94 protein-coding genes, 1 tRNA gene and 9 pseudogenes (1 of these 104 running past the window's edge) are annotated in these 114,961 nt (G+C 60.0%); 61 read left to right on the top strand and 43 right to left on the bottom strand.

Annotation, left to right across the window (positions count from 1 at the left end; all coding sequences use genetic code 11):
- The 12 genes and pseudogenes from flbT to folD all read left to right on the top strand — a co-directional run.
- Positions 1 to 169: the 3' end of a flagellar biosynthesis repressor FlbT gene (gene flbT / locus G3A56_RS08195; protein WP_003493899.1), read on the top strand. It extends 281 nt beyond the left edge of the window; the window shows 169 of its 450 coding nt (coding positions 282–450); its start codon lies beyond the left edge, outside the window; its stop codon occupies positions 167 to 169.
- On the top strand, positions 160 to 630 hold the full coding sequence (gene flgD / locus G3A56_RS08190; protein WP_003493901.1) for a flagellar hook assembly protein FlgD: 471 nt from the start codon (positions 160 to 162) through the stop codon (positions 628 to 630). The genes flbT and flgD overlap by 10 nt, the downstream gene beginning before the upstream one ends.
- 47 nt (positions 631 to 677) lie before the next feature.
- Positions 678 to 944, top strand: a complete 267-nt coding sequence (gene fliQ, locus G3A56_RS08185; RefSeq protein ID WP_003493903.1) for a flagellar biosynthesis protein FliQ — start codon at positions 678 to 680, stop codon at positions 942 to 944.
- 158 nt (positions 945 to 1,102) lie between these two features.
- Positions 1,103 to 3,190 (top strand): flagellar biosynthesis protein FlhA, encoded by a 2,088-nt coding sequence (gene flhA / locus G3A56_RS08180; RefSeq protein WP_035241615.1) that lies wholly within the window; start codon positions 1,103 to 1,105, stop codon positions 3,188 to 3,190.
- Positions 3,187 to 3,942: a flagellar biosynthetic protein FliR gene (gene fliR, locus G3A56_RS08175; protein WP_003493910.1), complete on the top strand. Its 756-nt coding sequence runs from the start codon at positions 3,187 to 3,189 to the stop codon at positions 3,940 to 3,942. Before flhA ends, fliR begins: the two co-directional genes overlap by 4 nt.
- Positions 3,943 to 3,957: 15 nt before the next feature.
- Positions 3,958 to 4,377, top strand: a complete 420-nt coding sequence (locus G3A56_RS08170) for a hypothetical protein (protein ID WP_082183729.1) — start codon at positions 3,958 to 3,960, stop codon at positions 4,375 to 4,377.
- 113 nt (positions 4,378 to 4,490) lie between these two features.
- Positions 4,491 to 5,047: pseudogene (locus tag G3A56_RS08165) on the top strand (rod-binding protein).
- A 29-nt stretch (positions 5,048 to 5,076) separates the two neighbouring features.
- Complete coding sequence (locus tag G3A56_RS08160) at positions 5,077 to 5,445, top strand: hypothetical protein (protein WP_003493916.1); 369 nt, start codon at positions 5,077 to 5,079, stop codon at positions 5,443 to 5,445.
- Positions 5,445 to 5,987 (top strand): flagellar basal body-associated FliL family protein, encoded by a 543-nt coding sequence (locus G3A56_RS08155; RefSeq protein ID WP_003493918.1) that lies wholly within the window; start codon positions 5,445 to 5,447, stop codon positions 5,985 to 5,987. Before G3A56_RS08160 ends, G3A56_RS08155 begins: the two co-directional genes overlap by 1 nt.
- A 203-nt stretch (positions 5,988 to 6,190) precedes the next feature.
- The gene (locus G3A56_RS08150; RefSeq protein ID WP_082183731.1) at positions 6,191 to 6,865 is read left to right on the top strand and encodes a WecB/TagA/CpsF family glycosyltransferase; all 675 of its coding nucleotides are present in this window, start codon (positions 6,191 to 6,193) and stop codon (positions 6,863 to 6,865) included.
- Between the two features lie 114 nt (positions 6,866 to 6,979).
- Positions 6,980 to 8,767, top strand: a complete 1,788-nt coding sequence (locus G3A56_RS08145) for a GumC domain-containing protein (protein ID WP_082183732.1) — start codon at positions 6,980 to 6,982, stop codon at positions 8,765 to 8,767.
- A gap of 77 nt (positions 8,768 to 8,844) precedes the next feature.
- Positions 8,845 to 9,744 (top strand): bifunctional methylenetetrahydrofolate dehydrogenase/methenyltetrahydrofolate cyclohydrolase FolD, encoded by a 900-nt coding sequence (folD, locus tag G3A56_RS08140; protein ID WP_082183734.1) that lies wholly within the window; start codon positions 8,845 to 8,847, stop codon positions 9,742 to 9,744.
- 208 nt (positions 9,745 to 9,952) lie between these two features.
- Here the strand turns inward: folD and G3A56_RS08135 are convergent, their stop codons facing one another.
- Entirely contained in the window at positions 9,953 to 10,978 is a 1,026-nt protein-coding gene (locus G3A56_RS08135; protein ID WP_082184588.1) for a LacI family DNA-binding transcriptional regulator, read from the bottom strand.
- 274 nt (positions 10,979 to 11,252) lie between these two features.
- On the opposite strand from G3A56_RS08135, the gene G3A56_RS08130 reads away from it, so the two are divergent.
- From G3A56_RS08130 to G3A56_RS08105, 6 genes are all read left to right on the top strand, one after another.
- Positions 11,253 to 12,614, top strand: coding sequence for an ABC transporter substrate-binding protein (locus G3A56_RS08130; RefSeq protein ID WP_082183735.1), 1,362 nt, complete (start codon positions 11,253 to 11,255; stop codon positions 12,612 to 12,614).
- 105 nt (positions 12,615 to 12,719) lie between these two features.
- Positions 12,720 to 13,733, top strand: a complete 1,014-nt coding sequence (locus G3A56_RS08125; protein ID WP_003493934.1) for a carbohydrate ABC transporter permease — start codon at positions 12,720 to 12,722, stop codon at positions 13,731 to 13,733.
- A gap of 1 nt (position 13,734) precedes the next feature.
- On the top strand, positions 13,735 to 14,895 hold the full coding sequence (locus G3A56_RS08120; RefSeq protein WP_082183737.1) for a carbohydrate ABC transporter permease: 1,161 nt from the start codon (positions 13,735 to 13,737) through the stop codon (positions 14,893 to 14,895).
- Positions 14,896 to 14,932: 37 nt separating this feature from the next.
- Entirely contained in the window at positions 14,933 to 16,588 is a 1,656-nt protein-coding gene (gene bglA / locus G3A56_RS08115) for a beta-galactosidase BglA (protein WP_164056243.1), read from the top strand.
- A gap of 20 nt (positions 16,589 to 16,608) precedes the next feature.
- Complete coding sequence (locus tag G3A56_RS08110) at positions 16,609 to 17,697, top strand: ABC transporter ATP-binding protein (protein WP_082183738.1); 1,089 nt, start codon at positions 16,609 to 16,611, stop codon at positions 17,695 to 17,697.
- Between the two features lie 241 nt (positions 17,698 to 17,938).
- Positions 17,939 to 18,295, top strand: coding sequence for a hypothetical protein (locus G3A56_RS08105; RefSeq protein ID WP_167373910.1), 357 nt, complete (start codon positions 17,939 to 17,941; stop codon positions 18,293 to 18,295).
- Positions 18,296 to 18,516: 221 nt separating this feature from the next.
- Here the strand turns inward: G3A56_RS08105 and G3A56_RS08100 are convergent, their stop codons facing one another.
- The 6 genes from G3A56_RS08100 to G3A56_RS08075 form a co-directional block, all read right to left on the bottom strand.
- On the bottom strand, positions 18,517 to 19,881 hold the full coding sequence (locus G3A56_RS08100) for a metallophosphoesterase (protein WP_082183741.1): 1,365 nt from the start codon (positions 19,879 to 19,881) through the stop codon (positions 18,517 to 18,519).
- Between the two features lie 217 nt (positions 19,882 to 20,098).
- The gene (gene edd / locus G3A56_RS08095; protein ID WP_003493942.1) at positions 20,099 to 21,919 is read right to left on the bottom strand and encodes a phosphogluconate dehydratase; all 1,821 of its coding nucleotides are present in this window, start codon (positions 21,917 to 21,919) and stop codon (positions 20,099 to 20,101) included.
- A 110-nt stretch (positions 21,920 to 22,029) separates the two neighbouring features.
- Complete coding sequence (pgl, locus tag G3A56_RS08090) at positions 22,030 to 22,728, bottom strand: 6-phosphogluconolactonase (RefSeq protein ID WP_035241998.1); 699 nt, start codon at positions 22,726 to 22,728, stop codon at positions 22,030 to 22,032.
- Between the two features lie 11 nt (positions 22,729 to 22,739).
- Complete coding sequence (gene zwf / locus G3A56_RS08085) at positions 22,740 to 24,215, bottom strand: glucose-6-phosphate dehydrogenase (protein ID WP_035241630.1); 1,476 nt, start codon at positions 24,213 to 24,215, stop codon at positions 22,740 to 22,742.
- Positions 24,216 to 24,351: 136 nt separating this feature from the next.
- Positions 24,352 to 25,638 carry an NAD(P)/FAD-dependent oxidoreductase gene (locus tag G3A56_RS08080; protein ID WP_082183743.1) on the bottom strand — a complete coding sequence of 429 codons (1,287 nt, stop codon included), beginning with the start codon at positions 25,636 to 25,638 and terminating at the stop codon, positions 24,352 to 24,354.
- A gap of 12 nt (positions 25,639 to 25,650) precedes the next feature.
- The gene (locus G3A56_RS08075) at positions 25,651 to 27,069 is read right to left on the bottom strand and encodes a glutamine synthetase family protein (RefSeq protein WP_164056242.1); all 1,419 of its coding nucleotides are present in this window, start codon (positions 27,067 to 27,069) and stop codon (positions 25,651 to 25,653) included.
- A gap of 140 nt (positions 27,070 to 27,209) precedes the next feature.
- On the opposite strand from G3A56_RS08075, the gene G3A56_RS08070 reads away from it, so the two are divergent.
- Positions 27,210 to 28,394: a BaiN/RdsA family NAD(P)/FAD-dependent oxidoreductase gene (locus G3A56_RS08070; protein WP_082183744.1), complete on the top strand. Its 1,185-nt coding sequence runs from the start codon at positions 27,210 to 27,212 to the stop codon at positions 28,392 to 28,394.
- Between the two features lie 309 nt (positions 28,395 to 28,703).
- On the opposite strand, the gene G3A56_RS08065 is transcribed toward G3A56_RS08070, so the two are convergent.
- A complete protein-coding gene (locus G3A56_RS08065) occupies positions 28,704 to 29,051 on the bottom strand; it encodes a hypothetical protein (protein WP_167373891.1) in 348 nt (115 codons plus the stop codon).
- Between the two features lie 83 nt (positions 29,052 to 29,134).
- Between G3A56_RS08065 and G3A56_RS08060 the strand changes: the two genes are divergently transcribed.
- Positions 29,135 to 30,007: a LysR family transcriptional regulator gene (locus tag G3A56_RS08060; RefSeq protein ID WP_003493949.1), complete on the top strand. Its 873-nt coding sequence runs from the start codon at positions 29,135 to 29,137 to the stop codon at positions 30,005 to 30,007.
- Between the two features lie 8 nt (positions 30,008 to 30,015).
- Here G3A56_RS08060 and G3A56_RS08055 read toward each other — a convergent pair whose 3' ends face one another.
- Positions 30,016 to 30,273: an SMc00767 family acetate metabolism repressor gene (locus G3A56_RS08055; protein WP_003493954.1), complete on the bottom strand. Its 258-nt coding sequence runs from the start codon at positions 30,271 to 30,273 to the stop codon at positions 30,016 to 30,018.
- A gap of 84 nt (positions 30,274 to 30,357) precedes the next feature.
- On the bottom strand, positions 30,358 to 31,647 hold the full coding sequence (gene aceA, locus G3A56_RS08050) for an isocitrate lyase (RefSeq protein WP_003493955.1): 1,290 nt from the start codon (positions 31,645 to 31,647) through the stop codon (positions 30,358 to 30,360).
- A gap of 255 nt (positions 31,648 to 31,902) precedes the next feature.
- Between aceA and G3A56_RS08045 the strand changes: the two genes are divergently transcribed.
- From G3A56_RS08045 to G3A56_RS08025, 5 genes are all read left to right on the top strand, one after another.
- Positions 31,903 to 33,318: a helix-turn-helix domain-containing protein gene (locus G3A56_RS08045; RefSeq protein WP_082183746.1), complete on the top strand. Its 1,416-nt coding sequence runs from the start codon at positions 31,903 to 31,905 to the stop codon at positions 33,316 to 33,318.
- Positions 33,319 to 33,470: 152 nt separating this feature from the next.
- Positions 33,471 to 34,568, top strand: a complete 1,098-nt coding sequence (locus G3A56_RS08040) for a polyamine ABC transporter substrate-binding protein (protein ID WP_003493957.1) — start codon at positions 33,471 to 33,473, stop codon at positions 34,566 to 34,568.
- A 135-nt stretch (positions 34,569 to 34,703) separates the two neighbouring features.
- Positions 34,704 to 35,861, top strand: coding sequence for an ABC transporter ATP-binding protein (locus G3A56_RS08035; protein ID WP_082183748.1), 1,158 nt, complete (start codon positions 34,704 to 34,706; stop codon positions 35,859 to 35,861).
- Between the two features lie 11 nt (positions 35,862 to 35,872).
- The gene (locus G3A56_RS08030) at positions 35,873 to 36,781 is read left to right on the top strand and encodes an ABC transporter permease subunit (protein WP_003493959.1); all 909 of its coding nucleotides are present in this window, start codon (positions 35,873 to 35,875) and stop codon (positions 36,779 to 36,781) included.
- Positions 36,782 to 36,785: 4 nt separating this feature from the next.
- Complete coding sequence (locus G3A56_RS08025; protein WP_003493960.1) at positions 36,786 to 37,598, top strand: ABC transporter permease; 813 nt, start codon at positions 36,786 to 36,788, stop codon at positions 37,596 to 37,598.
- 311 nt (positions 37,599 to 37,909) lie between these two features.
- On the opposite strand, the gene G3A56_RS08020 is transcribed toward G3A56_RS08025, so the two are convergent.
- From G3A56_RS08020 to G3A56_RS29590, 3 genes and pseudogenes are all read right to left on the bottom strand, one after another.
- On the bottom strand, positions 37,910 to 39,574 hold the full coding sequence (locus G3A56_RS08020) for an ABC transporter permease (protein ID WP_164056241.1): 1,665 nt from the start codon (positions 39,572 to 39,574) through the stop codon (positions 37,910 to 37,912).
- A 77-nt stretch (positions 39,575 to 39,651) separates the two neighbouring features.
- Positions 39,652 to 41,379, bottom strand: coding sequence for a PAS domain-containing sensor histidine kinase (locus G3A56_RS28800; protein ID WP_246231237.1), 1,728 nt, complete (start codon positions 41,377 to 41,379; stop codon positions 39,652 to 39,654).
- A gap of 515 nt (positions 41,380 to 41,894) precedes the next feature.
- Positions 41,895 to 43,471: pseudogene (locus tag G3A56_RS29590) on the bottom strand (PAS domain-containing sensor histidine kinase); the annotation flags it as partial.
- 351 nt (positions 43,472 to 43,822) lie between these two features.
- Between G3A56_RS29590 and G3A56_RS08010 the strand changes: the two are divergent.
- The 3 genes and pseudogenes from G3A56_RS08010 to G3A56_RS08000 all read left to right on the top strand — a co-directional run bounded on the left by G3A56_RS08010 (position 43,823) and on the right by G3A56_RS08000 (position 46,486).
- Positions 43,823 to 43,899 (top strand) — tRNA-His (locus G3A56_RS08010).
- Positions 43,900 to 44,118: 219 nt separating this feature from the next.
- Positions 44,119 to 45,749 (top strand): annotated as a pseudogene (locus G3A56_RS08005) (Ppx/GppA phosphatase family protein).
- Positions 45,746 to 46,486, top strand: a complete 741-nt coding sequence (locus tag G3A56_RS08000; protein ID WP_082183750.1) for an RlmE family RNA methyltransferase — start codon at positions 45,746 to 45,748, stop codon at positions 46,484 to 46,486. The pseudogene G3A56_RS08005 and the gene G3A56_RS08000 overlap by 4 nt, the downstream one beginning before the upstream one ends.
- A gap of 3 nt (positions 46,487 to 46,489) precedes the next feature.
- Here the strand turns inward: G3A56_RS08000 and G3A56_RS07995 are convergent, their stop codons facing one another.
- Positions 46,490 to 47,887 (bottom strand): MDR family MFS transporter, encoded by a 1,398-nt coding sequence (locus G3A56_RS07995; RefSeq protein ID WP_082183751.1) that lies wholly within the window; start codon positions 47,885 to 47,887, stop codon positions 46,490 to 46,492.
- Between the two features lie 210 nt (positions 47,888 to 48,097).
- Between G3A56_RS07995 and G3A56_RS07990 the strand changes: the two genes are divergently transcribed.
- The 5 genes and pseudogenes from G3A56_RS07990 (at position 48,098) to G3A56_RS07970 (ending at position 53,466) form a co-directional block, all read left to right on the top strand.
- Entirely contained in the window at positions 48,098 to 49,099 is a 1,002-nt protein-coding gene (locus G3A56_RS07990) for an MBL fold metallo-hydrolase (protein ID WP_164056632.1), read from the top strand.
- Between the two features lie 179 nt (positions 49,100 to 49,278).
- Positions 49,279 to 50,784, top strand: coding sequence for an IMP dehydrogenase (gene guaB, locus G3A56_RS07985; protein WP_035241640.1), 1,506 nt, complete (start codon positions 49,279 to 49,281; stop codon positions 50,782 to 50,784).
- 112 nt (positions 50,785 to 50,896) lie between these two features.
- Positions 50,897 to 51,297 (top strand): annotated as a pseudogene (locus G3A56_RS07980) (MAPEG family protein).
- Between the two features lie 149 nt (positions 51,298 to 51,446).
- Positions 51,447 to 52,475, top strand: a complete 1,029-nt coding sequence (adhP, locus tag G3A56_RS07975; RefSeq protein ID WP_003493972.1) for an alcohol dehydrogenase AdhP — start codon at positions 51,447 to 51,449, stop codon at positions 52,473 to 52,475.
- Positions 52,476 to 52,591: 116 nt separating this feature from the next.
- Positions 52,592 to 53,466: pseudogene (locus tag G3A56_RS07970) on the top strand (dienelactone hydrolase family protein).
- 230 nt (positions 53,467 to 53,696) lie between these two features.
- On the opposite strand, the gene moaB reads toward G3A56_RS07970, so the two are convergent.
- From moaB to G3A56_RS07950, 4 genes are all read right to left on the bottom strand, one after another.
- Positions 53,697 to 54,242 (bottom strand): molybdenum cofactor biosynthesis protein B, encoded by a 546-nt coding sequence (moaB, locus tag G3A56_RS07965; RefSeq protein ID WP_035242005.1) that lies wholly within the window; start codon positions 54,240 to 54,242, stop codon positions 53,697 to 53,699.
- Between the two features lie 26 nt (positions 54,243 to 54,268).
- Positions 54,269 to 55,153 carry a 4-(cytidine 5'-diphospho)-2-C-methyl-D-erythritol kinase gene (locus G3A56_RS07960; RefSeq protein WP_082183754.1) on the bottom strand — a complete coding sequence of 295 codons (885 nt, stop codon included), beginning with the start codon at positions 55,151 to 55,153 and terminating at the stop codon, positions 54,269 to 54,271.
- A 6-nt stretch (positions 55,154 to 55,159) separates the two neighbouring features.
- A complete protein-coding gene (locus tag G3A56_RS07955) occupies positions 55,160 to 57,007 on the bottom strand; it encodes a tetratricopeptide repeat protein (protein ID WP_082184594.1) in 1,848 nt (615 codons plus the stop codon).
- A 189-nt stretch (positions 57,008 to 57,196) separates the two neighbouring features.
- Positions 57,197 to 58,213, bottom strand: a complete 1,017-nt coding sequence (locus G3A56_RS07950) for a polyprenyl synthetase family protein (RefSeq protein WP_003493979.1) — start codon at positions 58,211 to 58,213, stop codon at positions 57,197 to 57,199.
- Between the two features lie 111 nt (positions 58,214 to 58,324).
- On the opposite strand from G3A56_RS07950, the gene G3A56_RS07945 reads away from it, so the two are divergent.
- The 11 genes and pseudogenes from G3A56_RS07945 to G3A56_RS07895 all read left to right on the top strand — a co-directional run bounded on the left by G3A56_RS07945 (position 58,325) and on the right by G3A56_RS07895 (position 69,253).
- Positions 58,325 to 58,555: a putative signal transducing protein gene (locus G3A56_RS07945; protein WP_003493981.1), complete on the top strand. Its 231-nt coding sequence runs from the start codon at positions 58,325 to 58,327 to the stop codon at positions 58,553 to 58,555.
- A gap of 7 nt (positions 58,556 to 58,562) precedes the next feature.
- Positions 58,563 to 59,360, top strand: a pseudogene (locus tag G3A56_RS07940) (tRNA1(Val) (adenine(37)-N6)-methyltransferase).
- A gap of 90 nt (positions 59,361 to 59,450) precedes the next feature.
- Positions 59,451 to 60,317 carry a S49 family peptidase gene (locus tag G3A56_RS07935; protein WP_164056239.1) on the top strand — a complete coding sequence of 289 codons (867 nt, stop codon included), beginning with the start codon at positions 59,451 to 59,453 and terminating at the stop codon, positions 60,315 to 60,317.
- 20 nt (positions 60,318 to 60,337) lie between these two features.
- Positions 60,338 to 60,532, top strand: a complete 195-nt coding sequence (locus G3A56_RS07930; RefSeq protein WP_003493987.1) for an NfeD family protein — start codon at positions 60,338 to 60,340, stop codon at positions 60,530 to 60,532.
- Positions 60,533 to 60,632: 100 nt separating this feature from the next.
- On the top strand, positions 60,633 to 61,595 hold the full coding sequence (locus G3A56_RS07925; RefSeq protein WP_035241643.1) for a glycine--tRNA ligase subunit alpha: 963 nt from the start codon (positions 60,633 to 60,635) through the stop codon (positions 61,593 to 61,595).
- 110 nt (positions 61,596 to 61,705) lie between these two features.
- On the top strand, positions 61,706 to 62,086 hold the full coding sequence (locus G3A56_RS07920; protein WP_051795932.1) for a hypothetical protein: 381 nt from the start codon (positions 61,706 to 61,708) through the stop codon (positions 62,084 to 62,086).
- Positions 62,087 to 62,207: 121 nt separating this feature from the next.
- A complete protein-coding gene (locus G3A56_RS07915; protein ID WP_082183756.1) occupies positions 62,208 to 62,759 on the top strand; it encodes a LemA family protein in 552 nt (183 codons plus the stop codon).
- Positions 62,760 to 62,846: 87 nt separating this feature from the next.
- Positions 62,847 to 64,124 (top strand): 3-phosphoshikimate 1-carboxyvinyltransferase, encoded by a 1,278-nt coding sequence (locus tag G3A56_RS07910; RefSeq protein ID WP_082183757.1) that lies wholly within the window; start codon positions 62,847 to 62,849, stop codon positions 64,122 to 64,124.
- Between the two features lie 216 nt (positions 64,125 to 64,340).
- Positions 64,341 to 66,277: pseudogene (locus G3A56_RS29455) on the top strand (DUF2207 domain-containing protein).
- Positions 66,278 to 66,375: 98 nt separating this feature from the next.
- The gene (gene glyS / locus G3A56_RS07900; RefSeq protein WP_082183760.1) at positions 66,376 to 68,529 is read left to right on the top strand and encodes a glycine--tRNA ligase subunit beta; all 2,154 of its coding nucleotides are present in this window, start codon (positions 66,376 to 66,378) and stop codon (positions 68,527 to 68,529) included.
- Positions 68,530 to 68,758: 229 nt separating this feature from the next.
- Positions 68,759 to 69,253 carry a 2-thiouracil desulfurase family protein gene (locus tag G3A56_RS07895; protein ID WP_082183763.1) on the top strand — a complete coding sequence of 165 codons (495 nt, stop codon included), beginning with the start codon at positions 68,759 to 68,761 and terminating at the stop codon, positions 69,251 to 69,253.
- Between the two features lie 204 nt (positions 69,254 to 69,457).
- Here the strand turns inward: G3A56_RS07895 and G3A56_RS07890 are convergent, their stop codons facing one another.
- From G3A56_RS07890 to purD, 3 genes are all read right to left on the bottom strand, one after another.
- Complete coding sequence (locus G3A56_RS07890) at positions 69,458 to 71,281, bottom strand: methyl-accepting chemotaxis protein (protein WP_082183765.1); 1,824 nt, start codon at positions 71,279 to 71,281, stop codon at positions 69,458 to 69,460.
- 332 nt (positions 71,282 to 71,613) lie between these two features.
- The gene (locus G3A56_RS07885) at positions 71,614 to 72,126 is read right to left on the bottom strand and encodes a plant virulence effector HPE1-like domain-containing protein (protein WP_082183766.1); all 513 of its coding nucleotides are present in this window, start codon (positions 72,124 to 72,126) and stop codon (positions 71,614 to 71,616) included.
- Between the two features lie 159 nt (positions 72,127 to 72,285).
- Positions 72,286 to 73,557: a phosphoribosylamine--glycine ligase gene (purD, locus tag G3A56_RS07880; protein ID WP_082183768.1), complete on the bottom strand. Its 1,272-nt coding sequence runs from the start codon at positions 73,555 to 73,557 to the stop codon at positions 72,286 to 72,288.
- A gap of 201 nt (positions 73,558 to 73,758) precedes the next feature.
- Between purD and G3A56_RS07875 the strand changes: the two genes are divergently transcribed.
- The 4 genes and pseudogenes from G3A56_RS07875 (at position 73,759) to ubiA (ending at position 79,833) form a co-directional block, all read left to right on the top strand.
- A complete protein-coding gene (locus tag G3A56_RS07875) occupies positions 73,759 to 76,083 on the top strand; it encodes a Tex family protein (RefSeq protein ID WP_082183769.1) in 2,325 nt (774 codons plus the stop codon).
- Positions 76,084 to 76,251: 168 nt separating this feature from the next.
- On the top strand, positions 76,252 to 77,508 hold the full coding sequence (locus G3A56_RS07870) for a cyclopropane fatty acid synthase (protein ID WP_003494005.1): 1,257 nt from the start codon (positions 76,252 to 76,254) through the stop codon (positions 77,506 to 77,508).
- A gap of 303 nt (positions 77,509 to 77,811) precedes the next feature.
- Positions 77,812 to 78,612, top strand: a complete 801-nt coding sequence (locus G3A56_RS07865) for a MipA/OmpV family protein (protein ID WP_082184596.1) — start codon at positions 77,812 to 77,814, stop codon at positions 78,610 to 78,612.
- A 268-nt stretch (positions 78,613 to 78,880) separates the two neighbouring features.
- Positions 78,881 to 79,833 (top strand): annotated as a pseudogene (ubiA, locus tag G3A56_RS07860) (4-hydroxybenzoate octaprenyltransferase).
- Positions 79,834 to 79,911: 78 nt separating this feature from the next.
- Here ubiA and G3A56_RS07855 read toward each other — a convergent pair.
- Positions 79,912 to 80,478 carry a DUF6101 family protein gene (locus G3A56_RS07855; protein ID WP_003494008.1) on the bottom strand — a complete coding sequence of 189 codons (567 nt, stop codon included), beginning with the start codon at positions 80,476 to 80,478 and terminating at the stop codon, positions 79,912 to 79,914.
- Positions 80,479 to 80,845: 367 nt separating this feature from the next.
- Here G3A56_RS07855 and G3A56_RS07850 point away from each other — a divergent pair, with 367 nt between their 5' ends.
- Positions 80,846 to 83,284: a DUF1217 domain-containing protein gene (locus G3A56_RS07850; protein ID WP_082183772.1), complete on the top strand. Its 2,439-nt coding sequence runs from the start codon at positions 80,846 to 80,848 to the stop codon at positions 83,282 to 83,284.
- 183 nt (positions 83,285 to 83,467) lie between these two features.
- On the opposite strand, the gene G3A56_RS07845 is transcribed toward G3A56_RS07850, so the two are convergent.
- Positions 83,468 to 84,418: a LysR substrate-binding domain-containing protein gene (locus G3A56_RS07845; RefSeq protein ID WP_003494010.1), complete on the bottom strand. Its 951-nt coding sequence runs from the start codon at positions 84,416 to 84,418 to the stop codon at positions 83,468 to 83,470.
- Positions 84,419 to 84,621: 203 nt separating this feature from the next.
- Here G3A56_RS07845 and G3A56_RS07840 point away from each other — a divergent pair, with 203 nt between their 5' ends.
- Positions 84,622 to 84,915, top strand: coding sequence for a YjiS-like domain-containing protein (locus G3A56_RS07840; protein WP_035241650.1), 294 nt, complete (start codon positions 84,622 to 84,624; stop codon positions 84,913 to 84,915).
- 165 nt (positions 84,916 to 85,080) lie between these two features.
- Here the strand turns inward: G3A56_RS07840 and G3A56_RS28780 are convergent, their stop codons facing one another.
- From G3A56_RS28780 to G3A56_RS07795, 9 genes are all read right to left on the bottom strand, one after another.
- Entirely contained in the window at positions 85,081 to 85,497 is a 417-nt protein-coding gene (locus G3A56_RS28780) for a transglutaminase-like cysteine peptidase (protein ID WP_246231227.1), read from the bottom strand.
- A gap of 597 nt (positions 85,498 to 86,094) precedes the next feature.
- On the bottom strand, positions 86,095 to 86,916 hold the full coding sequence (locus G3A56_RS07830) for a hypothetical protein (protein ID WP_164056238.1): 822 nt from the start codon (positions 86,914 to 86,916) through the stop codon (positions 86,095 to 86,097).
- Between the two features lie 494 nt (positions 86,917 to 87,410).
- Complete coding sequence (locus G3A56_RS07825; protein ID WP_003494015.1) at positions 87,411 to 88,784, bottom strand: glutamate--cysteine ligase; 1,374 nt, start codon at positions 88,782 to 88,784, stop codon at positions 87,411 to 87,413.
- 173 nt (positions 88,785 to 88,957) lie between these two features.
- Positions 88,958 to 89,695 carry a 16S rRNA (uracil(1498)-N(3))-methyltransferase gene (locus G3A56_RS07820; RefSeq protein WP_164056237.1) on the bottom strand — a complete coding sequence of 246 codons (738 nt, stop codon included), beginning with the start codon at positions 89,693 to 89,695 and terminating at the stop codon, positions 88,958 to 88,960.
- A gap of 20 nt (positions 89,696 to 89,715) precedes the next feature.
- Positions 89,716 to 91,221 (bottom strand): inorganic phosphate transporter, encoded by a 1,506-nt coding sequence (locus G3A56_RS07815; protein ID WP_082183775.1) that lies wholly within the window; start codon positions 91,219 to 91,221, stop codon positions 89,716 to 89,718.
- Positions 91,222 to 91,382: 161 nt separating this feature from the next.
- Positions 91,383 to 91,823, bottom strand: coding sequence for an NUDIX hydrolase (locus G3A56_RS07810; RefSeq protein WP_035241653.1), 441 nt, complete (start codon positions 91,821 to 91,823; stop codon positions 91,383 to 91,385).
- 268 nt (positions 91,824 to 92,091) lie between these two features.
- Entirely contained in the window at positions 92,092 to 92,862 is a 771-nt protein-coding gene (locus tag G3A56_RS07805; RefSeq protein ID WP_082183776.1) for an HAD family hydrolase, read from the bottom strand.
- Entirely contained in the window at positions 92,859 to 94,205 is a 1,347-nt protein-coding gene (locus G3A56_RS07800) for a glycosyltransferase family 4 protein (RefSeq protein WP_164056236.1), read from the bottom strand. The genes G3A56_RS07805 and G3A56_RS07800 overlap by 4 nt, the downstream gene beginning before the upstream one ends.
- Positions 94,206 to 94,308: 103 nt before the next feature.
- Positions 94,309 to 95,082, bottom strand: coding sequence for a FadR/GntR family transcriptional regulator (locus G3A56_RS07795; protein WP_082183777.1), 774 nt, complete (start codon positions 95,080 to 95,082; stop codon positions 94,309 to 94,311).
- A gap of 312 nt (positions 95,083 to 95,394) precedes the next feature.
- Here G3A56_RS07795 and G3A56_RS07790 point away from each other — a divergent pair, with 312 nt between their 5' ends.
- Positions 95,395 to 96,669, top strand: a complete 1,275-nt coding sequence (locus tag G3A56_RS07790; RefSeq protein WP_003494027.1) for a DUF3422 family protein — start codon at positions 95,395 to 95,397, stop codon at positions 96,667 to 96,669.
- A gap of 83 nt (positions 96,670 to 96,752) precedes the next feature.
- Here G3A56_RS07790 and G3A56_RS07785 read toward each other — a convergent pair whose 3' ends face one another.
- Positions 96,753 to 97,652, bottom strand: a complete 900-nt coding sequence (locus G3A56_RS07785) for a LysR family transcriptional regulator (protein WP_082184598.1) — start codon at positions 97,650 to 97,652, stop codon at positions 96,753 to 96,755.
- A gap of 112 nt (positions 97,653 to 97,764) precedes the next feature.
- On the opposite strand from G3A56_RS07785, the gene G3A56_RS07780 reads away from it, so the two are divergent.
- The 3 genes from G3A56_RS07780 (at position 97,765) to glcF (ending at position 101,955) form a co-directional block, all read left to right on the top strand.
- On the top strand, positions 97,765 to 99,198 hold the full coding sequence (locus tag G3A56_RS07780; RefSeq protein WP_082183779.1) for an FAD-binding oxidoreductase: 1,434 nt from the start codon (positions 97,765 to 97,767) through the stop codon (positions 99,196 to 99,198).
- 237 nt (positions 99,199 to 99,435) lie between these two features.
- Positions 99,436 to 100,650, top strand: coding sequence for a glycolate oxidase subunit GlcE (gene glcE / locus G3A56_RS07775; protein WP_082183780.1), 1,215 nt, complete (start codon positions 99,436 to 99,438; stop codon positions 100,648 to 100,650).
- A gap of 3 nt (positions 100,651 to 100,653) precedes the next feature.
- On the top strand, positions 100,654 to 101,955 hold the full coding sequence (gene glcF, locus G3A56_RS07770) for a glycolate oxidase subunit GlcF (protein WP_082183781.1): 1,302 nt from the start codon (positions 100,654 to 100,656) through the stop codon (positions 101,953 to 101,955).
- Between the two features lie 184 nt (positions 101,956 to 102,139).
- On the opposite strand, the gene G3A56_RS07765 is transcribed toward glcF, so the two are convergent.
- Together G3A56_RS07765 and G3A56_RS07760 are read right to left on the bottom strand one after the other, a co-directional pair.
- Positions 102,140 to 102,799 carry an outer membrane beta-barrel protein gene (locus G3A56_RS07765; protein ID WP_003494037.1) on the bottom strand — a complete coding sequence of 220 codons (660 nt, stop codon included), beginning with the start codon at positions 102,797 to 102,799 and terminating at the stop codon, positions 102,140 to 102,142.
- A 263-nt stretch (positions 102,800 to 103,062) separates the two neighbouring features.
- Positions 103,063 to 103,839, bottom strand: coding sequence for a L,D-transpeptidase (locus G3A56_RS07760; RefSeq protein WP_003494039.1), 777 nt, complete (start codon positions 103,837 to 103,839; stop codon positions 103,063 to 103,065).
- Between the two features lie 237 nt (positions 103,840 to 104,076).
- On the opposite strand from G3A56_RS07760, the gene G3A56_RS07755 reads away from it, so the two are divergent.
- Positions 104,077 to 104,706, top strand: a complete 630-nt coding sequence (locus G3A56_RS07755; protein WP_003494042.1) for a DNA-3-methyladenine glycosylase I — start codon at positions 104,077 to 104,079, stop codon at positions 104,704 to 104,706.
- Positions 104,703 to 105,146, top strand: coding sequence for a hypothetical protein (locus tag G3A56_RS07750; RefSeq protein ID WP_003494044.1), 444 nt, complete (start codon positions 104,703 to 104,705; stop codon positions 105,144 to 105,146). Before G3A56_RS07755 ends, G3A56_RS07750 begins: the two co-directional genes overlap by 4 nt.
- A 12-nt stretch (positions 105,147 to 105,158) precedes the next feature.
- Here G3A56_RS07750 and G3A56_RS07745 read toward each other — a convergent pair whose 3' ends face one another.
- Entirely contained in the window at positions 105,159 to 106,202 is a 1,044-nt protein-coding gene (locus tag G3A56_RS07745; RefSeq protein WP_137067522.1) for a YeiH family protein, read from the bottom strand.
- 81 nt (positions 106,203 to 106,283) lie between these two features.
- On the opposite strand from G3A56_RS07745, the gene G3A56_RS07740 reads away from it, so the two are divergent.
- On the top strand, positions 106,284 to 107,201 hold the full coding sequence (locus G3A56_RS07740) for a LysR substrate-binding domain-containing protein (RefSeq protein ID WP_082183782.1): 918 nt from the start codon (positions 106,284 to 106,286) through the stop codon (positions 107,199 to 107,201).
- 217 nt (positions 107,202 to 107,418) lie between these two features.
- Here the strand turns inward: G3A56_RS07740 and copM are convergent, their stop codons facing one another.
- From copM to relB, 5 genes and pseudogenes are all read right to left on the bottom strand, one after another.
- A complete protein-coding gene (gene copM / locus G3A56_RS07735) occupies positions 107,419 to 107,793 on the bottom strand; it encodes a CopM family metallochaperone (protein ID WP_082183783.1) in 375 nt (124 codons plus the stop codon).
- Between the two features lie 58 nt (positions 107,794 to 107,851).
- Complete coding sequence (locus tag G3A56_RS07730) at positions 107,852 to 108,244, bottom strand: hypothetical protein (RefSeq protein WP_246231225.1); 393 nt, start codon at positions 108,242 to 108,244, stop codon at positions 107,852 to 107,854.
- 41 nt (positions 108,245 to 108,285) lie between these two features.
- A complete protein-coding gene (locus tag G3A56_RS07725) occupies positions 108,286 to 109,050 on the bottom strand; it encodes a hypothetical protein (protein ID WP_082183785.1) in 765 nt (254 codons plus the stop codon).
- A 6-nt stretch (positions 109,051 to 109,056) separates the two neighbouring features.
- Positions 109,057 to 109,316, bottom strand: a pseudogene (locus G3A56_RS07720) (type II toxin-antitoxin system RelE family toxin).
- The gene (gene relB / locus G3A56_RS07715; RefSeq protein WP_003494062.1) at positions 109,300 to 109,527 is read right to left on the bottom strand and encodes a type II toxin-antitoxin system RelB family antitoxin; all 228 of its coding nucleotides are present in this window, start codon (positions 109,525 to 109,527) and stop codon (positions 109,300 to 109,302) included. Before relB ends, G3A56_RS07720 begins: the two are co-directional and overlap by 17 nt.
- Positions 109,528 to 109,683: 156 nt before the next feature.
- Here relB and hisS point away from each other — a divergent pair, with 156 nt between their 5' ends.
- Genes hisS through hisG form a run of 4 tightly spaced genes read left to right on the top strand, consistent with a single transcriptional unit; the run spans position 109,684 to position 113,473 of the window.
- Complete coding sequence (gene hisS / locus G3A56_RS07710; RefSeq protein WP_082183786.1) at positions 109,684 to 111,270, top strand: histidine--tRNA ligase; 1,587 nt, start codon at positions 109,684 to 109,686, stop codon at positions 111,268 to 111,270.
- A 4-nt stretch (positions 111,271 to 111,274) separates the two neighbouring features.
- Positions 111,275 to 111,643 carry a VOC family protein gene (locus G3A56_RS07705; protein WP_003494067.1) on the top strand — a complete coding sequence of 123 codons (369 nt, stop codon included), beginning with the start codon at positions 111,275 to 111,277 and terminating at the stop codon, positions 111,641 to 111,643.
- Between the two features lie 16 nt (positions 111,644 to 111,659).
- On the top strand, positions 111,660 to 112,784 hold the full coding sequence (locus G3A56_RS07700) for an ATP phosphoribosyltransferase regulatory subunit (protein ID WP_082183787.1): 1,125 nt from the start codon (positions 111,660 to 111,662) through the stop codon (positions 112,782 to 112,784).
- The gene (gene hisG / locus G3A56_RS07695; RefSeq protein ID WP_003494071.1) at positions 112,781 to 113,473 is read left to right on the top strand and encodes an ATP phosphoribosyltransferase; all 693 of its coding nucleotides are present in this window, start codon (positions 112,781 to 112,783) and stop codon (positions 113,471 to 113,473) included. The genes G3A56_RS07700 and hisG overlap by 4 nt, the downstream gene beginning before the upstream one ends.
- 64 nt (positions 113,474 to 113,537) lie before the next feature.
- On the opposite strand, the gene G3A56_RS07690 is transcribed toward hisG, so the two are convergent.
- Together G3A56_RS07690 and G3A56_RS07685 are read right to left on the bottom strand one after the other, a co-directional pair.
- On the bottom strand, positions 113,538 to 113,984 hold the full coding sequence (locus tag G3A56_RS07690) for a DoxX family protein (RefSeq protein WP_082183788.1): 447 nt from the start codon (positions 113,982 to 113,984) through the stop codon (positions 113,538 to 113,540).
- A gap of 154 nt (positions 113,985 to 114,138) precedes the next feature.
- Positions 114,139 to 114,573 carry a hypothetical protein gene (locus G3A56_RS07685; protein WP_035242017.1) on the bottom strand — a complete coding sequence of 145 codons (435 nt, stop codon included), beginning with the start codon at positions 114,571 to 114,573 and terminating at the stop codon, positions 114,139 to 114,141.
- Between the last annotated feature and the right edge of the window lie 388 nt (positions 114,574 to 114,961).

Genomic DNA, 114,961 nt, shown 5'->3' with positions numbered 1-114,961 from the left:
CCTGGCCGAACTCAAGCGGATCGACGGGTTGGTTGCCTCTGGCAAGGCTTTCGAGGCGCTGAAGGCCATTCGCGGGCTCTATCCGCTCGAGGAGAAGATCCTCAATAATCAGGAAATGACCCCTGCAACCATCGAACACATTCGCAAGGAGATAGCACCATGGCGGTAGATGCAGTCAGTTCGGCAGCGTCAAATCCCTGGGCCAATGCAGGGGCGAGCAGCACCGACGGAAACGCGGCATCGCTCAACTACGACAGCTTCCTGAAGCTCCTTATCGCCCAGATGAAGAACCAGGATCCGACCAGCCCGATGGATGCCGGCCAGCAGATGTCGCAGCTGGCAAGCTTCTCGCAGGTCGAGCAGACGATCAAGACCAACAGCCATTTGAAGAGCATGCTGCAGGCCGAAGCGCTGACGCGCGCTTCCGATCTGGTCGGCAAGACGGTCAAGAGCGCCGACGACAAGGTCACCGGTGTGGTGAAGGAAGTCGAAGTCTATTCGGATGGCATTGTCGCCATCACCGAAGCTGGTGACAAAGTGCTGCTGCAGGCTGGTGTGACCTTCTCGAACGGCCCGATCGCGACTACACCTGATAGCGATGGCGATTCGGATAAGTCAGCCGGTTCGTGATATAAAAGGGCGGTATGATGCCGCCCTTCTGAATAAAGGATGCGACGATGAACGAGGCCGATGCGCTTGATATCATGCAGGCTGCAGTCTGGACGGTTCTCGTCGCGGCCGGTCCGGCCGTTCTGGCCGCCATGATCGTCGGCGTCGTCATCGCCTTCATCCAGGCCCTGACCCAGGTTCAGGAAATGACGCTGACCTTCGTCCCCAAGATCGTCACGATCATGCTCGTTCTCGGCGTCGCCGCCCCTTTCGTGGGCGCGCAGATCGCCCTTTTTTCCAATCTCGTCTTCTCGCGTATCCAGTCCGGTTTCTGACCGCTACCCGCGTCACATGCCATCCTCGCGCAAGCTTCGGTAGCTAGTGATAGGCTGAAGCATCGGACCGAAATGCGTGGAAATCCTCGGAGCCCGGTGCCGCGAACCGTGCGGCGGCTTTTCCGTCGCCCTTCTCATGAAGAGACAGGACGATTTTTATGGCGCAACCACCAGTCATCTCCTTGCCCAAAGTAACGCCGAGCATGCGCGATGTCGGTTTCGCATTGGGTATCGTGGCGATCCTTTGCGTTCTGTTCCTGCCCATTCCGGTCATTCTGGTGGATATCGGGCTTGCGTTTTCGATCGCGCTCTCGGTCCTCATCCTCATGGTGGCGCTCTGGATCCAGCGTCCACTGGATTTCTCGTCTTTCCCGACCGTGCTGCTGATCGCAACCATGATCCGTCTGTCGCTGAACATCGCGACGACGCGCGTCATCCTATCGCATGGCAACGAGGGCCCGACGGCTGCGGGCGGCGTGATCGCCGGTTTCTCCAGCCTCGTCATGTCCGGCGACTTCGTGATCGGTCTGATCGTCTTCATGATCCTGATCACCGTCAACTTCATCGTCATCACCAAGGGTGCGACGCGTATCGCTGAAGTTGGCGCGCGTTTCACACTGGACGCCATCCCCGGCAAGCAGATGTCGATCGATGCGGATCTGTCCGCCGGCATCATCGATGAAAAGGAAGCCCAGCGCCGCCGCCGCGAACTGGAAGAAGAAAGCTCCTTCTTCGGTTCGATGGACGGTGCCTCCAAATTCGTGCGTGGCGATGCGATCGCCGGTCTGATCATCACCGCGATCAATGTTTTCGGCGGCATCATCATTGGTTATTTCCGCCACGGCATGCCGATCGGCGAGGCTGCCGATGTTTTCGTCAAGCTTTCGGTCGGCGACGGTATCGTCTCGCAGATCCCGGCCCTTATCGTGTCTCTGGCGGCAGGCCTTCTGGTGTCGCGCGGCGGCACCGCCGGCTCAACCGATCAGGCGGTCGTGAACCAGCTGAGCGGATACCCGCGAGCGCTGATGGTTTCGGCCATGCTGATGGGCCTGCTGGCAATTATCCCGGGTCTGCCCTTCCTGCCATTCATCATGCTGGGCGGCATCATGGCCTTCGGCAGCTGGTATATTCCGCGCCAGGCGGAGGCAGAGAGCGCGCTCCTCCGTCAGGAAGAGGCGGATAAGGTTCTCCAGACCACCGAAGCGGAAAAGGATTCGGTCAAGCAGGTCCTCAAGACATCCGAAATCGAACTGGCCCTCGGCAAGCAGGTTTCGACCCGCCTTCTCGGCGCGCATCAGGAGCTGGCTTTCCGTGTCGGCAAGATGCGCAAGAAATTCGCAAGCCAATACGGCTTCGTCGTGCCGGAAATCAAAGTCTCCGACGACATCATGATACCGGAGAAAGCCTACCAGATCCGCGTGCATGGCACGACCATCGCTTCGAGCAATCTGCGTGTCGGCGATGTTCTGGTGGTCACCGGGGCAGGGCGCAAGCCGAGCATTCCGGGCGATGAAATCCGCGAGCCCGCCTTCGGCATGCCGGCCGTCTCCATTCTCGAGACCTTCACCGAGGATTTGAAGCGGGAAGGCTTCCACCCGATCGACAATGTTTCGGTGGTGCTGACGCATCTGAGCGAGGTCATCCGCAACAATCTTCCGCAATTGCTGTCCTACAAGGACGTCAAGATCCTCATCGACAGGCTGGATCCGGAATATAAGAAGCTGGCCGATGAAATCTGCTCGTCGCATATGTCCTATTCCGGCCTGCAGGCGGTTCTGAAACTGCTGCTCGCCGAGCGCGTGTCGATCCGCAACCTGCATCTCATTCTGGAAGCGGTTGCCGAGCTTGCCCCGCATGTGCGCAAGACCGAGCAGATCGTCGAGCATGTGCGCGTGCGCATGTCGCAGCAGCTCTGCGGCGATCTTGCCGACAACGGCGTGCTGCGCGTTCTTCGCCTCGGCAACAAATGGGACATGGTCTTCCATCAGGCGCTCAAGCGCGACCAGAAGGGCGAAATCGTCGAATTCGACATCGATCCCCGCCATCTCGAGGAGTTCTCCGAGGAGGCGTCGAAAGTTATCCGTGAATTCATGGACCGCGGACTGCCCTTTGTTCTTGTAACCTCGCCGGAAACACGGTCCTATGTGCGCATGATTATCGAGCGACTCTTTGCGACCCTGCCGGTTCTTTCGCATGTGGAACTTGCCAAGGGGCTGGAGATCAAGATTCTGGGCGCCATTTCATGATAACCGACCCGCAAGGGACAATTATCGCATTGTTCCTTGCCATCTGCCGCATCGGCGCCTGTTTCATGACGATGCCGGGCTTTTCCAGTTCGCGCATTTCGCCGCAGATACGCATGTTGCTGTGTGTCGCGGTGTCCATGGCGCTTCTGCCGGTGCTTTGGGACACGATCTATCCGAAAGTTTCCGGCTCAAGCCAGGGCACCGTCGTCGGTCTTATCTTCACGGAAATCCTCATCGGCGCCATGTATGGCCTGATCGCGCGGTTTTACACGCTCGGCTTCCAGTTCACAGGCGCGCTCATCGGCGCGTCCATCGGACTTAGTGCCCCGGGCGGCGCGGATGTCATCGAAGACGTACAGGAAAACCAGATATCGAACTTCATCACCTTCGGCGGTCTTCTGGTGTTGTTCATGCTGGATTTCCATCACATCGTCCTGAAGGCTCTGGTCGATTCCTACACTGCAACGCCGGTGGGTGCGCTCATCAGCGGCCAGAAGATGCTGATTACGCTCACCGATACGCTGCGGGCGACCTTCTCGATCATGCTGCGGCTTGCCAGCCCCTTTGTGATCTACGGCCTGATGTTCAACGTGGCGGTTGGTCTCATCAACAAGCTGGCGCCGCAGATACCGGTCTTTTTCATCTCGACGCCCTTCGTTCTGGCGGGCGGTCTTTTCATGCTCTATTTGTCGATTGCGGCCCTCATCCGTCAGTTCGTGGATGGTTTCGGCCCGGTCTTCATCGGCTTCTGATCTGGAGATCACTTCATGGCCTCGGACAAGCGCTCGGCAAAACTCAAGCGTCTGGTAACGGTCCAGCGGCACATGGAAAAAATGGCCGAGGTGGAACTGGCAGACACCACCCGCGTGCGCACCGAGGTCAGCCAGTCCATGGACAATGTGCTGGAAGCGATGAGTTCCATGGAACCGCTGCATCAGATGTTTTCCAAGCATTATTCGGATCGTTACGGCCGCCTCGTCGTCAAGGATCGCCAGCTCGCCGGCGTGCAGCAATTGCAGGAAAACAAGGTCCTCAAGGAAAAGACCAAGGCCGACCGGCTTGAGGACAGAATGCATCTTGCCCGCGATCTGGAAGATCGCGAGGCGGACGACAATGCAATCTATGATCTACTTGAAATGACGAACGCATCCCGGACACCAGCCTCCAGCAAGGTTGGCGATTCATAATCTGTCCCATTGTTGCATCGCAGGCGTTTCGAAAGAGGTCTCCGGCGATGTTTCTTGATTGAGTAAACGTGCAGGCTGCTCGCCGCGCGTTTATCAGCTCGGGAGATCGGGACGTGGCGATATCGATTATAAGCGATCTGGTGATGGATGTTGTTCGCGCTGCGGACCCCAGGAAGTGCAGGTCGCCCAGGAAAAACTGAAGGCGAACAAGGCGGCTTTCGCGGCAACGAGCCTTGCCGATGCGGGCAAGGGCTTTGGCGCCGCCGTCGATATGCTGGATGGCGCCTCCTCGAAGGCGGGCCTTGGTGACACCAACATCCGCTCGGCTCGCACGGAAATTCCGGAAACATACCGCAAATACGAGGCTTCCGTCCTCCAGACCTTTGTTGCCAACATGCTGCCGAAAGACAGCGAAGAGGTTTATGGCAAAGGCAATGCCGGTGAGATCTGGAAAAGCATGATGGCGGAACAGTTCGCCGACACGATTTCCAGAAATGGCGGCGTCGGTATTGCTGAACAGGCTTACAAGGATGCGTTGCGGAAAGCCGAAAGCAAGGGGATTACCGACGTATCCATGAATGAAAAAGACCATAATGCTGCAATTCGGATGGTGGCGGAGTTCGAGCGGCAGGTCCTCGGCGTTTCCAATGAGAAAACGGACGAGGCTTGAAAATGAAAAATCGTAACGAGGAGACAAGCATGGACCTTATGTCGAACGACCACCGCATCAAATCCGTTCTCGGCCGTCTTGAAATGATCATCGACAACGAGAACGATAATATCGGTAAGGACCCCCAGTTCGATTTCAAGGTCTCCAATGCCCACAAGAGCCGCTGCCTCTATGAGTTGACCATGCTCTTCCGCGATACGCCCCATGAGGAAATCGCCGCCGGACACCTCGATCAGGTGCAGGGCATCAAGTCCAAGCTCGCAACCAATGCCAGCCGCGTCGAGGCGCATCTGAATGCGGTTCGTGCTGTTGCGGACCTGCTCAAGAACGCGATCCAGGAAGCCGATACGGACGGCACCTATTCGCAGGAACAGTTCATGTATGGTGCCGCCTCCTGATGTTGAAGCTTCTTCTCACCGGCGTCTGGGTTTGCGCCGTCACGCTCGGCGCGGTGTATTTCTCCGTCCAGATGGCGACAGCACCCGCGCCGGGGGATGAGGCGGGGGCCAAGAAGGCCAACCTGCAACTGGTCAAGGGTGAAAGCATCACCATTCCCGTCATCAACGATGGTGGCGTGAACGGTTATTTCCTCAGCCGCATTTCCCTGCGTGTCGACAAGGAAAAGATGGCGAAGATCGAACTGCCGGCCACGCAATTGATGACCGATGAGTTGTTCACGCTTCTGGCGGGTTCCTCCATGGTCAACATCGCCAATATTTCCACCTTCGATCCCGAGGCCTTCAAGCAGCGCATTCGTGAAGGGCTGAACAAGAAGCTCAACGACGAGGTGGTCGAAGATGTGTTGATCGAACAGCTCGATTACCTGTCGAAGGCCGACATTCGCGAGCAGAACGGCAATGGCACGCCGCGTTCGGTCAAGCTCGTTGAAGGCGAGAAGTCCGAGGCGGGAAAAGAAGCCGCCGCCGCGCCGAGCCATTGATGCTGCGGGCACGTATCCCGTGCCCTCAATCATGATAGCGGGCCCCGGGTCTGGTTAATCGTCCCTTACCATTTCGCGTGACATTCGAGAGGTTGCTTTCAAGGTAACTTCAACCTGCACCTGTATAAACAGGTCGATAAGCCGCGATCCCGCAAACCTTGCGAAGGATCGGAGGCAATGGGTTTGGCAATCGGGGGTTGGCAATGAATTTCGCGGCAGGTTTTGCGCAGCCGGGATCGCAACGGAATATCCACGGACTGCGTGTTTGTGATCTCGACTGGAATGGGGCGCTGGAACTGGTCAGCGGCAGGGCTTCGGCCTGCGACGGGCACACGATGCTCTCCTTTCTCACCATCGAGAAGGCGAAGCTTTCTTCCAGAGACATTGCTTACCGGCAGATCCTGGAAAGCTGCCTGCTTCTGCCGCAGGGCAAGGCGATGCATAACGCCGCTCGCGCGGAAGACGGCAAGCCTCTGCCCGTCGTCATCGATGGCGTGGCGTTCACCATGGCGCTTCTGACCTATATGGCGGTGCCGAAACGGATCGGCATTGCGGGTGACGATGCGGCACAGGTCGGAGAGGTTCTGGCCAAGCTGCGCGCGCACGCGCCATGGCATGATTTCGTGATGCTGAACCGGGATATGTCAGGCGTAAAGGTGGATGTCCTGCTGGCCGGCATGCTTAGGGAAGATCAGGAAAGGTGGCTGCACCACACTGTCAGCCGTGACGATGCGCGCGTCGCCATTGCGGTTGGCCCCTTATTCAAGGTTCTGTCATCCGAAGTGGCCGGCATGCCGGAAATCTTCCGCAAGCTGCATATGAGCTGGCTCTACAGCCTTTGCGCCGAGCCCTGGCACATCGCGCTCGGCAAGGGCTGAGAAAAGGCCGCCAAGATTGGCGTTAACCATTTGTTTGCCACGATCCTTTAACCTCTCGTAAGGTTTTGACAGTCGCCCGTTGCGGGCGGCGCCGAGCGTGGCAGACGGCTTCAGATGGTTGATCATAATCCGGATATGATGGCGACACGCCCTTACGAGGATGATGTCGCCGTGCCCGCGTCGCAATGGCGCAAACATTGTCTGCGGCTTCTGACCGCCGGTTGCGTGGCCGCCGCCACCGTGGCGGGTGCAACGCTTCCGCTCATGCTCATTGATTCCGGCTTTCGCGGTTATGTTTCGCAAGCGCATGTCGAGGTGACCCAGAGCAGCTATGACGCGCCGGATTCGGCCCGCTTCCTTGCCATGGCCCGCCGCACTCTGCTCTCACCCTCCGGACTGGACCGGGTCACCGCCGACCTCAAGCTCAAGCCTGCCGATATGGTTGGCGTTCGCAATCAGGGCGAGCTTGGCCTGCTTCTCGACCTTCTGACGGGGGCGGACGCACGGCTGCTTTCGCCGCGTGAAGCGCTCAATGGCGCGGTCGGCGAGGCGATCCGGCTGGAACTGACACCGGATGAAAATACGCTGATCGTGACCGCCAAGGCCGCAACGCCGGAAGCCGCGATGCGGCTGACCGACTATCTCTCGATGCGGATCATGGCGGATGGCAAGGCAGGCACCATGACGCCCGCCATGCGTGAGACGGAGAGGGCGCGGACCCGACTGGACGAGGCGGAAGCGGCGGTGAACGGCTTCCAGATGCGCCACGGCGACGCCGTCCTGTCGGAAGTGCAGCAGCTTGAGCAGCAATTGCGCGACGTCAATAATAGTCTTGCGGCGGCGACGCAGCAGCAACAGTCGCTCCAAGTGGATCTGGCGGCAGCTTCCACCCTAAAGCCGAATGACCTGTGGTCGAAGCCGTTGCCAACAGGGATAGCTTTTTCCGCGCTTGAAGATATCAGGCAAAGACATGCCAGTGCCAGCATGGCGCTTGCCGGCATCTCGGTCGATTACGGGCCGAAGCATCCGCGTCGCATTGCCGCCCAGAATGGGGTGGATGCCGTTGAGGCGCTGGCCGCCCCGGCGCTCCGCCAGCTGGTCGACGGTTTGCGGACAGATGAAAAACGCGTCGCCCAGGAAATCGCAACAGCGACTGGCGAACGCACCAGATATCTCGACCGCCTGAACGGCCTCGGCATCGCTCCCGGCGAACTGTCCAGATTGCAGGGTGAGCTGGAAACGGCGAGGAATGCCTATCTGGAGGCAAGCGAGCGCCGCGATCTCGCATCATCAACCACACCCGCCATTGAAACCCGTCTTGCGAAGAAGGCCGGACCGGGCGAGTTGTCGCGCGATCTGACGCAAGCTGCGATGATGGCGGGCGGCGGCGCCTTGATCGGCCTGCTGGGCAGCCTTTATCTCCTGAGCTACCGCCGCCACGATGAGGAAGAGGCGGCCGCGCCGATCCTCGAAAACGACGAACAACTCCCGCTCGCCATGGAAGCGGACGAGGAATTCCGACAGGAGCAATCCCCGCAATTTGCCGAACTCGAGCCGATCGAGCCAGATGTGTTCCACGACCTCGAAGAGCTCGCCGCAGATGGCGATTTCGAGCCGGAGGACGCCTTTGCCACTTATTACACCGACGCGGCGAATGACACCGATGATATCCCGCTCGATGAGCGCGTACGACAGGTGCTGATGGGCAACCGCACCTTCAGAACCGCCGACCAGGCGCCGCCTGAGCTTCCGTCCCTGTTGAACGAAGCCCTTGCCGGACACTTCGATCACGAGCAGGCCGAAGCCGAGGAATTGGCGGAATTGAGACGCGAGTTGGCGCTATTGAGGGAGCGTCTCGCCGATTACGCCGACCATGGCGATGACTACCGCAAAACTGCCTGACGACGCTGCATTTTTGCTTGCATTCCTGCAAAGTCGGCACCATACGGGGCCAACGTAATCCAGCAGGAGCAGAACGCATGGCAGTTGTGATTGACGGGAAGGCGAAGGCGGCTTCGGTCGTCGAGGAAGTCCGCAAATCGGCAGAAGCGCTTGAGGCGGAAAAGGGCGTGAAGCCCGGTCTCGCGGTTGTCATCGTCGGCAATGATCCGGCCAGCCACGCCTACGTGAACTCCAAAAGCAAGATGGCCAAGCAATGCGGTTTCAACTCCGTTCAACACACGTTGCCGGAAGAAACGACGCAGGACGCGCTCCTCAAGCTGGTCGGCGAATTGAACGCCGATGCCTCCATCCACGGCATTCTGGTACAGCTTCCTTTGCCGAAACACTTCGATTCCGATGAGATCATCCAGTCGATCCTGCCTGAGAAGGATGTGGATGGCCTCAGTGTTCTGAACGCGGGCAAGCTGGCGACCGGCGACCTCGCAACCGGCCTCATCTCCTGCACGCCGGCTGGCGCAATGCTCCTGGTGCGCGGCATTCATGGCGACGATCTTTCCGGCCTCAATGCCGTGGTCATCGGCCGCTCCAACCTGTTCGGCAAGCCGATGGGCCAACTTCTCCTCAATGCCAATGCCACGGTGACGATGGCGCATTCGCGCACGAAGGATCTCGCCACCGTCTGCAAGACCGCCGACATTCTCGTGGCCGCGGTCGGTCGCGCGGCGATGGTGAAGGGGGATTGGGTGAAATCCGGCGCGACTGTCATCGATGTCGGCATCAACCGCATTCCCGCTCCGGAAAAGGGTGAAGGCAAGTCGAAGCTGGTCGGCGATGTCGCCTTCGAAGAGGCAAGTGCCGTGGCCGCCGCCATCACACCCGTGCCGGGCGGTGTCGGCCCGATGACGATCGCCATGCTGATGGCCAACACCGTCATCGCCGCCCATCGCGCGCTGGGTCTGACCGCGCCGAAGTTCTAGTGCGAGCCGAGTGTGATCGGGTTCTTTGTGTACGGTATCGAATTTTGTGGCGTACACAATTTGCTGCCGTCATACCGGCCTTGAGCCGGTATCCAGCCAGCCCAAGTCCTTGGGCTGGAAAGAGTCTTCTCGCCGCGCCGACGCGCGTCTTCTGGATTCCGGCTCAAGGCCGGAATGACGGGAAGAAGAGGGGACCAAAAACAACTGGCTACGCTTTCGGAGCCGGCCCCGTCGAAGCACGCACCACAAGTTCCGCCTTCCAGAGCTCCTGATGGGGTTCCGTCTGGTTGAACTTGATCCGGTTGATCAGGCGCTGGCCCACGCGCACGCCCGCCGCCCTGAGTGACGAGCGGGTGGTGGTCAGCGGCACGGAAAAATTGTCCGGCTTCAGCAGGGGCAACACATCGTCATGGGCGATCAGCGAAATATCCTTGCCCGGTTTCAGGCCGCGCTGGTTGAGCGAGCGGATTGCGCCAAGCGCAAGCGCGGTACTGGCGCAGAGAATGGCGGTCGGCTTTTCCGGCCGGGACAGCAGCGCCTCCATGCCGAGATAGCCTTCCTCATCGGTCATGCTGCTGTGTCTCTTGTTGTTCGCATGCAATGTCAGGCCATTTGCCGAAAGCGCCTTTTCCACCCCGAGACAGCGTCGATAGGTGAAATCATAACCCTCCGGGCCATTCAGCAGCCCGATCCGCGTATGGCCAAGCTGGAGGAGAAGCTGGGTCGCATCACGGAACGCGCCTTCATTGTCCACGTCGAGATAGGGATAATCCTCCTCCACGCCGATGGAGCGGCCATGGACGAGGAAGGGCAGGGAGAGAGATTGCAGCATGGCGATGCGGGGATCGTTCTTCTTCATATAGGCGAGATAGATGCCATCGACGCTGCCGCTTGCGGCGAGCCCCCGCAGCGCTTCCCGTTCCTTCTCCGGCTCTGTCGGCATGATGACCAGATGAAAGCCGCTGCGTGATGCTTCCTCACCGAGACCGCTCAGGAATTCGCCGAAATGCACATCGGAACGGTGGTGTTCGCCAATAGGCATGACAAGCCCGATGGAGCCGACCTTGCCCGTCGCCAGCCGTTGCGCCGCGGCATTCGGGCGATAGCCCGTCTTTTCGGCAGCCTCCATGACGCGGCGGCGCGTTTCGGCGCTGACCTCGGGATAGCCGTTGAGCGCCCTGCTGATGGTCGTCTGCGAAATGCCCAGCAGTTGCGACAACTGTTTCAGGTTCATGTCTCTCATTTCCTCCATGCGTGCGCTCTGGAAACGGTAAAACCTCTCCCAGGCTTCCAAAGCGCTTTAGATTTTTACCAGCCTCTGCCGCTTTTCTCAATCGAAAACGATAGCCGCCTTTCTAAATAAATATGATTATTCACGAGGCGCTGCAACGTTTCCGCAGAAAGAGCCTCTTGACTCCTTCTTGATGACAATGAGATGAATAGGCAGCCAAAGCGCTTTGATTGAGCGAGGACGCTTTGAGCCTTTTATGTGATGGGAGGTAAATCACATGCAGAAGACTCTTTTGGCGACGGCTGCTGCAATAGCGCTGCTGTCCGGTGCGGCCTCTGCCGCTGACCTGAAATTCGCGCCCGGCGGTGACGCCAAGTTCAACTGGAAAAGCTACGAGGACTTCAAGGCGGCCCATGCCGACCTGAAAGGCCAGACGCTGACGATTTTCGGACCCTGGCGCGGTGAGGACGAGGCCCTGTTCCAGACGGTGCTTGCCTATTTCGCTGACGCGACCGGCGTGAATGTCCGTTATTCCTCGTCGGAAAATTACGAGCAGCAGATCGTCATCGATACGCAGGCGGGCTCGCCGCCCAACATCGCCATCCTGCCGCAGCCCGGCCTTCTGGCCGATCTCGCGGCAAAGGGTTTTCTGGTTCCGCTCGGCGATGACACGGCCAAATGGGTCGAGGAAAATTACGGCGCGGGCAAATCCTGGGTCGATCTCGGCAGCTACAAGGGCAAGGATGGCAACAAGGCCTATTTCGCGTTTCCCTTCAAGGCTGACGTGAAGTCACTCGTCTGGTACGTGCCCGAGAACTTCGAGGAAGCGGGCTACAAGGTACCCGAGACCATGGAAGACCTGTTCAAGCTAACGGACCAGATCGTCGCCGATGGCGGCACCCCCTGGTGCATCGGTCTCGGCTCCGGCGGTGCGACCGGCTGGCCGGCGACCGACTGGGTGGAAGACCTGATGCTGCGCACGCAGCCGCTCGACGTCTACCAGAAATGGACGACCAACGAGGTCAAATTCACTGATCCGGCTGTGGTCGAGGCGATCAACGAATTCGGCAAATTCGCCAAGAACGAAAAATATGTCAGCGGCGGCGTCGCGGCCGTGGCCTCCACCGACTTCCGCGACAGCCCCAAGGGCCTCTTCGACATTCCGCCGAAGTGCTACCTGCACCATCAGGCGTCGTTCATTCCGTCCTTCTTCCCGGAAGGCACCAAAGTGGGCACGGATGCGGATTTCTTCTACATGCCGACTTACGCGTCCAAGCCTGACCTCGGCAAGCCTGTTCTCGGCGCTGGCACGCTCGTCACCATCACCAAGGAAGCGCCTGCCGCCAAGGCATTCGTCGAATTCCTGCAGACCCCGATCGCCCATGAGGTCTGGATGGCGCAGTCCAGCTTCCTCACGCCCTATAAGGGTGTGAATGTCGATGCCTATGCCAATGAGCAGATGAAGCGGCAGGGTGAAATCCTGACGACCGCGACAAGCTTCGGCTTCGATGGTTCCGACCTCATGCCCGGCAAGATCGGTGCCGGCGCATTCTGGACCGGCATGATCGATTTCGTCGGCGGCAAGTCTGCCGATCAGGTCGCGAGCGATATCCAGAAGGCCTGGGACGGCCTGAAGTAAAGATATCGGATCAGGCCCGGCGGTTTGCTGCCGGGCCCTTACCAACGGCGCTGCCCCGACGACCGCATAAATCAGCGCGGCGCGGAGAGGATCAAGGGAGGGAACATGGCTCAACAACTCGTTTCGGCCATCGGCGTGATGGTGGCGGGGGTCTTTGCCTGCGCTGCCTATTACTGGCTATCCGACAAGGTGCTTCAGGCGATCTTTCCGGTCCGCTCGGGAGACGTGCTTCAGGCATCCCGCAACCTCAATCGCCGCGCGGCGGTCCGGCCCTGGCTGTTCATCGGCCCGGCTTTGATTCTCCTGCTGGTCTATCTGGTCTACCCCGTCATCGCCACGCTGATCCTGTCTTTCTATGACCGGACCGGCAGCGAATTCGTCGGTCTCGCCAATTATCGCTGGGCGTTTTTCGATGCCGGTTTCCGCCAGTCGATCTTCAACAATATTCTTTGGCTCGCCGTCGTGCCGGCCGCCTGCACCTTCTTCGGCCTCGTCATCGCCGTCATGACCGACCGTATCTGGTGGGGCAACATCGCCAAATCCATCGTCTTCATGCCCATGGCGATCTCCTTTGTCGGCGCCTCCGTCATCTGGAAGTTCATCTATGAATATCGCGCCGAGGGGCAGGTGCAGATCGGCCTCTTGAACGCCATCGTAGAGTTTTTCGGCGGCAATCCGCAGGTGTGGATTTCCATGCCCTTCTGGAACAACTTTTTCCTGATGGTTATCCTCATCTGGATCCAGACCGGTTTCGCCATGGTCATCCTGTCGGCGGCGCTGCGGGGCATTCCCGAGGAGACCATCGAGGCGGCGGTCATCGATGGCGCCAATGGCTGGCAGATCTTCTGGAAGATTATGGTTCCGCAGATCTGGGGCACCATCGCCGTCGTCTGGACGACGATCACCATTCTCGTGCTCAAGGTTTTCGACATCGTGCTGACCATGACCAACGGGCAGTGGAACACCATGGTGCTCGCCAATCTCATGTTCGACTGGATGTTCCGCGGCGGCGGCGACAGTGGCCGAAGTGCGGTCATCGCACTCATCATCATGGCTGCCGTCACGCCGATCATGGTCTGGAACATCCGCCAGGCCAATCGTGAGATGGAGGGCCGCTGAGATGGATATCGTCAAACGTCTGCGCCGCGTCGGTATGCCGCGCCTCATCGTCCATGCGAGCGTGCTGGTCGTCGTGCTGCTCTGGCTCCTGCCCACGCTCGGCATTCTCGTCAGCTCGCTGCGCGACAAGGACCAGATCACTGTGTCGGGCTGGTGGACGGCCTTTTCCAGCTCGGAACAGACGGCGGCGGTTCGCCTCGCCGATGCTGCCGCGCAGAAGCAGGACGGAAACCGCTACGTCATATCAGGCAATGTTTTCGAAAGCGGACAGGGCGGCAAGGTTGCAGCCTTCGGCGTTCGCGTACAGGAGCCCACGGCGTTCAAAGCCGGCGAGGCGGCCGATATCGGTGACGGCGAAACATTGCTCGTTAATACGGACGGCACCTACGAATATAGCAAGGCCGCGAGCTTTGAAGGCTCTCGCGGCAAGCGCGTCTATATCTCCGTCGCGACGCCGCCCGTCTTCACGCTCGATAATTATCGCACGGTTCTGACCTCGGAAGGCATCGGCCAGTCCTTCGTCAATTCGCTGACCGTCGCCGTGCCGGCAACCGTCATCCCCATCCTCATTGCCGCCTTCGCCGCCTATGCGCTGTCATGGATGAGCTTCTCCGGCCGCAATCTGCTGATTGCCATGGTGGTGGGCCTGATCGTCGTGCCGCTGCAGATGTCGCTGATCCCGCTTCTCAGGCTCTATAATGAAATCGGCACCATCTTCGGCGTGCCGTCCAAGACCTATGCCGGCATCTGGCTGGCGCACACCGCCTTCGGTCTGCCGCTCGCCATCTACCTGCTGCGCAACTATATTTCCGGCCTGCCGAAGGAGATCATCGAAAGTGCGCGTGTCGATGGCGCGAGCGACTTCGAAATCTTCGTCAAGATCATCCTGCCGCTGTCATTCCCGGCGCTCGCCTCCTTCGCCATCTTCCAGTTCCTGTGGACCTGGAACGACCTGCTCGTCGCCATGGTGTTCCTCGGCACGCAGAAGGACGAGCTGGTGCTGACCGGCGCGCTCAATGCGCTGCTCGGTTCGCGCGGCGGCAACTGGGAAATCCTCACCGCCTCCGCCTTCGTCACCATCATCGTGCCGCTTGGCGTCTTTTTCGCCCTTCAACGTTATCTCGTGCGTGGCCTGCTGGCAGGCTCCGTCAAGGGAGGCTGATAATTCCATGAACGCCCATACCAGACAGGACACTTCCATGACCGCTTCGGTGACTTCCGCTTTGACGCCCAACAAGGACTGGTGGCGCGGCGCTGTTATCTATCAGATCTACCCGCGCTCCTATCAGGACTCCAATGGCGACGGCATCGGCGACCTGAAGGGCATCACAGACCGTCTGGCGCATATTGCCGGTCTCGGTGCCGACGCCATCTGGATTTCGCCCTTCTTCACCTCGCCGATGAAGGATTTCGGTTACGACGTCTCGAACTATGTCGATGTCGATCCGATGTTCGGTACGTTAGCCGATTTCGACGGGCTGATTGCAGAGGCTCACCGCCTCGGTGTTCGCGTCATGATCGACCTCGTCATGTCGCATACGTCAGACCAGCATCCGTGGTTCGTGGAAAGTCGCGCCCGCCGCAGCAATCCGAAATCGAACTGGTATGTCTGGTCGGACAGCAAGCCGGACGGCACGCCGCCCAATAACTGGCTGTCGATCTTTGGCGGTTCCGCCTGGCAGTGGGATCCGACCCGCATGCAATATTACATGCACAACTTCCTGACCTCGCAGCCGGACCTCAACCTGCATAATCCGGAAGTTCAGGAAGAGCTGCTGAACATCACCCGCTTCTGGCTGAAGCGCGGCGTCGATGGTTTCCGCCTCGACACCATCAACTTCTATTTCCATGACCTCGAGCTGCGCGACAACCCGGCGCTGGCGCCGGAGCGCCGCAATGCCTCCACCGCGCCTGCGGTCAATCCCTATAACTTCCAGGAACATCTCTACGACAAGAACCGCCCGGAAAACATCGCCTTCCTGAAGCGCTTCCGCGCCGTGTTGGACGAATTCCCTGACATCGCCGCTGTCGGCGAAGTGGGTGACAGTCAGCGCGGTCTCGAAATCGTCGGCGAATATACCTCCGGCGATGACAAGATGCAGATGTGCTACGCCTTCGAATTCCTGGCGCCTGACGCGCTCACCCCGCAGCGTGTCGCCGATGTGCAGGCGGATTTTGCCAAGGCCGCACCGGAAGGCTGGGCCTGCTGGGCCTTCTCCAACCACGATGTCGTGCGCCATGTCAGCCGCTGGGGCGAGCATGTCGAAGATAAGGACGCCTTCGCCAAGGTACTTTCGGCGCTGCTGATGACGCAGCGCGGTTCCGTCTGCATCTATGAGGGTGAAGAACTCGGCCTCACCGAAGCGGATATTGCTTTCGAGGACTTGCAGGACCCCTACGGCATCCAGTTCTGGCCGGAATTCAAGGGCCGCGACGGTTGCCGCACGCCGATGGTGTGGGATGCCGGTCATGCACAGGCGGGCTTCTCGACGTCGGACAAGACATGGCTGCCCATTCCGGCCGAGCACAAGCAGCGCGCCGTCAGCGCCCAGCAGGGCAACGAGGCATCCGTGCTGGAGCATTACCGCCGGTTCCTGTCCTTCCGCAGAAAGCATCCCGCTTTTGCCAAGGGCGACATCGAGTTCCAGCCGGTGGAGGGGGATGTGCTGAGCTACACCCGCACGCTCGGCAACGAAACCGTGCTTTGCCTCTTCAATCTGTCCGCAACGCCGGCAAAGGCCAGGTTGCCGGAAGGGAACTGGGAGGTTCTCGAAGGCCACGGCTTTGCAGGCGGTCTTGAAGGCAGAAGCGTAGAACTTCCGGCATGGGGCGCATTCTTCGCCCGTTACGCCTGACAGATGAGGGAGGAACACCCATGACAAGTCTCGTTCTCAAGGATATCCGCAAATCATACGGGCAGGTGAAGGTCCTGCACGGCATCGATCTGCAGATCGAACAGGGCGAATTCATCGTTTTCGTCGGCCCCTCGGGCTGCGGAAAATCGACGCTGCTGCGCATGATCGCTGGTCTGGAGGAAATCACCGGCGGCGAGATGTTTATCGATGGCCAGCTGGTCAATGAAATCCCGCCTTCGCGGCGGGGCATTGCCATGGTGTTCCAGTCCTATGCGCTTTATCCGCATATGACAGTTTACGACAACATGGCCTTCGGCATGAAGATCGCCAGGGAAAACAAACAGGAGATCGACCGCCGCGTGCGCGCCGCCGCCGAAATCCTGCAGCTGACGCAATATCTGGAGCGTCTGCCCAAGGCCCTGTCCGGCGGCCAGCGTCAGCGCGTCGCCATCGGCCGCGCCATCTGCCGCAATCCCAAGGTCTTCCTGTTCGATGAGCCCCTGTCGAACCTCGATGCCGCGTTGCGTGTCGCAACCCGCATCGAGATCGCCAAGCTCAACGAGCAGATGGCCGATACGACAATGATCTACGTCACCCACGATCAGGTGGAAGCGATGACGCTGGCCGATCGTATCGTCGTTCTGAATGCGGGACGGGTGGAGCAGGTCGGCGCACCGCTCGAACTTTACGAGAAACCGGCCAACCTCTTCGTGGCGCGCTTCATCGGCTCGCCCGCCATGAACATCATCGCAGCGAAGATTGCGGGAACCGGGGAACGGACCTCCATCGAACTTACCGGCGGCAAGGCGCTTGCCGTCAATGTTCCCACACCTGCATCCGAGCAGGGAAAGGCTGCAAGTTTCGGGGTCAGGCCTGAAGATTTGAGCATCGTCACCGGTGATGACTATCTGTTCGAAGGCAAGGTTTCGATTGTCGAGGCTCTGGGCGAAGTGACCCTGCTTTATCTCGAAGCACCCAAGGGGCAGGAGCCGATCATCGTCAAGGTGCCCGGCATTGCTTCCGTCGGCAAGGGCCAGACCCTGCGTTTTGCAGCGCCGCAGGAGAAGCTCCATCTCTTCGACGCCGACGGTAAAACCTACCGCAGATAATCGCCCGCCAGGTCAGGAAAAAGCCCCGGACATTCGCTGTTCCGGGGCTTTTTAACGACCTTTTGTCACTGTGGAAAAACGCCGGAAATGTCCCGCTTCCGGTCTGTTTAAGACCGCGTTGTTAGGAATTGTTAAAGACTATGTCCTAATCTCGAAGGTGTTGATAGAGCATGGGAGTCCGGGCGTGCAGAGCAGTGCGGGTGTCATCAGGAACAATTACCTGAGCAAGGAAGAATCCTTCATGTACGACCGCGAAGGCCGGTTTCGCATGGAAGATACCATGAATGCGGCGCGCATCGAATATACCGAAAAGGCCGTCATGCACATGGCCGCTCGCCGCTGCGACGTCATCCGTATCTCCCAGACCGAGGCCGTGCTGGCGCTGCTGACGAAATACAATATGCCCAACCAGTTCTATCTGGATATTCCGGATGCCCGCATCAGCAAGATCGGCTGCGTGCTGTTGCGTGTCAACGCCAACAACACCATCCATGTCCGCTTCCTGCGCATGTTGACGCAGAAGGAACTGGACCGCATTTTCGTGTTCAGCACGCATCCGGCGCATAAGGACCGGAAGCTCGACATCCGGTCGTTCTGAAGGCCGCTTTTGCGGCGCCATTTCCTTCCCTGTGCTTGTCACAGGGATCCAGCCAGCCCAAGTCCTTGGGCTGAAAGGAGTCCTTCCCGCCGCGCGGACGCGCGTCGGCTGGATTCCTGTGACAAGCACAGGAATGAGGAGCGTAGGGATGTGCCGCCGCACGAAATCTTAGTGTTGTGTACGGTGCCCGGGCCTGTGTCTCACTGGCGAGAATGCAGGTTTTAAGAAAGCCCGCCCAGAACCGTCTGCTTCAGCTTCACTTCAGGCACTTCCGCAAAAACAAGATCGCTGCGGCCGAAATAGGATTTCTGGTTGGTGGCCGACCAGTCGTTGCAGACCAGCCTGTAGCGCTCTTTCGTTTCCGGTTTCTCCGGCATGGCGTAAAGATAATCGCCGGTCCGGTCGGCAAGTGCAATGTCGCCATCCTGGTTGCATCGCTTGAGGATGTGCTGAAGTGCCGCGCCATCCACTTCCGTCACCATCAGCTTGCCGTCGAAACGCAAAGAGGCGTTGAAATCGTAGCGGCGAATATCGCCTTCGGGCAGGCCCGCGCCGAAGGAGGTGTGGCCGATGAAGCCGACATCCGCACCGGTTTTTGCGGCGATGAGCTGCGCCACATGGCGGCCGGCCTCATCGACGGTCATCGCTTTTGCGGATTTGCCGACGACTGCCCGCTCTTCCGCCGTGAGGTGCTTTTCGAGTGTCTGCTCGATCAGGCTCTTGAGGGCGGGGGAGGCGGGAGCGCCACGATCGATTGCAACGGTCTCGATGGCCGCAGCCTTGCCAGGAGCCGTGATCGTCGCGACCGTCATGGAAGTGCACCAGGAGCCGGTGTGGACATAACGCGTGGCGCCCTGTTCATGCACGAAATTCAGGTGGTCGTGGCCGCCGATGATCAGCGTGCCATCAGGCAGCAAAGGCAGGATATCACGGTCGGCGACGACGCCGGCATGGCTCAGAACAATGTTGATCGCGCCCTGCTTGACGATCCTCGGCAGATTGGCCTTCGCCCATTCCACCGGCTGCGGAATGTCCAGCATCTCGCGCGTGGCCTTCGGATAGGTATTGATCGCATTGGTGGCGAGGCCCGCGACGACGATCTGTTGGCCGGCGACGCTCATCTCGGCGCTGGCAGGTGCATAGGCGGTGCCGCTGCGCTTGTCGATGATGTTGGAGAGAACGGTGATGCCGAGTGCCTTGGCGCGGTTGACGAAATTGGCGAGATCATTGTCGATATCGGGTTCGTGGTTGCCGATATTGATGACGGTGGGGGCAAGCTTGGCGAGCGCCGCCAGGAACGTCCACTCGATTTCGCCGGCGGAACGCGCGGCCACCGCATTGCCGATCTCGAACAGGTCGCCATTCAGAAGAATGATATGAGGCGTCTTGTCGGCAGTAATGTGCGTTTCGATGGCCGCGAGAAGCTGGCCGATGCGCTCATAGGCGGAATGCAGATCGGAGATGACGATTGCACGCAGCGCCACGTCCTGTGCCATCGCTGGCCTTGCCGCCACCATCAGCGGCAGCAGGGCGGTGCCTGCCATAAGCTTCAGCACATCGCGGCGTTTGCTCGAGAAAATCGTCATGTCAGGCCCCATCATCCGAAACTGCACCGCCGTCCCGCGGCCGGCTGAGAAGGCCCTAAAGGGCGATCATCACAGCCGCATGACAAGTCTGACGTTTAAGACATGGGAAATAAAGCGGTTTCTGCGCCAGCTCTCGGGCGATGAGAGGTGCATTCAAGCGATGCCGCAAAGTGGGGTTGAAAGGCGAAAGCCGCACCCGGCCTTCGCCCATCAAAAATCAATGGAACAGAACGCTGGCGCCCTGGTCGGCAGGTCCGGCATTGCGGCGGAAGGGGGCGAAAAGTTCGCGGCCCATGCCCCATTCATTGCCCGAGAGATCAGCGCGTGCCGGTTCGCGTTTTGCCAGTTCGGCGGCAGGCACGAGCACTTCCAGCGTTCCGGAAATGGCGTCGAGGCGGATGATATCGCCGTCCCGGATGAGCGAGATCGGGCCGCAATCGGAAGCTTCCGGCGTGACGTGGATGGCGGCAGGCACCTTGCCGGAAGCACCGGACATGCGCCCATCCGTCACCAGCGCCACCTTGAAGCCGCGATCCTGCAGCACGCCGAGCGGCGGCGTCAGGCGGTGCAGTTCCGGCATGCCGTTGGCCTTTGGTCCCTGGAAGCGGACGACGGCGATGAAGTCGCGGTTGAGCTTGCCGTCCTTGAAGGCGTCCTGAAGTTCCTGCTGGTCGTTGAAAACGATTGCGGGCGCTTCGATGATGTGGCGTTCGGCCTTCACGGCGGAGATCTTGATGACCGATTTGCCGAGATTGCCGGTCAGCATCTTCAACCCGCCGGTCGGCTGGAACGGCGTCTCAATGCTGGCGAGGACCTTAGGGTCGTGGCTCTGCTCGGGGGATGGCTCGCGCATCACCGCGCCGTTTTCATCAAGCTTGGCGTCCACGGTGTAGGCTTCGAGACCCTGTCCGAAAACGGTGCGCACATCGTCATGCACGAAGCCCTGTTTCAAAAGCTGCTTGATGAGGAAGCCCATGCCGCCGGCGGCGTGGAAATGGTTCACATCCGCAAGACCGTTGGGATAGACGCGGGCGAGCAGCGGCACGGTATCCGAAAGGTCGGAAATATCCTGCCAGGTGAGGATGATGCCGGCCGCGCGCGCCATGGCGATCAGATGCATCGTGTGGTTGGTCGAACCACCCGTAGCATGCAGGCCGACGACGCCGTTGACGACAGACCGCTCATCGATCATCTCGCCCGCCGGCGTAAATTCGTTGCCTTGCGCGGTGATGGCAAGCGCCCGCTTGGTGGCCTCGCGCGTCAGAGCATCGCGCAGCGGCGTGCCGGGATTGACGAAGGACGAGCCGGGCATATGGAAACCCATGATCTCCATCAGCATCTGGTTCGAATTGGCCGTGCCGTAGAAGGTGCAGGTGCCGGGACCGTGATAGGATTTGGATTCCGCCTCCAGAAGTTCGGCGCGGCCGACCTTTCCTTCGGCATAAAGCTGGCGGATGCGCGATTTCTCGTCATTCGGCAGGCCGGATGTCATGGGGCCTGCCGGAACGAAAACGGCGGGCAGATGGCCGAAGGCGAGCGCCGCGATGACGAGGCCGGGCACGATCTTGTCGCAGACGCCAAGATAAACGGCGGCGTCGAACATGTTGTGCGACAGGCCGATGCCGGCCGCCATGGCAATGGCGTCGCGGGAAAACAGCGAAAGCTCCATGCCCGGCTGGCCCTGGGTCACGCCGTCGCACATGGCCGGAACAGCGCCCGCCACCTGCGCGATGCCGCCCGCCTGCTTTGCAGCGTCACGAATGATCGCCGGAAAGGTCTCGTAGGGCTGATGCGCCGACAGCATGTCGTTATAGGCGGTGATGATGCCGAGATTGGGAACCCGGTCGCCGGCAAGGATATCCTTGTCGGCGGGGGAACAGACCGCAAACCCATGCGCCAGGTTGCCGCAGGAAAGCACGGAACGGTGAACGCCCTTCGAAACCTGCAGCCGCAGCCGTTCGAGATAGGTCTCGCGGTAGGGCTTGGAGCGTTCGACGATGCGGGCGGTAATGGCCTGAATGCGGGAATCGGCGGACATGAGCGTTCATCCTGTTCGTTGGTCGGCAACCGGCGATCCGGGAGGTGAGCGGCCGGTTGTCGAGTTTCAGTCTTGTATGTTGGGCGCTTTCGCGCGGCAGCTGCGTTGGCTTATGGCGCCCAGTATATATCCACGGGCGTTTCGGCCCGGTTCAGCACGGCGCGGATCGGCATTTCATCCTCATCCTCGCCCGACTGTGCTTTCTCGAGCGTCGCTTTCTTGGCGGCGCCTTCGATATGCAACACCAGAAAACCGGCATCATGCAAGCTGGAGAAATTGAACGTCAGCCGTTCTTCTCCCGCGGTTTCCGCCGCCATTGTCAAAACGCCGCGCGGCTCGTCGAGGTCGAGCGCCTCGTAGAGATTGTCGCCGCCGGGAAAGAACGACGCCGTGTGGCCATCCGTTCCCATGCCGAGCACCACAACGTCAAACGGGTCGCAGATCGCTTCGGTCTTGACCGTCGCAAGCGTGGCCGCATCTTCCGGCGAGGCCGCCGGCTGGTAGAGCGGCACGAAATAGGCCGCCTTCGCCTTGTCCTGCAACAGGTTCTCGGCAACCAGTCGATGGTTCGAGCGGTCGCTTTCCGGGGGCACGAAGCGCTCGTCCACCAGCGTCACGCTGATGTTGCTCCAGTCCAGATCATGCCGGGAAAGCGCCTGAAAGAACAGCTTGGGTGTGGAGCCTCCGGAAACGGCGATGCTTGCCGTGCCGCGCTCCTGCGTTGCTGCCGAAAGATGGGCGGCAACCTCCGTCGCGAGCGCTGAAGCGAGATCGGCGGCGCTGTCGAAGACGTGTAATGTCTCACTCATCTCCGTCATCCTCAATCTCCGTCGTGCCAGGTGCGGCCATCGCGCTCGATCAGCGCGATGGAGCCGCTCGGACCCCAGGTTCCGGCGGTGTAACCCTGCACGCCCTGCGCCAGATCTTCCCAACTCTTGAGAATGGGGTCGACCCATTCCCATGCCGCTTCCACTTCGTCGCGGCGCATGAACAGCGTCTGGTTGGAACGGATGGTATCCATCAGCAGGCGTTCATAAGCGTCCGGGCTGCGCACGTTGAAGGCTTCGGCAAAGCTCATGTCCAGCGACACCTGGCGCAGGCGCATGCCGCCCGGGCCGGGGTCCTTGATCAGCAGCGATTGCTTGACGCCTTCGTCCGGCTGCAGTCGGATGACCAGCTTGTTCGCCTCGATCTTGCCGGCCGCATCGTCGAAGATCGAGTGCGGGATCTGTTTGAAGGTGACGACGATTTCCGAAACGCGGGTCGCAAGGCGTTTTCCGGTGCGGATGTAGAAGGGAACGCCAGCCCAGCGCCAGTTGGCGATTTCGGCCTTGATGGCAACGAAGGTTTCCGTGTTGGAAACGCCGCCTTCCAGCTCTTCCAGATAGCCCTTTACGGGACCACCGGCGGAAGCACCGGCGCGGTACTGGCCGCGAACCGTCTGTTTTTCGACATTGCTGGTGTTGATCGGCTTGAGAGACCGCAGAACCTTGAGCTTTTCGTCACGCACGGCTTCCGCATTCATGGACGCGGGCGGTTCCATGGCCACGAGGCAAAGCAATTGCAGAATGTGGTTCTGCACCATGTCGCGCAGGGCGCCGGCCTTGTCGTAATAACCGGCGCGGCCTTCGAGACCGACCGCTTCGGCGACCGTGATCTGCACGTGGTCGATATGGGCGGAATTCCACAGCGGCTCGTAAAGCGCATTGGCGAAACGCAGCGCCATCAGGTTCTGCACCGTCTCCTTGCCGAGATAGTGGTCGATGCGGAAAATCTGCTCTTCCTTGAAGACGTGACCGATCGTGTCGTTCAGCTCCTGCGCGGAAGCAAGGTCGCGGCCGATCGGCTTTTCAACGACGATGCGGGTCGAGCGCGTGATCAGCTTGTGTTCGCGGATCTTGTCGGCGATATCGCCGAAAATGCCCGGCGCGACGGCCAGATAAAAGGCGCGAACGCGCTCCTTGCCCTCGTCCAGAAGCTTCTTCAGCACGTCCCAGCCATTGCTGCCCTTGGCGTCGACGGGAACATAAAAAAGCCTGTTCAGGAACACGGAAACCTGGGCGTCGTCGTATTCGCCGGTCTTCAGGTGCTCCTTCAGCGCGTCCTGCGCGAATTTGCGATATTCCTCATGCGTCATGACCGAACGCGACGCGCCGATGATGCGTGTCGGCTCCGTGAACTGGCCTTCGACCTGACGGTGATAAAGGGCCGGCAGAAGCTTGCGCTCCGCCAGATCGCCTGTGCCGCCGAAAACGACACAATCAAAAGCTTCAACAGGAATGATCTGACTGCTCATATCGATACTCTCGATCTTCAAGGGTTGGGGCATCAATAATCTAATCGATTTAAAAATGCCATACTCAGTTATGTGAAATTATGATTTTTGCTTCCGTTCGCCTGTGTGGCACCGGCAACAGTTTGTAAACATTGTACTAAAACCTGTCTCGCAACGCGTACCATGAGAGTGCCAGAAAAAGCAGCGGCGCCCGCAGCGATGCCCCACCCGGGAAGGACGGGACCTTCAGTCTCGCAAATGGCGCCAGCATGTCCTGCCTGCCGAGAACGAGATCGGCATAGAGCTTGCCGCAATAGTTGGACAGCATCACCCCATGACCGGAATAGCCGCCGATGGAGGTGACGCCTAGCATCACTTCGCGCACGAATACCTGTCGTGGCAGGGTGATGCCAACGGAGCCGCCCCAGGAATGGGTGACATCGACGTTTCCGAGCTCAGGATAGATCTCGGCGATCTGTCTGCGGATATGGCTGGAAATGTCGCGCGGCGTATCAGCGGTGTAGGCCTCGCGCCCGCCAAACAGCAGGCGGTTATCGGCGGTCTTGCGGAAATAACGCACCACGAAACGGGAATCGGCAACGGCTTCCTTGCCGGGAATGATGTCGGGATAAGCGTCCAGCGGCGCGGTCGCGCCGATGAAGGAGCGGATGGGCATGATATGGGCTGCCGTCACCGGCTCCAGATTGCCGATATAGGCATTGGTCGCGATCAGAACCCGCGTCGCGGTAAGCGTGCCGGAGGGCGTTTCGATGATGGTCTTGCCGCCGGACTGGCGGATTGATCTGGCGGGCGTCATTTCATGGATGCCGGCGCCTGCGGCTTTTGCGGCTTTGGCAAGACCGACCAGCAGCTTCAGCGGGTGGATATGGCCGGTGCCGGTATCACGCGTGCCGCCGAAATAATGGGTGGAGCCTACACGTTTGCGCGCCTCTCCGCGTTCCATGTAGGAGATATGCGGATAGCCGTAGCGGCCGTTCATCGCATCGACGCTTTTGCGGTAGTCATCCTCATAGGCGGCCTTGTGCGCCACATAGAGCTGTCCTGGCAGATACTCCATGTCGATGCCGTGATCCCGGGCGAAATCGAGCACGTAGTGCTTGGCGCTTTCGGCAATGTCGAACAGCACCTTGGACTGCTCGAAGCCGATCTGCTCCTCCATCTCGTCGGGAAATGAACGCTGGCCGGTGCCGAACTGTCCGCCATTGCGGCCGGATGCGCCGTCACCGAAACGATGCGCTTCGATAAGGGCGACGGAGACGCCGTTCACGGCAAGATTAAAGGCGGCCTGAAGCCCGGTATAGCCGCCGCCGATGATCGCGACGTCGACGTCTTTCGAGCCGTCGAGCGCCGGGTATTCCGGCCGCTCGCCGACGGTCGCCTGATACCAGGAAATTCCCGGCGCAATCGGGCTTTGCCAAGTCATGCTGCGAACCCCTTACACGTTGAGAAGCAGGAATTCCCGCTCCCACGGGCTGATGACCTGCATGAAGGTCTCGAATTCCCCGCGTTTCAGGCCCGCATAAAGACCGACGAATTCATGGCCGAACACCCGCTCGAACTGTTCCTCGCCCTCCAGCAGGGCCACGGCTTCCAGAAGGCCGCGCGGCAGATCGATGGAGCCTTCATTGGCCGTATCGGCGGTCGGCTCGGTCGGTTCGATATTGTTGACGATGCCGAGCCAGCCGCAGGCGAGCGACGCCGCAAGCGCGAGATAGGGATTGGCATCCGAACTCGGCAGGCGGTTTTCGACGCGCCGCGCCTGCGGGCCGGAAATCGGCACCCGGAAGGCCGTCGTGCGATTGTCGTAACCCCAGGCATTGTTGACCGGGCAGGCCATATCCGGCGTCAGGCGGCGATAGGAATTCACATAGGGTGCGAGCATCACCAGCGCGTTCGGGACATAACGCTGCATGCCGCCGACGAAGGCAAAGAATTCCTTCGAAGGGCTGCCATCCGCATTGGAAAAGATGTTGCGGCCGCTGCCGATTTCCACCACCGACTGGTGAATATGCATGGCCGAACCCGGCTGACCCTGCATGGGCTTGGCCATGAAGGTGGCATAGATGCCGTGCTTCAGCGCGGCTTCGCGAATGGTGCGCTTGAACAGGAACACCTGGTCGGCAAGTTCGATGGGGTCACCATGGCGCAGGTTGATCTCAAGCTGGGCCGGGCCTTCCTCGTGGATCAGTGTATCGATCTCGAGGCCCTGTTTTTCGGAGAAGTGATAGATATCGTCTATCAGCTCGTCGAATTCGTTGATGCCGGCAATGGAATAGCTCTGTCCACCCACGATCGACCGTCCGGACCGGCCCTTCGGCGGATGTAGCGGATAATCCGGGTCGTCGTTCATGGCGACGAGGTAGAATTCGATTTCGGGCGCCACGACCGGCTTCCAGCCCTTTTCCGTGTAGAGCGAAAGCACGTTTTTCAGCACGTTGCGCGGCGTATAGGGAACGAAATTGCCCTCGGCATCCACAACGTCGCAGATCACCTGCGCAGTCGGGTCGCTCTCCCACGGCACGACCGAGAGTGTGGAAAGATCAGGCACCAGCTTCAGGTCGCTGTCGCGCGGCTCGTAACGGAAATTCGCGGTCTCATCAGGATATTCGCCGGAGATCGTGTGGCGATAGAGCGCGGAGGGCAGGGCAAGCGAGGTGTCGCCCGTGAACTTCGCCGTCGGCATCATCTTGCCGCGCGCAACGCCGGCAAGATCGGGGGTGATGCATTCTATGTCCTCGATGCCGCGCGCCCTCAGCCATTGCGCGGCTTCGCGCCAGGTTGAAACGCCACGGGTGGAGGAGAGGTCGAGGGGAGGTGTCTTTGCCATGGTTGCCTGTTTTTTCGGGCGGAGCATGGTTTTCTTCGGGGCATGTATCACCGGGTCTGTGTTTCGACTGGCGCCATCATAACCGGAGTTTGGCAATTGGCGAGGGGGAAAGCGCCATTGACAACGGGCGGCACTTCGAAAAGAGGAAAGGAAACGGATCGGATGGAATGATGACAGAGAAATGTGACGTGCTGATTTTGGGGGCGGGCGCCGCCGGCATGATGTGCGCCATCCGTGCGGGCCAGCGCGGTCGCTCCGTCATCATTCTCGACCATGCCAGGGCGCCGGGCGAGAAGATCCGCATCTCCGGCGGCGGCCGCTGCAATTTCACCAACATTCATGCCGGGCCGAAGAATTATCTTTCCGCCAACCCGCATTTCGCCAAATCCGCGCTTGCCCGCTATACGCCGCGCGATTTCATTGCGCTGGTCGAAAAACACCGTATCGCCTGGCACGAAAAGACGCTCGGTCAATTGTTCTGCGATGACAGCGCCAAGGACATCATTCGTATGCTGCTTGCCGAAATGCAGGCTGCGCACGTGAAACTTAGGCTTGAAACCAGCGTCTCGACCGTCTCCCATGATGGCGGGCGTTTTCGCGTGGCGACGTCCGGTGGCGTCATCGAGGCGGAAAGCCTTGTTGTGGCGACGGGGGCTAAGTCGATCCCGAAAATGGGGGCGACCGGGTTTGCCTACCAGATCGCCGAACAATTCGGATTGCCCCTCATCGAGACGCGTCCGGGCCTTGTGCCGCTGACGCTCGATCCTGCCGCACTGGAAAGGCTGAGCCCGCTTGCCGGTGTCGCCGTCCCGGCTGAAGTTTCGCACGGCAAGACCGCGTTCAACGAAGCGCTGCTGTTCACACATCGGGGCTTGAGCGGTCCCTCCATCCTGCAAGTCTCCTCCTATTGGAGGGAGGGCGATACGATCCGCCTCAAGCTGGAGCCAGCAAGCGATATCGTTGCGTTGCTAAGGCAAGCGAAACAGAAGAATGGCCGCCAGTCGGCCCAGACCGCTCTTGCGGAAATCCTGCCGAAAAGGCTCGCCCAGCACGTGGTCGAGAAATCTGGTCTCACCGGCAATCTTGCCGATATGTCCGACAAGGCTCTGACGACCTTGGCGAATGAGGTGCAGGACTGGCAGATCAAGCCCGCCGGCTCTGAAGGCTATCGCACGGCGGAAGTCACGCTTGGCGGTGTCGATACGACCTGCCTCGATTCCCGCAGCATGGCGGCGAAATCGGTGCCCGGCCTCTATTTCATCGGCGAATGCGTTGATGTGACCGGTTGGCTCGGCGGCTATAATTTCCAATGGGCCTGGGCCTCCGGGCAGGCGGCAGGCGAATTCGCGTGATTGTTGAAACATTCGTAGTTCTCTCCTCCGTCATGCCGGCCTTGAGCCGGTATCCAGCCATGGCGCGTCTGCGCCGTGAAAAGAGTCTCTTGCGATCAAAGACTTGATCGCGCTGGACCCCGGATCAAGTCCGGGGTGACGAAGTGCGGAAGTAACCCGTTCACCAAACTCATTTTAGTTGGCGGACTTTGTCGTCGGTCCGCGCCCATTTTAATATTCTGTTAACGGGCACGGAGTCATCCTGACCGAATGCCAGCAAAGCCGGATCACATTATGGTCCCGCTGCACATGATGTCATGCTGGAGGCTCTTAACAGGGCATGGGTCGGTTGAGTTTTTCGTCAGGAGCCCGCGCATGAACAGATCCGCACATCGTCGCCCTCACGCCATTGCCATCGCCCGCGCCGAGAACGAGAGCCGGCAGGTGGCCCTTCGCCTGACCATAATCGCAGCCGGTGCTGTGGCTGCCTTGATCGCGCTTTTTTACTAGGGTCAGGCTCTTCGCTTTTGCCCTTGCGACAATCGCGGTAAAAAGCCGCCAAGGCCACGATGCCTCGGCCATATCGGCATAGAATTTCTCTTCCTGCCGGATGGCGTCCCGCCGCGTGCGCGGTGTCTGGTTTTCGATGATGGCCAATGCTGAATAAAACTCGTGCATGTCACTCTCCATGTTGCGGAGGGCCATGATGCACGCCGTTTTTTGTTTTATCTGCGCAAGAAAATGCGCTACGTTTTTCACCAATGAAAAACGTCACCTGGGATTCCTATCAGCTTTTCCTTGATGTGTCACGCAGCGGCGGCTTGACCGGTGCCGCTGCGCTGACCGGTTTGAGCCCGGCGACAATCGGGCGGCGCATGGTCGAACTGGAAGAGCGCGTCGGCAAGGCGTTGTTTCACCGCAGCCAGACGGGATATGCGCTGACGGCGGATGGCCGCGTGCTGTTTGACCGCCTTCAGGCGATGGAGCAGGCGGCAAAGGATATCGAGGGATGGCAGAAGGCGTCGTCAGCCTCTTCCGTTGTGCGCATAGCCGTTGGCACCTGGAATGCCTGGCTGCTGGCGGTGAATTTCTCTGCCATCTGCACGGATCGCGATGATTTCCGCATCGATCTTTTCATAGCCGAACAGCGGGCCTCTCTGGCGCATCGCGAAAACGATATCGGCATTCGCGCCTTTGAGCCGCAGGAGCGTAACCTTGCCGCCATCAAGACGGGGGAGGTGGCCTATGCGCCCTACAGGCTGCGCAACGCTGCCGCTTCTGTTGCCGACCGTTGGCTGGCGGTGGCGGAGGAAAACGCCATTTCTGCCTATCTGCGCTGGCCGCATGAAAACCGGCGGGACAATACCGTGGTGACGGTAAACAGGCCGACCGCGCTGCTCGATCTTACGCTGGCCGGGGCAGGGGTTGCCGTGCTCCCCTGTTTCGTAGGTGATGCCGATGCGCGGCTTATGCGCGAGGGCGGCGAGATCGAGCCGCTTCGCCACAATCAATGGATCGTCATGAACAATGACGATCGCCACCGCCGCGATATACGGACGGTGGCGGACCGGATGACCCGTCTGATCAAGGGGCATTCCGATTTATATGCCGGGCGCAAGAGCCGCCCGGCGTGAGAGCCGTTTCAGGCAGCCGCACTTCCCTGTGCGACGATGACCGGGATCAGAAGATCGCCCCAGTTGCCGCCGCCGCCATGGTGGCGGGCCGAGCGGACGAGCTCGACGGAAACACCGGCCTCGACGGCTTTCATGACGGCCTGGTTGAGGCGGTGCAGATCATTGGCCAGCATGCGGATGGCGGCCTGCTGATCCTGCGTCATGGCGGAGGACTGCTCCTCGGCGCGTTCCTTGACGTGGGTTTTGATGGGGTTATGGGCATTCATGGCATTTCTCCTCTCATTATTGTCAGGGGTTTTTGATCCGGTTTGCAAGCCCTTCCCGTTCACGGGAAGGGCGTTTCTGAAGCTTTATTCAGCCGCCGGGCGGAACTGGTCGTGCTCGGTGGATTCCTTCATGGCTGTGGTCGAAGACGTGCCGCCGGAAATGGCGAGCGACACGGCGTCGAAATAGCCGGTGCCAACCTCGCGCTGATGCTTGGTGGCGGTGTAACCGTTAACCTCGGCCGCGAATTCCGCTTCCTGAAGCTCGGAATAGGCCGCCATCTGCCGGTCCTTGTAACCGCGCGCCAGTTCGAACATGCCGAAATTCAGCTGGTGGAAACCGGCGAGCGTGATGAACTGGAACTTGTAGCCCATCGCGCCCAGCTCGCGCTGGAACTTGGCAATCGTTGCGTCGTCGAGGTTCTTTTTCCAGTTGAACGACGGCGAGCAATTGTAAGCGAGCTTTTTGCCGGGATGCACCTTGTGCACGCCTTCCGCAAACCTGCGTGCCTGCTCGAGATCCGGCTTGGATGTCTCGCACCAGATCAGGTCGCAATAGGGCGCATAGGCAACGGCGCGGGCGATGCAGGGCTCAAGACCGTTCTTGACCTGATAGAAACCCTCGACGGTGCGGCCGGCATCGTAATCCACGAAGGGCTGGTCGCGCTCATCGATGTCGGAGGTCAGGAGCTTCGCGGCCTCCGCATCCGTGCGGGCGATGACCAGCGTCGGCACGCCCATGACATCAGCCGCAAGACGCGCTGCCGTCAGGTTGCGAATATGCGCCGCCGTCGGGATCAGAACCTTGCCGCCGAGATGGCCGCACTTCTTTTCCGATGCCAGCTGATCCTCATAATGGACCCCCGCCGCGCCCGCCTCGATAAAGGCCTTCATGATTTCGAAGGCATTGAGCGGCCCGCCGAAGCCGGCCTCGGCATCGGCGACGATCGGCGCGAACCAGGTGTCGACCGAAAGGCCCTTGCCCTCCGCCGTCTCGATCTGGTCGGCGCGCTGCAAGGTGCGGTTGATGCGCTTGGCAAGCTCCGGCGCGGCATTGGCAGGATAAAGCGACTGGTCCGGATACATGGCCGATGCCGTATTGGCATCCGCCGCAACCTGCCAGCCCGAGAGATAGATCGCCTTCAGCCCGGCACGAACCATCTGCATGGCCTGGTTGCCGGAAAGCGCGCCGAGCGCATTGACGAAATTCTCTTCGCTGATCAGCTTCCACAGCCGGTTCGCGCCCATTTCGGCCAGCGAATGGCGGATTTCAACGGAGCCGCGCAGCCGCTCCACGTCGGCGGCGGTGTAGGTGCGCTCGATGCCGTCGAAACGTCCCTGCGGCGCGCCCGGAACAAGTTTGTAAAAATCCGTCATACTTCTCTCTCCCATGACAAATGCAGTTTCTGAAACGCGCTTCCCTCAGCTATGTGAAGCGCCATTCGATGTGACTACATTTACATTTTTGGAGATTTGAGCGCTAGAATAAACATAAAAACAGTGACTTGAAAGAGGTTATCCTGTAGGATGCATGACAGGGTGGAGCTGTAAAATTGTAAATTTTGTAAAATCGTTCAGCCCCACGAGTTTGTAACAGACTTGTATGAGTCGCGGGGATGGAGAGGCCAGGCTGTGTCGGAAAACAAGATTTTTGCTGGCCCGCGCGTGCGCCGCATTCGCAATGGTCTGGGGCTGACGCAGACGGCGATGGCCGAAGCGCTGGCGATCTCCCCGTCCTATCTCAACCTCATCGAGCGCAACCAGCGGCCCCTGACCGTGCAATTGCTGCTGAAGCTTGCCTCGGTCTACAAGGTCGATCTGGATGACTTGCAGGGTGAAAGCGCCGGTTCGGCCGGGCAGCTGCGCGAGGTCTTCGCCGATCCTCTGCTGGTCGGCGAAGTGCCGTCGCCGCAGGAGCTGATCGAGGTTGCCGATGCCGCGCCCAACGCGGCAAGCGGTGTCCTGAAGCTATACCGGGCCTATAGGGAACAGGCGCAGCGCCTGTCCGACCTGTCGGATCTTCTGGCGCGGGAGGGGCATGAGACGGCGCTTTCCTCCACCCGCCTGCCGATCGATGAGGTGCGGCATGTCTTTGAAAACCGGCCGGCCTATTTCCACGCCATCGACGCGGCGGCGGAAGAACTCCACAAACAGTTGGCGGCGGGCGAAGATCTCGCCGTCGGCCTTAGAGCATGGCTCCAGAAAAACCACGGCATCGTGGTCAGAACCCTGCCGGTTCATGCCATGCCGAACCTCAGGCGGCGTTACGACCGGCATTCCATGCGGCTGTTTTTATCCGAGCGCCTGTCGCAGCCGGACCAGCTGCGGGAAATGGCGATGGAGACCTGTCTTCTGGCGCTTCGCGAGGAAATAGGCGCGGAGCTTGAGGCGCTCGGCCTGAAAGGGGAGGAGGCAAGGCGCATCGCCCGCTTCGAACTGGCGCGTTACGCCGCCCATGCGCTGATGATGCCCTATGGTGCATTCCTTGCCGCCACCCAACGCGCAAAATATGACCTCGAGGTTTTGCGGTCGCGCTTCAACGTTTCTTTCGAGCAGGCCACCAATCGGCTCGTCAGCCTGCAACGACCAACGGCTGCGGCAATCCCGTTTTTCCTGATGGAGATTGACAATGCCGGCAACCGGTTCCGCCTCGCAGGGGCTGGCGGTTTTCCACGGGCGCGTTTCGGCGGTCTCTGTCCACGGCTCAATATCCATGCCGCTTTCGCCCAGCCGGGGCAGGCGCTGGTGGAGGCGGTGGAAATGCCTGACGGTGATGCTTTCCTCACGGTTTCGCGCACGCTGGAAGGTCCGCAAGCGGGCTTCGGCGAAAGGGTGAGGCGCACGGCGGTGCTTCTCGGCTGCGATCTCGCACAGGCGGGAGAGACGGTCTATGGCCCAGCCGCCTCGGGTGCGTCGCCCGTTGCCGTCGGCCCCTCGTGCCGGCTGTGCGAAAGGCAGGGCTGTCTGTCCCGCGCCGAAGCGCCGCTGACACGGCCTCTGGGGCTCGATGAAATGGTGACCGGTCTCAGTGTTTTCGACTTCCAGTAGGTGTTTCCATTCGCTTTTTTGTGACCGGAAAACATTCGGTTGAAAATGCTGTGCTGCACATTTCCCGCTTGCTCCCTTTTGTTTTCCTTTCTAGTCTCTCCAAAAAAAGGGGATCACGCTTCCACCGTGAGGATGCGTTAACAGGAGACATCATGAAAAACCGTTCTCTCCGTCTGACCTTGGCTCTCACCACCGCGCTCGTTGCAGCAGGCTCGGCAATGGCCCAGGAGAAGGTCGTCCACGTCTATAACTGGTCGGATTATATCGACGAATCGATCCTTGCCGATTTCACCAAGGAAACCGGCATCAAGGTCGTCTACGACGTATTCGACAGCAACGAACTGGTGGAAACCAAGCTTCTGGCCGGCAGCTCCGGCTATGATGTCGTGGTGCCCACCGGCCCCTTCCTCGCCCGCCAGATCAATGCCGGCGTGTTCCAGAAGCTCGACAAGTCCAAGTTGCCGAATCTGAAGAATATGTGGCCTGAGGTCTCCGAGCGTCTGGCCAAATACGACCCCGGCAACGAATATGCCGTGAACTACATGTGGGGCACCACCGGCATCGGCTATAACGTCGCCAAGGTAAAGGCCGCTCTCGGCGATGTTCCGGTCGATAGCTGGGATATTCTCTTCAAGCCGGAAAATGCCGAAAAGCTGAAATCCTGCGGCATCAATATTCTCGATGCGTCGGACGAAACCTTCGCCATCGCCATGAACTATCTCGGCAAGAATCCAGACAGCAAGGAAACCGCGGATCTGGAAGCGGGCGGCGAGGTCTATTCGAAGATTCGTCCTTTCGTGAAGACCTTCAATTCCTCCGCCTATATTGACGAACTCGCGAATGGCGACAGCTGCATCACCATCGGCTGGTCGGGCGACATCCTCCAGGCGAAGAGCCGTGCCGAGGAAGCCAAGAACGGCGTCGAGGTGAACTACGTCATTCCGAAGGAAGGCACCTATATGTGGTTCGACAACCTTGCCATCCCCGCGGATGCCAAGAATGTCGAGGAAGCACACACCTTCATCAACTATCTGATGCGGCCGGAAGTCATCGCCAAGGCGTCCAACTACGTTCAGTACGCCAATGGCAACCTCGCTTCGCAGGCATTGATGGATGAGTCCGTCGCCAAGAACCCGGCGGTCTACCCCGATCAGGAGACGATGAAGAAGCTCTTCACCATCTCTCCCTACGGACCGAAGGAACAGCGTGTGCTGAACCGCGTCTGGACGCAGATTAAGACCGGCAGCTAAGACCTCCGCTCGCTGGTTGAGGAACGGCCGGCGGGCCTGTTTCTCAAATCCTTTGCCGGCAGGTCCCGCGACCTGCCGGTGTCGCCCGCCCCGATGCATCGTTCGAAAGACCAACGGGATTTGAGGGTAGGGTGAATGGCGAAAACTCTGGGGCCGGTCAAACGCAAATTTAGCCCTTGGGACAATCCCGATGCGGTGCCCTTCATCCGCTTTGAAAACGTCACCAAACGGTTCGGCGATTTTGTCGCCGTCAATAATCTGACGCTCGATATTTACGAGCGAGAGTTCTTCTCGCTGCTTGGTCCCTCGGGCTGTGGCAAGACCACGCTGATGCGCATGCTGGCCGGCTTCGAGGAGCCGACGGATGGACGCATCCTGCTGCAGGGCAAGGATATTTCCGGCGTGCCGCCCTATAAGCGTCCGACCAATATGATGTTCCAGTCCTATGCGCTTTTCCCTCATATGTCGGTCGAAAAGAACATCGCCTTCGGTCTGGAGCAGGATGGCCTGCCGAAGGCGGAAATTGCCGCCCGCGTCGAGGAAATGCTGCGGCTCGTCAAGCTCGGCGAATTTGCCAAGCGCAAGCCGAGCCAGCTTTCGGGCGGCCAGCGCCAGCGCGTGGCGCTTGCCCGTTCGCTTGCCAAGCGGCCGAAGGTGCTTCTTCTCGATGAACCGCTAGGCGCGCTCGACAAGAAGCTGCGCGAAGAAACGCAGTTTGAGCTGATGGACATCCAGACCAATCTCGGTCTCACCTTCCTCATCGTCACCCATGACCAGGAAGAGGCGATGACGGTGTCGGATCGCATCGCGGTCATGGACAAAGGCAATGTCGTGCAGGTGGCGACGCCCGCCGAGATTTACGAAGCGCCGAACACGCGTTACGTGGCGGATTTTATCGGTGACATCAATATTTTCGACGCCAAGGTCGTCGCCAACGCCTCTGAGATTGGCAGGCCCGGACTGGTGACGCTGGATTGCGACGGGCTGGCGGTATCTGTGGAGCAGGAATGTGCCGCGGCGCCCGCCAGTCAGGTGGCTTTCGCCATCCGCCCGGAAAAGGTCCGCATCTCGCTCGATCAGCCCGCCGACAGCAGCATCAATTCCGCCTATGGCGAGGTCTGGGATATCGGTTATCTCGGCGACTTCTCGGTCTTCATCGTCAAGCTTGCCGATGGTCGGGTCATCCGCGCCGCGCAGGCGAACGTCTCCCGTCTCGTTGATCGTCCGATCACCTTCGGCGATATGGTGTGGCTGAACTGGAAACCGGATTCAGGTCTTGTCCTGACACGCTGAGGGAGGCTTCCATGGCGATCACCACTCCCGAAAACCGGCAAAGCCCCTGGCGCTGGCTGGTCGTCGCGGTTCCCTATTTCTGGCTGCTGCTGTTTTTCGCTGCGCCCTTTTTCATCATTCTCAAGATATCGCTGTCAGATACGGCGATCTCCATGCCGCCCTATACGCCGGTCTTCGAAGGGTTTTCGAAGCTCGGCGAATTCTTTTCGCAGCTGGATTTCGAGAATTACCTCTTCCTGACGGAAGACCCGCTTTACATCGACGCCTATCTGTCGTCGCTGCGCATCGCCTTCATCTCCACCTGTCTGCTTTTGCTGATCGGTTATCCCATGGCGCTCGCCATGGCGCGCGCGCCGTCATCGGTCCGCCCGACGCTGGTGATGCTGGTGATCCTGCCGTTCTGGACCTCGTTCCTGATCCGCGTTTACGCCTGGATAGGCATTCTGAAGCCGGAGGGCCTGTTGACGGTGCTGTTCCAATGGCTCGGTTTTCTGGGGCCGGACCAGCAGGTCAACATCTTCCGCACGGAAACAGCGATCTTCATCGGCATTGTTTATTCCTACCTGCCCTTCATGGTGCTGCCGCTCTATTCGGCGCTGGAAAAACTCGACAATACGCTTCTGGAAGCGGCGGCTGATCTCGGTTGCCCACCCTGGAAAGCCTTCTGGAAGATCACCTTTCCTCTGTCGCTGCCGGGCGTGGTCGCCGGTTCGATGATCTGCTTCATCCCGATAACGGGTGAATTCGTCATCCCTGACCTCTTGGGTGGCGCGCAGACCCTGATGATCGGCAAGACGCTCTGGACGGAATTCTTCGGCAATCGCGACTGGCCCTTAGCGTCTGCCGTTGCCGTGCTGCTGCTGCTGTTGCTGGTGGTGCCCATCGCCATCTTCCAGAACCAGCAGAAGAAGGTGGGGTGAGACCATGAAGCGCGGAAAATTCGACATCACCGTCCTCACCCTCGGTTTTGCCTTTCTTTATATCCCGATCATCATCCTGATCGTTTATTCCTTCAATGCCTCGAAGCTCGTCACCGTCTGGGGTGGCTTTTCGCTGCAATGGTACAGATCCATGTGGTCGAACCAGGGGTTGATGGATGCCGCCTGGGTGACGCTACGTGTCGGTATCCTCAGCGCCACGATCGGCACCATCCTCGGAACGCTGGCGGCGTTGTCGCTCACCCGCTTCGCCCGTTTTCCGGGGCGCGTGCTGTTTTCCGGCATGATCTATGCGCCGCTCGTCATGCCGGAGGTCATCACCGGCCTGTCGCTACTGCTTTTGTTCGTTGCCGTCGGGGTGGATCGCGGTTTCTGGACGGTTGTCATCGCCCATACCACTTTCACCATGTGTTATGTGGCGATCGTCGTGCAGTCCCGGCTCCTCACCTTTGATCGCAGTCTGGAGGAGGCGGCGCTTGATCTCGGCTGCCCGCCGGTCAAGACTTTCTTCAAAATTACGCTGCCGCTGATCTTCCCGGCCGTCATCGCCGGCTGGATGCTGGCTTTCACGCTGTCGCTTGACGATCTGGTGATCGCCAGCTTCGCCACCGGTCCCGGCGCAACCACGCTGCCGATCAAAATCTACTCGCAGGTGCGCCTCGGCGTGACGCCGGAAATCAACGCGATCTGTACGATCCTCATCGGCCTCGTCACCATCGGCGTGATTGCCACTTCCATTGTCTCCAAACGCACCGAATTGCAGCGGATGAGAGACGAGCACGCGGCCGCGCGAAACTGATCGAATGATCCGTTTCGATTTTTACGCGTTACTGTTGTAATCGCGATAAAATTAGAAACTCATAATTTAGTTTTGGCCCTCTACGGTCTAAAAATAGGAATTATCGTCGGTAATTGATCGATTTTGGTTTTAACCGCTTGTTAATAGGAGTTGGCGGAAAGTAAACCCAACGCAGGGCTGTCAAATTTCTGATAGCCGGGATTGATAATTTCCATATGGCGAGGTTGTCCCCCTTTTTCTCGTTAAAAAAAGCACAACTAATACAGGCGGTCGCAAGGCCGCCTTTCTTTTTGCCATCATGCCGGTTGCCCTCAGTGGTTTTCCGGATGATCCATCGATTTTGAGACAAGAAGCACGGGTATAAGGCCGGCGAGAATGATGATGATGGCCGGCACGGCGGCATCCTGCACCCGCGAGCGGGAGGCATCCTCATAGACCAGCGTGGCCAAGGTGTTGAAGCCGAAGGGACGCAGCAGGATCGTCGCCGGCAACTCCTTCATGGACTCGATCAGCACCAGAAGAAAGGCGGTCAGCGCCGCAGGCCGCATGTTCGGCAACAGCACCTTGAATAGCGTCTGCAGACGGTTGCGCCCGAGCGTTCGCGAGGCCATGTCGATATGTGGCGAAAGCTTCTGGAACCCGGCATCAAGCGTGCCTTCCGCCATGGTCATGAAGCGCACGGCATGGGCATAAATGATGGCGAAGGCGGTGCCGGACAGCAGCAGGCCGCTTGAAAATCCGAAATGCGATCGGAGAAGCCCATCGACGCGATTGTCGAGACCGGCCAGCGGAATGAGCACGCCGATGGCAAGCACCGTTCCCGGCACGCCATAGCCCATGGAGCCGAGGCGCGCGGCCACCTTTGAAGTGCGGGAGCGCTCGGTGCGGATGGCGTATGAAAAGACGAAAGCCGCAATCAGCGTCACGAAGGCGGCGGAAAGCGAGACCTCAAGACTATGCCCGAGCGCTTTCAGAAGCTTGGGTGCAAACAGCGCATCCAGCCTTTTCACGGCGTAACCGCAAAGAACGATCACGGGAATAAGGAAACCGCTCACCACGGGAATGAGGCAGAACAGGCTCGCGGACCAGCGCCGCCAGCTGCCAAGGTCTTTCAGCCGGTGGCGCTGCGCCATGCTGGTCGCTTTCGGCGCGGCAAAGCGCTGCCTTTCGCGGGCGTTGCGTTCGATCACGATCAGCGCGCCGACGATGAGCAGGATAACGGCGGCGATCTGTGTCGCATTGGCGAGGTTGCCGCGATTGAGCCAGGTTTCGTAGATGGTGAAGGTCAGTGTCTGGACACCAAGATATTCGACGGCGCCGATATCGTTCAGCGTCTCCATCAGGACCAGCGAAAGCCCGATGGCAATTGCCGGTCGTGCCATGGGCAATTGCACGGAAAAGAACACGCTCAATGGTTTTGCGCCGAGCGTGCGGGCTGCCTCGGCCGCAAACCGCCCCTGCATGGAAAAGGCGGCGCGGGCCGAAAGATAGACATAGGGGTAAAGCACCGAGCTCAGAACCACCACGGCGCCGCCAAGCGACCGTATGTCTGGGAACCAGTAGTCGCGGATGCTGTGGTAGCCAAAGGCGGCGCGGATGGCGCTCTGCACCGGGCCGGTGAAATCGAGAAACTCGCCGAATGCATAGGCCGCCAGATAGGACGGGATGGCGAGCGGCAGGACAAGCGCTGCGGACAACACCCGCCGCAGCGGAAATTCGAATGTGGTGACGAGCCAGGCGCAGACGATGCCGAAGAATGCCGTCGTCGCTGCTGTCATTCCCAGCAACAGGAAGGTGCGAAACCCGGCGCGTGGCAGCACATTGGCAAGAAGATGCTGCCATCCCTCGGTGCTGCCGGTCAGCGCCAGCCAGAAGATCGCCAGAATGGGCATGGCGGCGATGGCTGCGACGATGACCGCCGCTATGGGCAACAATGAAAAGCGTCTCGTTGCCGGAAGGGAAACCGTCATGAACATGCCAGTCTACTGTCGTGCAAAGGCCTCAACCGGCACCATTGCACCGGCGGCTTTCGCATTGCTACGCCCGCACGACCTCAGTTGGCAAGAACCCGCTGTGACGGAAAGGTGATTTCCACCAGCGTTCCTTCATTCGGCGTCGAGGTGATGGAGAAGTTGGCGCGGTTGGCGTCCACCATGGCCTTGGTCAGCGGAAGGCCGAGCCCGGTGCCGTCGCCGCGCACGCGCTTGCCTGATGATGCCACCTGCCGGAAGGGTTTCATCGCCTGCTCCAGTTCCGCCCGCGTCATGCCGATGCCGGTGTCGCGAATGCGCAGCGACACGCTGCCATTGGCCTCATAGGCGGTGGAAACGACGATCTGGCCGCCCGATGGCGTAAAGCGGATGGCGTTCGACAGGATGTTGAGCACAATCTGCTTGATCGAGCGCAGATCGGCAACGATCTGCGGCACGGATTGCGAAAGTGCCGTACGGATGATGACACGCTGGTTGTTGGCCTGCGGCTGCACCAGCGAGACCGCTTCGGCCACCGTCTCGTTCAGCGGTACGGCGATGAAATCCACATCCATCTGGCCTGCTTCGATCTTGGAGATGTCCAGAAGATCGTTGACGATGTCGAGCACATGCCGGCCCGAACGGCCGATATCGTTGGAATATTCCACATAGCGCGAATGGCCGATTGGCCCGAAGCGTTCAGTCGCCATCATGTCCGCAAAGCCGATAATGGCGTTGAGCGGCGTGCGGATTTCATGGCTGACGCGGGCCAGGAAATCGGTCTTGTGCGCATTGGCGGTTTCTGCCGCGCGTTTGGCGTTGCGCAGCTCTTCTTCCGTGCGTTTCCACTGGGTGATGTCGCGGATGACGGCGCAATAGCCGTGTGAGGATTTGAGCCGCCCGATGGTCATGAACAGCGGCAGGAAGCCGCCTGATGCCTCGCGGCCGATCACTTCACGGCCATCATTCAGCACACTGGCCACGCCATTATTGGCAAGGCCGGACAGATAGTCCAAAACGGCGCGCTGGCTCTCATGGGCAAACAGCGTGACGAAGGGTTTTCCGGCAATCTCGCCATTGTCGTAGTTGAACAGCGCGCTAGCGGAGCGGTTGAGCGAACGGATCTCGCCGTCGTCTCCCAAAAGCACCACACCATCGGTCGCCGTTTCCAGAATGGAGTGCAGTTCCTCGACTTCGCCCTGCAGCAGGGAAAGGCTGCCGGCCTCCGCATTCGCCGTTTCGGCGGCTGCCGTATTTTCATTCGCCGCTGCAACCGGCGTCTGCTTTTCTTCCAGCGGAACAAGCGACAGCATCAGCGCCTTGGTTTCTTCCCAGCGAATGGATTGCAGCCGCGCCTTGACCGGAATGATGTCGTTTTCGGCACTGACGACGACCATGCCGCCTTCGTTGTCAGGCATATTCTCCAGCTCCTGCCGTTGCAGCAGTGCTTCCAGTCCGCCGACCTCCTGCAATTCATCGAGAGAACCGTAACCCGTCAGTCGCAGGAAATCCGGATTGGCGTGGATCAGCCGGTCGCCGGCATGCACGAGCAGCGCCACGGGCATCTGGTCCAGCGTTTCGGCGCTCAGCGCATCGGCGGGGCGCAGCGGCGGGCTGACCATCGCGGCGGCAATATCGGCCACCGGCTGTACATCCGTGGCGACTTCTTCCTTCTCGTCGGTATCGATTGTATTCGTGGGCGCGTGAATGGCTGCCGGTCCTTCGCCGCGAACGTAGTCCGCGAAGAGATCGTCTTCCTCGGCCGCTTCCGTCGTTCTGACGTCTTCTTCCATGGCGGGCGGCGTATCCACCTGCACTCCGTCGTCGATATCGTCGGGGCATCCTGCACGACCGGATCGGCAGATACGGGCGGCTCCGCGAAAAGAGCTTCTTTCTCCGACGTCGGATTTTCGTCCGAAACAGCATCCGTGGGCGCCAGCGTCCGGCCGATTTCCCGGAAAGCGGCCTGTTCGCCTGCGGTCAGGCCCTCGCGGGAGCGCGAGCGGCGCTCTTCAAGATGCACGATCTTGTCGGAATAAGCGGGTTCCGGTTCTGGCTCCGGGGCTGGCGCTGTTGCCAACACCGGCACTTCAAATTCCGGCGGGCTGTTATCGTGGTGCTCTTCCTCTGCCGAAATTTCGGGCAGCGTCCTGTCAGATATATCGGCTGCCGTTGCCGGGGCATCATCGCCTTCCGCCATGTCGGCATCTGCCCGCGCTGTGTCCAGCTCATCGCCGTCGTCAAGAAATGCCAGCAATTCGTGGCTTTCATCCTCGATGGCCGGTTGCGGCAAAACCTCGGTCGGAGCAGCCTCCACCTCTTCCAGGAAGGTCAGGCCGATGGCATGGGGATCTTCGGTGGCATCGGCGAGCCGCACGATGCCGAAACCGCGGAAACCGTCGAATTCACGCGAGCGTGTATAGGTGGGCAGGGCGGCGAGATCGATCGGCACCATCAGGGATGTGCCCTCCACCGGCCAATAGATCGTCTTGCCCGACCATGTGTCGCGACGGCCGAGCAGCTCGCGGATCTTGCCGTCCGGATCGAGATTGAAAAGCGTTGCCACATCGGCAAAGCCCATGCCTTCGACAGCCGCTGCCTTTTCGCCGACAGCCTCTGCGAATTCATGTGAGATGGAGCTGAAGCGTCCTTCCGCATCGATCTTCCAGACGAAGCGGGATGCGCGTGCGCCGGCGTTGAAGATAAAGGGCTGAGCTTCCTCCGCTTTTTCTGTTTCCGCCGAGACATCGTCTTCAGACGGTGCAGCAATATCCGTCGTCACCGCTTCCGCGATCTCAACAGCAGCCGGTTCGCTCCCGGCGTCTTCAGGCGTCGCTGCAGCATGGTTCTCGCCCGCCGCAGGGTCACTCGCCGGAACCTCCACGTCATCCGCATCGAGCTCGAAGAGATCGGCAATATCGTCGGTCATCGCCTCGTTCGCAGCGGCCTCGGCGTCCTCCACGGAGATATCCAGCGGGGCCTCCGCCTGTTCCTCTGCGGCAACCGGCAGGATGGTGGCATCTTCCTGATCCGCCGCCATTTCGTCGTCGGCGTCCGTAGACAGTTCCTGCAGGTCCTCGACATCCTCGATCCCGGCGACGGCGTCGAGCACGGAATCGAAGGACGCGGCCGCTGCGGCAACGGGTGCGGCCTCCGCAACCGGCAAAGCGGGCTGGGGGCAGGCGGGGTTTCCTGCGGTTTGTCCTCGGCAAAACCGTTGACGGGATCAAGCGTCCCGAGTGCGGTCTCGACCACGAACAGCAGGTTGAGTTCGGGCGATGTGGTGATCTGGCCGGTGGCTGCGGGCAGATAACCCTTTCCAGTCGGCACGGGCCGTTTGACCAGATGGCCAGACTGGCCAGCGGCCATTCTCACCAGCGTCCTTGCCGTGTGTGGTGTGATGCCGAGCGATGCAAACTTGGCCGAGGCGGCAACGATTTCGTTTTCGCCATTGATAACCGCGATATGGATGTCGGGATCGTCAAAGCCTTCGATCATGCGCCGCGCGCATTCCGCTGTGTCGGGCGCGCTCTGGTCTGTGAGGGCGGAAAACAGAATGACGGGCTGGCCCGGCTCGGCCTCGATGATTTCCGCTTTGGCGGTGACGGCAACGCTGCGGAAACCGGCATTGATGCGAATGGTAAACGGCAGGCTGTCGCCCGCCTTGGACAGCCGTGCCGCCGTCGCTGCCAGCTGCCGGAAGGTCACGTCCTGCCGCTTCGGGCCCTGTTCCAGAAAATCATAGACCATCGGTGTGCCGAACAGCGCAGCGCCCCGCCCGTTTGCCCAAAGGGCGCTTTGAAGGTCGAGAGAAAACAAAGCCATCGCCTCGCCGCGCCCGAAACCTTCACGCACCCGTTCATGCACTGCTATATCGATAAAGGGATATTGGACGGCGGGCATGTCGAAACCTATTCTGGCACTACCGGACCTTGCGAGGCTTTGTCAGCTTCCTCATGAAGCTGAAACGTAAACCCGCGCAGGCACCACGTTAACAGAATTTTAAATAACTTCACAGGCCAGCCGGGTCCACCATCCGCTGGATGAATCGCCAAATAGAGTTAACATGAACAGGCCTGCGGCGAGGCCGTTGCCGAGTGCGGGCGAGACCGCCGGCTGACACTCGCCGTTCGCCCCACGGCAGGAAAAGCGCTTGCCTTTCGATGCCTTTTTTCGCAAAATTCAATGAGGCACTTGCAAATGGGGGAAACTCCTTTTATGTCACCCCCGTGACGCCGCTTCGGCGTTTCATGTGCGGTTGTAGCTCAGTTGGTTAGAGCGCAGGTTTGTGGCACCTGAGGTCGGTGGTTCGACCCCACTCAACCGTACCATTCCCTTCTCCCGATAAGTTCAAATGCTACAAGGACTTACCGGGAGATGGGAGTATTTTCTCCGTTTCACGGTTTCCGAAAATCCTCAGAAATCATTGCCGCTGTTTTGCCAGCCCGCGCACAGCCTTTGCTTGCGTGTGAGCGCGTTGCCGTTTTCATACCCCAAAAACCATTTGGCTAAAATCTCTTGCGCTGGTATTGTCGGCCCAACGAAACCTTATGAAAGCCAGCAGCATAGCGTCTACGCTTGTGCGCGGCGAAATGGACAAGACAGTGATCGACCCCGGAAACGGCCCAAAGCCGTCGGACCAAGGGGCGTCGGTGGCAAACAAAGGGAAAGCGAAGCGATCCCGTCGTGGCAAGAAACACAAGCGTGACGGTAAACCCCGTGACGCTGCTGTGCTGTCGCATGATGTTGCCGCGGATGTTCCGGCCGGTTCCCCGCATATATCGGCTCTCGAGCCGGATTCCGAGCCGCGCAAGAGAAAGCGCCGCCGGCGTTCTCGCGGCAAAGGCGCTTCTCAGCAGACGACGTCTGCGCCCGGCGAGCAGGTGCAGGCCTCGACCGCACCCGATGTCAGCAACCCATCATCGGTGCCCCAGGCGGCGGCCGCAAGTCGCGCAACCGCAAGCGGGCTCATCGCGATCCACGCGGTCGCGATCCGCAGGGCCGCCCGCTGGTCCCTTCCCATGCGCCGAGACATGTCGGCAAGCAGAATGGCCGCGCCAATGGGGCGGCTCAGGAAACGCACCGGCAGCAATCTGAAATTTCCGCCCGTCACGCCGGCCGCCATCACGATCATGGCGCGGAACAGGCGACGGATATGTATGCGGCGCTCGATCTTGGCACCAATAATTGCCGTCTCTTGATCGCGCAGCCGACACGGCCCGGCCAGTTCCGGGTTGTCGACGCCTTTTCGCGTATCGTCCGGCTGGGCGAGGGCCTGGTGTCGAGCGGCCGGCTTTCCGACGATGCGATGGACCGCGCGGTCGAGGCTCTCAAGGTTTGCTCTTCGAAACTCGCCGGCCGCCCGATCAGGCGCATGCGGCTGATCGCCACCGAAGCCTGCCGGGCCGCGTCCAATGGCGAGGAGTTTCTGGAGCGGGTCACCCGCGAAACGGGGCTCAAGCTTGAAATCATCAGCCGCGAGACGGAAGCCCGCCTTGCGGTATCGGGCTGCGCCTCGCTTGTCGGGCGCGAGGCGCGTTCGGTGGTGCTGTTCGATATCGGCGGCGGATCGTCGGAAATCGCGGTCATCAAGGTCGGTGAGAACCGTTCCAACCGGCTTGCCAACCACATTACCCACTGGACATCGCTTCCGGTCGGCGTCGTCACGCTCTCGGAACGCCATGGCGGCCGCGATGTGACGCCTGATGTCTTCGCGGCCATGGTGCGGGAAGTCGAGGGGCTGCTCGATGCGTTCCATTGCCCGCCTCTGGCGCCGCAATTGCATCATGAGGATTTTCATCTCATCGGGACCTCGGGTACGGTAACGACGCTTGCCGGTGTTCATCTCGATCTGCCGCGCTATGATCGCCGCAAGGTGGATGGCCTCTGGCTTTCCGACGCCGAGGTGACGGCCATGCAGGACAAGCTTCTGGCGTGGGATTTCGCTGGCCGCGCCGCCAATGCCTGCATCGGTCCTGATCGGGCCGATCTGGTTCTGGCCGGCTGCGCCATTCTCGAGGCCATTCGCCGCCGCTGGCCGGCGCGGCGCATGCGCGTGGCCGATCGCGGTCTGCGCGAAGGGCTCCTGACGGATATGATGGCGGATGACGGCGCCTGGCGGCGCAACCGCATAAGGCGCATGCAGATGACACGGCAGGACAGGACGGAAGGTTTGACATGAGCAAGGCGCCCACAAGCACCAATCGCACCGGCCGAAAGATCGGCCAGAAGGTCAAGAAGACCAAACTCAAGGCTTCATCGCGCCGTTGGCTTGAACGTCATATCAATGACCCCTACGTCCAGCGCGCCAAGCTTGAGGGCTATCGCGCCCGCGCCGCCTTCAAGCTTCTGGAAATCAACGACAAGCACCAGATATTGAAGGGTGCCACCCGCATCATCGACCTTGGTGCGGCACCCGGAAGCTGGTCGCAGATCGCCTCGAAGGTGACGGATTCCACCGAGGACGATATTCGCGTCGCCGCCATCGATTTCCTCGAGATCGATCCCATTCCCGGCGTGAAGATCCTGCAGCTCGACTTCCTCGATCCGACCGCACCGGACCAGTTGATGGAAGCCGTGGGCGGCACGCCGGATCTGGTACTGTCCGACATGGCGGCACCCACCACCGGCCACCAGAAGACCGACCACATCCGCACCATGCATCTGTGCGAAGTCGCAGCCGATTTCGCGGTTCAGGTGTTGGCGGAAGGCGGCCATTTCCTTGCCAAGACCTTCCAGGGCGGCACGGAAAAGGCATTGCTGGATATGCTGAAGCAGAACTTCAAGCAGGTGCTGCACATCAAGCCGGCGTCGTCACGCTCGGAATCGGTCGAGATGTTCCTGCTTGCCAAGCACTTCAAGGGCCGCAGAAGCGCGCCCGCAATCGATGCGGACACCACCGAGGCGGCCGAAGACTGATCATTACTCCGCCGGTTGCGAGACCTTGCCGCGGTGGCCGGAGACGGCCGCCCCTGCCTGTGCATCCATGCGGATGATCGGCACGATGGCGAAGAGCGAGACGAGCGCGACGATGGTGAAGGCGATGTGGAAATCGGCAAGCTGCAGATGCGTACCGGACATCATGCTGCTGACCTCCAGAATGGAAGCGGCGAAAGCCACGCCAAGCGCCAGGCTGATCTGCTGCATCACCGAGGCCATCGAGGTCGCCTGACTGGCCTGGCTGTCCTCGATATCGGAATAGCTGAGCGCGTTCGACCCGGTGAAGAAGAACGACCGGGCAAATCCCGCCGTGACCAGAAAGATCATGATCAGCGAATAGGGGGTATCAGGCGTGAAGAAGCTGTTGGCAAGCGTCGTGCAGGCACCGACGATGCCAGCCCCGATCAACGTCGATTTGAACCCCGTTGCCGCAAAGACCCGCTTGGCCATGAATTTCGTGGTGATCGCGCCAATCGCACCCGCAAAGGTGATCATGCCGGACTGAAACGGATTGAGCCCGAAACCGATCTGCAGCATCAGCGGCATCAGGAACGGGATGGCACCCGTCGAAATGCGGAAAATGGTGCCGCCAACAGAGGCCGCCCGGAAGGTCGCATTCTGGAAGATGCGGAAGTCCAGAATGGGAGCGGGGTGACGGGCGGCGTGGCGCAGGTAAAGAAAACCGCAGATGAAACCGATGACCGTCGAGGCAATGCCGATGGCGGGCGGCAATGCCGGTAGGCTGACCACCGAAACGCCGAAGACAACGCCCGAGGCGGCAATGCCGGATAACACGAAACCCTTGCCGTCCATCGGCGGCGGATTGGTGGTTTCTATTTCCGGCAGGAAGATCGTCGACAGCCAGATGCCGATGACGCCGATGGGAACGTTGATCAGGAAAATCCAGTGCCATGAAAAATAGGTGGTGATGAAACCGCCGATCGGCGGGCCGGTGAGCGGCCCCACAAGCGCCGGTATCGTCAACAGCGCCATGGCGGAGACGAGTTCGGTCCGTTTCGTCGTTCGAAGCAGAACGAGACGGCCAACGGGTGTCATCATCGCGCCGCCCATGCCTTGCAGGAAACGCGAGAGCACGAATTCGAACACCGACGACGAGACCGCGCAGCAGATCGACCCGACAACGAAGACGCCGATGGCGAGACGGAAGATTTTCTTCGCGCCGTATTTGTCGGCCATCCAGCCGCTGATGGGAATGAAGATCGCCAGCGACACCATATAGGCCGTCAGCGCGAGTTTGAGCGTGATCGGACCGACATTGAGGTCTGCTGCAATCGCCGGAAGCGAAGTTGCAATGACGGTGGAGTCCATCTGCTCCATGAAGAGAGCGACTGCCAGGATCAGGGGAATGATGCGGTTCATGAGGCTGCCTGCGGCTTTCCGCTGCGACAAAGGATATCGCCGTTCCTCCTACGCCTGATAAGCGGGCTTGCCAACACGTTAATTATCAATTTCTCAAGTTCCGATCAAACCTGCGTGAGGCCGGTTTCCTTGCAACTTTCTCGCTCTATTGTCCGTTGGGCACAGTTCAGTTGGCGATCATGGCCAGTTGGCGCTATCGGAGACAAGATGATGACCCAATCCTTGAGCATGAGCAGACGCGGCCTCATTGGCGCAGCCGGCGCAAGCGTCCTCGGCGCACCGCTATTGATGACACGCACTGCCACGGCCCAGACGAGCCAGCCGCAAACCTCCATGGAGATCAAATACGCCATGCCGCCTGAAACCAATCGCTTCAAGCTCGGCAATTTCGAAGTGCTGGTGGTGAAGGACGGCGCGCGCGCGGCGCCCAATCCGGGCGAGACCTTCGGCACGGATCAGTCGGCGGAAACCGTCGGCAAGCTGCTGGAAGACAATTTTCTGCCGAAGGACCAGTTCGTCAATTCCTTCTCGCCTGTCCTCGTCAATACCGGCACGGACCTCGTGCTGTTCGACACCGGTTTCGGTGAAGCGGGCCGTGGCGCCGGCAATGGCCGTCTGCTTGAAGGCATGGCGGCTGCCGGTTACTCGCCTGAGGATGTGACCGTGGTGGTTCTGACCCACATGCACGGCGACCACATAGGCGGGCTGATGGAAAAGGGTGCGCCGGCTTTCGAAAAGGCGCGCTACGTCTTCGGTCAGGCGGAATATGATTTCTGGACGGACGGGAAGCGGGTCGGCACACCGGCCGAAGGCGGCCAGAAGGGCGTCATCGCCAACGTCAAGCCGCTGGCGGAAAAGGCGACCTTCATCGGGGATGGCGCCGATGTGGTTTCCGGCATCACCGGCATTGCGGCTTTCGGCCATTCGCCGGGACACATGATCTTCCGGGTCGAATCGGAAGGTAAGCAGCTGATCCTGACGGCGGATACGGCCAACCATTTCGTCCTGTCGCTGCAAAGGCCGGACTGGGAGGTCAAGTTCGACATGGACAAGGCGGCGGCGGCAGCAACCCGCAAGAAGGTTTACGACATGATCGCCACCGACCGGCTGCCTTTCCTCGGTTATCACATGCCTTTCCCTTCTGTCGGTTATGCGGAAAAGCTGGATGCGGGTTATCGTTTCGTGCCGAAATCCTACCAGTTCGACATCTGATCTCTGCTGCAATGCAGCAACAGAAGAAGCCCGGAAGGCAATTCCGGGTTTTTTCTATTCCCTTCCTGTCATGAACGTGTTACCAGCCCTCGCCAACTTCCAAGCAATCCTTGCAGGGCGCCGGGGTGAACTTTTCGTTCCGGAACGGCCACGCATTTTCATTATGAAGGAATTTGGTCATGGCACGCATCATTCAAACACCCACTGGTTTGGACGCTCTCACATTTGACGATGTGTTGCTGCAACCCGGACATTCCGAGGTTATGCCGGGACAGACGAATATCGCAACCCGCATTGCCCGCGATATCGATCTCAACCTTCCGATCCTCTCTTCCGCCATGGACACGGTCACGGAAGGTCGCCTTGCCATCGCCATGGCCCAGGCCGGCGGCATCGGCGTCATCCACCGTAACCTGACCCCCATCGAGCAGGCCGAAGAAGTCCGTCAGGTGAAGAAGTTCGAAAGCGGCATGGTCGTCAACCCGGTTACTATCGGCCCGGATGCGACGCTCGCTGAAGCACAGGCGCTGATGAAGGCGCACGGCATTTCCGGTATTCCTGTGGTTGAAAACGGCGGTTCCGGCGGCCACAAGAACGGCCGCCTCGTCGGCATTCTCACCAATCGCGACGTGCGCTTCGCCTCCGATCCGCAGCAGAAGATCTACGAACTGATGACCCGCGAAAACCTGGTCACGGTCAAGGAAAGCAGCGTCGATCAGCAGGAAGCGCGCCGCCTGCTGCACAAGCACCGCATCGAAAAGCTGCTGGTGGTGGATGGAAAGGGCAATTGCGTCGGCCTCATCACCGTCAAGGACATCGAGAAGTCGCAGCTGAACCCCAACGCCACCAAGGATGCGCAGGGCCGCCTTCGCGCCGCCGCCGCCATCAGCGTCGGGGCCGATGCCATTGAGCGCGCCGAGCGCCTCATCGATGCCGGCGTCGACCTTCTGGTCGTCGATACCGCGCACGGCCATTCGCAGCGCGTGCTCGATGCCGTTTCGGTGGTCAAGAAGATGTCGAACTCGGTTCGCATCATTGCCGGCAATGTCGCCACCGCCGACGGCACCAAGGCGCTGATCGATGCCGGCGCCGATGGCGTCAAGGTTGGTATCGGCCCCGGCTCCATCTGCACCACCCGCATCGTCGCCGGCGTCGGCGTTCCGCAGCTTGCCGCGATCATGGCCTCGGTCGAAGTCGCCAATGCGGCAGACATTCCCGTTATCGCCGATGGCGGCATCAAATTCTCGGGCGATCTGGCCAAGGCCATTGCCGCCGGTGCCTCCGCCGTCATGATCGGCTCGCTTTTGGCCGGCACGGACGAAAGCCCGGGTGAGGTGTTCCTCTATCAGGGCCGTTCTTTCAAGGCCTATCGCGGCATGGGTTCCGTTGGCGCCATGGCGCGCGGTTCCGCAGACCGTTATTTCCAGGCGGAAGTGCGCGACACGCTGAAGCTCGTTCCGGAAGGCATCGAAGGTCAGGTTCCCTACAAGGGACCGGTCTCCGGCGTTCTGCACCAGCTGGCCGGCGGCTTGAAGGCAGCCATGGGTTATGTCGGCGGCGGCACCATCAAGGAATTCCAGGAACGCGCCACCTTCGTGCGCATCTCCAGCGCCGGCCTGCGTGAAAGCCACGCCCATGACGTGACGATCACCCGCGAAAGCCCGAACTACCCCGGCGCAGTTTGATCTTTCGAGACGAATCCTTAAAAGGATAGTGAGTATTTGGCGCTTCCCGATTCACGCCGGATCGGGGAGCGTTTTCATGATTGGAGGAGAAAGCATGTCACCGACGACCGCAATGTTCTGGCCGATGATCGCCCATGTCTTTCTCGTTTTCTGGCTCTACGGGCTGCTGCTCTACCGTCGCAAGAAATACACCTTCACGGATCGTGAATCGGCCATCCGGCTTCGCGACAAGAGCGAGGAAGCGCGGGAAAGCTATCTGGTGAACCGCAACATCGCCAACCAGTTCGAACTTCCCGTCCTGTTTCACATCGCCTGCCTGCTGCTTTATATCACCGATGCGGACAATATCGTCACCATCGTGCTGGCCTGGCTGTTCGTGCTCTCGCGCTACGCCCACTCCTATGTCCATGTCACCAGCAACCGCCTGCGTCATCGCGGCGCTTTGTTCGGCATCGGCTTTGTGCTTCTGCTCTGCCTCTGGGCTGGCTCGCCATCTGGTTGGCTCTGGAATAAAACAGCACCGTCAGGTTGCCTCATAAGTGAGACAATCGCGCCCTTAAAATAACCCGATTTGCGATAGGTCAATTCCATGAGACCTCATCCCCGTTAATCTCTGCCTTGCCGTCGAGGATTTCAGGCGAGCAGAGATTGAGGAGTATGTCATGGCGAAAACAATGAAGGCAGCCGTCGTCCGCGCGTTTGGGAAACCGCTGACCATCGAGGAAGTGGCGATACCGGATCCAGGCCCCGGTGAAATTCTCATCAACTACAAGGCGACGGGCATTTGCCACACCGACCTGCACGCCGCAACGGGCGACTGGCCGGTGAAACCCAACCCGCCCTTTATCCCCGGCCATGAAGGCGTCGGTTATGTCGCGAAGATCGGCGCTGGCGTCACCGGGATCAAGGAGGGCGACCGCGCCGGCACGCCGTGGCTTTATACCGCCTGCGGATGCTGCATTCCCTGCCGCACCGGTTGGGAAACCCTATGCCCGAGCCAGAAGAATTCGGGTTATTCCGTCAATGGCAGCTTTGCCGAATATGGCCTTGCCGATCCGAAATTCGTCGGTCGCCTGCCGGATAATCTGGAATTCGGCCCCGCCGCACCCGTGCTTTGCGCCGGTGTCACCGTTTACAAGGGTCTCAAGGAAACCGAAGTGAGACCCGGTGAATGGGTGGTCATTTCAGGCATTGGCGGGCTTGGCCACATGGCCGTGCAATATGCCAAGGCCATGGGCATGCATGTCGTCGCCGCCGATATTTTCGACGACAAGCTGGAGCTTGCGAAGAAACTCGGTGCCGATGTCACCGTCAACGGCCGCGCGCCGGATGCGGTGGAGCAGGTGCAGAAGGCGACCGGCGGCGTCCATGGCGCGCTGGTGACGGCGGTGTCGCCCAAGGCCATGGAGCAGGCTTACGGTTTCCTGCGCTCCAAGGGCACCATGGCGCTTGTCGGCCTGCCGCCGGGCTTCATCTCCATTCCGGTGTTCGACACGGTGCTGAAGCGCATCACGGTGCGCGGCTCCATCGTCGGCACAAGGCAGGATCTGGAGGAAGCGCTGACCTTCGCCGGTGAAGGCAAGGTGGCCGCCCATTTCTCCTGGGACAAGCTCGAAAACATCAACGATATCTTCCACCGCATGGAAGAGGGTAAGATCGACGGCCGTATCGTCGTGGACCTCGCCGCCTGATGTGAAAACCTGGCCGCGGCGCTCACGCAAATGTGTGGCGCCGCTTGCCCCGCCTCGTTCCCCCGAGACGATCTGCGTTATCCTTCCGCATCCGCGCGTTCAAGGAGGATAGAGCGATGGACAAGCCCAAGATCACGCAGGCCATGATCGACGCTTATGATGAATATACCCATCTCAGCCTCGACCGCCGCAAATTCATGGAAAAGCTCACGGTACTTGCCGGGTCCGGCGCAGCTGCGGCGGCCATCGCGCCGCTCCTTTCGGCCAACAGCGCCCGTGCGGCAATCGTCGCGCCTGACGATGCGGGTATCGTTGCGGAAGAGGTGACATATCCCGCCCCGGTGGTGAGATGAAGGGTTATCTCGTTACGCCGAAATCCGTTTCCGGCCCCATCGGCTCGGTCATCGTCATCCATGAGAACCGGGGCCTCAACGATCATATCCGCGATGTGGCAAGGCGTGTGGCGCTCGCCGGTTTCAGGGCGCTTGCGGTCGATTTCCTCTCTCCGCAGGGCGGCACGCCTGCGGATGAGGATAAGGCGCGGGAAATGTTCAGCGGCCTCGACATGGAGGCAACGGTCGCCAATGCCGAAGCGGGCCGGGTGTGGCTCGCCGCAAGACAGGGTGCGAATGGCAAGGTCGGTGCGGTTGGCTTCTGCTGGGGCGGCGGGCTGGTTAACCGTTTCGCCACCAAATCGGCAGGCCTGAATGCCGGCGTCGCCTATTACGGCCAGCAGGCCCCGGCGGCCGATGTGCCTGCCATCAAGGCGCCGCTGCTCTTGCACTATGCGGGTCTCGATGAGCGCATCAATGCCGGCATCGATGCCTATAAGAAGGCGCTGGAGGAAAACGGCAAGACCTTCGAAATCTTCGTCTATGACGGCGTCAACCACGCCTTCAACAACGATACGTCCTCGGCGCGATACGACAAGGCAGCTGCCGATCTCGCCTGGGGCCGGACGACGGAGTTCTTCAAGAAATATCTGGCGTGATGGGGTTTTTGAGGTGTGCATTGTCTGCGAGCCGGAGGCGGGTGGGGCTTTACCCCCTCTGCCCTGCCGGGCATCTCCCCTCGAGGGGGGAGATCGGCAGGAGGCGCTACCGCCACTTCATTCACAAATGTTGAGATGGGCGAGACCCAACCACGAGTCGATCTCCCCCTTGAGGGGAGATGCCCGGCAGGGCAGAGGGGGTAAGCTCCACGCGCCCTCGATCCGCTGATCTAAACGCCACCAGCCCCGCGCTTCAAATGCTCATCGAGCCTTGGCATGATCTCCACAAAATTGCAGGGCAAGTGGCGATAATCGAGCTGAGCCTTGAGAATCCCATCCCACGCATCCTTGCATGCACCCGGCGAGCCCGGCAAAACGAAGATGAAGGTCGCATTCGCCACGCCGCCGGTCGCCCGTGACTGGATGGTGGCGGTGCCGATCTTTTCATAGGAAATGCGATGGAAGATGGCAGAAAACCCGTCCATGCGCTTTTCGAACAGTGGTTCCAGCGCCTCGGGTGTCACGTCGCGGCCGGTAAAACCGGTGCCGCCGGTGGTGATGACCACATCCACACCCTCGGTGAGGGTCCAGTCACGCACGGTATTGAAAATGGCTTGCCTGTCGTCCGGAGCGATGGCGCGGGCGGCAAGACGATGTCCCGCCTCTTCAAGGCGGGCGACGAGCGTATCGCCGGATTTGTCATTCTCCAGCGTGCGGCTGTCCGAAACGGTCAAGACCGCAATGCCGAGAGGAATGAAGGGTCTTTCGCCTGCCATGGTCTAATCCTCGATCTGCTCGCTTATCAAATTGTCCGCGTCGCCTGAAAATACCAGCCGGGCCGGCTCTCTCGAAGCGACATTTCGGCTTTGTGAGCCGCCTCGACGGATTGAAAAATCCCGAAACAGGTCGCACCCGAACCGGACATGCGCACAGGGGTGGCGCCTTCCTGCGACAGCAGCTCGACGATCTCGCCTATTTCCGGCAGCAGAACCTGTGCGGGTGGCTGCAGATCGTTTCGGCTTTGGCCGAGAAAATCCATCCAGCTGCCTGATGTCCGCTCCGGTAGCGGTGGATTGTTCTTGGTCTGCAATCGCCGGAAAATCTCCGGCGTCGAAACGGCCTTCAGCGGGTTGGCAAGCACCAGAAAGAGTTCCGGCAGGTCGGTGACTGCCTCGATATCCTCGCCGATACCCCGCGCGACAAGGGAGCGGCTTTCAAGGCACATCGGCACATCCGCACCAAGTCTAAGCGCGAGAGAGGCAAGCTTTTGCGGATCGATCCCGGCATCCCAGTGCCGCAACAGCGCCCGCAGGGTCGCCGCCGCATCCGCTGAGCCGCCGCCGATGCCGGAAGCGACCGGCAGGTTCTTTTCGAGATGAATGGCGACCGGGCGGGCCGGTTGACCGGTTGAGACAAGAGCGTCGCGCAGCAAGTCCCTGGCGCGGGTGACGAGGTTATCACCGCCGTCGCCAGCGCGCAGAAGATCACCAAAGGGACCGGAGATGGAGAAACTGTCGGCATCGGCGTCGCGAATGCGGATCACGTCGCCGGCTTCCGTAAATGCCACCAGCGTTTCGAGCAGATGATAACCATCCGCCCGTTGGCCGGTCACATGCAGCGCCAGATTGATCTTGGCCGGGGCCGCCTCGATTGTCTCGGTGGCCCCGGAAATGTCATGCACGCGCATGCGGCGTCAGGATTTCTTGTCCGGAGTGGCGGCCGGTGCCGGAGCCGGAGGAGCAGGCGGCTGCGGCGCAACCTCCTTCTTGGCGGTGTTTTCGGCATCCTTTTCCAGGGGCGGCAGGCCGTTGGCGATCTTTTCGTTCACCTTGGCCTTGTCCACATCGTCGCTGTCGCCGATCAGGGCGCGGTTCCACTGATAGACTGCCTCGATCTTGCGGCCGACGCGCCAGTAGGCATCACCCAGATGGTCGTTGATCGTCGGATCACCGGCCTTGAGTTCGATGGCCCGCTCCAGCTCGGTCACGGCTTCGTCGAAAGCGCCGAGGCGATAATGCGCCCAGCCAAGCGAGTCGACGATGTAACCGTCATTCGGGCGAAGCTCGACGGCGCGGCTGATCATCTTCATGCCGTCATCGAGGTTGATGCCTTTGTCCACCCAAGAATAACCGAGATAGTTCAGCACCTGCGGCTGCTCGGGGTTCAATTCCAATGCCCGCTTGAAATTCGGCTCGGCCTTGTCCCATTCCTTCAGCCGCTCATAGGCGATGCCGCGCTGGAAGAACACGGACCAGTCGGATTTCTGCGGCACGGCACCGATCACCTCGATGGCCTTGTCGTAGTTTTCGGCCATGGCGCGGTAGTCCTTGGCGTCCGACAGCACGCTGCCATAGGCGAGATAGGAACGGACGTCCTTCGGATCGGATTCGAGCAGGGATTTGAGATGCGTGCGCGCCTCGTCCACCTTGCCGGTCTGCGCAAGCGTCAACCCGAGCTGCAGCTCGGAGATGCGGTACATCGGCGAATCCTTCGGCACATCGCGGTAGAACGCGATGGCGCGCTCCGGCTGCTTCATGGCTTCAGCAAGCCCGCCGAGAAGAATGAGCGTGTCCGGGCTCTTCTGATCGAGCGCGCGCGATGTCTGCAAATAAAGCGTGACGATTTCTTCCGCACCTTCGCGGTTCAAAGCACCAGCGATGGAGAACATGACGCTGGCGGCACCCTCCACGGCATTGGTGATCTGCTGCTCGGGCTTGTCACCACTTTCGATAGACTGACGAAGCGCTTTCAGCGGTGCGTAATTCGGTGCGAAAGTATCGCCGACCGCGATCGCATCAAGCGCCTTCTGCTTGTTGCCGGCGGAAGCTTCGAGCCGGGCAAGCGCCATCACCGCGCGCATATAGGTATCGGAAGCGGTTGCCCCGCCTTCGCGATCCGTCACCGCCTCGTTGAGGCTCTTGCGCGCGGCTTCGGTATTGCCGGCGACAAGGGCGATCGCTGCCGCATTGTATTTCTGGAAAATTGAGATCCAGCCGGGGCCCTTCATGTTGTTGACGAGGGCCAGCGCTTCCTTCGGCTTGCCGGAACCGGCGCGTGCCCAGGCGGTCAAAAGCGTGTTGACCATGCGGTCGAGATCGTTCGGGCCGGTATATTTCAGGATCTTCTCGGCCTTGGCGAAGTCTTTGTCCTTGATGGCGTCGAGACCGCGCACGATGGTCGTCACGCGTTCGACGGAGGTGTCATCCTTCATCGAATCGGCGATCTTGGCGCCGGCCTCGAAATTGCCGCTCAGAAGTTCGGCAATCATCAGGCGCTGGCGGATCTCCGTATTGGCCGGATCGAATTCCAGCGCCTTCTTGTAGAGCGAAATCGCGGTGGGATAATCCTGGTCGACGTCGGCATTGCGTCCGGCGAGGAAGGCGCCGGAGAAGGTGTTCACCTTGCCGGGATCGAACGTGACGGCCTTGTCTTCCGGTTTCGCCTTCGTTTCCGCAAAGCCGGGGCTGGCACCCGCGCCGATTGCGAGAGCGGCGGCAAGAGCCGCGCTGCAGAGAAGACGGAGTGCTGGTTTACGCCGCATGAGGGAACCTTTGCCTTTGTGCAGAAGCACGGAAAAATCAGTTTCCATTGTTTGGTCACGATAGAATGGCTTTTTTGAAGCAGCCCCGCAAGAAATTATGGCCCGGCCACAATCACGCCTTGCGGAGAAGCTGGCCCGAAACATCGCGCGGATGGCCTGTCCATCCGCCGTTTGTTTGGGGCCTGGGCGTCAGTTGAGACGCTCGATGCAGAAGTCGATCACTTCCAGAAGCGCATTTTTCCACGGGCTCTCAGGCAGCGGTGCGAGCGCATCGCGGGCAATGGTGCCGTAATGCGTGGCACGGCCGATCGTATCGCCAAGACCATTGTACTTGGTGATCAGGCCCAGCGCCTTTTCGAGGTTCTCATCGCTGCTTTCGCCCTTTTCGATGGCGTTGCGCCAGAAGGCGCGCTCATCCTGCGTGCCGCGACGATAGGACAGGATGACCGGCAGCGTGATCTTGCCCTCGCGGAAATCGTCACCGGTATTCTTGCCGAGATCGGCGGACTTGCCGCCGTAGTCCAGCACGTCGTCGACGAGCTGGAAGGCGAGGCCGAGATTCATGCCGTAGGATTTGAGCGCGCTGCGGGTCGCCTTGTCGGTCTTGGCAACGATGGGCCCCACTTCCGCCGCCGCTGCAAACAGGGCGGCGGTCTTGGCGCGAATCACCTGAAGATAGTCGTCCTCGGTCGTTTCCATGTTCTTGGCGACCGAAAGCTGCAGCACCTCACCCTCGGCGATGACCGAGGCAGCCGTGGACAGCACGTCGAGCGCATCGAGCGAGCCGACATCCACCATCATGCGGAAGGCCTGGCCGAGCAGGAAGTCGCCGACGAGAACGCTTGCCTGGTTGCCCCAGATGGTGCGGGCTGTGGATTTGCCACGGCGCAGGTCGCTCTCATCCACCACGTCGTCATGCAAAAGCGTCGCCGTGTGCATGAATTCCACGCTGGTGGCGAGCTTGATGTGGTGGTCGCCCTCGTAGCCGAACATCGAGGCCGAGGCGAGCGTCAGCATCGGCCGCAGGCGCTTGCCGCCCGACGAGATCAGATGGTTGGCCACCTCAGGTATCATCTGGACATCGGAACCGGCCTTGGAAAGGATAAGCTGGTTCACCCGTTCCATGTCGGGGCGGGTCAGGTCGACAAGCGGCTTGACGGATGCGAGTTTGTTTTTGCTTTCTTCAAGCGGTATGACGACGCCCAAGGGACAGGACTCCTGTTCGAATTTGAATTCGACAATAAAAACTGGCGCCTGTCGCGGCAAGGGGCGAATTGCCGCTAGCCATTCAAAAAGATGGGAATTTAGGGCTTATCCATGCGTGAACTGATCCGTACCAACGATGCCGTGCTTCTGTCCTTCGCCGAAAGCCTGATGAAGGACGCCGGGATCCACTGCCTCGTCGCCGATCAGGCGATGAGCATTCTGGAGGGGTCGCTCGGTCTTCTGCCCCGCCGGTTTCTGGTCGAAGAGGATCGTGCCGATCAGGCCCGCCGCATTCTCATGGATGCCGGGCTGGGTGACGAGTTGCGCAACGAAGAGGCTTGACGAGACGGTGGGCGGCGATATTTCCGAAACCATTGATGCATTTCACCGGGGCCGGTTCCACATTCTCCAGCCGAAGGGCAGGGGCATCGGGCTGGCATGGACGCCATGCTTCTGGCCTCGCTGGTGGCTGATGATCGCGCCTGCCGGATCGCCGATCTCGGCGCCGGCGCGGGTGCGGCGGGCTTTGCGGTCGCAGCCCGGCTCGAAAAGGCGCAAGTGACGCTTTACGAGCGCTCGCCGGAAATGGCGGAATTTGCCCGCCGCAGTCTCGCATTGGCGGAAAACGCTGCCTTTTCCGGCCGTATCGACGTGCGCGAGGCCGATGTGACCCTGCGTGCCAAGGCGCGCATCGAAGCTGGTCTGCCGGACGGGTATTTCCACCACGTCATCATGAACCCGCCCTATAACGATGCGGGCGACCGACGCACGCCCGATGCCCTGAAGGCCGAGGCCCACGCCATGACGGAGGGCCTGTTCGAGGACTGGATCAGGACCGCGGGTGCAATCATGGTTCCGGGTGGGCAGCTTTCCCTGATTTCACGGCCGCAATCGGTGGCGGAAATCATCGCTGCCTGCGGCAGCCGCTTCGGCGGCATGGAGATAACCCTCATCCATCCGCGCCCGGGGAAGATGCGGTGCGCATGCTCGTCACGGCCATCAAGGGTCGCGCGCGAAGCTATCGTTCCGGGCACCGCTCGTCATGCATGAGGCCGACAGCCACGCCTTCACGCCCCTCGTGGATGACCTGAACAATGGCCGCACCGCCTATCGCCGTAATGTAAAGGCAATCAGGCCGGGCCTATAAAATCGCGGTTCCGACGGGCCTAAACCATTGCGTTTTCCCGGGCGATACATACATGCCTGACCAACAGGCAATTGCTGCGAGGATTGAGTTGTGGGTTTTCTGAAGTATCTGGTACCGAAACGCTTTCGCAAAAAAGAACTCGTCATCCCGGTCGTGCGCATGCATGGCGCCATCATGGCGGGCGGCAACCAGTTTCGCCCCGCTCTCAATCTCGCCTCCTACGCGCCTCTGCTTGAAAAAGCCTTTGCCATCAAGGACGCGCCGGCCGTTGCCATTTCGCTCAACTCTCCCGGCGGCTCGCCGGTGCAGGCGCGGATGATCTATAATCGCATCCGTCAGCTTGCCGAGGAAAAGGAAAAGAAGGTCCTGATCTTCGTGGAAGACGTGGCGGCCTCCGGTGGCTACATGATCGCGCTTGCCGGCGACGAGATCATCGCCGACCCTACCTCCATTGTCGGTTCGATTGGTGTCGTCTCGGGCGGTTTCGGTTTTCCGGAAATGCTGCGGAAGATCGGCGTTGAGCGCCGCGTCTATACAGCCGGCGAGAACAAGGCGATCCTCGATCCCTTCCAGCCGGAAAAGGAAGGCGATATCGAATATCTGAAGTCGCTCCAGGTCGAAATCCACAATGTTTTCATCGATATGGTCAAGATGCGTCGCGGCTCGAAACTGAAGGACGATGAGACGCTCTTCTCCGGCCTGTTCTGGACCGGCATGCGTGGTCTCGACCTCGGCCTGATCGACGGGCTGGGCGACATGAGGGACATTCTGCGCCGCCGCTTCGGCGAAAAGGTCAAGCTGCAGCTCGTTACCGGCGGGCGCTCGCTGTTCGGTAAAAAGGTGCCGGGCGTCAATGCGGCGCTGGACGTCAATGCCGAAAGGCTGGCCGCAGGGGCCGTCTCGGGACTTGCGGAGGTCGCCGAAGAAAAGGCATTGTGGTCGCGTTTCGGTCTATGATGTCGCAGGAATAGGGCCTTATGGCGCAGCTGATTACAATTCTTCTACTGGTGGTGGGATCGGTCATCCTCTACCGCCGCTTCGTTCGCGATGCCGAAAAGCTTTCGGCGAAATCGAAACAGCGCGAGAAAGAACGCGAGACCGGCGCCATTGGCACCCTGATCAAGGACCCGGAAACCGGCGAATATCGCGTGAAGCGCGAGGATGAGGCGTAAGGCGGCGCCTCCACGCATAAAACCTTGACCCTCAGGCGATGCCGTGGCACCAGTCCGCATCCGAAGTAAGTAAGTACTTACTTGTCCTCCTAACGCCGCGATGACTGCAATGACCGATATTCCAGACCATATGAACCCGAAGCGTTCCTTTCAGGCGCTCATCCTGACGCTGCACAATTACTGGGCCGATAAGGGCTGCGCGGTGCTGCAGCCCTACGATATGGAAGTGGGCGCGGGTACGTTTCATCCGGCAACGACGCTGCGTGCACTCGGGCCGAAGCCGTGGAAGGCCGCCTATGTGCAGCCGTCGCGCCGCCCGTCCGACGGTCGTTACGGGGAAAACCCCAACCGTCTGCAGCATTATTACCAATATCAGGTCATTCTGAAGCCCAACCCTTCCAACCTGCAGGAACTCTATCTCGGTTCGCTGAAGGCGATCGGCCTCGATCCGCTGCTGCACGATGTGCGCTTCGTTGAAGACGACTGGGAAAGCCCGACGCTCGGCGCCTGGGGTCTCGGCTGGGAATGCTGGTGCGACGGCATGGAAGTCTCGCAATTCACTTATTTTCAGCAGGTCTGCGGCATCGAGTGCTCGCCGGTTGCGGGCGAGCTGACCTACGGTCTGGAGCGGCTGGCCATGTATGTTCAGGGCGTTGATAATGTTTATGACCTGAACTTCAACGGCCGCGAAGGCGAAGAGAAGATTTCTTATGGCGACGTCTTCCTGCAGGCCGAGCAGGAATATTCCCGTCATAACTTCGAATTTGCCGATACAGCCATGCTGCATCGCCATTTCATCGACGCCGAAAAGGAATGCCAGGCGCTTCTCGCTGCCGGTGCGCCCGGTGATGATGATAATCAGCGCCTGCACAAATGCGTGTTCCCGGCCTATGACCAGTGCATCAAGGCCAGCCACGTTTTCAACCTTCTGGATGCGCGCGGTGTGATATCGGTGACGGAACGCCAGAGCTACATCCTGCGCGTGCGCACGCTGGCGAAAGCCTGCGGCGAGGCCTTCCTGCTGACGGACGCGGGCGGGCTGAACTGGAACAGGGCCGCCTGATTTTTGGAGGAAGGTTCGCACCGAAGATTTTATTGAATTTGAAAGGCCGTTCTTGACGGCCTTTTATTTTGTGTTGATTGTTCCGGTGAAAAATCACCTTGGATTTGATTATGAATATTAGAAGCTTACGTTTTTTGCTTGTATTGACGCTTGGATGTCTTCTCGGCAATGCGGCCGTTGCCGAAACGACTGAATGGATGAGTGGCAAGGATGCGTTTCCCCGCGCCAACAAGCTGCATTCGCTCGGAATGATCGTCACTCGCATGGATTGCAAGGATAGTGGCCAGCGAACCCTCGATGTGGGAAGTGCCCTTGTCCGAATGCATTATACACGCAATACGAACGACCTCAGCTGGAGAATAGATGGCTGGAACCATCTAGAGGAAAACAAGGCATATTGGGCCGAACGCGGCTTCAGGCTCGCCTCCTATACTCTTTTTGTGCGCAAGGTATCCGGGCTGAGGTTGTATTGTACCGTTTTTCACAAATGACGGATGTTTACTTCCCTGAGCTTGTACCCTCCCGGCAAAAACGGACAGAATGAGCGAAGCCCCATGACTTTGCGGTAATGAGCGGCTATCGTGCGCGCAACGAAGCTGGGAATCGCAATTCATGTTCATCACGCTGGCAATCATCGCGGCAATCGCGCTTTATGTCGTCTTCATCTATAACGGCCTCGTCAAGGCGCGGCAGATGAAGGAAGAGGCGTGGTCGGGCATCGACGTGCAGCTGAAGCGCCGCGCCGATCTCATTCCCAACCTCATCGAGACCGTGAAGGGTTACGCGGCGCATGAAAAGAGCACCTTCGAGGAGGTGATCGCCATGCGCAACCGGGCACAGGCCGTGCCGGCGGGCGATGTCGAAGGTCGCGCCCAGGCGGAAGGGCTGCTATCGCAGGCGCTCGGCAAGCTCTTCGCGCTTGCCGAAGCCTATCCCGATCTCAAGGCCAATACGAACTTTCTGGAATTGCAGCGTTCGCTGGAAACCATCGAAGGCGAAATCCAGATGTCGCGCCGTTATTACAATGGCGCCGCCCGCGATCTCAACGTCAAGGTGGAAAGCTTCCCCTCCAATCTGGTCGCAGGCCAGTTCGGTTTTGCCAAGGCGCCGTATTTCGAGATCGAGAACCCGGCCGACCGCGCCGTGCCGACAGTGAAATTCTAAGCGCACTGTTCCCGCGGCGGCTTAAGACCTTCCGTTCAAATTCCGATAATCCGGCCCCGCGCCGCATTCTTTGACAAGACGACAATCATGATCGAACTGACCATCACCCCGCCCGACCACCCGCTTTCCGGCAAGGTCGAGCCGCCCGGCTCCAAATCCATCACCAACCGTGCGCTTCTCCTGGCTGGTCTTGCCAGGGGCAAAAGCCGGTTGACCGGCGCACTGAAAAGCGACGACACGCTTTATATGGCCGAAGCCCTGCGCGAGATGGGCGTCAAGGTAACCGAGCCTGATGCCACCACCTTCGTGGTGGAAGGCACGGGTGTACTTCAGCAGCCGGAAAAGCCGCTTTTCCTCGGCAATGCCGGCACCGCCACGCGCTTCCTCACCGCTGCTGCCGCACTTGTGGATGGCGCCGTCATCATTGATGGCGACGAGCACATGCGCAAACGCCCGATCATGCCGCTGGTGGAGGCCCTGCGCTCCCTCGGCGTCGAGGCGGAAGCGCCAACCGGTTGCCCGCCCGTCACCGTCTGCGGCAAGGGCACAGGGTTCCCGGAGGGCAGCGTCACCATCGATGCCAACCTCTCCAGCCAATATGTGTCGGCACTTCTGATGGCGGCCGCCTGCGGCGACAAGCCTGTCGATATCATCCTCAAGGGCGAGGAAATCGGCGCCAAGGGCTATATCGATCTCACCACCTCGGCCATGGAAGCTTTTGGCGCGAAGGTGGAGCGGGTCAGCAACGCCATCTGGCGCGTGCATCCGACGGGTTACACGGCGACCGATTTCCACATCGAGCCGGATGCCTCCGCCGCCACCTATCTCTGGGGCGCGGAACTGCTGACTGGCGGCGCGATCGATATCGGCACGCCGGCCGATAAGTTCACCCAGCCGGATGCCAAGGCCTACGAGGTCATGGCGAAGTTTCCGCATTTGCCCGCCGAAATCGACGGTTCGCAGATGCAGGACGCCATTCCGACCATCGCGGTTCTCGCCGCCTTCAACGAAACGCCGGTGCGCTTCGTCGGCATCGCCAATCTGCGCGTCAAGGAATGCGACCGTATCCGCGCCGTCTCGCTGGGCCTCAACGAAATCCGTAACGGTCTGGCACATGAGGAAGGCGACGACCTGATCGTGCATTCTGATCCGGCTCTTGCGGGCCAGACGGTCAAGGCCTCCATCGACACTTTTGCCGACCACCGCATCGCCATGAGCTTTGCGCTGGCGGCGCTGAAGATCGGTGGAATCGCTATCCAGAACCCTGCCTGCGTAGGCAAGACCTACCCGGCTTACTGGAAAGAGCTCGCCTCGCTCGGCGTCGAGTACACGGAAAAGGAAAGCGCTGCCGAGCCGCAGCATTAGAAGAACGGTATTGGTTTTCCGTCATTCCGGCCTTGAGCCGGAATCCAGCGCGGTCAAGTCCTTGATCGCGAAAGACTCTTCAAGCCGCGCAGACGCGCAGCTGCTGGATACCGGGTCATCCTCGGACTTGATCCGGGGACCGGTATGACGGAATGACCGTGCTGCGCATCATCACTTGAAACCGGAAACGCTCCATTCCCTTAAGGAGAACCGCCCGTGAAGACCATCGCCGCAAGACTTCTCGCGCTGTTCGTCTTCCTGGGCGCGACCTTCCCGGCCTTCGCGGAGGAATTCATCCGCTCCTACCATTCCGTCATCGAGGTGGCGGCGGATGGAAAGCTGACGGTGACGGAAACCATCACCGCCCGTGCCGAAGGCCAGAACATCAAACGCGGCATATTTCGCGATTTCCCGCTTTATGCGCTGGATGCCAATAATCGCCGCACCAAGGTGGATTTCAACGTCGTTTCAGTAGAGCGCGATGGCGCGCCGGAAAACTGGCGCACCGAGAATATCGATGGCGGCATCCGCATCTATACCGGCAGCGCCGAGCGTTTTCTGCCGACCGGCGAGCATATCTTCCAGATAACCTACACCACTGCCCGGCAGATCCGTTATTTCAGCGATTATGACGAGCTGACCTGGAACGTCACCGGCAATGGCTGGCAATTCCCCATGGGCGAGATTTCCGCCACCATCACGCTGCCGCAGGGCATCAGGGCGACAGATACGGCCGTCTTCACCGGTCCTCTGGGTGCGAAGGGCAAGGATGCGCGCATTCTGAACGAAGGTAACGAGGTATTCTTCGCCTCCACCCGCCCCTTCACAGTGGGCGAGGGCATGACGGTCGCCGTCAAGCTCCCCAAGGGCGCCATTGCAGCACCCGACACCTCACAGGCGGCGGGCTGGTGGCTGCGGGATAATCTCGCCATCCTCCTTTCGGGCGGCGGGCTTTTCGTCGTGCTGCTTTATTACCTGCGCGCCTGGTTCGCCGTCGGCCGCGATCCGGCGAAGGGCGTGGTCGTGCCGCGCTGGGATGCGCCGGAGGGCTTTCGCCGGCTCTGGTCAACTATGTCGATAACAGGGGTTTTTCGGGTGCCGGCTGGACGGCGCTCTCTGCCTCGGCGCTTGATCTGGCGGTGAAGGGTTATGTCGTTCTGGAGGACTTGAAGAACGCCATCGTCATTCGCCGCACGGAAAAGGCGACCGCTGCCGATCTGCCGACCGGCCAGAAAACGCTGCTGTCCTCCATCGGCGGCCCTGGCAAGACGCTGACCATCGACAAGGCCCATGGTGCGGAGGTCGAAAAGGTCGGAACACAGTTTCGCGCAGCGATAGAGAAAGAACATCGCGGCAAATATTACCGCAGCAATGCCGGTTACATCGTTTTCGGCATCTTCCTCAGCATCGCCCTCATCGTCGCGACGCTGGTGTTTGGCGATCTGGATGAAAGCGCCATTGCCGCCGTGCTGGTCTTCGGCTTTTTCGCCTTCTTCTTCAGCATCCTGTCGATCGGTATCGGTCGCCAGTTTTCGCGCGGCGCACCGCTGCGCAAGCGGATCGGCGGCATCGTCATGCTGGCCTTTGCCGGTTTCGTGGCCTTTTCCGCCATTGGCGGCATCGCCACGCAAATCCTGCTGGATGTGACGCATGATACCAAGTCGCTGGCGCTGGCCGCCATCGGCGGCATCGTGCTGACCAACGCGCTGTTCCTGTTCCTGATGGGCGCGCCGACGCCGCTCGGCCGCAAGCTGATGGACGGCATCGAAGGCCTCCGAACCTATCTGACGCTGGCGGAAAAAGACCGGATGAACATGGCTGGTGCGCCCGCCATGTCGCCGCAGCATTTCGAGACATTGCTGCCCTATGCCGTGGCGCTCGGCGTCGAAAAACCGTGGAGCCGCACTTTCGAGGCCTGGCTTGCCACGGCTGCCGCCGGTGCCGCTGCTGCAAGTTATGCGCCCGGCTGGTATGCGGGCAGCAATTACGGCAGCTTTGGCGACAGGATCGGCGGCTTTTCCACCTCCATGGCGAACACCATCGCCTCCACCATTCCCCAGCCCGTCAGTTCTTCCGGCTCCAGCTTTTCGGGCGGTGGCGGCGGCGGTTTTTCCGGCTCCGGCGGTGGCGGCGGCGGCGGCGGCGGCTGGTAACGCCCGCCGGCTGTTATTTAACCGATAGCTGGTGACTTTTGCCGCTGGTCTTGCTAAGTCCGCGACACTCTTTTGCAACAGATTAAAGTCCTTATCCCATGCCCGATCTTCTGCTTGAACTTCGCTCCGAAGAAATCCCCGCCCGCATGCAGCGCAAGGCGGCGGGCGATCTGAAGAAACTCGTCACCGATGCCTTGGTGGAGAGAGGGCTGACCTATGAGGGCGCGCGCGAATATTGGACGCCGCGCCGCCTGACGCTGGATATTCGCGGCCTCAACGCCCGCTCCGCCGATGTGCGCGAGGAAAAGAAGGGCCCGCGCACCGACGCCAATGAAAAGGCCATCGAAGGCTTTCTGCGCGGCGCCGGCCTCAACGACATTTCGGAAGCGCAGGTCGTTTCCGATCCGAAGAAGGGCGATTTCTACATCGCCATCATCAACAAGCCCGGCCGCCCGGCGGAAGAGATCATCGGGGAAGTGATGCCCGGCATCATCCGTTCCTTCCCCTGGCCGAAATCCATGCGCTCCGGCCCGGCCTCCATGCCGAAGGGGTCCAGCTATGCCGGCATCGAAGGCAAGGGCTCCGAAAGCCTGCGCTGGGTGCGACCGCTGCAATCCATCGTCTGCCTGTTCGGCCCCGAACATGATGAAACCCAGGTCATTCCTTTCGTGATCGACGGCATCGTCGCCGGCAACGTCACCTATGGCCATCGTTTCCATGCACCCGGCCCGATCACCGTGCGCCGTTTCGAAGATTATGTCTCGAGCCTCGAAAAGGCGAAGGTCATTCTCGATGCCGAACGCCGCAAGGATATCATCCTGCACGACGCCAAGGATCTCGCTTTCGCCAACGGTCTGGAACTGGTGGAAGATGAAGGCCTGCTGGAAGAAGTCTCCGGCCTCGTCGAATGGCCGCAGGTGCTGATGGGCACCTTCGAGGAGGATTACCTGCAAATCCCTGCGGAAATCATTCGCCTCACCATCAAGACCAATCAGAAGTGTTTCGTCACCCGCAATCAGGGTGCGGAAGAAGGTCTTTCCAACCGTTTCATCCTGATCTCGAACATCGAGGCAAGCGACGGCGGCAAGGAAATCATTCACGGCAACGGCAAGGTCGTTCGCGCCCGCCTGTCGGATGCCCGCCATTTCTGGAACCGCGACCAGGGCGATCTGCCAGATCTGGAAACGCTCAAAGGTTCGGCTGCAAAATTCGGCCTCGATCTCAAAAAGCCGCTCGACCAGCGCATGGCAAAGCTCGATGCGCTGAACGTGACCTTCCATGCCAAGCTCGGCACTCAAGGGCAGCGCGTGACGCGTATTCGCGAACTGGCCAAGGCTCTGGCCCCCGTTGTGGGTGCCGATGCTGCTCTGGTGGACCGCGCCGTGGTGCTGGCGAAAGCCGACCTGCGCACCGAAGCCGTCGGCGAATTCCCCGAGCTTCAGGGCCTGATGGGCCGTAAATATGCGGCGTTGCAGGGCGAGAACGAAAGCGTCGCGGCGGCCATCGAAGATCACTACAAGCCGCAGGGTCCCTCCGACCGCCTGCCGGCAGACAAGGTGGCCATCACGGTTGCTCTGGCCGACAAGCTCGACACCCTCGTCGGCTTCTGGGCGATTGATGAAAAGCCGACGGGTTCGAAGGACCCCTTCGCGCTGCGCCGCGCGGCGCTGGGCGTGGTGCGTATTCTGCTTGAGAAAAACGTACGTCTGCCGCTTTTGAGCGTCGTGAAGGACCCGGATCTTCTCTCCTTCTTCCATGATCGCCTGAAGGTCTACCTCCGCGACCTCGGCGCCCGTTACGATCTGATTGATGCTGTTCTCACACCGGATTCCGATGATCTGCTGATGATCGCCCGCCGTGTCGAGGCGCTCACCGCCTTCATCACCGGTGAGGATGGCAAGAACCTTCTGGCTGGCACCAAACGCGCCACACAGCTTCTGGCCGCCGAGGAAAAGAAGGGCACTGTGGTGGCGAACAGTGTTTCGGAAGAGCTGCTGAAGCTCGATGCCGAAAAGGCGCTTTATGCGGCGATCAAGACGGCTTCTGCCGATGCCGCAAAGGCGGTCGAAGCGGAAGATTTCCGCTCCGCCATGCAGGCGCTTTCGACGCTGCGCGCGCCTGTCGACAAGTTCTTCGAGGATGTGCTTGTGAACGACGAGGATGCGGCCATCCGTGCAAACCGTCTGGCGCTGTTGAAGGCCATCCGCGAAGCTACGGGAACGGTTGCGGATTTCTCGAAGATTACCGGGTGAGGGAATTGGGGGCGGCCGTGACGGTAGCGTGCGCGGTTCACCCCCCTCTGTCCTGCCGGACATCTCCCCTCAAGGGGGGAGATCGGCAAGACGGTCGCTCCCCGCAAAATTTGCAACGTCGAAGATGATCGACATGTTGCTGCGATTCGATCTCCCCCTTGAGGGGGAGATGCCCGGCAGGGCAGAGGGGGGTAAGCTACGACCGCGACCCCCGCAGGATGATTTCCCAATGACCCACGCGCCCCCGAAAATCCTCATCAGCGCCTGCCTCCTCGGCCAGCCGGTCAGATATGACGGCAAGGGCAAACCCCTCTTCCACCCGGCGGTAGATCGGTGGCGGGAAGAAGGCAGGCTGGTGACGATCTGTCCGGAAATGGCCGGCGGCATGCCCGTTCCGCGTCCACCGGCGGAAATCGAGAATGGCGCGTCCGGCCTCGATGTTCTGGAAGGCCGCGCCCGTGTGCTGGAAGTAACAGGCGGCGATGTCACGGCTGAGTTCATCGCCGGTGCGGAAAAGGCGGTCGCCTTCGCCAGGGCCAATGGTTGCACTCACGCGCTTCTGATCGACGGAAGCCCGTCATGCGGGTCGGTTGCGATCTATGACGGCTCATTCTCCGGCACCAAACATGCGGGCAATGGCGTAACGGCGGCGCTGCTGAAGAGAGCGGGCATCGCGGTTTTTTCCCCTGCCGATATTGACCGGCTGGATGTTTTGACGCGGTGAGGCGAGGTGGTGCAACTTGGCTCTGGGCGTAACAAACACTCTCTGCCGTCATCCTCGCCCTCGAGGCGAGGATTCATGACCCGACGCGACGTTGGATCCTCGGGTCAGGCCCGAGGATGACGTCGAGGAGGCGGGGAAGTAATCACAAAAATGCCGGGTCTGTACCCGGCATTTTTATTTCATCGGTATGATGACTATCCGTCATCACCCCGCCATGCGCATCTGTTGCGCCATGCCATGAAGCTGATGGCCGGAGGAGACGCGGAAGCTGCGGATGAGGTTCAGCAGCTCTTCGGTATCCACGGCCAGCGCTTCCGCCGAAGCCGTGGTCTCTTCCGCCATGGCGGCATTGTGCTGGGTGGCGACGTCGAGCTGGTTCAGCGACGTGGAGATCGAGCGCAGCGTCGTGTCCTGCTCGGCCGCCGAATGGGCGATCTTGCTGACAATCTCGTTGGCGGATTTGATCTGGTCCGAGATGCGTTTCAGTGCATCGCCGGCCTCGCCGACGAGGCGCACGCCGTTTTCCACCTGAGCGGAAGAACGGGCGATCTGGTCCTTGATCTCCTTGGCGGCGGCGGCGGATTTCTGCGCCAGTTCGCGCACTTCCTGTGCCACCACGGCAAAGCCCTTACCGGCTTCACCGGCGCGCGCGGCTTCCACACCGGCGTTCAGCGCCAGAAGGTTGGTCTGGAAGGCGATGTCGTCGATAACGCCAATGATGTTCGAAATCTGATCGGAGGATTGTTCGATGCCGCTCATCGCCGCAATCGCTTCTTCCACCACCCGGTCGCTGCGTGTCGTTTCCGAGCTGACGGTGGTGACGCGCTTGGCGGCGTCCGCAGCCCCTTCCGCCGTCTGGCGCACCGCAACGGTCAATTCATCGAGCGCGGCGGAGGTTTCTTCCAGATTGGCGGCCTGCTGTTCGGTGCGCTGCGAAAGCTCGTTCGAGGCCTTGCGGATTTCCTCCTTGGAGCCGCCAATGTCGATGCTCTTGGAATTCACCTTGGCCATGGCGGCATCGAGATGCGTCAGCGCTTCGTTGAAATTATCGCGCAGCGCGGCGTAACGGCTACCGAGGTCGCCGCAACGCACCGTCAGATCGCCAGCCGCCAGCTTTTCGAGGGATTCGCCGATGGTAGCGACCACACGCGCCTGCAATTCGGCCTCGTCGCGCTGCATGTCGAGGTTGTTCTGACGCTCGGCATTCAGCTGCTGCTGCTGTTCTTCCTCGCGGCGCTGCATGGCGTGGCGCTCGCGCACCTTGTCCTGAAGAGACGCCGTGGCCTTTGCCATCATGCCCACTTCGTTGGTCAGGCCGGTATGGGGAATGGTGAGCGAGACGTTCTCATTGGCCACTTCGCCGAGCGCGCGGTGAATATCGCCAAGCGGTTTCGAAATGCCACGGATGACGTAGAAGGCGGCGGCCAGTGCGAGCACGAAGATGGCAGCGCCGATCGACAGCGCCTTCATCACCTCGCCGCGCACCTGCGCATTCAGATCGTCGATGTAGACGCCGGTCACGACCACCACCTGCCAGGGATCGAAGGCAAGGGCATAGGAGCTCTTGGCGTAGTCATTGCCTTCCATGCCGGGCTTCGGACCGTAGAAATCCGTCTGGCCGCCGCCATTGCGGCCAAGCCGCACGAGCTCGTCACGATAGGCAAAGCCCTTGCTGTCCGGCTTGCCCTTGAAGTTCTCACCGACACGTTTGGCATCGGGATGGAACTTCATCGTCACGTCGTAATCGTAGCCGAACAGATAGCCATCAGGGGTGAATCGCATGGCGCTCACGGTGGCATAGGCCTGCTTCATGGCTTCGTCCCGCGAAAGCGTCCCGGCCTTTTCCTTGTCGTGGAAGGATTGCAGAATGGAAATGGCTGATTGCACCTGCGTCCGCAACATGCCGTAGCGTTCCTCATAGATCGCGTCGGTGGCGGATTTCAGCTGGTAAAACGTCGCAACGGAGAAGGCGGCCATCAGGGCCACGACGAGAACGATCAACTGACGGGAAATGGAAAGGTTCTTCATGGGCGCTCACAAGCGTTTGGCTTCGCGCGCCTTAAAAAAGCCGCGCGCTGCCGAAGTTTCGGAAATGGGAATGGCGCCTGATGCGCGGGGAACAGCCTGAAAAGCGAGCGTCCGCCACAGGCCTGATGTCGTGCTGCATCGCACTATGAAATCACTTAGCGGCCAAAAATTTGAATAAATATTTAATTAGACAGAGCTTTATCAGCTCGCCCGGCAGAATAGGGGTCGAAGAACTTATTATTCCCCGAATGGTTGCCGTGAATTGTGACGAATGCAGCGATGACGCGATTATTTGACATTTGTCATGAAAAAGCGCCGTTCCCGCCCGCCCGTCAATTGCCGCGCAATTGGAAATCCGGGAATGTGGGTGCAGCAATGACTGCCGCGTTTGCAGGTGCTTGCGCGCTATCTGCCGAAATTTCCTTGACGGCCGCGGTGGTCGTCGTCACGTCGATGCCGGCGGGTGTCGATGCCGTTTCGGCAGGATGCGGGGCGGGTTCGGCATCCTCATAGGTCGCGATTGCGGCGTCCGGGCTCTCGCCAGGCATCCATGCGGGGTTGGTGCTGACGAAGGTGACGGGAGCACCGCCGAGCCAGGCTTCCGTGCGCACCAGCGCGCGCTTGCCATCGACTTCGCGCATTTCCATATGCTGCGTGCCGGGCTCGATGGAGGGAATGGCGTAACCCTGCGCCACGGTCTTGCCCTTCAGGGGCTGGCAGCCACCGCAATCCAGACGCACGAAACTGCCATTGGCGACATGCACGCCATTGATATATTCGACGGAAGACGCCATCGCCGAGCCGCTGGCCAGCGCCACAATCGCTGTGAGAAGAAGACGACGCATCGAAAAACCCCCGAAATAACAGTGCTGCCTCTTGTTAGAGGTACAATGCACCATTCAATGTTGGGGCAAGTATTACCAATCTTTCCTTTCCATCAGGTCAGCAAACTTGGTAAAAATTGAACGAAATATTCGCGCCGACTACTCTGTCTGCTTCAGACCTCAGGCCTTTTCACGGGCCACGGCCTGCCAGCCGATATCGCGCCGGCAGAAGCCGTTTTCCCATTCCACCTTGTCGGTGAGAGCGTAGGCGCGCGCCTGCGCCTCGGTCACGTTCTTCCCGAAGGCGGTGACGTTCAGCACGCGTCCGCCCGTCGCCACCAGCTTGCCGTCCTTCAGCGCCGTCCCTGCATGGAACACCTTTGCCTCTTCGCTGGCATCGGGAATATGGGCAATCGGTGTGTTCTTGTCATAGGCGCCGGGATAACCCTTCGAGGCGAGAACAACGGTCAGCGCTGCATCGTCGCGCCATTCCGCTTCCACCTTGTCCAGCGTGCCGGTGGCGGTGGCATAGAGGATCGGCAGCAGATCGCTTTTCAGGCGCATCATCAGCACCTGGCATTCCGGATCGCCGAAACGCACATTGTATTCGATCAGCTCGGGGCCTTTCGCGGTGATCATCAGGCCGGCGAAAAACACGCCGGAAAAGGGATTGCCGTCCTTGGCCATGCCTGAAATCGTCGGTTCGATGATCTCCTTCATGGTGCGTTCCACCATGGCCGGCGTCATGACAGGGGCGGGGGAATAGGCGCCCATGCCACCGGTGTTCGGGCCGGTGTCTCCATCGCCCACACGCTTGTGGTCCTGCGCGGTGGCGAGCGCCAACGCCGTTTTGCCATCCGAAAGGCAGAAGAAGCTGGCTTCCTCGCCATCGAGAAAGGCTTCCACCACCACTTCCGCTCCGGCCGCGCCGAAAGCGCCGTCGAAACAGTCGTCGATGGCGGCAAGCGCTTCGGCCTCGGTCATCGCAACGGTCACGCCCTTGCCGGCGGCAAGACCGTCCGCCTTGATGACGATTGGGGCACCCTGTTCATGGACATACTGTCTGGCTGGCTCGGCCGCCTTGAAACGCTGGTAAGCGCCGGTCGGAATATCGTAGCGGGCGCAGAGATCCTTGGTGAACCCCTTGGAACCCTCAAGCTGGGCGGCTGCCTTCGAAGGGCCGAAGGTGGCGATACCAGCTGCACGCAGATCATCCGCCAGACCCGCAACCAGCGGCGCCTCCGGTCCGATGATGACGAAGTCGATCGCCTTTTCCTTGGCAAAGGCGATGACGGCGGCGTGGTCTTCCACGTCAAGCGAAACGAGTGTCGCGTGGTCGGCGATGCCGGGATTGCCGGGAGCGGCGTAAAATTCTTCAAGCAGGGGAGACTGGGCGATTTTCCACGCCAGCGCATGTTCGCGTCCGCCGGAACCGATCAACAGAACTTTCATGGTCAATATCCCTGCAAATTCGCCAGTAACCTTGTTTGAGCGGCGTTAAGGGCAGGGGGGCGAAAGGTCAAGGAGAAAGCGCCGTAAATGCCCGTCTTTCCCTTGAACGCAGCCTTTCCTGTGGAATCGTTGTCGCCTCTTGTTGTCACGCCACAATCAGACATTATGTTCGCCGCTCCAGATGTGACATCAGAGAACCTCATGACCGCAGATAATGCCCGCCTCGCCACGCTCATCGCCTCCGAAATCAACGCCCGCGCCGATCAGGTAAAGGCGGCAGTGGCATTGCTGGACGAGGGAGCGACCGTGCCCTTCATCGCCCGCTACCGCAAGGAAGTGACCGGCGGCCTCGATGACACCCAGCTCCGAACGCTGGCGGAACGCCTCGTTTATCTGCGCGAACTCAATGCGCGCCGCGCCTCCATCGTCGATACCATCAACGGTCAGGGCAAGATGACGGACGCCCTGATGGTCAAGATCATGCAGGCGGGCACCAAGGCGGAGCTGGAAGACCTCTATCTGCCCTATAAACCGAAGCGCCGCACTCGCGCGGAAATCGCCCGCGAGCGCGGTCTCGGCCCGCTGGCCGAAGCCATCTGGGAAAACCGCACCGCCGATCCGGCAAAACTTGCAGAAGCCTATGTCAAGGGCGAAGTCGCCGATGTTAAGGCGGCGCTTGAAGGTGCGCGCGACATCGTGGCCGAGACGATGACGGAAAACGCCGATCTTCTCGGACGCCTGCGCGATTACATGCGCCAGAACGCCACCTTCCGCGCCAAGGTGGTGGACGGCAAGCAGGCGGCGGGTGAGAAATTCTCCGACTATTTCGATCATTTCGAGCGCTGGTCAACGGTGCCGGGCCACCGGGCGCTGGCCATGCTGCGCGGCTGGAACGAGGAAGTGCTGACATTGACCATCGATGTCGATGCGGATGATCCCTCGCCGGTCAAGCCCGCACAGCGCACCATCGCCGCCGCCTTCGATATCCGCAATGCCGGCCCCGCCGATCAATGGCTGATAGAGGTGGCGGGCTGGACCTGGCGGGTGAAGCTCTCCATGTCGCTGTCGCTCGATCTCATGCGCGAATTGCGCGAGCGTGCGGAAGAAGAAGCGATCAATGTTTTCGCCCGCAATCTCAAGGATCTGCTGCTGGCAGCACCGGCCGGTTCGCGCGCCACCATGGGGCTCGATCCGGGCATCCGCACCGGCGTCAAGGTGGCCGTGGTGGATGGCACCGGCAAGCTCCTGGATACCACAACCGTTTATCCTTTCCAGCCGAGGAACGATGTGCGCGGTGCGCAGGCGGAACTCGCCTTGCTCATCCGCAAGCACAATGTCGAACTCATCGCCATCGGCAACGGCACGGGTAGCCGCGAGACGGAAAAGCTGGTCGCCGACCTTCTGGCGCAGATGCCCGCTTCGGCTTCCGGCGCAAAGCCCACCAAGGTCATCGTTTCGGAGGCTGGCGCATCGGTCTATTCCGCGTCGGAACGGGCGGCAGCGGAGTTCCCCAATCTCGACGTGTCCCTGCGCGGGGCGGTATCCATCGCCCGTCGCCTTCAGGACCCGCTGGCGGAACTGGTGAAGATCGAGCCGAAATCCATCGGCGTCGGGCAATATCAGCACGATGTCGATCAGGGCCGTCTCAGCCGTTCGCTTGATGCGGTCGTTGAAGATGCGGTGAATGCCGTCGGCGTTGATCTCAATACGGCGTCTTCGCCGCTGCTGGCGCGGGTTTCCGGCCTCGGCACCTCGATTGCCGATGCCATCGTTGCGCATCGTGACCAGACCGGCCCCTTTGCCAGCCGCAAGGATTTGCTGAAGGTGCCGCGCCTCGGCCAGCGCACCTTCGAGCAATGCGCGGGCTTCCTGCGCATCCCGAACGGCAAGGAGCCGCTGGATTCTTCCTCGGTCCACCCGGAAGCCTACGGCGTGGCGAAAAAGATCGTCGCCGCCTGCGGCCGCGACCTGCGCACGCTGATGGGTGACAGCGCCACGCTGAAGGCGCTGGACCCGAAACGGTTCATCGACGAGCAGTTCGGTCTGCCGACCGTCAAGGACATCATCGCCGAACTGGAAAAGCCCGGCCGCGACCCGCGCCCGAGCTTCAAGACGGCGACATTTGCCGATGGCGTGGACGAGATCACCGATCTGAAACCGGGCATGCTCCTGGAAGGTACAGTCACCAACGTCGCCGCCTTTGGTGCTTTCGTGGATATCGGCGTGCATCAGGACGGGCTTGTGCATGTGTCGCAGCTGGCCGACCGTTTCGTGAAAGATGCGCATGAGGTGGTCAAGGCGGGCGATGTCGTCAAGGTGCGGGTTGTGGAGGTGGACGTGAAGCGCAAGCGAATCGGCCTCACCATGCGCAAGGACGGCGGGGAGGCCGCGCCCCAGTCAATGCGCGAGAAGGGCAATGCTGGCGCCATGCGGCACGCGACATCCAAACCGAAAGATCGCAACGAAGGGTCGCAAACAGGTGGTGCGCTTGCCGCTGCTCTGGCTGAAGCGATGAAGCGGCGCTGACCCTGGGTTGAAATGTTTTTTTACCAAAAAGCCTCATCGCGACACGCGGTGGGGCTTTTTGCTTGATGAAATCGTTCAATTTTTTTGAAATAAGACTATCTTGAAACTTGTGCCGAAAGGAATACGGTCAGCAAAATTGATAAGTGAGACTTAGCAATTGGGGGTGCCATGGCGTCGTCTCTGCATGTTCTTCTCGAAAAGATAATCAAGGTCGGTGATCTCACCGTCAACAGCCCGGGTGGTAGCCGCATATTTGGCGACGGCACGGGAAAAAAGGTGGTTCTGAATTTCACCGACGAAGCCGCCATGCAGGAGATCGCTGCCGATCCTGCACTCAAACTCGCCGAGATTTATATGGAAGGCCGTATGAAGGTCGTCGAGGGCGATATCTACGACTTTCTGGCGCTCGTCAAAAGCAACACGCTGAGCGAGGCGCTGTCTTTTGGCATGATCTGGCGCGGCATGGCGCGCATCATCGCCGCCCGCATCAGGATGCATCTGCCGGTCAATCACAACAAGAGCAACGTCGCCCACCACTACGATTTGAGCGCCAAGCTGTTCGACCTCTTCCTCGATGAGGACTGGCAATATTCCTGCGCCTATTTCAATCCGCCGGGTATCAGCCTCTATGAAGCGCAGGTCGCCAAGAAACGTCACATCGCTGCCAAGCTGATGACTGAGCCGGGCCAGAGCGTGCTGGAGATCGGCTCCGGCTGGGGCGGCATGGCGATGTATATCGCCGAAAGTGCGGGTGCCGATGTGACCGGCATCACGCTTAGCGAAGAGCAGTTGCGCGTTTCCCGCGATCGGGCGGCAAAACGCGGGCTTGCCGGCAATGTCCGTTTCGAATTGCAGGATTACCGTTACCTGCCGGCCTCAAGGAAATTCGACCGCATCGTCTCGGTTGGCATGTTCGAACATGTGGGGCCGACCCATTATCGCGATTATTTCGACAAGGTGGCGGAGGTGCTGGACGACAGGGGCGTGATGGTGCTGCATTCCATCGGCCAGCCCTATCCGGCGCTGGCGACCAATCCCTTCATCGAAAAATATATTTTCCCCGGTGGCTATATACCCTCGCTTGCCGAGGTTCTGCCGGCGATCCAGAAGTCCGGGCTGCTGGTGAAGGATATCGAAATCCTGCCCATGCACTATGCCCATACGCTCAGGCACTGGCGTGAACGTTTCGTGGCACGCAAGGCCGAAGCGATCGCACTTTACGATGAGCGTTTCTTCCGCATGTGGGAGTTCTATCTGGCGGGGTCGGAAATGGCCTTTACCCACGAAAACTTCCATATTTTCCAGATCCAGCTCGCCAAGGACCGCGATGCCGTTCCGCATAATCGCGACTACATCGCCCGCAACGAGGAGAGGCTTCTGGAGTTCGAAAAGACACGGCCGCCGCTGGAGAAGGTGGCGTTCTGAGGCATTCCTCCGTCATACCGGCCTTGAGCCGGTATCCAGCCAGCCCAAGTCATTGGGCTGAAAAGACTCTTCTCGCCGCGCAGACGCGCGTCGGCTGGATTCCGGCTCAAGGCCGGAATGACGGAAACGAGAGGTTTTCGCGCTCCGATTAACATCCTGATTTAAACTGGACGGCAGTGTCTCAGCGCCGGAGTGAAGATGGACGTTGTCGCCGCATTTCTTCTCACGCTGGTTAATGGAATGGAAAGACAATCCCTCTAATTCTACGGGCACCTGTCTGTATTGCGTTTCTGGGGTTCTTTCATGTTCAAGCCGTCAGCGGCGGTTGCCGCTTGTGTCTTATCGCTTTTTGCCGTCGGCAATGCCCATGCCGAGGGCTGGTTTTCCGGCGACTGGTATCTGAAGCTCGGCGGTGCCGGCTTCACCGCGCCGAAATATCAGGGCGACAACAAGAATGAATTCGGCTTTTCACCCATCATCTCCCTTGGCCGTCAGGGACAGGGCGCGCGTTTCACCTCGCGCAATGACAGCGCCTCGATCTCGCTTCTGGACAATGGTCCGATCAGCATGGGTCTGGCCGGCAAGCTGGTATCCGCGCGTGATGACGGTGATTCCTCCGATCTTAAGGGCATGACCCGCATCAAGCGCGGCGGCGAACTTGGCGGTTTCGCCGAGGCCTATCCGACCGACTGGCTGCGCGTTCGCGGTGAAGTCCGTCAGGGCATCCGCAGCCATAGCGGCGTGGTCGGCGATGTCGCCGTTGATGCCTTCACCGATATCGCCCCCGGCATCCAGATTTCCGCCGGCCCGCGTGCCACATGGGTAAGCAGCAAATATAACGAGCGTTATTACGGCGTAAGCGCCGCACAGACGGCCGCCGGCGCACCATCGCCCTATAGCCCCGGCGGCGGCCTGCATTCCGCCGGTGTCGGCGCAGCCATCACCTGGAAAGTCACGGAGAACGCCGAAGTCGGCTCGTTTGCGGAATATCGCCGTCTCACCGGTGATGCCGCCGACAGCTCGCTGGTGCGCGAGCGTGGTTCGAAGAACCAGTTCATCATCGGCGTTCAGGCAAGCTACAAATTCAATTTCTCGCTGCCCTGAGACAATAAACCGAATGTCTGAGATTGACGGCCCGCAGGAAACCGTTGCGGGCCTTGATGTTTCAGCTAATCCGCGTCCGACGTCATCCTCGGGCTTGACCCGAGGATCCATTGATTTCAAAGGGTTGTGGATCCTCGGGTCAAGCCCGAGGGTGACGGTGGAGAGGTAAGGCGCTTTGCCGGTGGCGTGTTGCAATCCGCCAAAAACCGCACATCTTTGCACTTTGAAAACCGTTCCGATTTGCCCGCCGATGTTGTAGAACATCCGCATGGTTCACCACAGCGATTTGTCAGACCGCGTTTCGGACGCGCCATCCAATAACTGGGTCTATCGGATTTTGCCGAGGCCCCTCTGGCCCTATGCGCAGCTGGCCCGGTGGGATCGCCCCATTGGCTGGCAATTGCTGATGTGGCCCTGTTTCTGGTCCGCAGCCCTTGCTGCCAACGCCGCAGTGGCGAGTGGCGGATTTTCCTGGGGTACGCTCATCTGGCACCTGGCGCTGTTTTTCATCGGATCGGTCGCGATGCGCGGCGCGGGCTGCACCTATAATGATCTCGCCGACCACAAGATCGACATGGCCGTGGCGCGCACCCGTTCCCGTCCCCTGCCGTCCGGCCGCGTGACCCGGTTGCAGGCCAAGGTCTTCATCGTGCTGCAGGCGCTTGCCGGTCTGGTGGTGCTTCTGCAGTTCAACGGTTTCGCGATTGCGACAGGCATATTCTCGCTGATCTTCGTGGCGATTTATCCTTTCGCCAAGCGCTTCACCAACTGGCCGCAATTTTTCCTCGGCCTTGCCTTTTCCTGGGGCGCGCTGATGGGTTGGGCCGGGCAGTTCGGATCGATCGCCTGGCCGGCTGTCCTGCTTTATGTCGGCTCCATCGCCTGGACGATCGGTTATGATACAATCTACGCCCATCAGGACAAGGAAGACGACACTGCGGTCGGCATCGGTTCGACCGCATTGCTGTTTGGAGAGAATACACATCGCTGGCTGGTTTTTCTTTATGGCACAGCCCTTGTCATGATCGCCCTGTCCTTCTGGGGGCGGGTGTTAACGTCATCGCCTATAGCGGCCTTGCTGCTGCCGCCATCATGCTGTTCCGGCAGGTATGGGTGCTCGATATCGATGACGTGGCGCAATGCCTCGTGCTGTTCAAATCCAACAACCGTGTCGGCGTGCTGATTTTCGCGGGCCTCATTCTGCCGCTTCTCTTGGCGTGAGGCTGCGGCAACGCAGGATACAAAAAAGCCCGGCCGCATGGTGCGCGCCGGGCTTTTGTTTGTTTCTGCTGAAGATTATCAGCTGCGGGCGATGATTTCCTTGCCCTCGATCTTCATGCTCATGCCGAGAGAACCGGTGGAGCGGCGAACGAGGAAGCGCGGGCGGCGATCCGCGAAATAGGAATGGCGGCGGCGCGGGCGGCTATTCTTCGTGCGCACCTTGCCGAGATGTTCTTCCAGCGGGCGGGCAACGCCATCGGCTTCCACCATCAGCATGGGAATGCGGTAGGCTTCGGACCAGCTGCGCCAGTCGGCGGCGATGTCGCAGAGATCGTGGGCGACCAGAAGCGGAACGCACAGATCCGGATCGTCGTGGTGCAGCTCCAGCGTCACCGTTACCTGTCCGTCGCCATGGTCGATGGCGCGGGCGGCAACGCCCTTGAAGGCACGGGCTGGCAAAGCGAAGGACAAAGGCAGGCCGGAAGAGGAAAGGACCTTTCGCAGAACGGCGCCCCGTTCGTCGAGCGTCACGGCGATGTCGGTCGCGCCGTTGCCTTTGCCGTAGGTGACCTGTTGCGGAAAACGTGCCGGGTCGAGTCTGAGTGTGGCGACGGCCCAGTCGGGCTTCAGAACGGTCTTGGTCATGTTTATTCTACCCTTGTTTTACCTGAGAGCCGGTTTCCGGTCTTCTCATCGGGACTTTTCGTCCTCTGATGTCAGGGAGAATATCCGCCGTATCTTCGAGACAGCTTAAAAATCGCGGTTAAGAAAACTTTGCATTCCCAAATGGTTAGCAAAACCCACTGTGGCATGGTTTCGCTTAGGTAAAGCAGATTGGGACAATGCGATTTTTATCGCGGCCGAAATTGTGCTCTTTCAAGCTCCGGGCAAGGCGCTTCATGCATAGTCCCGCCAAGGCTTGCCGTGCCTCCGGATGGAGGCGCGATGTATGGATTTAAAACCGGAGCTTTCGGTATCCCAGGGGATGCGCGGCGCTCCAGGGGGCATTCGGATGGTATCGACTTATCTCAGCTACGACCTCATCAACCGTGATATGAAGGCAAGCATTTCGCGCGTGTCGCAGCAGGGAATGATCGAGCGGCAGACGAAATATTACAAGGAGAACATCGGCGATGTGAAAAGCGTCGACGAGTTCCTCAATAACTACCAGCTCTATTCCTACGCCATGGATGCCTTCGGTCTCGGCGAGATGACCTATGCCAAGGCCTTCATGAAAAAGGTGCTGGATAGCGACCTGAACGACCAGAACAGCTTCGCCAACAAGCTGACCGACGAGCGTTATCGCGAGTTCGCCGCCGCCTTCAATTTCACCTCGTCGACGAAGACAGTGCAGACGGAAGCCCAGCTCGACAAGATGATCGGGCTCTACGGCACGTCGATCACCGACATGAATGACAGCCTTGCGGAAGAGACGCGCTATTACAAGGCGATCATCGGCACGGTGACCAATGTGGACCAGCTGCTGCGCAACGACAGAACCCGCGCCTATATTTTTCAGGTCTTCGGCGTCGATGAGAAGACCTATTCTTACGCCCATATCAAGGGTCTGATGACGAGTGATGTTTCCGATCCCGATAGCTACATCAACCAGAAATACGGCGCTGCCTATAATGATGCCGTCGAAAAACTGGCGATGAAGGGCAATATCGAAATGCATGCCCAGGTTACTAGCCGGATTACGGCGATTGACACCGCGCTTGCCGGGACTGGTTTGAGCGACGAGGAGCGCACAAAACTCGAGGCGGAAAAGGTCACCCGGCAGGATCAGTTGACACAGCTTGAAGCCGTGCTGCCGCCAAAGGCCGAGTGGGAAACAAAGCTCGCCGCGATCAAGGCGGAGCAGACGAAGCTGTCGAATACCGTCACGCAATATAATACCATGTCATACATTGCCGCCGCCTTCGAATTCAAGAACGACGGCACAGTGGAGGCCGGCGGCGCCCAGAAGGCCGAGAATGTCAAGATAATGACGGATGCCTATATCAGCAGCGCGCCGCGCGTCACGCCGACCGTCGCCACCCTGAACAGGGATTATTTCGAATCGAAGATCGGCTCGATCAAGACTGTATCGGAACTGACCTCTGATACGCGGCTTCTCAACTATATCAAGGTTGCCTTCGACCTGAACGATGTGACAATTGTGAAGGCGACGATCGAGAACATCCTGATGAGTGATTTGAGCGATCCGAACAACTACATAGCGACCTTCGGCAAGAACGACGCACGCTATATCGCCATGCGAAATGCGTTCAACTTCCAGACAGATGGAACGCTTGCGGCCGGTACGGCGCCGCAGACGACGACACAGACCGCAGCCACCACCAGCGGTTACATGACCCATTACAACGACAAGGACGATGCTGCCGACGAAAAGGCGCTCACGCTGTTCAAGAGCGACATAAGAAGTGTCACTTCCGTCAAGGATTTCCTCGAAAGCAGCGCGGTCTACACCTATGCGCTGAAGGCGGTTGGTCTCGATCCGGCAAAGGTGAACCCTGCAGATATCCGCAAGGTCCTCACCAGCGACCTGCAGGATAAGAAGAGCTTCGTCTATACGCTGAAAGACGAGCGTTACGTCAAGCTGGCGGAGCTTTTCAATTTCGCCTCCGACGGTACGGTAGGCACGCCAGTTCTGGCGCAGTCGGAAATCGAACTGCAAACCATGTCGGCCGACTACATCAAGAAAAAATCGGCTTTCGGCACGGAAAAAGACAAAGAAACGGCCAAGAAAGAAGCGGAATATTTCACGGACGAGATGCAGAAGATCAAGACGCTCAAGGAGTTTCTGGCCAATGACCGCCTGACGAAGTTCGCGATGGAATCACTCGGGATCGATCCAAAAAGCGTGACGAAGGAGCAGCTGGAGAAGATTTTCACCTCGAATCTCGACGACAGTCAGAGCTACGTCAACAAGGAGATGGACCCGGTTTTCCGCCGTCTCGTCACCGCCTTCAATTTCAATACAGACGGCAATATTCTTCATGAGGATCGCAGCCTGATCCAGACGCGGCGCGGCCTTTACGAGACGCTGGACAACTATCTGACCCAGACGCTGGAAACGCAGGCGGGCGAAGAAAATGCCGGTGTGCGTCTGGCGCTTTATTTCCAGCGGATGGCAGCGGGGACGACGTCCTATTATTCCATTCTGGCCGACACGGCGATCCAGAATTTCATCAAGACCACTTTCGGTATTCCTGACGAGCTCGGCAATGCAGGAGTTGATACGCAGGTGACGATGATGAAAAAATATTTCGACATCCAGGATTTTCAGGACCCGGAAAAGGTCAAGAAGCTGATCGCCCGTTTCACCATCATGTATGATAACTCCCAGAACACCACCGATCCGATCATGATGCTGTTCAATGGCAGCGGGTCGGTCGGCATCAGCGGCGACACGCTGCTGGCGGTTGCGTCACTGCGCGCGCGGTAGGCGGGGAAACCGGGGATGTTCCGCGATATAAATCGCTGAGGTTTCCATGCCGTCATCCTCGGGCTAGGCCCGAGGATCCACAAGCCGTGGAGAGAATGGATCCTCGGGTCAAGCCCGAGGATGACGCCGAGTTTGGTGTATCTTTAGTCATTAGCCGAAACCTGCTCCGGCTAACGCATCCGCCTACCAGCCCGGCAGCATATGCCCGGCGCGCAGGCGTGGCATCTTCGGGTAGGTCTTCACATCATTGTCCAGCTCGTCGGTCACGCTCATCGGTGAGATATTGTCGAGGCAGGCGGTGATGTGGTCGGTGATGGCGTTCACCAGCGAGGGCGACAGGCCGGGCCGTTTCATCAGACCGATCTGCACCGGCGGCAGGGGCGGGAATCCGTCCGCGGCGGTCAGAACCTTCATGCCGGTGCGCAGCGCCGATTCCGGCAGTACGGAGACAGCCATGCCCGCCAGCACGGCGGCGGCGACCACGGTGGAAGACCAGCTTGTGAACAGAACCTGATAATCCCGGCCGTCGGCATCAAGCGCCGAGCAGGCAAGCTGGCGCCAGTGACAATCGCGTCGCCCGACCGCCAACGGCACGGGCGCATCGTCCTTCAGCGGATGGTTGGCGGAGGCGACCCAGCAGAGCGGCTCTGTGCGCACGACATCCGAGGAGCGGGCGCGGGGATTATGGGTGACGAGCGCGATATCCAGTTCGCCGCGCGCCATTTTTTCGGCAAGCCCCACCGATGGTTCGCAGACGATGTACAGCTCGACATTTGGGTGGGTTTTGGCAAAACGCCCGATGATCTCCGGCATGTAACGGTCGGCATAGTCGTCAGGCGTGCCGATGCGCAACGTGCCCTCGAGCCTGTTGTCGTCAAAGGCGGCGATCGCCTCGTTGTTGAGGCGAATGATGCGGCGGGCGTAATTCATCAGTTTTTCGCCCTCCGCCGTCAGGCGGTTGCCACGTCCGTCCTTGGCGAAAAGCTGTTTGCCGATGCGCTCTTCAAGCCGCCGCATCTGCATGGAAACGGCGGATTGCGTCTTGAAAACGCGGTCTGCGGCCTTGGTAAAACTACCCGTATCGACGATGGCGATGAAGGTGTGCAGCTGGTCTATGTCGAGAGGTGCGGACATGGATGGTCATCCATCAGAATGATTGATGTCTTACATTAGAAACATTCGTTGGACTGATCAATAGTCTTGCGACATTTTGACATCCAGCAAATCAATCTCAACCCCGGGGCGGACATCGCGTCAGGCCCCCAACCCAAGGCAGCTTCTAGCGCATGGTGCGCCGGGGCGGTGCCGCATCGTGCCGTTACGAAAGGATATGTGTCATGCGCACGGCAGAACGGAGAATGGAACTGGAACTTGCAACCGGCCGGCAGGGCGATACCCTGCGCCGCGTGGTCATTGTCGTTGCTTCCACCGTCAAAACGTTTGTGCAGCGCATTTACAATCGTATCGTCGCCAATGATCTCATGGAGCTCGACGACCGCCTGCTCGCCGATGTCGGGCTGGCGCGATCGGATGTGACGAGCGCGCTCAATACCGGCCTGCTCGAGGATCCGACCACCCATCTGAGCCGCGCCGCACGGCTTCGTGCCGTCAAGCGGTTCGAGACGCTCTAGACCGTCTACACAATTCCAGCAGACCTCCAGCTGCCGGAATTGTTTCTGACGGACAGGTTTTCCCCGCAGGGTGATTTGCCAATAGCCCTGCCTTTGCCCGGTGTCCGGCCCCTCGGCCGCATCGGGCTTTTTTTACCTGCGTGTAGCCTGGGTGGCCACCGTGGCTCACATTTCTCTGAACTGTCCGGCGCGGGGACCGGCCAGAACGACTTCCCAAGCGGATTTGTTGGCGTATTTCTGGCGTGCAAGAAAAGTATAACCGGTGCGGTCCCACGGCTTGATCGAGCCACTCAGATTATCGAGAACATACTCCCCGTCAGACAGGCGAACCAGCAGCACGGCGTGATTGTTGCCGCTGCGATCCAGCACGACGGAAATGGACATTTTATTGGAGGGCAGACCGGCGTCCAGCAAAGCCTTGGTCTTCGCGATGGCATAATCCTCGCAATCGCCGCGCCCGTCTTTCGGCAAGGCCCAGTAGTTGCTGCGACCATAAACGACGGTATCTTCCACTGGCCTGATGGAGCTGTTGACCTTGCGGTTGACCTCAGAAAGCAGTTCGCGCGTCTGATCATCACCCATTTTCGCGCCCCCTTGGAGGAACATAGCCAGCTGTAACGCTGACAGGCGGAGGAAAAGCCGACCGGCGCGGCAATTGAGCGAGTGGCAGAAAGTTCGCTGGCAGAAACCTTTGTGCCAAGCGTCATCGCGCCCAGCAGAGCGAATGCAAGAACATAAATCTTCATGATTATATCAGTTCCTTCGAGGTAGCTGATGATCGTGATGCTGGCTTCATGCCGCCCGATCTCACAGAAGTTAAACATTGACTGAAGATCACCAGATCCCACGCCATGCTCGAACTAAAAAAACACATCCAAAACGCGCTAAAGCTCACCTCATTGCATGATTAGCCCAAAATTTCAAAAAAAAATTAACATCGCCTGTTGGGATGTGTGCCAAATCGGAAAAGAACGCTTAGCCAGCAAAATATTTGGGGGCAGCTGGAGATGAACTCGGCGATCTAAAAAATAATACTTTCAAGCTTAGAAAATCTTAAGTGTAATAGTACTTTCGATAAATGTGATTTTTCTTATAGCTTGAATTGATTACATCTGAAGTACTAATGCAAAATAGTTAGTATATTTCAGTATGTTGCGAATGTGGTTGCATTAATATAAATTAGAGAATGCAGTTATAACTGCCGATAAGGGAGGAAAACCCATGCGCAGTAAGGTAACAACTGTGTTCTCGTGTATTGCAATCTTGCTGTCCAGTACGACACTGGGAACCGCGCAGACGCGTTTGCAGCGATGTGAATTCGTAAGGCCCGGAACTCTTGAGGCTGCGCTCTGTAGGGCGACTGCTTCCATTCCCGGCGTCGATGAAAACGACCACGGCGACAACAATGTTGTAGGAGCGAGCAATCCAGGCAGCGGGCCGTCTAATCCTGGCAGCAGCAACGGACCGAGTGATCCCGGCGGTGGCGGCGGAGGTAACAACCCCGGCGGTGGCGGCGGTGACCACGGTGGCGGTGGCGACCACGGTGGCGGCGGTCACCATGGCGGTGGCGGTGACCATGGCGGCGGAGGCGACCACGGTGGCGGCGGTCACCATGGCGGTGGTGGTGACCACGGCGGTGGCGGTGACCACGGCGGCGGTGGCGATCATGGCGGTGGTGGTGACCATGGCGGTGGCGGCGACCATGGCGGTGGTGGTGACCATGGCGGTGGCGGTGACCATGGCGGTGGCGGTGACCATGGCGGTGGTGGTGACCACGGCGGTGGCGGCGACCACGGCGGTGGTGGTGACCATGGCGGTGGTGGTGACCACGGCGGTGGTGGTAACCATGGCGGTGGTGGCGATCATGATGGCGGTGGCGACCATGGTCGCGGTGGCGATCACGACGGCGGTGGCGACCATGGCCGAGGTGGCGATCACGACGGCGGTGGCGACCATGGCCGCGGTGGCGATCATGACGGCGGTGGCGACCACGATGGCCATCACAATCACGAAAATAATAACGGTAATTAGCAGGTCTGATTGCCGAGACCCAATCACACACTGGCGGTCGGAAGGCCGCCAGTTTTCATATTTTATGGCCGGTGTTTTCCTCAGGGGCCGAGGAGGCGAAACTTAACCAACCCTTTTGATTATAAATGACATTCAGTCCGTCGAGCGAGGATGGCTTTGACGATGGCGGCAAAATCGCACTGGATGGTGAGGAATGGAAGTCCCCGTACATCTGCTTCAGACCAATCAGCCCTGCACACCTTTCTCACGGGCCCTGTGATATTGCGGGTCATTCCCAAACAATCCATCACGCAAGCGCTCATCCCCCTGCGATCCCGGGACGCAAACGTAGAAATATCATTGAAGCTATGCCGGCCGCCTCACGGAGTGGCAGGTGTTGCCAGCCGAGATGACAAGCCGGGACCGCTGTCGCGGCAATGTCAAATCGCAGCGTTTACACCCTGGTGGGCGCTGGGGGCTCGGCCCTAGTACTGATATTCCTCGAACACCGGCAGCACCGATCCACCCCAGCGGCCGTTATAGAGCGACAGCAGGTCGTCGGCGAGCGTTGTCTTCTTGGCAAGCACCTCGTCCAGCGATGACAGGAACACTGTCTCGTCCTGGCCGTCGCCATTCAGCCGGTTGCGGTTTTTGAGACCGGTGCGGGAAATGTCGAGCACCTCGCGGGCAAGGCCGAGAAGCGGCTTGCCGGCAATCTCAGCGCCGAGCCCCCTGGCCGGCACGGCATCGCGGAGCGCGATCACCTCGTCGAAACTCCAGCCGGCCGTCAATGCATCGGCCGCATCAAGCGCTTCCTGATCATAAAGAAGGCCGACCCAGAAGGCGGGCAGGGCGCAGATGCGCCGCCACGGACCGCCATCCGCACCGCGCATTTCAAGAAAACGCTTGAGGCGCACATCCGGAAACAATGTGGAGAGATGGTTCGTCCAGTCGCCCATGGTCGGTTCCCATGCGGCGATTTCGCCCTTCAGCGCGCCGTTCATGAACTGGCGGAAGGTGACATGCGTACAATCATGATATTTGCCGTCGCGCACGATGAAATACATCGGCACATCAAGCGCCCATTCGACGTAGTCCTTGAAGCCGAAATCATCATTGAATGTGAAGGGAAGCACGCCGGAGCGGTTATTGTCGGTGTCGCGCCAGATATCGCCGCGCCAGGACAGAAGGCCGTTCGGCTTTCCCTCGGTAAAGGGCGAGGAGGCGAACAGCGCGGTTGCCAGCGACTGCAGCTTCATGGAAACGCGCATCTTCTGGCGCATATCCGCTTCCGAGGAGAAGTCGAGATTAACCTGGATCGTACAGGTGCGGTACATCATGTCGAGACCCTTGGTCCCAACCTTCGGCATATAACGTGTCATGATCGCATAGCGCGATTTCGGCATATGCGGCGTTTCGTCATAGCTCCACAGCGGGCTTCCGCCGATGCCGAGAAAACGGATGCCCATCGGCTCCGCCACTTCGCGCAGCGTCGCCAGATGCTGGTTGGATTCCTTGCAGGTCTGATGCAGGTTCTCAAGCGGCGCGCCTGATAGTTCGAATTGGCCGCCGGGCTCGATGGAGATGGCGCCCATGCCGTGCTGCTCACCAAGCCCGATGATGTTTTCGCCGTCCATGATCGGTTCCCAGCCGAGCTTTTCCTGCATGCCCTTCAGAAGGGCGGAAATGCTGGCTTCGCCAAAATAGGGAACCGGCCGGTTGCCATCTCGGAAAAACGCGAATTTTTCGTGTTCGGTGCCGATGCGGAAATCGGTTTCAGCTTTGCAACCGCCCGCCAGATAATCTGTAAGCTCCGTGACGGAGGAGAGGGGGGTCTGGTCGGTCGTGTCGCGTGCCATGGCTTACCTTGTTATGACGTCTCTGTTGCGGCGAGGCATATGTTTGGCAGATAGAGCCGGATCGCATCCGGAGGCAAATGAATTTCTTTTAAAGATGCATGAAGCGCAATGGTCCAGCGCATGTAGCGCAAAACTGTGCAGCGGTTTTGCGATAAAGACATGCGCCAAAGAGGTCAGTTCCAGTCGCCGATTGATGCCTGAATGACCGCAAGTGCCGCAACGGCGGCCGTGTCGGCCCTCAGAATACGCGGGCCGAGCGGGATGGGGGTGACGAAGGCGAGGCTGCGCAGGAGCTCCCTTTCCTCTTCGGAAAACCCGCCTTCCGGACCGACCAGCAGGGCGAGCTTGCATTCCCTGACGGATTGCAGAACGGGCAGCGGATTTTGCCCCGCATCGCCCTCGTCGCAATAGATGATACGCCGGTCATGGGGCCAGGTCTCGAGCATATCCTTCAGTTTCACCGGCTCGGCGACATCGGGCAGGGAAAGGATGCCGCATTGCTCGGCGGCCTCGATGGCGTTGGCGCGCAGCTTTTCGGTATTGTGGATCTTGCCCTGCACATGCTGCGTCATCACCGGCTGCAAGAGACCGGCGCCCATCTCGACCGCTTTCTGCACCAGATAATCCATCCGCCCGACTTTCAGTGGCGCAAACAGATAGTGCAGATCCGCTGCCGGCGGTTGCGGCCGCGTCTGCTCTACGGGAATGAGGGTGATCTTCTTGCGGCTCGGGAAGGAGAGCCTGGCCTTCCATTCGCCGTCTCGGCCGTTGAACAGCAGGATTTCCGCGCCGTCGCTCATGCGCAGCACATTGGCGAGATAGTTGAACTGTTCGGTCGTCGCTTCCTGTGTCACCCCCGCTTCAAGCGGGGTTTCGACGAACAGGCGTTGCATCCGGAAATTTGCGCGCATGGGACTTTTCGGTTTCAGCGTCAGAGAAAGAGGAAGGACATCAGCCAATAGAGCAGCGCCGCAAGCGTAGCACTCGCGGGAACGGTTACCAGCCAGGCGGCGATGATTGTCATGAAGTGGGAGCGCCGGACGAGATAACGGCGGCGCACCTCGGAGGGGTTCTCCGCATACCTGTCAGCCCGGCGGATTGCGCCGTCACCCGCCTGCACGAGTTCCTGCCGCCGTCGCGATGCCTGCGTGTACCATTCACGGAAGAAGCCGACGCCGAACACCGCGCCGATCGCCGTATGGGTGGTGCTGACCGGCAGGCCGAAGCGCGAGGCCACAAGAACGGTAAGCGCTGTCGCCACGGAAACGCAAAACGCCCGCATGGGGTTGAGCTTTGTGATCTGCTCACCCACGAGGCGAATGAGGCGCGGGCCATAAAGCAGAATACCGCAGGAAAGCCCGAAAGCACCGACCAGCATCACCCATAGAGGTGCGCGGGCGGAGGTCTGCACCGCCTCGTCATGCAATGCCCGAACAATCGCCACCACCGGGCCGATGGCGTTCGAAACGTCATTTGCCCCGTGTGCGAAGGACATCAATCCGGCAGCAAGAACGAGCGGCCACTGGAACAGGATGCGAAGCGACTGGTTGCGGTTCTCCAATCCTTCCGATTGTTTGCGGATGATCGGCACGCAGAGCCGCCAGGCGATGAGCCCGGTCACGAGGCCTATGACGCTGGCATGGCCAAGCGACACATGCATGAGCTGCCGCAACCCGACCCAGATGAGATAGGCGGCGAAAACCCCGGCCATCAAGCCGATGAGGACAGGCACCCAAAGCCGCGCGGATTCAATCTTGTCTTCGCGGTAGATGATGAATTCCTTGATGAAGGCAAGGATGACGATGGCGATGGCGGCACTGATGAAAGGCGCCAGAACCCACGCGAAAGCGATACTGCCGAGCGACAGCCAGTCGACCGCCCCGATGCCATAGGCTGCCATGCCCGCGCCAGCAACGCCACCGACCACCGTGTGGGTGGTGGAAATCGGCGCTTTCGTCCAGGTCGAGATATTGACGAGGAGGCCGGCGGCAAGAAGCGCCGACAACATCGCCCAGGAAAACACGGTCCGGTCCGGGATGGTCTGGATATTGATGATGCCGCTGGAAATGGTCTCGACGACATTGCCGCCGGTGATCAAGGCACCCGCAATCTCGCAGATGGCGGCAATGATGAGCGCCGCCGCAAGCGGCATCGCCTTGGCGCCGACCGCCGGGCCGACGTTATTCGTCACGTCATTCGCGCCAATGTTGATCGCCATATAGGCGCCGATGGCGACGGCCGCGATGATGATGACGGCGCCCGAGGTGCCGGTGACGAAGACGCCGGCAAATATGGCCGCCAGGACAACGAACATGAACCCCGCGCCAAGGCCGGCAAGCTGCTGCGTGACGTGCAGCGTCGCCTCCTCGACACGGGTGATCTTGTCGAGATCCTTGTCGAGCGTGGGCTTCATATTGGGTGGCGGCTTCATTGCCATTCAGACCTCGTTTGCCAGCATTCCTTTTCGTCCGGCAGTCTCGCGGGCTGAAGGCAATTTACAGAAAGACTGTTACATCTCGCACATCTTTCCAAAATGAAAGACGGTAAAAGCCATGTTGGAAAAACAAACTGCAAATTGCCACTATTCGCGCGGGCGCGCTATTTCGAAAGCGCCATTCGCTTGTCGAAAGTGAGCATCAGAGCTTTCAGTTCCGGCTCATTGACCCGTTTGGCCGCCTCCTGCGGGCTGACCCATTCCAGACGCCGGGAGTCTTTCTCAGGAAAGCTGTCCTGAAGCTCCGATACTTCGAGCAGATGCACCTGAACCCTGCACAGAACATTGATGCCGCTGTTCAGCTTTTTCTCATATTCATAAAAACCGAAGGGCGCTTTCTCGACCGTGCCTTTGACACCGGCTTCCTCATAGGCTTCCTGCTCGGCAACCGCATGGGCCTTCTTGCCGCCCATCGGCCAGCCTTTCGGAATGACCCACCGGCCCGTATCCCGGCTGGTGAGCAGCAGAACTTCAGGTTCCGGATTTTTTTTGGACAATCGATAGCACAGCGCCGCATATTGCTGTCGCGGCGGTCTGCGCAACATCAAGCCAACATCTGTCGCCAATCGATTCAAAATCTTCAATCCGAATAAGTCCTTATTTTTCGTCGGTCATAGTTGCTAATATAGATATCCCGCATGCGCCGCCAATCCCCCATCACCCTTAACCCACTACTGTCTTCACGCTGATGAAGCCTTTGGGCAAAATCGATGCAGCAGGTTTGCGAACAGGGGTTTTGCCCGGTGCTTTCCGGGCAATCAGCCGATTGCGGTAATACCGTATCTGTCTGTTTTCAGGCCATTCGGCACGCTGCTATGAGTTGGCGCCGGAATTGCGTTGACCGGGGTGCAGTCCCCAATGCCGGAGACCTTCGATCACACCGTTTGCTTCCGTCGCGCTGGAGAGGAAAAAACGGCTGTCTTGATCTGCCAGCGAGACAAGCTCCGGCAGGGCATTACCCACGATCACGCCGCGAACGCCGTTCAATTCGAACATCGCCCGATCATTGCCAGTATCGCCCGCCACGACTGATTCGTCGAGGCCGATGCGCAGTTGTCCACATAACCATGCCAATGCCGCGCCCTTGTCGGCGGCCTTCGGCAATATGTCGAGGTCACGATTGCTGGAATAGACGATGCGCGCATCGATACCCGCGGTCAGGAGTGCGGCTTCGACATCGCCAAGCGCCCTTTCATCCGCGTCATGCAGGAACCAGCTGGACTTGAGGCCATGCTGATAGCGTTCCGCCTGCATGGTCACGCCCGGAAGGCCCGCCATGACGTCGGTGATCTTTTGCCGGTCGAAACCCGTGCCGAGCGAATGGGTATAGGCGCTTTCCAGCTCGCTCCGCTCCCTGGCGTGCAGCATGGTGCCCACACCGCCAATGATGTAGTCGGGTTTGGGCAAGGGGGTGTCTTCGATGAGCGCAAGCTGATCGTCGATCAGCCTGCCGCTGTTGAAGACGAGAACCGGGCGAAGATCGTCCGGCACCGATTGCCAGAAATCGCGGAACCGGCGCGTGGCGTCGTTATCGCCGACGACGGTTCCGTCGAGATCGGTGGAGAAAAGGCGAAGCGGTTTCAATCGCCATCGTTCCATGGTTCGGCCCAATCCGCTTCTTCCAGAACCGGCATCATGGTCCGGCCTTCCACAAGCGCCAGCAATTGCTGCGCGATGCCCGTCCAGGTGAAGAGGCTGCGCGCCTTGTGCGCACCCATGCGGGAAAGTCGCCCGTAAAGCCGCTCATGTTTGAACGGCTTCATCATGGTGATACCAAGATCTTCCTTGTCAAAGGGATCTGCGAACAAAGCGTGGCGGCCATAGCTGATCGCCCGGAACAACCCGCCGTGAATGGTCACGACAGTTGGCGTCCCGCTGGCCATGGCCTCAATGGCAGTCATGCCGAAGGGCTCGTAACGGCTGGACAGAACGAACAGGTCCGCCGCCCGGTAAACATCCGGCAGATCCTCATCCGCCACGTAACCGGAAAACGCCACCTTGTCCTCCAGCCCGAGCGATTTCACCCGGTCTTTCAGCTGGTTGAGGATGGTTGTTTCCTGCTCGTCCATGTTTTCACCGCCGACGGCGAGATGCAGGCGCGCTTCCGGCTCACGCTGCGCCAGCACCGAAAAGCCGTCGATCAAGAGGTCGTAACCCTTGTTTGTGGCGAGACGTCCGAGCGCCAGCACCGTCTTTCCCTCGAAGCCGAAACGCTGCCGGATCATCTGGCGCGTCGCATCCGAGACGGGGAAGAAGCGGTTATCGTCATAACCCGGCGGGATCATGTGGATATGCTTGCGCTTCAGGCCGTAGTCCTCGATCAGCACGTCGAGCTGCACCGGCGTCGTCGCGATCACCATGTCGCAGCTGCGATAGATGATGAGTTCGTGCTGGATGCGTTCCCTGAAGTTGAACTCCAGTTCGAACGTATCGGCCTTTTCCGGATAATCGGTTTCCATCTGGCGTTTTTTCCAGAGACCGAGCGAATGTGGCGTGTGCAGATGCGGAATTTTCAGCGCTTCGGACAGCCGCTGTCCGGCCACGCCCGCATCCCAATAGTGGCTGTTGACGAAAGAGTAGTTGAGGTCGTTTTTCTTGATGAAGCGCAGCGCGTTTTCGCACCATTCCATCAGGTGGCGGTGCAGATATTCCTTGGGAATGAAATCGCGGCCGCCGCAGGGAATGCGAACCACGCGGACGCGCTCGTCCACCTCGTCAAATTCCGGCTGGTCTTCGAAGCGGCGGGTATAAAGATCGACAGTGTAACCGAGTTGGCCGAGTTTGCGTGCAAGCTCAAGCACATAAACCACCTGTCCCCCGGTGTCTGCGGCGCCCAGTGGCGGGTGCGCGGCGACATAGCCATGCGTCGATATGAGAGCTATCCTTGGATAGCGTTCAGTTTCGCTCGTGGTTGTCATGGGTCCCATCTTGGTAAATTTTTCCAATTAACTGGAGAAAAAGACCAAAGAGGACAAAAGGTTCCATAAAAACCTGAATAAAAGAGCTGCCGTATTTCGTTTTTCGCCGTTTTCAGGCGTCGCGCTGCTGTTGCCTGAGGCGCGAAATCCGGTCCCATTCCCGCGCCTGATGCGCCTTCGATGTCGTATCCACGATGAAATCGATATGGGCCTCCGCCGCGGCCCTCGCCGCCGCCGGATCGCTGCGTGTGATGGCATCGTGGATGGCGATATGCTGTCGCAGCACCTCGTCATGAGCACCGGCCACGGTGAAGATGAGATGGCGGTTATAAAAGATGTCGTCGCTCAGGAGCCGGTAGCAGGACCGCAATGTGTGCATCAGCACGATATTATGTGCCGCCTCACCGATGGCATTGTGAAATTCCACGTCCCCCGTCAGCTCGTCATCGAAACGGCCAGCCTCATGGGCCTCCCGCATCTTTTCAACGATGGCCGCAAGGTTACGCCTGTCCGGCTCCGTCGCGCGTTTCGCTGCAAGTTCGGCGGTCATGCCTTCAATATAGCGGCGATATTCGAGGAAATCCCGTGTTGCCCGGCTGTGGCGGGTTATCAGCGCACTCAAGGGGTCGGAAAAGACCGGCCCGACAATATCGGCGACATAGGTTCCGCCGCCATGCCGGCTGGTAAGAAGGCCGCGCGTTTCGAGTTCCTTCAGCGCTTCCCGCAGGATCGGCCGTGAGACATCGAGCCGTTGCGCCAGTTCCCGCTCGCCAGGCAACCGGTCGCCGTCACGCAATATGCCGTCGAGGATCAGTTCCTCGAAACGTAAGATCACCTCCTGCGCTGTGCGGCTGTGCTCTATCCGTGCGAACAGCGTTTCATCCATCGCAGCATTCTCCGGTAAAAATCCGCCCTCTGTGTGTGCCCATAGGTGCAATGGAACGCAAATTATCAGCGGAATATCGTACTGGTCAAATATTCTGTCCAGTTCATGCCTTTCACTTGAAGCAGCTGCCCTGCGTCAACACGGCATCTGCCTATTTAACTTGGCTTTTGTTAAAGCTGTGCCCGGACAGGGTGATGATGGCGGGTTTTCTCCGCCAGGTGCATCAAAACAATTACATCGGCCTCGATTGCGGTGTCGTCATCGCCATTGATGCTTTAGAAAACCGGCGGAACAGGCGGGGACGGTATCGCAATGGCCAAGGGTAGATTTGCTTTCGCAAGCGCGCCGGAAAGGTCGCTGGCGCTCGGGGAAGTTCATGCGCGGCCAACAGTGCTGCTGGCTCCGTCGCGCATCATCGTCCAGCTTGCCTTCATGATGGATGGCGGCTCGGCCGTGCATCATTCGGTCATCGCGGAAATGTCGCGCAGCCGGGGTGTTGCGCCGCCGGAACGCGACGCCCGCCATCACGCCATGCCCTGGGGGCAGGGCACACTGCGGTGGGAGCGGCATACCGAATTCTCGACATGGTTCTGGGATGGCCCCGCACCGGAAAAATTCGGCGGCGATATTGCCGGCGACCCTTTCGGGGATGGTTTTTCGCCGCCCGGCTCGCTGATATCAGGCGTGCGGCTGGAAATTCGCAACGACAATAAGCTCGCCTCGCAAGCAGAGACGCTGTTCGAACCGACAAGCCTCTGTCACAGCGACGTGCGCGACGGTCAGGCGGCGATCCTCACCGATTTCCGTCAGGATCGCGATGGGCTGACGCAGATCCTGGTGATAGACCGGGGCTTGAGCGATTACAGCCGCGGCGCGCTGGTGCAGCGGCTGCTGGATATCGAGACCTATCGCACGCTCGCCATGCTCGGCCTGCCGATGGCGCAGACACTCTCGCCGGAAATCCGCCGCATCGAGGATGGCCTGACGGGCATCACCCAGCGCATGAAGAACGGCGCGCGCGACGAGGCCGATGCGCTTCTGGCGGAGATGACCCGGCTTGCGGCGGAACTGGAAGCCAATGCCGCGCTCAGTCTTTATCGTTTCGGCGCCAGCCGCGCCTATGACGGCATTGTGCGCGAACGTATTCGCGCGCTTGCGGAAACGCCGGTTCAGGGGCACGAGACCATGGGCAGCTTTCTGGAAAGGCGGCTCGCGCCCGCCATGCGCACCTGCCAGTCCGTCGAAGAAAGGCAGGCCAACCTGTCACGCAAGCTCTATCGCGCCACGGCTCTCGTCAGAAGCTGGATCGACGTGGAACTGGAGCGGCAGAATACGGTGCTGCTCAACACCATGAACAAGCGCGCCGCCATGCAGCTTCGCCTGCAGCAGACGGTTGAGGGTCTCTCGGTCGCCGCCATCTCCTATTATGTCGTCGGCCTTATTGGTTATCTCACCAAGGCCATCAGCCACGACGTGCTGCCGGTCGACCCCACCGTGGTTACGGGTCTTTCCGTCCCCTTTGCCGTGCTGGGCGTCTGGTGGGTGGTGCGCCGCGTCCGTCGCTCCCATGCCGAGGGTGGGCATTAAGGCACACTCGCGCTTCCCTCATTCCTGTGACAGGCACAGGGACGAGGGCAGAACAAGTGGCATTGGCCAGCGCCTCCGCCGTTCTAGCCCTGCTCCCAATAGGGCGACGGCCCATAAAGCCCGGCCAGATAGTCAATGAACAGCCGCACTTTCGCGGGCAGGAACTGCCGGCTCGGATAAACCGCCGACAGCGTGACGTTTCGCGACCCCTCATAGGCGGGCAGAACCTGCACCAGTTTACCGGCGCGCAGTTCATGGCCGATATCCCAGGTTGAGCGCAGCGCAATGCCGAGTCCGGAAATCACCGCCTCGCGGATCACCTCGCTCGAATTGGTGACCAGCATGCCTTCCGGGCGGATGCTGAGCGCGCCGCCCGGCCCCTCCAATCGCCAGATATCGTTGTTGTGGGCAGGCAGGCAGCGGTGCTTCTTCAGATCTTCGATCGTTTCCGGCATGCCGTGGGTGGCCACATAGTCCGCCGAGGCGCACAGCACGCGGCGCACGGGCGCCAGACGGCGCGCGACGAGGCTGGAGGAATTGAGATCAGCAATGCGGATCGCCAGATCGTAGCCGCCTTCGATGATATCGATGAATTCGTCGCTCAAGACCAGATTGACCGACAGGTCCGGGTGCCGCTCCATGAAAATCCGCAGATGCGGCGCGATATGCATGCGCCCGAAAGAGGTGGGGGCGGAGATTTTCAGCGTGCCGTTGACGGTATTCGCCCGGCCGGACACGAAATCTTCCGCATCCTCCAGCCCTTCCAGCACGGCAAGCACTCGCTCGTAAAAACCCTGACCCGCTTCGGTCAGCGAAATCTGCCTTGTGGTGCGCTGGAACAGCCGTGCGCCGAGTTTCTCTTCCAGCCGCTTGATGCGCTTGGAAATGACGGCTGGGGAATAGCCAAGCTCCTTGGCGGCAAGCGACATGCTGCCGGAGGCGGCAACGGTTGCGAAGACTTCCAGATCGCCCAGATTTGTCACAGTTGACCTCTGATTGTTTCCGTAATGGAAAAAATCCATAACATTTGATTGCGCTCTTTCAAAGTGGTAAAGAAAGAATACCACTTGGCAAGACGTGCATGGAGGAGGGGCGGTGACGCAGCCGATCAAGTTTCTGGAGCCGCGGGCAAAGGTCGTGGCGAGCCGTGACCGCATCATATCCGATCTGAAGGATATCCTCGCCGAGGGCTGTCTTGTGCATGAGCCGCGTGAGCTCGTGCCTTTCGAGACGGATGCCTTCGTTTCCTACCGCCGCCTTCCGCTGGCCGTTGCGCTGCCGAAGACGACCGAGCAGGTCGCAGCGGTGCTGAAATATTGTAACCGTTATGGCATTCCGGTCGTACCGCGCGGTGCCGGCACCTCGCTCTCCGGCGGCGCGATCCCGCAGGAGGATGCGGTGGTGATCGGTCTTTCAAAGATGTCCTCGATCCTCGAACTGGATTTCTACAATCGCACGGCGCAGGTCCAGGCGGGTGTCACCAATCTTTCCATTTCCGATGCGGCGGGTGCGGAAGGCTTCTTTTATGCGCCGGACCCAAGCTCGCAGCTTGCCTGCACCATCGGCGGCAATATCGGCATGAATTCCGGCGGCGCGCATTGCCTGAAATATGGCGTCACCACCAATAATCTGCTCGGCGTAAAAATGGTGCTCGTCGATGGCACGGTGCTGGAGCTGGGCGGCAAGCACCTCGATGCCGCCGGTTACGATCTGCTGGCCCTCGTCTGCGGCTCGGAAGGCCAGCTTGGCATTGTTACGGAAGCGACGGTGCGGCTGATCGCCAAGCCGGAGGGTGCGCGGCCGGTGCTGTTCGGTTTCGAAGCCTCCGAAGAAGCGGGCTCCTGCGTCGCCGATATCATCGGCGCGGGCATCATTCCGGTCGCCATCGAATTCATGGACAAGCCGGCAATCGAGATCTGCGAGGCCTTCGCCAAGGCGGGATATCCGCTGGATGTCGGCGCGCTTCTGATCGTCGAGGTCGAAGGCTCCGAGGCGGAAATGGACGCCATGCTGGCGGATATCGTTACCATTGCCAGAAAACACGGCGTGAAGACGGTGAAGGAATGCCAGTCGGCCATGGAGGCGGCGGCGATCTGGAAAGGCCGCAAATCCGCTTTCGGCGCAACGGGCCGCATCGCGGATTACATCTGCATGGATGGCACGGTGCCGCTTTCCCAGCTTTCTTATGTGCTGAAAAAGACGAGTGAAATCACCGACCGGCTCGGCCTTCGCGTTGCCAATGTCTTCCATGCGGGTGATGGCAACATGCACCCGCTCATCCTGTTCAACGCCAATGACCCTGATGATGCCGCCCGGGCCGAAGAGGCGGGCAATGAGATATTGAAGCTCTGCGTCGATGCCGGTGGTTGCCTGACCGGCGAGCATGGTGTCGGCATCGAAAAACGCGATCTCATGCGCCACCAATATGGCGAGGCCGATCTGGCCCAGCAGATGGCGGTGCGCGCGGCTTTTGACGAGGGGTGGTTGATGAACCCTTCCAAGGTGTTTCCGCTGGAGGGGAGGGGATGATGGGTGTGAATTTTGTGCTCTCTGTGGGTGTGGCTCACCCCCCTCTGCCCTGCCGGGCATCTCCCCCACAAGGGGGAGATTGGCAAGACGCACCTGCGTCGCTCCATCTCGACCGAAGAAAAATGCGGGGCCTTGCCGCGAGTCGATCTCCCCCCTTGTGGGGGAGATGCCCGGCAGGGCAGAGGGGGGTATCCCTCGCGCAAACGTCGCTATCCCATGCCCGGAGCCCGCCACCCCATGTTGACCCCCTACGCAGAAACCCAGGCCGCCGACATCATCCGCGACCACGCCGCGCGTAAAAGCCCGCTGAAAATCATCGGCGGCAACACCCGCTCCGGTTTCGGCAATGCTGTCGCAGCAGATGAAGCACTCTCTTCCCGCGCCATGAACGGCATCGTCTCCTATCTGCCCGCCGAAATGGTCATGACCGTAAAGGCCGGAACGCCGCTCGCCACCGTCGAAGCCGCCCTTGCCGAAAATTTCCAGATGATGGCTTTCGAGCCAATGGACCATCGCGCGATCATGGCAACCGCAGGCGAACCCACCATCGGCGGCGTTTTCGCCGCCAATGTCTCCGGCCCGCGCCGTTATGTGGCGGGTGCTGCGCGCGACAGCCTGCTCGGCATCCGTTTCGTCAACGGTCGCGCAGAAGTCATCAAGGCCGGCGGTCGGGTGATGAAGAATGTGACCGGGCTCGATCTTTCGAGGCTTCTGGCGGGTTCGCACGGCACGCTCGGTTTTCTCACCGAAGTCACCTTCCGCGTATTGCCGAAACCGCCTTCGGAAAAGACAGTCGTTGTTTCCGGGCTGGATGATGAGGCAGCGACGCGGATCATGGCGGCGGCCATGGCGATGAGCGTCGAGGTCTCCGGTGCGGCCCATCTGCCGGAAAGCGTACGCTCCCGTTTCATCGATGGCGCCCTGCCGGAAGGTCCGGCGACGATCCTCAGGCTGGAAGGTCTCGCGGCGTCGGTGGAGGCGCGCGCGGCCAAACTCCTCTCGGTCATGGACAGGGTTGGCCCATGGGCGTTGCTGGAAGGCGAGGAAAGCACGGTTTTGTGGCGTCAGGTGCGGGATGTCGCGCCCTATGCCGGGGAAAACGCCAAACCGCTCTGGAAAGTCTCGGTCGCGCCGGCGCAAGGCCACCGGCTGGTGGCCGCCCTGCGCATGGAAGCCGGCATCGATGCCTTTTACGACTGGCAGGGCGGTCTCGTCTGGATGCAGATGGAAGCAGACCCGGAGGCGGAGCTGCTGCGCGGCGCCATTCGCGCGCTTGGCGGCGGGCATGCCACCTTGATGCGGGCAAATGATGCGATACGCGCCACCGTGCCGGCATTCGAACCACGCCCGGCGGCGGAAGCCATGCTGTCTGAACGCATCAGGGAAAAGCTCGACCCAGTGGGCATCTTCAATCCCGGCAAGATGGCTGTAACGATGGAAAGGGCCGTCTGAACCATGCAAACATCCTTCACGCCCGAGCAGCTGGCCGATCCGCATGTGGCGGAATCCGAAAAGATCCTGCGCAAATGTGTGCATTGCGGCTTCTGCACCGCCACCTGTCCCACCTATGTCACGCTCGGCAACGAGCTGGATAGTCCGCGCGGCCGCATCTACCTCATCAAGGACATGCTGGAAAACAGCCGCCCGGCCGACCGGGAGGTCGTTACCCATATCGACCGCTGCCTCTCGTGCCTTGCCTGCACCACCACCTGTCCCTCCGGCGTGGACTACATGCATCTTGTCGATCATGCCCGCGCCCATATCGAACAGACCTATAAACGCCCCTTCATGGATCGCCTGACCCGCAATCTTCTGGCTGCGGTTCTGCCCTATCCCGGTCGCTTCCGCCTGGCCCTGCATCTGGCAAGGATCGCGCGACCCTTTGCCGGGCTGCTCGCGAAGTTTCCGGCACTGAAGCCATTGCAATCCATGCTCGATCTTGCTCCCGCCTCCATCCCCGTCGTTTCCGCTTCCGCCCGGCCGGGTGAACGGGCGGCGGAAGGCGAGAAGCGCGGTCGCGTCGCCATCCTCACCGGCTGCGCCCAGCCGGTGCTCGATCCCGGTATCAACGAAGCGACGCTGCGCCTGCTGGCGCGGCTCGGCGTCGAGGTCGTGGTTCCCAGGGGAGAGGGCTGCTGCGGTTCGCTGGTGCACCACATGGGGCGAGAGGCCGAGGCGCTGGCCGCCGCCCGCCGCAATGTCGATGTCTGGATGCGGGAGATGGAGAATGGCGGCCTCGACGCCGTCATCATCACCGCATCCGGCTGCGGCACCACCATCAAGGATTACGGCCATATGCTGCGGCTCGATCCGGCTTATGCGGACAAGGCCGCGCGGGTATCGGCGCTCGCGAAGGACATTACCGAATATCTTGCCACCCTCGACCTACCGCAAAAGGAGAGCCAGGGACTGACGGTCGCCTATCATTCGGCTTGCTCCATGCAGCATGGCCAGAAGATCACCATGGCGCCGAAACAATTGCTGAAAGCGGCGGGCTTCACCGTCCGCGATCCGGCGGAAGGGCATCTCTGCTGCGGCTCTGCCGGAACCTACAACATCATGCAGCCGGAGATTTCCGGAAAGCTGAAGGCACGCAAGGTGAAGAACATCGAGGCAACGAAGGCGGATGTCATCGCCACCGGCAATATCGGCTGCATCACGCAGATCGCCACCGGCACGCAAATGCCGATCCTGCACACGGTCGAGCTGCTGGACTGGGCCTATGGCGGGCCGAAACCGGCGAGGCTTTCCGCTTAGAGCGCAATGCCTGTGGTGCGCACTCGTCCCTCATTCCTGTGCTTGTCACAGGAATCCAGCCAGCCCAAGTCCTTGGGCTGAAAGGGCTCCTCCCGCCGCGCAGACGCGCGTCGACTGGATTCCTGTGACAAGCACGGGAATGAGGTTCAGGGGGTGCCCTGTCGCCCGATTTTCCAGCCCAACGCTAGAACTTGTAGGCGACGCCGAAGTTCACCGCATTGGTCATGATATCGGTCTTGAGCTTGCCGCCATTGTCGATATCCACGTCGATAAAGGAATAGGTGCCTTTATATTCCACGAAGGTCGACCAGTTGTCGGTGATGCGGTAGCTGAGACCGGCCTGTGCCTGCAGGGTTGCGCCGCCGAACTGGTATTCGAAGGTGCGACCGGAACCGCGTGTGACCTCCACATGCGGCACGTTGATGCCGACGCCCGCGCCGACATAGGGTGTCAGCGGCAGGTTCTCCAGCGGAAAGCGGTAGAGCGCATTCAGCGTCAACAGGTTCAGGCCGTCGGTGAATTCGAAATGCGACCAGCCGGAGCGGGCAAGGGTCTGGTCATCGGCATAGACCTTGTCATGCGTGAAATCGAGCGAGATACCGAAATTGTTGAGCCGGCCCTCGTCGAACCAGTAGGTGCCGCGCACGCCCCAATAGGGTGGGCTTGAAAACGACTTGCCTTCCCATCCAGCCCGGAAGTCCGGTCCGTCGGACACTTTCACGTCGCTATGCGGGGCGCTCTGCCAGCCGCCGTAACCGGAAATTTCAAATTCCCCCGCCATGGCTGCGGAGAAGGAAACGCCGCTGAACAACAGGGCGCAGACAAAAGAAGCGTGGCGCGGCATGAAGAGAATCCAGATTGATATCAGAAATGCACCAAAGCGTTTTTTCGTAACATTTAAATGACAGAAACGAAAAACGGGCGGTCAGCTGACCACCCGTTTTAAGGCCGTTCCATCATCCCCCTGAGAGAGGTCCGGCGCCTGGCGTCCCCCGCCAAGTCTCGATCAATCAGATTTGCCCGGAGTGTACCGCCGCAAGGCGGCAATACAAGCGCATACGCCGCGATGTGGTCCGATATCACCCGGAATAGGGGAACCCGTTGCCGTCATATCACAATGACGGTGGTTCCGACGTTGACGCGCTCATAAAGATCGGTGACATCCTCGTTGCGCATGCGGATGCAGCCGGATGAATTGTTGCTGCCGATCGTCCAGGGCTGGTTGGTGCCATGGATTCGGTAAAGGGTGGAACCGAGATACATGGCGCGCGCGCCCATCGGATTGGCCGGGCCACCTTCCATGAAGGCCGGCAGGTAGTGTCCCTTCGCCGCTTCGCGGGTAATCATCTCCTTCGGTGGGGTCCAGCTCGGCCATTCCGCTTTACGGGTCACCTTGTGCGTTCCGGCCCATTCAAAACCGGGCTTGCCGACGCCGACGCCGTAGCGGCGCGCCTTGCCATCGGCCATGACGAGATAGAGGAAGCGGTTCGGCGTATCGATGACGATGGTGCCGGGCTTCTGGGTGGTCTGGTAGCTCACGATCTGCGGCAGGAACTGCGGGGCGATCTGCGTGCGCACCGGCGCGTTCGGGCGCACGGCGGCGTTCTGCACCCGTGCCGGGCGTTGTGATGTGACGCCCGAGCTTGGGCGCTGGGGCATGGCTGCGGCCTGACGCTGCTGGAAGAGCGGCTGGCGTGCGGCCGGTGCGCGCGGATAAACCACGGGGCGCACATTGCCACGCCCGAGCTGCGTTACCCAGGGCGCGGAAAGGTCCGGGCTGACGATGACGGGCGGCCGCTCGCGATAACGCTCATTGGCCATGGCGGCTGGCGCCGTGAAGGTGGAAACGAGGCTCAGCGCCAGAAAAACGGACTTCATCGTCATCGGGTGGACTCTCTCTGCGGGATGTCGCAACAATGGAAATCGCGGGTTTATTCGCCCGCATTGCCGGACACGTTCGCACCTTGACGCAAGTGAATCGTAAATGGCTGTTCATTAAAAAGCGCTTCATTAGTGCAACCTGTATTTAGGGTTAGCACCGGGTTTTGAAACGTGGTGAATGAGTGGTAAGTGCGCGTGTCCCGCCGGTGATTTGCGGGAGCGGAAAAGGGTTGTTGCGGAATGGATGAGGCGGGACTTGAAACCGGTGCGGATGGCCGTGTGCGGTGTTTCTGGCAGCAGGGGCTGGAGGATTACAGCCGTTACCACGATGAGGAATGGGGCTACCCCGTTACCGATGACCGTCGCCTGTTCGAGAAGATCTGCCTGGAAGGATTTCAGTCCGGGCTTTCCTGGCTGACGGTTCTGCGCAAGCGTGAGGCTTTCCGTCTTGCCTTCGCCAATTTCGAGTTCGAAAAAGTGGCGGAGTTCGGTGAAGCCGAAATCGAGCGCTGCCTTGCGGACAAGGGCATTATCCGCCATCGCGGCAAGATCGTCTCAACGATCAACAATGCCCGCCGCGCCCTGGAATTGCGTGACGAATTCGGTTCTCTTGCCCGTTATTTCTGGAGTTTCGAGCCCGCCGCCGCAGAAAGGCCGCAAAAGCTGGACTATGCGACGTTAAGGGCCAATCCCACCAGTGCCGCGTCCATTCGTCTTTCCAAGGACTTGAAGAAACGCGGCTGGAGTTTCGTCGGTCCGACGACAGTCTATGCATTCATGCAGGCCATGGGTATGGTCAACGATCATATCGAAGGTTGTCATTGCCGCGAGCCGATCGAGGTCATGCGGCGGGAGTTTGTACGTCCATGAAGGTAACCTCCCTTCTTCTGGCGCTTACCATGGCGATGGCGGCCGTGCCGCATCAGTCCTTCGCTGAAAGCCGCAATGTCGATGGCATCTGGTTGGATGATGGCGAAAGGCTGAAGGAAGTGGCCATGCCGCCGACCGGGCCGCTGAAGCTCGATGGCTGGACGCGGCGCGGGCGCGGCGATGTCTACCGTTTGAAAGTCAAGGCCGGGCAGACGGTGAAGGTGGAGCTTGCCTCCTCCAGCGAATTCGTCCTGATGGCGATCTTCGATTTTTCCACACCGGATGAGGATGCGATCTTCTTCAGCGATTCCGAAGGTAAAACGGCAACGCTGACGCCGAAGGCGGATACGGAATGGCTGATCCGCCCGACGCTAATCCTGGGGTTACCCCGTCGCGGTCTCGGTGCGCATTATACGCTGACGGTCAGCACCGAAAAGTAGCGGTAGTACCGTTCAGCCCGCTTGCGTCAGCATGATCAGGCCGAAACTCAGAATTCCAAGCAGGACGAGCGACAGGCTGGCGGCGACGATGACCTTGCCGCCGGCATGGCGAAGGCTGCGAATATCGACGGACAGGCCCAGTGCCGCCATCGACATGATGGTGAGGATGTTGGAAAGCGAGGCGAGGGGACCGAGCAGACCCTCGGGAATAAGGCTGAAGGATCTGGCCATGATCATCAGCACGAAGCAGATGATGAACCACGGAACCATCTGCTGCAATTTCAGCCGTCCCGTGCCGGACTGGCCGTGGATGACGGAAAGGGCGGCGATGACCGGTCCCAGCATCAGCACGCGGATGAGCTTGACGATGGTGCCTGTCTGCACGGCGACGGCGCCGAGCGGTGCGGTGGCGGCCAGAACCTGTGGCACGGCATAGACCGTCAGGCCCGCAAAGATACCGTATTGGGTGGCGTCGAGACCGAGAAGCTGTGGCAGGAACGGCATCAGCAGAACGGCGGCGACACCGAGGACCGCGGTGAAGGCAATCGAGGCAGCAACATCTTCCGGCTTCGCGCCAATGGCGGGTGCGGCCGCCGCGATGGCGGAATTGCCGCAGATGGAGTTGCCGCAGGCAATCAGTGTCGCCAGTTTCGGCGGCAGCCCCAGCATTCGCCCGGCGGCATAGCTGACGACCAGTGACAGGGCGACAATCAGCGCAATACCGCCAATCAGCAGGCCGCCGGCGCCCTTGAGAATGGCGAGGCTGAGCGACGCGCCAAGAAGCGCCACGGCGATTTCGAGCAGGGTCTTGGCGCTGAACTTGATCCCGGCCGCAGCAACCGCCGGCAGCGACACCAGCGAGCGTAAAAGCGTGCCGATCAGAATGGCAAGCACAAGATCGCCCAGCCATGCATGACCGGCAAGGCGCACCTGAAAACGCTCCGCGAGAATAGCCGCGCAGCTGACTGCCGCGCAGAGCAGAATTCCCGGCAGAAGCGGGGTCAACCAGCGAAGGGAGAACTGAAAAGGATGAGTGAGGGTGCGATGCTGTGCCATGGCCAGACAATGCCGCAGCGGCCTGTTTTATTCTATCAAATAATATGGCATATATTATTCGGTAAAATCGAATGAAGAGCCATGACCTTCGAGCAACTCCGCATTTTCATCGCCGTCGCTGAGCGCGAGCACCTGACAAGGGCTGCCGAAGCCATCGGTTTGACCGCCTCCGCCGTCAGTTCCTCCATCAAGAATCTGGAAGCCTTTTATAATGTCGAACTGTTTCATCGCGTCGGCCGCAATATCGAGCTGACCGAAAGCGGCCGGGTGTTTCTGGGTGAGGCCAGGGCGACGCTGGCGCGCGTCCGCAACGCCGAACTGATCCTCTCCGAAATGGGCGGCCTGACACGCGGCGAAATCACCGTTTGCGCCAGCCAGACGATTGCAAGCTACTGGCTGCCGCCAATCCTCATGCAGTTTAAGAAGCTTTATCCGGGTGTCACGTTGAAACTCGATATCGGCAATACGAAAACGGTGACGCAGGCCGTGCTCGACGGTCTGGCGGAGGTCGGTTTCATCGAGGGCAGGATCGACGAGCCCGCATTGATGGTGCAGCCAGTGGTATCCGACAAGCTTCTGGTGGTGACCGGCTCGGCCCATCCCTTCGCTGACGGTCGGTATCTCACCGCTCTCGATATGCTCTACGGAACATCCTGGGTGCTGCGCGAGCAGGGCTCCGGAACCCGCTCCGCCTTTGAGGCGGCGGTGCGGCAGATGGGCGTGGACCCGGCTGAACTGTCTGTCATGCTCGAACTGCCGTCCAACGAGGCGGTGGTGATGGCAGCGCGCTCCGGCGGCGCGGCGACGGCGGTTTCCGCATCCGTCGCTTCCCTTTTCCTGCGGCAGGGATTGCTGGTCCGTTCGGGCATCGATCTGCCCGCCCGCAACTTCGCCCTGTTACGCCACAAGGAACGCCACACCAGCCGTGCGGCAATGGAACTGGAACGACTGAGCCGTGCGGCGTCGGAGGACTACAAGGCTGGTCTCGCCGGGGTATAGCGGTGCGAAGGGGGGCGGCACCATTGGCCTTTGCGAGCGTGTTGGGCAAGCTTCCCCCCTCTTCAGCGTCATCCTCGCCCTTGAGGCGAGGATCCCATGGCGTCGCGGCTTGTGTATCCCCGGGTCAAGCCCGAGGATGGCTGGACGAGAGGGTTGAAGTCCCTGATAAATAACGTCAGGAGCGCCGTCGCCAGCGCCCCTCCTTCAGCAACAGCAATCACTTGCCCTTGGATTTCAGCCAGGCCTTCATCATGGCGATTTCGCCCTCCTGCGCCTTGATCACCTCTTCGGCCAGTTTGCGGATTTCCGGGTCCTTGCCGTATTCCAGCTGAACCTTTGCCATATCGATTGCGCCCTGATGATGCGGGATCATGCCGCGCACGAAATCGACATCGGCATCGCCGCTATAGTCGATCGCCATATCGCCATGCATCTTCTTGCTTGCTTCCATGAAGGCCTTGGTGGACGCGGTTTCGCCTGCTGCGCTCTTTGACATGTCGTGTCCGGCATGGCCGCCCGCTTCCTGTGCGAGAAGGGGCATGGCGAAGACGGTGGTGAAAGCGGCGGCGAGCGTGATGGTTTTGATAGACATGGATTATCCTTCCTGTGTCCGACGTATTTTTCGATGGATTGTCTGGAAAAATATGGCGTCAGGCGCGGGGAGGCGGCAGGGGCGGCGCGAAAGCCTCGCCATTGAAGAGGGTGCTGCGTTGTGGTTTCGGATAGGCGAATGTCATCCGGCCGCTATCGGCGAAGATCGTTCGCGGAACCACGATCAGGCAGGCGGCGCAGGAGCCGGGATGCGCGGCGTTGTCGCCATGCGGACAGCAGCCACCCATGGCTGCACTATAAGGAGCATTCTTGCCTTGCGTATGAGAGCCGCCGTCCCGATCGGAATGGTGTGAATGGGCATCATGTTTCATCGGGGTCTGTGAGGAAACAGTCTTGCCCGTGGCCGTCGGCATGCTCAGCGCCATCTGCACCGGCATGGCGCCGAAAAGCAGACAGGCAAGAAACATCAATGTGCGAACCACCTGAGACATGGTGCGAATTTGCCGTGAAAATTATGGAATAAGCATGGCGATCAGGTCAGTTCGCGCGCAATGACGTGATGCACGATGCGATAATTCCGGCTTTCCTCCCCGAGCGGCGCGAGCGGCCAGTCCCATGCGGCGGCCGGCATGGGAATATCGATGCCATGCAGCAAGTCCTCGTGCTGCTGCAAGCTGCCATCCCTGCCGATGACCTCGAAGGAGGTGTCCGTGACAAGGCATACCTTGCAGGGAAGTCCGGCAAGCGCGTCCAGATGCGTCTGGATAAGCCTCGGCAGCAGGTCGTTCGGCGCATCTGCGATCTTTTCCCGCTCCAGCCGATGGCGCGCGCCCGTGCCGATCTGCGACAGAAGATTGGCCGATACGACGAAATCGAGATAGGGCACCCGCCGCAGAAAATCGAGCGGTTCGGCCGGCCGGCCGGCAAGAACATCGTCAAAACCGGAAAGATCGCGGTTGGCGATACGGACATTCTTTTTGGCATTGAGGCGCAGCTTCGCCTGCACGCTGGCGAGATGCACCAGATCGACCAGGACGACGGTGTCGAACATTGCCACCAGCGCATCATAGGGCACGTCGCGCAGCAGGCCCGAGCCGAGCACCACGGCCGTTCGCCTCTGTTTCAGTTTTCTCGCCGATTGCAGCACGAATTGCCGGCTGTTGTTTTCATGCTCCGCCCAGGCTTTGGCGCAGCGGCTGGCGCGCGCCCAGAGGTTGACGGAATATCGGATATGCGGCCGAAAGGGCTTCGGCGTGGCCGCGCGCGTGGCGGCATATTGCAGGGCTTCGAGGATCATGAATGCCTAACGGTAAATTTCGCGGCGATGGCCGATTTCGACCACCAGCACGACAAGCTTGTGATCCTGTATATGCGGTAATCGCCCACCCGGTAGCGCCAGAAATTTCCGAGTTCGGAGCCTTGCAGGGCGGAACCTGTCTGACGGGGATCGTCGAGCACCGCCAATCTTTCGTGGAGAAAGGCGCGGATTCTCCGGCGTATTTCCGGATTTAACTTGCGCATCTCTTTCTGGACAAGTGTGTGGTACTCAATTGTCCAGATCACGCCAGAACTCCTCGGCGCTTATCACCTTTGCTTCGCCACGCTGGATTTGTCGCACTGCCTCTTCGGCGAGATAGAGATCTTCCATATCCTCGATATGTTTCTCGATCGCCTCGCGGATGTAAAAAGCGGATGTGCGGCCGGTGCGCGCAGACAGCGCTTTCAGCCGTTCATAGGTCTCGTCCGGCAGGCGAATGGCCGTCTGTTTGCTCATGGGTCGCGTCCTTCCCGATCCGAATTGGGATACATGTATCCCATATAGCACCGCTTGGCTGCGCCGGCCAGCAGAACTGAGCCTTTGCAGCTTGCCGCACAGGGCTTCATCCTCTAATACACCGGCATAATTTCAGGAAAATATCGGATCGGCATCATGAGCGAAAAAGCAAAAAAGCCTCAGAAACTGAAAGCCCGCCTGCCGCGCGGCTTCGTGGATCGCTCGGTTGCCGATATTCATGCCACCAATGAGATGATCGAGAAGATCCGCAGGGTCTACGAGCTTTACGGCTTCGATCCGGTGGAAACCCCACTGTTCGAATATACCGATGCGCTCGGCAAATTCCTGCCCGATAGCGACCGTCCGAACGAAGGCGTGTTTTCGCTGCAGGACGATGACGACCAATGGATGAGCCTGCGCTACGATCTCACCGCGCCGCTCGCCCGCCATGTCGCGGAAAACTTTAACGAAATCCAGCTGCCATACCGCACCTATCGCGCCGGTTATGTCTTCCGCAATGAAAAGCCCGGCCCCGGCCGCTTCCGGCAGTTCATGCAGTTCGATGCCGATACGGTGGGCGCCGCCGGCGTGCAGGCCGATGCCGAAATGTGCATGATGATGGCCGATACACTGGAAGCGCTCGGCATTCAGCGTGGCGATTACGTCGTCCGCGTCAACAACCGCAAGGTGCTTGATGGCGTGATGGAAGCCATCGGCCTCGGCGGTGAGGACAATGTCGGTCGTCGCCTCAATGTTTTGCGCGCCATCGATAAGCTCGACAAGTTCGGTCCTGAAGGCGTGAAGCTGTTGCTTGGTCCCGGCCGCAAGGACGAGTCCGGTGATTTCACCAAGGGCGCGGGGCTGGATGCCGAAGACATCACACTTCTGATTGGTTTCCTTCAGTCCACAGTAAGCATTGGAAGTCATCAGATAGCGTACGAGAATAGCGATCAGAGCGTTGATACAAAGCTGATGCCTCACGCGATGTTTCCATACGACGGCAACCGCTTGATTTCGAATGAACGCTTTTCTGAGGGAATCGCGGAGTTGTCCACGATCCGGAGTATAATTCACTCTGCTGGTTACGGCTCCGATCGCATCAAGATAGACCCCTCCGTCGTGCGTGGCCTCGAATACTACACCGGCCCCGTCTACGAGGCCGAACTGACTTTCGATGTTACTAATGAAAAGGGCGAAAAGGTCGTGTTCGGTTCGGTCGGCGGCGGCGGTCGTTATGACGGCCTCGTCTCGCGCTTCATGGGCCAGCCGGTTCCGGCCACGGGTTTCTCCATCGGCGTTTCGCGCCTGATGACGGCGCTGAAGAACCTCGGCAAGCTCGGTCAGGTCAAGCCGCTTGCCCCCGTTCTGATCACGGTCATGGATGGCGATGTGCAGAGCATGGGCCGTTACCAGACATTCACGCAGGCGCTGCGCAATGAGGGCATCCGCGCTGAAATGTATCAGGGCAACTGGAAGAAATTCGGCAACCAGCTGAAATATGCCGACCGCCTCGGTTCCCCCATCGCCATCATTCAGGGCGGTGATGAGCGCGCCGAAGGTGTGGTGCAGATCAAGGATCTGATCGAAGGCAAGCGTCTCTCCGGCGAGATCGAGGACAATGCCAGCTGGCGCGAGGCGCGTGTGGCGCAGGTCACCGTACTGGAGGCGGATCTGGTGGCGAAGGTCCGCGAGATTCTGGAGCATCAGGCAGAGGACGTTCGCCGCGCCGCCGAAGGGCGTTAAGGTCATGGCGATCCTCGCGCTCGACCATGTTCAACTGGCTATGCCGGCGGGCCGTGAGGATGAGGCGCGCGCTTTTTATGGCGGCCTGCTCGGCTTTGCGGAGCAGGCCAAGCCCACTAATCTCGCCGCGCGCGGCGGGTGCTGGTTCAGCCGGGGTTCGATAAAACTGCATCTCGGCGTCGAGCAGGATTTCCGCCCGGCGAAGAAAGCCCATCCGGCCTTTCTGGTCGATGATATGGCAACCTTGCGAAAAACACTTGAAACAGCAGGCTGCCATGTGGTTGAGGATGAGCCGCTTGAAGGGTATCACCGGTTTTATGTCCATGATCCCTTCGGAAACCGCATCGAAATGATGCAGCCGCTCGAACCGTAACGAAAAGTACCGTTCCATGCCCCTGATCGACATGCCGGAATTTTCCGGAGAGCTACTGGAAGAATTCGCCGCGCGCCGCACGAGCCGCGTGAACACGCCGGTCATCCAGCCCGCCGAACCCTTTCTGGATATGGCGGGCGAAGATTTGCGACGCCGTATTTTCATGACGGAGAGCGAGACGGGTGAGAGCCTGTGCCTGCGCCCGGAATTCACCATTCCCGTCTGCCTGCGCCATATCGAGACGGCGACCGGTACGCCGAAGCGTTATTCCTATCTGGGCGAGGTCTTCCGCCAGCGCCGTGAAGGTGCGAACGAATTTTATCAGGCTGGCATCGAGGATCTTGGCGACACCGATATCGCCGCTGCCGATGCCCGCGCCGTGATAGACGCAACCGCCATCCTCAAGCGGCTGCTGCCCGGCCGTTCACTCTCCGTCACGCTGGGAGACCAGCAGGTGTTCGAAGCGGTCGTCGCAGCTCTCGGCCTGCCGCTCGGCTGGCAGAAGCGGCTGGTGCAGGCCTTTGGCGATATGGCGCAGCTGGACGCGTTGCTGGAAAGCCTCGTGCATCCCAAACCCATGACCGGCCTCGACGCGCGGGTCGCCGGCCTTCTGGCCACAGGCGAAGAGGCGGTGCTGGTCGATTATCTCGACACGGTGATGCAGGAAACCGGCTATTCCACCAATGCCAGCCGCTCACCGCAGGAAATTGCCCGCCGCCTGCGGGAAAAGCTGGCGCTTGCCGCCACGCGGCTGCCGGATGAGAGCTTCGAGCTGCTCAAGCAGTTCCTGGCCCTGCAGGCGCCCTTGCCGCAGGCATCGCAAATTCTGGCTGACTTCGCCGCAAAGGCGAAACTAAAACTGGATGGCGCGCTTTCCGCTTTCGATAAACGTGTCGCAGCACTTGCCAATGCTGGCGTCGATCTGGAAACGGTTACCTATGGCGCAGCCTTCGGCCGCCCGCTCGATTATTATACCGGCCTTGTTTTCGAGGTGGTGGAAACGGGCGGCGATAGCGTGCTGGCAGGTGGCGGCCGTTTCGACCGGCTGCTGACGCTGCTCGGCGCGCAGGAAAAAATACCCGCCGTGGGCTTTTCGCTCTGGCTGGATCGCATCGAAACGGTGCGCGGGAGCAAGCCATGATCACCATCGCATTGCCCTCCAAGGGCCGGATGAAGGAAGACGCCTCCGCTGTTCTGGAACGTGCCGGGCTGAAAGTCGCGGCTGTCGGCAATGACCGTTCCTATCGCGGCCGCATCGAAGGACGCGACGATATCGAGATCGCTTATCTGTCAGCCTCCGAGATCGCCCGCGAGATCGGCGCTGGTACGGTGGATTTCGGCGTGACGGGGGAGGACCTCGTGCGCGAGGGGCTGACCAACGCCGATGCACAGGTGGAATTCTGCGCCCGCCTCGGTTTCGGCCATGCCGATGTCGTTGTCGCCGTGCCGGAAATCTGGCTGGATGTGGACAGCATGGCCGATCTCGGCGACGTGGCCTCGGAATTCCGCGCCCGTCACGGACGAAGGCTCGCCATCGCCACCAAATACTGGCGGCTGACGCAGCAGTTCTTTTCGCGCCAGCACGGCATCCAGCTTTATCGCATCGTCGAAAGCCTTGGCGCGACCGAAGGTGCGCCGGCGGCGGGGCAGGCGGATATCATCGTCGATATCACCTCGACCGGCTCGACGCTGAAGGCCAACCACCTGAAAATTCTCTCCGACGGCATCATCGTCCGTTCGGAAGCCTGCTTCGTACGCGCCCGCAAGGCGGACCATGAGGGCGATGCGGCGGTTCAGGAGATCGCCTCGCGCATCAGGGCTGCGGTTTGACGACGTAAAACAAAAAAGCCGCCGGAGCGATCCGGCGGCTTTTTTGTAAGTCGATCCATTTGGCTTATGCGTGGGCCACAGCCGCGCCGCGCTTAGCGTCGACGGAGTAGGCGCCGGGGCCGAAGGCGGCAAGCAGGATGTAGGCGCCGGCAAGGGTGATGTTCTTCACCATCATGATGCCGTTCAGCGTGTTGATCCAGCCAAGAGCCGGCTCAGGCCAGCCGGGAACGGCAACGGTGCCGCTGTGGAACACCAGACCGGTGAAGACGCAGAAGACGGCAAGCGCCCAGGCGGCGATCTTGGTCTGGAAACCAGTGAGAATGGCAAGGCCGGCAACGAGTTCGAACAGGCCTGCAACATAGGCAAGCGCGGTTGCGGCGGGCAGGCCGGCGCCCGTGATCATGCCGGCCGTACCGGCTGGATCGACAAGCTTGCTGAAGCCTGAAGAGATGAAGATGAAGGAAAGCAGAATGCGGGCGATGAGAACGAGAACGTTCTGGCTGCTGGACATGAAAATCTCCGGTAATTGATCGGCGTGTCGCCGGTTAAGCTGCAGGGCAATGTCTGGAGATATCAATGGCCGAAAATTACTCGCTCATAAAGATGAACAAGAGGAGACGAATTGTCGTCATTTTGTGAACGATGGCAAGCCTTCGGCAAGTTGTTCAGGCGGCGAAGCGAATATCTTCGAAACGCGGAAACAGGAAGAGCCCGGAAATCCGCCCTTGCCGGTCGTCCTCGAAACCGGCGGATTCACCCATGCAGATGACGGGCTGTCGCATCGCCGGCAGGATGAAGAGGTTGGTGGAAAAGCAGAATCGTGAAGGCGCAGTGGAGGCCTGCTCGAAAAGCTCCAGGACGCGGGCATGGTCGCTGCGATCGTAACAGCGGACAAGGCTGAGCAGACCGCATTCGCCGGGCGGCAGGCCGTGCATGAAGGAGGCCTGTTCGCCGAGCCGGATGACGCCGCTTGAAAGATCGCTGCTCCACTCCTCCGAAATGAAGAAATTGGACAGGGTTCGGGGATCGGGCGTGGTCGTCACGGCCGCAGGCAGAGCATCGTTGCGTCTTGATATTTCGAACAAATCGCGCCCCCGCATGAACATCGTACCAGCACCGCAATTTCAAGCGTCGCTGCCAAGTTGAACTTCCACCGCCACCCGCAGTCGAACGTGTTAGCCAGGCATCGAACCCCTTCAATGCTTGCGTTCTGTCGCGGCACCCTTACGGGGGCTGACTTATAGTTTATTTTCTCTTACCCACAACAACCTGTCAGAGAGAAAATCAAAAATATTATGTATTCCTTCATCGCAATCGCGAAATATATGAAAAAAGACAACTATGTGTCGAACTTATAAGCCGGCAAGGGCGAAACTCCGCCCCATATGCGATTGCGATTCGCTCTTTGGGCTGTCCTATTATTGCATGCGCTTCCAAAAACAAGCCGGCTAAGGTCGATCCTGTCCCAAAAAGAGACAATATTTTTAG

The organism is Rhizobium oryzihabitans, assembly GCF_010669145.1.
GTDB lineage: Bacteria > Pseudomonadota > Alphaproteobacteria > Rhizobiales > Rhizobiaceae > Agrobacterium > Agrobacterium oryzihabitans.
The sequence above is the reverse complement of the archived record's forward strand: the minus strand, read 5'-3'. Positions and strand labels throughout refer to the sequence as shown.

What these genes read in the sequence shown, in the direction of transcription:
- copM (WP_082183783.1), bottom strand. Translation starts at nt 107,793, where the DNA reads ATGTCTATCAAAACCATCACGCTCGCCGCCGCTTTCACCACCGTCTTC.
- G3A56_RS08025 (WP_003493960.1), top strand. Translation starts at nt 36,786, where the DNA reads ATGAAGCGCGGAAAATTCGACATCACCGTCCTCACCCTCGGTTTTGCC.
- G3A56_RS08155 (WP_003493918.1), top strand. Translation starts at nt 5,445, where the DNA reads ATGTTGAAGCTTCTTCTCACCGGCGTCTGGGTTTGCGCCGTCACGCTC.
- G3A56_RS08030 (WP_003493959.1), top strand. Translation starts at nt 35,873, where the DNA reads ATGGCGATCACCACTCCCGAAAACCGGCAAAGCCCCTGGCGCTGGCTG.
- G3A56_RS07820 (WP_164056237.1), bottom strand. Translation starts at nt 89,695, where the DNA reads ATGCGCGCAAATTTCCGGATGCAACGCCTGTTCGTCGAAACCCCGCTT.
- G3A56_RS08160 (WP_003493916.1), top strand. Translation starts at nt 5,077, where the DNA reads ATGGACCTTATGTCGAACGACCACCGCATCAAATCCGTTCTCGGCCGT.
- G3A56_RS07910 (WP_082183757.1), top strand. Translation starts at nt 62,847, where the DNA reads ATGATCGAACTGACCATCACCCCGCCCGACCACCCGCTTTCCGGCAAG.
- glcF (WP_082183781.1), top strand. Translation starts at nt 100,654, where the DNA reads ATGCAAACATCCTTCACGCCCGAGCAGCTGGCCGATCCGCATGTGGCG.
- G3A56_RS08100 (WP_082183741.1), bottom strand. Translation starts at nt 19,881, where the DNA reads ATGACGATTTTCTCGAGCAAACGCCGCGATGTGCTGAAGCTTATGGCA.
- G3A56_RS08075 (WP_164056242.1), bottom strand. Translation starts at nt 27,069, where the DNA reads ATGCTCCGCCCGAAAAAACAGGCAACCATGGCAAAGACACCTCCCCTC.
- G3A56_RS07875 (WP_082183769.1), top strand. Translation starts at nt 73,759, where the DNA reads ATGACCGCAGATAATGCCCGCCTCGCCACGCTCATCGCCTCCGAAATC.
- G3A56_RS07840 (WP_035241650.1), top strand. Translation starts at nt 84,622, where the DNA reads ATGCGCACGGCAGAACGGAGAATGGAACTGGAACTTGCAACCGGCCGG.
- G3A56_RS28780 (WP_246231227.1), bottom strand. Translation starts at nt 85,497, where the DNA reads ATGGGTGATGATCAGACGCGCGAACTGCTTTCTGAGGTCAACCGCAAG.
- G3A56_RS08145 (WP_082183732.1), top strand. Translation starts at nt 6,980, where the DNA reads ATGGTTGATCATAATCCGGATATGATGGCGACACGCCCTTACGAGGAT.
- G3A56_RS08125 (WP_003493934.1), top strand. Translation starts at nt 12,720, where the DNA reads ATGGCTCAACAACTCGTTTCGGCCATCGGCGTGATGGTGGCGGGGGTC.
- G3A56_RS08150 (WP_082183731.1), top strand. Translation starts at nt 6,191, where the DNA reads ATGAATTTCGCGGCAGGTTTTGCGCAGCCGGGATCGCAACGGAATATC.
- glyS (WP_082183760.1), top strand. Translation starts at nt 66,376, where the DNA reads ATGCCCGATCTTCTGCTTGAACTTCGCTCCGAAGAAATCCCCGCCCGC.
- guaB (WP_035241640.1), top strand. Translation starts at nt 49,279, where the DNA reads ATGGCACGCATCATTCAAACACCCACTGGTTTGGACGCTCTCACATTT.
- G3A56_RS07865 (WP_082184596.1), top strand. Translation starts at nt 77,812, where the DNA reads ATGTTCAAGCCGTCAGCGGCGGTTGCCGCTTGTGTCTTATCGCTTTTT.
- G3A56_RS08070 (WP_082183744.1), top strand. Translation starts at nt 27,210, where the DNA reads ATGATGACAGAGAAATGTGACGTGCTGATTTTGGGGGCGGGCGCCGCC.
- G3A56_RS07895 (WP_082183763.1), top strand. Translation starts at nt 68,759, where the DNA reads ATGACCCACGCGCCCCCGAAAATCCTCATCAGCGCCTGCCTCCTCGGC.
- G3A56_RS07740 (WP_082183782.1), top strand. Translation starts at nt 106,284, where the DNA reads ATGACCTTCGAGCAACTCCGCATTTTCATCGCCGTCGCTGAGCGCGAG.
- G3A56_RS07745 (WP_137067522.1), bottom strand. Translation starts at nt 106,202, where the DNA reads ATGGCACAGCATCGCACCCTCACTCATCCTTTTCAGTTCTCCCTTCGC.
- G3A56_RS08110 (WP_082183738.1), top strand. Translation starts at nt 16,609, where the DNA reads ATGACAAGTCTCGTTCTCAAGGATATCCGCAAATCATACGGGCAGGTG.
- G3A56_RS08120 (WP_082183737.1), top strand. Translation starts at nt 13,735, where the DNA reads ATGGATATCGTCAAACGTCTGCGCCGCGTCGGTATGCCGCGCCTCATC.
- glcE (WP_082183780.1), top strand. Translation starts at nt 99,436, where the DNA reads ATGTTGACCCCCTACGCAGAAACCCAGGCCGCCGACATCATCCGCGAC.
- G3A56_RS07945 (WP_003493981.1), top strand. Translation starts at nt 58,325, where the DNA reads ATGCGTGAACTGATCCGTACCAACGATGCCGTGCTTCTGTCCTTCGCC.
- G3A56_RS08105 (WP_167373910.1), top strand. Translation starts at nt 17,939, where the DNA reads ATGTACGACCGCGAAGGCCGGTTTCGCATGGAAGATACCATGAATGCG.
- G3A56_RS07810 (WP_035241653.1), bottom strand. Translation starts at nt 91,823, where the DNA reads ATGTTGCGCAGACCGCCGCGACAGCAATATGCGGCGCTGTGCTATCGA.
- G3A56_RS08130 (WP_082183735.1), top strand. Translation starts at nt 11,253, where the DNA reads ATGCAGAAGACTCTTTTGGCGACGGCTGCTGCAATAGCGCTGCTGTCC.
- relB (WP_003494062.1), bottom strand. Translation starts at nt 109,527, where the DNA reads ATGAGCAAACAGACGGCCATTCGCCTGCCGGACGAGACCTATGAACGG.
- G3A56_RS07685 (WP_035242017.1), bottom strand. Translation starts at nt 114,573, where the DNA reads ATGCGGGGGCGCGATTTGTTCGAAATATCAAGACGCAACGATGCTCTG.
- G3A56_RS08135 (WP_082184588.1), bottom strand. Translation starts at nt 10,978, where the DNA reads ATGAACCTGAAACAGTTGTCGCAACTGCTGGGCATTTCGCAGACGACC.
- flgD (WP_003493901.1), top strand. Translation starts at nt 160, where the DNA reads ATGGCGGTAGATGCAGTCAGTTCGGCAGCGTCAAATCCCTGGGCCAAT.
- edd (WP_003493942.1), bottom strand. Translation starts at nt 21,919, where the DNA reads ATGTCCGCCGATTCCCGCATTCAGGCCATTACCGCCCGCATCGTCGAA.
- G3A56_RS07815 (WP_082183775.1), bottom strand. Translation starts at nt 91,221, where the DNA reads ATGGCAATGAAGCCGCCACCCAATATGAAGCCCACGCTCGACAAGGAT.
- adhP (WP_003493972.1), top strand. Translation starts at nt 51,447, where the DNA reads ATGGCGAAAACAATGAAGGCAGCCGTCGTCCGCGCGTTTGGGAAACCG.
- G3A56_RS07960 (WP_082183754.1), bottom strand. Translation starts at nt 55,153, where the DNA reads ATGCGCGTGCATGACATTTCCGGGGCCACCGAGACAATCGAGGCGGCC.
- G3A56_RS07730 (WP_246231225.1), bottom strand. Translation starts at nt 108,244, where the DNA reads ATGTCTCAGGTGGTTCGCACATTGATGTTTCTTGCCTGTCTGCTTTTC.
- G3A56_RS07755 (WP_003494042.1), top strand. Translation starts at nt 104,077, where the DNA reads ATGGATGAGGCGGGACTTGAAACCGGTGCGGATGGCCGTGTGCGGTGT.
- G3A56_RS07850 (WP_082183772.1), top strand. Translation starts at nt 80,846, where the DNA reads ATGGTATCGACTTATCTCAGCTACGACCTCATCAACCGTGATATGAAG.
- G3A56_RS07760 (WP_003494039.1), bottom strand. Translation starts at nt 103,839, where the DNA reads ATGACGATGAAGTCCGTTTTTCTGGCGCTGAGCCTCGTTTCCACCTTC.
- G3A56_RS07800 (WP_164056236.1), bottom strand. Translation starts at nt 94,205, where the DNA reads ATGGGACCCATGACAACCACGAGCGAAACTGAACGCTATCCAAGGATA.
- flhA (WP_035241615.1), top strand. Translation starts at nt 1,103, where the DNA reads ATGGCGCAACCACCAGTCATCTCCTTGCCCAAAGTAACGCCGAGCATG.
- hisG (WP_003494071.1), top strand. Translation starts at nt 112,781, where the DNA reads ATGATCACCATCGCATTGCCCTCCAAGGGCCGGATGAAGGAAGACGCC.
- G3A56_RS07930 (WP_003493987.1), top strand. Translation starts at nt 60,338, where the DNA reads ATGGCGCAGCTGATTACAATTCTTCTACTGGTGGTGGGATCGGTCATC.
- G3A56_RS08065 (WP_167373891.1), bottom strand. Translation starts at nt 29,051, where the DNA reads ATGCACGAGTTTTATTCAGCATTGGCCATCATCGAAAACCAGACACCG.
- G3A56_RS07995 (WP_082183751.1), bottom strand. Translation starts at nt 47,887, where the DNA reads ATGAACCGCATCATTCCCCTGATCCTGGCAGTCGCTCTCTTCATGGAG.
- G3A56_RS08170 (WP_082183729.1), top strand. Translation starts at nt 3,958, where the DNA reads ATGGCCTCGGACAAGCGCTCGGCAAAACTCAAGCGTCTGGTAACGGTC.
- G3A56_RS08080 (WP_082183743.1), bottom strand. Translation starts at nt 25,638, where the DNA reads ATGACTTGGCAAAGCCCGATTGCGCCGGGAATTTCCTGGTATCAGGCG.
- G3A56_RS08020 (WP_164056241.1), bottom strand. Translation starts at nt 39,574, where the DNA reads ATGTTCATGACGGTTTCCCTTCCGGCAACGAGACGCTTTTCATTGTTG.
- G3A56_RS07825 (WP_003494015.1), bottom strand. Translation starts at nt 88,784, where the DNA reads ATGGCACGCGACACGACCGACCAGACCCCCCTCTCCTCCGTCACGGAG.
- G3A56_RS07920 (WP_051795932.1), top strand. Translation starts at nt 61,706, where the DNA reads ATGAATATTAGAAGCTTACGTTTTTTGCTTGTATTGACGCTTGGATGT.
- folD (WP_082183734.1), top strand. Translation starts at nt 8,845, where the DNA reads ATGGCAGTTGTGATTGACGGGAAGGCGAAGGCGGCTTCGGTCGTCGAG.
- G3A56_RS08060 (WP_003493949.1), top strand. Translation starts at nt 29,135, where the DNA reads ATGAAAAACGTCACCTGGGATTCCTATCAGCTTTTCCTTGATGTGTCA.
- G3A56_RS08035 (WP_082183748.1), top strand. Translation starts at nt 34,704, where the DNA reads ATGGCGAAAACTCTGGGGCCGGTCAAACGCAAATTTAGCCCTTGGGAC.
- G3A56_RS08040 (WP_003493957.1), top strand. Translation starts at nt 33,471, where the DNA reads ATGAAAAACCGTTCTCTCCGTCTGACCTTGGCTCTCACCACCGCGCTC.
- G3A56_RS07855 (WP_003494008.1), bottom strand. Translation starts at nt 80,478, where the DNA reads ATGACCAAGACCGTTCTGAAGCCCGACTGGGCCGTCGCCACACTCAGA.
- zwf (WP_035241630.1), bottom strand. Translation starts at nt 24,215, where the DNA reads ATGAGCAGTCAGATCATTCCTGTTGAAGCTTTTGATTGTGTCGTTTTC.
- G3A56_RS07690 (WP_082183788.1), bottom strand. Translation starts at nt 113,984, where the DNA reads ATGTCCAGCAGCCAGAACGTTCTCGTTCTCATCGCCCGCATTCTGCTT.
- fliQ (WP_003493903.1), top strand. Translation starts at nt 678, where the DNA reads ATGAACGAGGCCGATGCGCTTGATATCATGCAGGCTGCAGTCTGGACG.
- G3A56_RS07790 (WP_003494027.1), top strand. Translation starts at nt 95,395, where the DNA reads ATGGCCAAGGGTAGATTTGCTTTCGCAAGCGCGCCGGAAAGGTCGCTG.
- G3A56_RS07885 (WP_082183766.1), bottom strand. Translation starts at nt 72,126, where the DNA reads ATGCGTCGTCTTCTTCTCACAGCGATTGTGGCGCTGGCCAGCGGCTCG.
- G3A56_RS07830 (WP_164056238.1), bottom strand. Translation starts at nt 86,916, where the DNA reads ATGGCCATCGTGGTCGCCACCGCCGTCATGATCGCCACCGCGGCCATG.
- G3A56_RS07700 (WP_082183787.1), top strand. Translation starts at nt 111,660, where the DNA reads ATGCCCCTGATCGACATGCCGGAATTTTCCGGAGAGCTACTGGAAGAA.
- G3A56_RS07765 (WP_003494037.1), bottom strand. Translation starts at nt 102,799, where the DNA reads ATGCCGCGCCACGCTTCTTTTGTCTGCGCCCTGTTGTTCAGCGGCGTT.
- pgl (WP_035241998.1), bottom strand. Translation starts at nt 22,728, where the DNA reads ATGAGTGAGACATTACACGTCTTCGACAGCGCCGCCGATCTCGCTTCA.
- G3A56_RS07890 (WP_082183765.1), bottom strand. Translation starts at nt 71,281, where the DNA reads ATGAAGAACCTTTCCATTTCCCGTCAGTTGATCGTTCTCGTCGTGGCC.
- G3A56_RS07955 (WP_082184594.1), bottom strand. Translation starts at nt 57,007, where the DNA reads ATGCGGCGTAAACCAGCACTCCGTCTTCTCTGCAGCGCGGCTCTTGCC.
- hisS (WP_082183786.1), top strand. Translation starts at nt 109,684, where the DNA reads ATGAGCGAAAAAGCAAAAAAGCCTCAGAAACTGAAAGCCCGCCTGCCG.
- G3A56_RS08000 (WP_082183750.1), top strand. Translation starts at nt 45,746, where the DNA reads ATGAGCAAGGCGCCCACAAGCACCAATCGCACCGGCCGAAAGATCGGC.
- G3A56_RS07795 (WP_082183777.1), bottom strand. Translation starts at nt 95,082, where the DNA reads ATGGATGAAACGCTGTTCGCACGGATAGAGCACAGCCGCACAGCGCAG.
- G3A56_RS07870 (WP_003494005.1), top strand. Translation starts at nt 76,252, where the DNA reads ATGGCGTCGTCTCTGCATGTTCTTCTCGAAAAGATAATCAAGGTCGGT.
- G3A56_RS07750 (WP_003494044.1), top strand. Translation starts at nt 104,703, where the DNA reads ATGAAGGTAACCTCCCTTCTTCTGGCGCTTACCATGGCGATGGCGGCC.
- G3A56_RS07915 (WP_082183756.1), top strand. Translation starts at nt 62,208, where the DNA reads ATGTTCATCACGCTGGCAATCATCGCGGCAATCGCGCTTTATGTCGTC.
- fliR (WP_003493910.1), top strand. Translation starts at nt 3,187, where the DNA reads ATGATAACCGACCCGCAAGGGACAATTATCGCATTGTTCCTTGCCATC.
- bglA (WP_164056243.1), top strand. Translation starts at nt 14,933, where the DNA reads ATGACCGCTTCGGTGACTTCCGCTTTGACGCCCAACAAGGACTGGTGG.
- G3A56_RS07925 (WP_035241643.1), top strand. Translation starts at nt 60,633, where the DNA reads ATGACTGCAATGACCGATATTCCAGACCATATGAACCCGAAGCGTTCC.
- G3A56_RS07705 (WP_003494067.1), top strand. Translation starts at nt 111,275, where the DNA reads ATGGCGATCCTCGCGCTCGACCATGTTCAACTGGCTATGCCGGCGGGC.
- G3A56_RS07990 (WP_164056632.1), top strand. Translation starts at nt 48,098, where the DNA reads ATGACCCAATCCTTGAGCATGAGCAGACGCGGCCTCATTGGCGCAGCC.
- G3A56_RS07725 (WP_082183785.1), bottom strand. Translation starts at nt 109,050, where the DNA reads ATGATCCTCGAAGCCCTGCAATATGCCGCCACGCGCGCGGCCACGCCG.
- aceA (WP_003493955.1), bottom strand. Translation starts at nt 31,647, where the DNA reads ATGACGGATTTTTACAAACTTGTTCCGGGCGCGCCGCAGGGACGTTTC.
- purD (WP_082183768.1), bottom strand. Translation starts at nt 73,557, where the DNA reads ATGAAAGTTCTGTTGATCGGTTCCGGCGGACGCGAACATGCGCTGGCG.
- G3A56_RS08055 (WP_003493954.1), bottom strand. Translation starts at nt 30,273, where the DNA reads ATGAATGCCCATAACCCCATCAAAACCCACGTCAAGGAACGCGCCGAG.
- moaB (WP_035242005.1), bottom strand. Translation starts at nt 54,242, where the DNA reads ATGGCAGGCGAAAGACCCTTCATTCCTCTCGGCATTGCGGTCTTGACC.
- G3A56_RS07845 (WP_003494010.1), bottom strand. Translation starts at nt 84,418, where the DNA reads ATGTCCGCACCTCTCGACATAGACCAGCTGCACACCTTCATCGCCATC.